Source organism: Rhodococcus sp. PvR044, assembly GCF_040548995.1.
Classification (GTDB): Bacteria; Actinomycetota; Actinomycetes; order Mycobacteriales; family Mycobacteriaceae; genus Rhodococcus_G; species Rhodococcus_G oryzae.
Map to the genome: position 1 here is coordinate 1 of NZ_JBEPSX010000014.1, position 111317 is coordinate 111317.

Sequence of the window (111317 nt, forward strand, 5' to 3'; positions counted from 1 at the left end):
GAGACCACCGCACCCGGCCCGGCCTTCTGCCCGTCCGGCAGCGGCACAAACGTGTCGGCATGCGCCGCACCGGTCGACATCAGGCCGATCGCCACGGCCGCGGCAGCACCGACGCCAGCAATACGGATGCCGCGCTTACGGATCTCGCTCATTGAATCCCCTCACAGGTCTAGCGCTCACCTCTCGCCTGACCAGGCGGTGAGCACGGTTGCCCCGCAAAGCTAAATGGTTGAACACCCCACGAATAGATCGGAAACCTCACTTTTACACATCATTAACTGAGGGGGTGACCCAGGTAACAGCAAAAAGCCGGGGACGACGGAAATGTCCGTTTCGTCCCCGGCTTCTGCCGGCCGATCACACGAGCGTGATTAGGTCTCATCCCGTTCGTGATTGGGCCTTGACTGTTTTGTGATTCATCTCACCGATGGTTCGTGGGGTCTGAGATCAGCCGAGGCTGAACGGCTGTCCCCACAGGGTGATGGTGCTGCTGACGTTCTTGGTGTTGGCGGTGACCTTCACGTAGGAGCGGGCCTGCGCGTAGCCGGCGCAGCCCTCGACGCCGAGGGTGGAGTCGGCCCAGGTGACGCTGCCGCTCTTGCCCTTGAAGCTGTTGGCGCCGGAGTGCGACTCGCCGCCGAAGTCGTCGGCCTTCTCCAGGTCGAGGAGTTTGACGTTCTTGGCCTGGCCGGGGGCGATGGACAGGTTGCCCGCGCTCTTGGCGGTCTGCTTGACGCTCTCGCCCTCCCAGTTCGAGGACATGCCGGTGTCGGCGCCGCCCTTGCCGCCGAGGGTCAGCTGGCAGGCCACCACGTAGCCGGGCTCGATCTTGCCGCCGTCGGCGTTGGCGCCGGAGAGTTCGACCTTGGTGGAGCCGGAGACCCACACGTTGCGGTGCAGCGGGGTCGATCCCATCGCCGGGGAGATGTTGGCGGACTCGCCGGTGCGGGTAACGGTGACGACGGTGCCGTCGACGAGGGTCTCGGTGATCGAGCCGTCGGGCAGCGGGACGAAGGTGTCGGCGTTTGCCGCGCCTGCGGACAGGAAGCCGAGGGCGATCGCGGCGGTGGCACCGACGGCGGCGGTCTGCAGCCCGCGGCGCAGGCCGTTCTTACTGGCGTTCATTGTTCCCCTCTGAGGGTCTGGGTTCGCGAATGCGAGAAAGTGTGTGGGCGAAGAAGGTCAGGTCAGCCGATGCTGAACGGCTGGCCGTACAGGGTGGTCTTGGAGTAGTTGTCGCCGACGATCTCGACCACCGTGTAAGAACGAGCCTGGGCGAAGCCGCCGCAGTTCTGGATCTCGAGCTGGGTGTCCTGGTACTGGACGGAGTACTTGCCGTTCTTCTTGATGTCCTTGCCCGCGACATTCACGAACTTGACCTGGCCGGCCGAGACCGGGACGGTCAGCGAACCGGAGATCGAGGGACCGGAGAGGTCGATGCCTGCGCCGATGGAGCCGCCGAGGCCGGTGATGTCGACCTGGCACCCGACGATGTAGCCGGTGCTGATCCGCGAGACGCCGTGCGTCGAGGAGTTGTTGGTGCCCTTGTCGTTGGTGGCACCGTTGAACGGCCCCACCTCGCCTTCCTTGGTGATGCCCTTGACGTCCGCCGTGACGGTGCCCGAGACCCACGCGGTGCGGCCGGCGCCATTGGCGGCCAGCGACGGGGAGATCAGGGCGCTCTCGCCGGTGCGGGAGACGACCGCTCCCGGTCCGGCCTTCTGCCCGTCGGGCAGCGGCACCAGGGTGTCGGCCTGCGCCGCACCGGTGGACATCAGGCCGATCGCCACCGCCGCAGCGGCGCCTGCGCCTGCGATGCGGGCGCCACGGCGCAGGCCGGACTTGCGGTTCTCGCTCATTCGTTCCCCTCAAAGGTTCTGCTACTTCTCAACCTCGACCGCCGAGGCTGATGAGTGGTCCATACGGCCCGGCGAAGTATTGCCAACAATGGTGACCACGAGGTGAACTCGAGGTGATCAATGCGGGGCTGAGATTCGCCGGAGATATTTCCCCCGAATTCGGGGGAAAAGCTCCCGGCAGACGCGCATTTCTGAGCTCCGCCGACCCTGTTCCTGTACTGACTCGCGGAGGAGGTTAACCACGCCTGACCAGCATGGCAACGTTTGGAGAACCGCAGAACCCGGTGAGCCGCACCACTTCGTCAAGGTTGTGTTTCGCCATTCGGCGAAACGTGCGACGGAAGGGTTGACAATTTCGCGGGGGAAGGTGTTCACCCGGCGTTTCATCGCCGTCAATGTCGCGGCTTCCTCGGCCGATTTTCGCAATCGGACAAAACGGGATCAGCCGTGGTGCGGGGGAACCTGTCGCCGCAGCCAATCGTCGGCCGACGAGGAGTCATCGGCCGAGCCCTCGGAACGTTCGTCCCGGGTGGTCTCGGGCAGGACATCGCCGAAAACGCGCGCCAGCCGGGCCCGATCGATCGGGTCCCGGCTGGGTGCGTTCTCGGCGCGGTCGGCGATGACTAATCCTCTATCCCGGAGAGCTCCCCGATCACGTGACCGGCGAGCGGGCTGAGTGTGGCCATCCCGTCGCGGATGGCCGCTCGGGACGATGCCAGGTTCACCACGAGGGTACTGCCGGAGACCCCGACGAGTCCCCTGGACAGCCCGGCGTCGAGCGCTCCCGCCGCCAGGCCCGACGAGCGCAGCGCCTCGCTGATGCCCGGGATCTCACGGTCGAGCACCGCCGCGGTGGCGTCCGGGGTGACGTCGCGGGGCGAGACCCCGGTTCCGCCAACGGAGATGACCAGATCCACACCACCGATCACCGCGGTGTTGAGTGCGTTGCGGATCTCCACCTCGTCCGCCGACACCGCGACGGTCGCGTCGACGAGGAAGCCCGCCTCTCCGAGCAGTTCCGTGACCAGCGGTCCGATCGCGTCGACCTCTGCACCGTGGGCAGCGCGGTCGTCGACGATCACGACGAGGGCCCGCCCGGCAAGTGTGGCTTCGATGTCCATGACTCCTACGGTAGTGCCCGGCACCACGGCCGGCCCCGACCGCCCGTGAATCCGCCGGACCGCGACGGACGAACGGCCGTGCCTGTCGGCACGGCCGTTCGTCGGGTACATCAGCGACCGCCCTGCGTCGGCGCGGTGCCGAGGGTGACCTCGACGGTCTTTTCGCCGAGTCCCTTGGCGTCGGTGTAGGTGATCTTCACCTTGTCCCCCGGCGCGTGCGAGCGGACCGCCGCGATCAGGGCGTCACCGCTGTCGATGACTCGATCGTCGACCCGGGTGATCACCGCGCCCCCTGGGATCCCGGCCTGCTCGGCGGGACCACCGGGCGAGACGTCCTTGACGCCTGCCCCGTGCGAATCATCCTTGGAGGGAACCGTGACGCCGATGATCGCCTGCGAGGCCTTGCCGGTCTTGCTCAGCTCGTCGGCGATGCGCCGGGCCTGGTCGACCGGGATCGCGAATCCGAGGCCGATCGAGCCGCCCTGCTGGCCGCCCGCCTGGGCGCCGCCGAGGGTGGCGATCGCCGTGTTGATGCCGATCAGCTTGCCCTCCATGTCGACGAGCGCCCCACCGGAGTTGCCGGGGTTGATCGCCGCGTCGGTCTGGATGGCGTCGATGACCGTGCTCTGGTTCGCGGCCTCCCCGCTGGTGGACACCGGCCGGTTCAGCGAGGAGATGATGCCGCTGGTGACGGTGCCGGCCAAACCGAGCGGCGAGCCGATCGCCACGACGCCCTGACCGACCTGGAGGTCGGCGGAGTTGCCCAGCTCGATCGGGGTCAGGTCGTTCTTGCCGTCGACCTTGATCACCGCGAGGTCCGACATCGGGTCCGTGCCGACCAGCTTGGCGGAGGCGGTGGATCCATCGGAGAACGCGACCATGATCTTGCCGTCCGGCCCTGCGCCCGCCGCGACGTGATTGTTGGTCAGGATCAGCCCGTCCGAGGACAGGATGACGCCCGAGCCCTCGCCCTCGGCCTGCCTGCCCGCGACCTGGATCTGCACCACGCTCGGCAGCACCTTCTGCGCCACCGCCTGCACGGAGCCCGCGGGCGCGTTCGCCGCCGGCTTGGCGTTGGCCTGCGGGGCGTTCAGCGAGTTCGTGACCGGCCCGGAGCTGTCGCCCGCGGCCCAGGCGCCCGCGAGGCCGCCGATACCGCCGCTGACCAGGGCCAGCGCGATCGCACCGGTGGCGAGGGCGACGCGGGAGGGCCGGGGCTTGGTGGTCGTGGACGCACCGAGAGCGGTGGCCGCGTCCGCGGTCGGGGCGGTGGCGCCTGCCCCCGCGGTCGGGTACTGCTCGGTCGGCCGGTAGGCGCCATACGGCGCCTGCGCGTACCCCTGCTGCTGATAGGGCTGCTGGTACTGCGGGTACGCCGCGGTCGGCTCGGCCGACGCCTGCTCGTGGCCCGCCTGCGGCATTCCGACGGTCGGCGGGGTCGACTGGTGGCTGGGCTGCGCCGGCTCATGGCCCGGCTGCGGCTGGTTCGGCTGACTGCTGCGGTCGTCGGTCATCGCGTTTGGTATCCGTTTCTCCCCTGCGCGCCCTCGGCGCACTGTGTTCGATCTCGTTACTCACGACTCTGCACGAGCGGTCTGAGAGGGCGCTGAGATCAGGCTGTCAGTTTGCCGAGACCCTTCCTGTCGCCTGTCCGCCCGGCACGAACTCGGACTCTCCCGGCAGCACGATCGTGATGAGCGCGCCCCCGAGCTCGGACGGGCCCGCCTCGACGGTGCCGCCGTGCTTGACCACGACCTGCCGGACGATGGCCAGCCCCAGCCCGGATCCGGGCATCGACCGGGCGGCGGTCGACCGGTGGAACCGCTCGAACACCAGCTGTCGGTCCTCCTCCGGGATGCCGGGGCCCGCGTCGGCGACGGTCAACGCGAGGTGGCCGCCGTCGAGCTGCTGCATCCGGACCTGGACTGCCTGGCCGGGCGGACTCCACTTGGCCGCGTTGTCGAGCACGTTCAGCACCGCCCTCGCGAGGCCTGCACCGTCGCCGTAGACGAACCACGGCGTCGTGTGTGCCTCGAAGTCGACCTCGTTGCGCCGCCTACGGACCCGTTCGAGCGAGCGTTCCACGGTGTCGCTGAGATCGATCCGCTCGTGCACGGTCTCGGGCGCATCCTCCCGGGCCAGATCGACGAGATCGCCCACCAGGGTGGAGAGCTCCTCGATCTGCGCGACCACGTCCTCGCGCAGTTCCGCCATGTCCTCGTCCGGAATCTGCGGCGCCCCAGGGCGTCCCGCCGCGATGAGCAATTCCATGTTGGTGCGGAGCGAGGTCAGAGGTGTACGCAGTTCGTGGCCCGCGTCCGCGACCAGCCGGCTCTGCCGGTCTCGCGACTCGGCGAGCGCCCGCAGCATCGTGTTGAACGACACGGTCAGCCGCGCCAACTCGTCGTTGCCGGTGACCGGGATCGGGGTGAGGTCGTCGGTTTTGGCGACCCGCTCGGCGGCCGCGGTGAGACGCGCGATCGGTCGTAATCCTGTTCGTCCCACTGCCATCCCGGCCAGGGCGGCGAGTCCGACTCCGCAACCGCCGACGGTGAACAGCACCCACGCGAGCCGATCGAGCACCTCCCCCGTCGTGGCCAGGCGTTGCGCGATCACCAGGGTGCTGCCGAGATTCGTCCGCTGGGTGAGCACGCGCTGGCCGTCGACGGTGCGCAGCGAGCTGTCGTGTTCGCCCTTGGCCACCGACATCTCGGCGTTCCCGATCGGCGCGTTGGAGCCGGGCGGCATGTACACGTTCTGGTCCGGGAAGATCAGCGCGACGCTGATGTCGTCCGAGTAGAAGGTGGCCAGCGAGATGTACCGGAAGTCCATCGCGTCGAGGTTGTTGTCGATGAGGGTGGCCGAGCGGGTACGCAGCTGCGAGTCGACCTCGGCGTAGAGCGCACGGGAGACCACCGCGTACGCGGCGATGGCCATGACCGCGACCGCGATCGCCACCACCGAGGCCGCGAGCAGGGTGACGCGCCAGCGCAGCGACACCGACCGCGTCAGCGGCATCGGTGGCCGCATCTCGGGCATCGGTGCCTGCTCGCCGTTGACGCCGGTGCCGTTCGTGGCCGTGCCGTTCCGACCGAAGGGGGCAACCATCACGGGGGCGTCTCCCGGAGCACGTAGCCCACACCGCGCACGGTGTGGATGAGGCGGGATTCCCCCTCCGCCTCGGTCTTTCGCCGCAGATAACCCACATACACCTCCAGTGCGTTGCCCGAGGTCGGGAAGTCGTAGCCCCATACCTCCTCGAGGATGCGGCTGCGGGTGAGCACCCGGCGCGGGTTCGCCATCAACATCTCGAGCAGTGAGAACTCGGTGCGAGTGAGGCTGATCGAGCGGCCCGCCCTGGTGACCTCGCGGGTGACCGGGTCGAGGGTGAGGTCCTCGAAGGTCATCGCCTCCGATTCGGCCCCCACGTCGGGCGTGGCACGGCGCAGCAGCGCGCGCAGCCGGGCGAGCAACTCCTCGAGCGCGAATGGCTTGGGCAGGTAGTCGTCTGCACCCGCGTCGAGGCCCGCGACGCGCTCCGACACCGAGTCCCGCGCCGTCAGAACGAGGATCGGCAGGTCGTCACCCGTGCTGCGCAGCCGCCGGCACACCTCGAGCCCGTCGAGGCGCGGCATCATCACGTCCAGCACCAGCGCGTCGGGTCGCGCCGCCGCGACCTTCTCGAGCGCGTCGACGCCGTCGACGGCGAGGTCGACGGTGTAGCTGTTGAAGGTCAGGGATCGGCGGAGGGATTCCCGCACGGCACGGTCGTCGTCGACCACCAGGATGCGCATGGTCACAGTTTGACCCCACGAACTGAGATCACGCTGAGAGGGGTCTGAGCGGCGGCGGTCAATTGTGACCCCTCAGCTCTCGGACACCCGGGGGCCGGGCAGGTTCCAGTGCCGCCACAGCGCAAGCAGTCGTACCGTCGAGGCCGACACCGTGCCCACCACGAGCCCGAGGTTCGGCGTGAGCCCGAACTCCAGGCACGCCACCGTGACGGTGGACCCGATCAGCGCGGGCACCGCGTACAGATCGCGGTGCAGCAGCAGCGGCATCTCGTTGACGAGCATGTCGCGCAGCACGCCGCCGCCGATCGCGGTGGTCGCCCCGATCAGGCACGCGGCCTGATTGCTGGCGCCCACGGCGAGCGCGATGACCGCGCCGCTGCTGGCGAACAGCCCCATGCCGATGGCGTCGAGCACCAGGATCTCGCGGCGCAGTTTCGAGACCGCCGGGTGCAGGAAGAACACGATCACGGACGTGACCAACGCGGTGGTGAAGTTCGGCCAGGTGTTCAGCGCGGTCGGCGGGTGGATGCCGAGGAGCACGTCGCGGATGACACCGCCGCCGATGGCGGTGAACACCCCGAGCAGACAGACCCCGAAGATGTCGAGGCGCTTGCTGACACCGACGAGGGCGCCGGAGGCGGCGAACGCCACGACGCCGATCAACTCCAGCACCTTGAGCAGCACCGGTCCAGGGTGCCACGGCGGCGGGCGGTCAGCCGTCAGCCGGTCCGGGACCGGCCGACGGCCATCGGGTCAGCGCGCGCCGGGTTCGTAGACTCCGAGCCGCACCGCACGGACCAGTCGCCGCGGCACCCGGTGGGACACCCCACCGACGGTCACCTCGACCAGGTCCGGTGCGGTGGCCTTCCACTGGGCTCGGCGGTTGCGGGTGTTCGAGCGCGACATGCGTCGCTTCGGGACTGCCATTTCCTGTTCGCTCCTTCTGTTGTGTCAGGTGAGGCCGTCAGCGAGCGCGCTTGCCGTATCGGCGCTCGAACTTCTCGACGCGGCCCGCGGTGTCCATCAGCCGGGCGGCTCCGGTCCAGAACGGGTGCGACTCGTTGGTCACGTCGACCACGACGAGGGGGTAGCGGTTGCCGTCCTCCCAGTCGATGCTGCGGTCGCTGACGACGGTGGACCTGGTCAGGAAGGTCGACCCCGTGGCCGAGTCCTGGAAGACCACCGGGTGGTAGTCGGGGTGGATGCCGTTCTTCATGCGCGATCCTCTCTGTTGGTCTCGCCGGGTAGCGAGTCGATTGCCTGCTGTCCTGGCCCGCCGTCGGTGTCCCCGTCCCCGCAGGGGTCCTCGTGCCATTCCCCGAACGGGTCCGGCCAGTTCCCCCAGTCGGACTCGTGCCGCAGTTCCTCGTCGGTGACAAGGGCCCACCGCAGGGTCCGGTCGATGTGGTCCGGGTCCGCGGCGTGCACGAGCACGATCAGCGAGGTGTCGCGGTCGCCGAACCGCTCGTCCCAGCGCAGCGCCGCCATGGCCCGGCGTGCGGTCGACACCGACTCCTGCTCCTCCGCGGTCATCGCCGCGAGCCAGCGTCCGGCGGCGGCGACCCGCAGCCCGCCGCCCGCGGATTCGAGCCAGCACACGTGCTCGGGCTGGGTGGCCAACCACAGTCGGCCGCGCGCGGTGACCACGCCGTCCAGCAGCACGTCGACGGCCTCGTGCAGGCGCTCCGGATGGAAGGGACGATCGGCGGTGAACTCGATGATCGAGACGCCACAGTCCTCGTCGAGCGGCGGTTGCCCACGCAGCAGGGCCGAGTGTGCATCGCCGACCTCGCCTCGCCTGGCGCCCGCGGGAATCCGCGCTAGCAGCCGCTCGGCCTCGACCGCGCCGCCCTCGGCCACCCAGTCGATCGGCGCCGACGGCGCCAGCCGGGTCAGCACCGCGTGCAGCTTCGCCTGCGCCCAGCCGTCGGCCGCGCGACCGGAGACCACGAGGGCGTCGGCGTAGTCGACCTGCCCGACGACCAGCTGCGCGACCGTGCGCTCGTCGTCGCCGCCCGCCGTCAGTCCCCGATCGTCCAACCCGTCGTCGCCGGTCGCGTCGTCGAGCCAGGTCGCGGCGTCGATGCAGGTGACGACGGCCTCGACCCGCACGTCGCGCGATGCCGGACCGTCGATCTGCCCGACCACTCCCGCGACCGCGACGTGCTCGATCGCCCAGCACAGCGCCTCGGGTTCGAGCGCCCGGTCCAGGTGCAGCACGATCCGCCGGACCGAGCTGCGCGCGTGCAGGCGGCGCAGCAGGGGCAGCAGGTCCTCGCGGAGCGTGCAGGAGACGCAGCCGTGGGCGAGCTCGAGGATGTGGGTCCGCACGATGCCGTCGGTCCCGGTGACCGTGCGGCGCAGGACGCCCTCCCCCAGGTGACCGAGATCGTGATGCACCAGCACGGTTCCGTCGCCGAGTAGGGCCCGCGCGGTGGCGTCGACGGCGTCCGTCCACCCCGACACCAGAACCAGCGGCGTCCGCGGATCACTCACCTCAACACCTCTTTCGATAACGATTGTCATTAGCCGATGGCAACGCTACAGTGAACTCACGCTGTTGTCGAAAATGATTGTCATCTCTATGCGAGAGGGCTCAGGAGGAACACCATGTCGGCGCACTGCCAGGTGACCGGACGCAAACCGGGATTCGGTAAATCCGTGTCCCACTCCCACACGCGGACCAACCGCCGGTGGGACCCGAACATCCAGAAGAAGACCTACTACCTGGCCGGCGAGGGCCGACGCATCACGCTCACCGTGTCCGCGAAGGGCATCAAGACCATCGACCGGGACGGCATCGAGGCCGTCGTTGCCCGGATCCGCGCACGGGGAGAAAAGGTCTGATGGCGCGCAACGAGATCCGTCCGATCGTGAAGCTCAAGTCCACCGCCGGCACCGGGTACACCTACGTCACCCGCAAGAACCGCCGCAACGACCCGGACCGGATGGTGCTCCGCAAGTACGACCCGGTGGTCCGCAGGCACGTCGATTTCAGGGAAGAGCGCTAGGCATGGCCAAGAAGTCCAAGATCGCCAAGAACGAGCAGCGCAAGCTCGTGGTCGCCCGGTTCGCCGAGCGCCGGGCCGAACTGAAGGAGATCATCCGGCGGCCGTCGAGCAGCGACGAGGAGCGTGGGAGCGCCCGCACCGCCCTGCAGCGTCTGCCGCGCGATGCGAGTCCGGTACGATTGCGAAATCGTGACGCTGCGGACGGACGTCCGCGAGGTCACCTACGGAAATTCGGCCTGTCTCGTGTGCGTGTGCGCGAGATGGCCCATCGTGGGGAACTGCCAGGCGTCCGCAAGTCCAGCTGGTAATTCGAGCCGTAAGGGAAGCAATGGCAGTCAAGAGAGCCCCGTCCAAGAAGCCGCGCGGCGCTGACGCGGGCCGCAAGCCCAAGAAGAACCCGCTTTTCGCGGCGAAGATCACGCACGTCGACTACAAGGACGTGAACCTGCTCCGCACGTTCATCTCCGACCGCGGCAAGATCCGTAGCCGTCGCGTCACGGGCCTGACCCCGCAGCAGCAGCGTCAGGTTGCCGTCGCGGTGAAGAACGCCCGCGAGATGGCCCTGCTGCCGTTCACCAGCACCAGCCGGTAGTCAGCGCAGAAGCCGAGGCCGCGCAGTCCGCAAGGACTGCGCGGCCTTCTGCGTTCCCGGGCGCCTCGCCGAGTGTGCAGCTACCCACGCGCCCTCTCGCCATTTGCCCCGACAACTGCACACTCGACCGTCAGCTGCGGACCACGTCGAGCAGCGCGGGGTCGACGACATCGGCCAGGCGGTCCCACGGCACCGTGATCACCACCAGCCCGATCGCGTGCGGACCCACCTGGTAGTCCGAGAAGTGGACCTCCATCCCGGCGGGCGTCGGCAGCCAGTTCGCGAAGTTGAGCTCGGTTGGCGCGATCCCCTCGCGCTCGAATTCCTCACCGGCCGCGGTGGCGGGCAGCAACCGAGCGGACTCCTCGGAGAGCCGGTTCAGCCCGGCCTGCAGGTCGGGAAACAACGCCGCCAGCGTGATCGGCTGAGCATCGTCGACGCCCACCACCACCGTGGCGACCAGCGGGGTGGGGTGCGCCCCGGGCGGGTTGGCATTCCACGAGGTCACCAGCAGGCCGCTGACCACCCGACCCCCGATCCGGGCGAACGCCTCCCGGCCCTCCAACGTGAACCGTTCATCGCCGGGGCCGTCGATCTGGTCCTGCAAGGCCGCCGCGACGGACTCGTTGAACTCGGCGGCCACCGCGGGATTGCCGCCCTCGATCCGCGGGAGCGTGACGTCGTAACGAACGCGCCCGGTGTCGCCGGTCGACCGGCTGGTGGTCGCGATGTACGGCCCGGAGGCCTGCGGACCGTCGGCCGTGGAGGGCGTCACCTCCGACGTCACCGCCGGCGCGGACGACTGCACCGCTGACGGCTCGGGCACCGCGGTCCCACCGCCGCCCGAGGAACAGGCCGCAAGGCCGGCGACGAGCACGAGCGCCACGGCTCCTCGGCGCAGGATGCGGGACGCTCGCATGGGTGCACTCCTCTCGACGGGTGGATCCATGATGCGCCCAGCGCCGGTCCCACGAGGCGCACCGGAGTTCTCCGCGTGGCGGACGACTAGACTCTTGCGGGTTCTATGAGGAGGTCCGCGGGGTGTCAGGTGTGTTCGCGGGCTTCACGGTCATCTTCGTCGTCATCGCCATCGGCTACATCCTCGGCCGGACCCGGGTGCTCGGCGAGCACGGCGAATTCGTGCTCGGGCGGTTGGTGTTCTTCGTCGCCACCCCGGCGCTGCTCTTCGACACCCTCGCCACCGCCGACCTGGCGACGGTCTTCTCCCCCACCCTCGCGGTCGCCGCGGCCACGGCCTTCGCGGTCGGCGGCGTGTACCTGGCGATCGCGCTCGGCTGGCTGCGCAGGCCCCTGCCCGAATCCACGATCGGGGCGCTGGCCGCCTCCTACGTGAACTCCGCCAACCTGGGCATCCCGATCTCGGTGTTCGTGCTCGGCGACGCATCGTTCGTGGCACCGCTGCTGCTGTTCCAGATCGTGGTGTACTCCCCGATCGCGCTGACCGCGCTCGACCTGGCGACCACCCGCAAGGGCACCTCGATCCGCGACACCCTCATCACCCCGTTCCTCAACCCCATCGTGGTCGCCGGAATCGCCGGACTCGTGGTTGCCATCGCCGGCTGGACGCTGCCGGAATCGCTGATCCAGCCGTTCCGGCTCATCGGCGGCGCCTCCGTGCCCGGGGCGCTGCTGGCCTTCGGGTTGTCGCTGTACGGGGTCCGCGTGCTGCAACGCGGCGTCAGTCCCCGCCGCGAGATCGCGCTCGCCTCGGTGTTCAAGATCCTAGTCCAGCCGGTGTTGGCCTACCTGATGGCCCGGTTCCTGCTCGGCCTCGACGGCCACGACCTGTTCGCAGTTGTGGTCGTCTCCGCGCTGCCGACCGCGCAGAACGTGTTCGTCTACGCCAGCCGCTACCAGCGCGGCACGGTGCTCGCCCGCGACACCGCCCTGGTCACCACCCTGGCCTCTATCCCCGCCATCGCGCTCGTCGCCTGGGCGCTGGCCTGACCCGCCGACACTCGCGGGGACGGCCGCCCAGCGCGCTCGGCGCGTTACGGTGAGCTCATGCGCACCCTCGTCGTCGCGGCCCTGCTGAGCCTGGCCCTGGCCGGTTGCGCCTCCTCGGACCCGGAAACCGCCCCGAGCTCACCCGCGGTGACCACGCAGGCACCGATCGTCGAGGGGACGAGCCCGGCGCCGGCGCCGGTGAACGACCCCGACGCCGAGCCCGGCATGATGTTCACGGCCGACCCGACCATCGTCGATGCGCACCCCACCCCCTTCGAGTCCTACACCGTGGTGGGCGAGGCAGGCGACCGCGTGGCCGTGCACTTCACCGCCGGGGCCCCCGAGTGCTACGGCGCCGATGCCACCGTCACCGAGTCCGCCGCCGGCGTCACCATCGCGTTGCGCACCGGCACCAGGGCGGACGCGGTGGACCGGGTCTGCGTCATGATCGCGGTGCAGGCCACCCTCGAGGTGCAGCTCGCCGCGCCTCTCGGCAACCGACAGGTGATCAGCGGCTAGCGCCAACCGACCCGTTCAGCGCCGACGCAGGCGCATGTAGTCGCTGACCACCGCCGCACCGAGCCCGTCCAGGTCCGGGGCCACCACCCGGCCGCCGACCCGCTGCGCCATCTTGTCGACCACCCTGGCCAGTCCCGAATCGTCGCCGAGCCGGAATATCGTCACCGCAGCGCCGAGCCGCGCGAGGTTGTCGAACTCACGGACGGTGAGCCCCAACGTCTTCGGGTGCGGCGGATAGTCGAAGAAGGCGTGCCCGTCCGGTTCGAGGTGTGCCGTCGGTTCCCCATCCGTGACGATGAGGACGACCGGTTGCGCGTTCGGATTGCGCCGTAGGTGCCTGCCCGCGAGCAACAACGCGTGGTGGAGGTTGGTGCCCTGGTCCCAGGCGCCGTCGAGCCCCGCCAGCTCGGCCGGGGTGAGCTGCTGCGCCAGTCGGCCGAACGCGATCAGCTGGAGGTCGTCGCCGCGAAAGCGCGTGGTGATCAGGTGGTTCAACGCCAGGGCCGTGCGCTTCATCGGCACCCACCTGCCGTCCATCACCATCGAGAACGAGGTGTCGACGAGCAGCGCGACCGCGGCGTGCACGCGCTGCTCGGTCTCGGCGATCTCGACGTCCGAGACCTGCAGCTGAATCCGATCCGAAGTCAGCGGATTCCCCTGCTGCGCCGCACGGAGCACCGCGTTCGTCACCGTCCGCGTCACGTCCCACGGCTCGGTGTCGCCGAACTCCCAGCCCCGGCTGGCCCCCGTCGGCTCCCCCGTCGCGCCTGCCCGCTGGGTGTCGCGCTCGCCGCTCCGACCCGAGAGTCGCTGCGCCACATCCCGAAACGCCGACTGCCCGAGCTCGCGCATGGCCTTCGGCGAGAGCCGCCACTGGCCGTCCGCCCCGCGGGCGAGGAAGCCCTGCCGCTGCAGCGCCTGCTCCAGCTCGGCCAGCGTGCGGGCGTCGGCCGCCGCGCCGTCACCGAGCTGTCGGGCCAGGGCCTCCGGGTCGATGTCGTCGAGCTGCGCGCCCGCGTATTGCTGGGAGAGCTGCTCGGCGAGCTGCTCCAGCTCCGCAATGTCCGCCAGGGCCCCCGTCCCCTCCCCCAGTCCCATCCCGTCGTCACCGCGGAAGCGCTGGGTGCCGTCCCAGTCCTCGCCGGGACGAGCCGACCGCAGGTTCGCGTCCAGGCGGTCCAGCTGATCGATCAGGCTGGGGCTGCCGAACGCCTGCTGCGCCAACGCGTCCAGCTCGGCACGCTGCTCGGTGGTGAGCGAGTTGCGCAGCCGCTGAGCAGCCGCGGCCCGTCGCGCCAGCGAATCGAGCAGCTCCTCGGTGTTGCGCGGGTTCTCCGGGAAGTAGTCGCCGTGCTCCGCCATGAACTCGTCGAAGTCGGACTGGGTGTCCTCGCCGCGAGAGTGCTTGTCCAGCAGGTCGTTCAGGTCGCGGAGCATCGCGTCGATGCGGTCACGATCCTCGTCGGTCGCGCCGGCGAGGGCCTCCTTCATCCCCGCGAACCGCTGATCGAGCAACTCCCGCCCGAGCAGCTCGCGGATCTTCTCGTAGTCCTCGCGGGCCGACGCGTCGCGCCAGCGGTACTCCGACAGGTCCCGGACGGCCTGGGCCGTCGACGAGGGCAGCTCGTCGAGCTGCAGTTCGGAGAACCGGGCGTCGTCGTCCAGCGCGCGCGCCAGCTCCTTGCGCTCGGCCAGCAGCGCACGCTCCAACAGCTCGCGGACCTCGTCGAGGGTGCCACCGAGATGATTGCGCTCCAACAGCTCTCGCCTGCGCCGATTCGCCCGCGCCGCGAGGTCGTCGAGCCCGCGGGTGTCCGCGGTGCCGCGTCGCATCAGCTCCCGCAGCGCCCGTCGGGGAGACGCGCCCTCGAGCACGTCGTTGCCGATCGCCTCCAGCGCCTCCCGGAGATCCACCGGCGGGAGCAGCGGATCCGGTCCACCCTGGTACGGCCCGTACCGCGCCCGGTGCGGATCACCCCGGCCCCCTGACCGGGGACGCCGGGAACCGGGCCGCGGCGGCTCGGTCATCCGCTGTACACCAGCTGTCCGTCTTCGTCGGGGAACTTCGCGATGCGGCGGGCCAGGTACAGCCCCTCCAACGCCAGCTCCACCGCGGACGCCCGCGCCCCCGTGCTCTCGGCACCGAAGCGCTCGGCCACCTCGTCCAGCACATCGATCTCGGGCAGCTCGCCGAGCAGGTCCTTCGCGGTAACGCGGTCGCCGGTGACCACCGGTCCGCCCGCCTCGACCGCCGCCACCAGGGGCGCCAGGTCCACGCCACCGAGCCGCTCGCGCACCGTGTCCGCGGTCGCCCGGCGCAGCAGGTGCTCGAGCACGTCCAACTCGCGGCCCTCCTCGCCGGACTCGAACTCCACCTTGCCGCGCAGCACCTCGATCACCGTGCCCAGATCGACCGGCCGCGCCACCGGATCTGACTCACCGAGCACCGCCCCGCGGTGCACCGCGGCCGCGCTGACGGTCTCGGCGCCTGCCACCGCGAATCGGGCGGACACCCCCGAACGCTGGTCCACGGAGGAGGACTCGCGCAGCAGCCGGGTGAACCGGGCCAGGATCTCCAGGAGGTGGTCGGGCACCTCGGCGCGCAGGTGCGCCTCCTGCTCGATGACCGCGATCTCGTCCTCGAGCGCGGCCGGGTAGTGGGTGCGGATCTCGGCGCCGAAGCGGTCCTTCAGCGGGGTGATGATGCGGCCGCGGTTCGTGTAGTCCTCCGGGTTCGCGCTGGCCACCAGGACCACGTCCAGCGGCAGCCGCAGGGTGTATCCGCGCACCTGGATGTCGCGCTCCTCCATCACGTTCAGCAGCGAGACCTGGATCCGTTCGGCCAGGTCGGGCAGCTCGTTGATGCCGACGATGCCGCGATGCGCGCGCGGGACCAACCCGAAGTGGATGGTCTCCGGGTCGCCAAGGCTGCGGCCCTCGGCGACCTTCACCGGATCCACGTCGCCGACCAGGTCCGCCACCGAGGTGTCCGGGGTCGCGAGCTTCTCCGAGTAGCGCTCGTCGCGGTGCCGCCAGGCCACCGGCAGCTCGTCCCCCATGGCGGCCGCGCGGCGGATCGAGGCGGGCGTGATCGGCTCGTACGGGTGCTCGCCCAGCTCCGAGCCCTCGATCACCGGGGTCCACTCGTCGAGCAGCAGCGGCAGGGTCCGCAGCAGCCGGGTCTTGCCCTGGCCACGCTCGCCGAGCAGCACGACGTCGTGGCCGGCGATCAGGGCCCGCTCGAGCTGCGGCAGCACCGTGTCGCCGAAACCGACGATCCCCGGCCACGGCTCGCGGCCGTCGCGCAGCGCCGCGAGCAGGTTCTCTCGCATCTCGTCCCGGACCGGTCGCAGCACGTGTCCGGACGCGCGAAGTTCGCCGACCGTGCGCGGAAAACCATCGGGGGCCATGGCAGTCACCACTTCACGCTACGAGCGTTCGGCGAATTCGGCACGCGTGTGGCCAAATCGGCATCTACCGCGCCGCGTGCCGCGTGGCCGATTCGAGACCTCGGATCGCGGACATCGCGGCACACCGAGGGGTAGTTTTCCGCGGGTGCGGGTTGCACTCGGCAGTCCGCCGCGTCGAGATGCGGAGTACCCATCATGACTGCGGAGCACGATCACGACACCACCCCACCTGCGAACAAGCGCCTGCTGGCCCTCGCCGTGGTCCTGCTGCTGCTGCCGATCGTCGCCATCCTGTGGGTCTCGACCTACGCGCGCAGTGGCCCCGAACTGGGCGGCGTGCCCTTCTTCTTCTGGTACCAGTTCCTGTGGGTGTTCCTCTGCGCAGGCGCCACCTGGTCGGCCTACAAGATCGTGCTGAAGGCCCGCCCGCACCGGCCGATGACCGAGGGGCCCGCGCCCGAGGTCACCGACGGCGGGTCCGACCGGTGACCACGCCGGCCGCGAGCGACACCGGCGTCAACGGCGTGGCCCTGGCCGTCCTGATCGCCCTGTTCACGCTCGTCACGGTGATGGGATTCCTGGCCTCGCGCTGGCGCCGGGCGTCGAACCTGCAGACCCTCGACGAGTGGGGGCTCGGCGGCCGAAGCTTCGGCACCTGGGTGACGTGGTTCCTGATCGGCGGCGACATCTACACCGCGTACACCTTCATCGCGGTGCCTGCCGCGATGTTCGCGCTCGGCTCGGTGAGCGGCTTCTTCGCGATCCCGTACGCGATCGTGGTGTACCCGATCATCTTCGTCTTCATGTCGCGACTGTGGTCGGTGAGCCACCGGCACGGGTACGTCACCACCGCAGACTTCGTCGGCGGCCGGTACGGCTCCCGCTGGCTCTCGCTGGCGATGGCGCTGACCGGCATCCTCGCGACCATGCCGTACATCGCGCTGCAGCTGGTGGGCATCCAGGCCGTGCTCGAGGTCATCGGCATCGGCGGCGCGGACAACGTGATCGCCAAGGACCTGCCCCTGCTCATCGCGTTCGCGGTACTGGCCGCCTACACCTACTCGTCGGGCCTGCGCGCGCCCGCGATCATCGCGTTCGTCAAGGACACGCTGATCTACCTGGTCATCATCGTGGCTGTGATCTACCTGCCGTCCCGCTACGGCGGCTGGGGCCACATCTTCGACGCCGCCGAGGCGAAGATGGCCACCCCGAATCCCGCCACCGGTAAACCGACCGGGACATTCATCCCGAACAGCCAGCAGTACTGGGCCTACGCGACACTGGCGCTCGGCTCGGCCCTGGCACTGTTCATGTACCCGCACTCGATCACCGCCACCCTGTCGTCGAAGTCCCGCAACACCATTCGGCGCAACGCCGCGATTCTGCCCGCCTACACGTTCCTGCTGGGCCTGCTCGCCCTGCTCGGCTGGGTGGCGATCGCCGCGGGCACCAAGCCGATCGGGCTGGACGGCAAACCCAATGCGCAGCTGGTGGTCCCGCAGCTGTTCGAGGACGCCTTCCCCGCCTGGTTCGCCGGGGTCGCGTTCTCGGCGATCGCGATCGGCGCGCTGGTGCCGGCGGCGATCATGTCCATCGCGGCCGCAAATCTGTTCACCCGCAACGTGTACCGCGAATGGTTCAGGCCCGGCGCGACACCCGCGCAGGAGGCCAAGGTCAGCAAACTGACCTCGTTGTTCGTCAAGTTCGTCGCGCTGATCTTCGTGCTGACCCTCGACAAGCAGAACGCCATCAACTTCCAGCTGCTTGGCGGCATCTGGATCCTGCAGACGTTCCCCGCCATCGTGTTCGGGCTCTACACCCGCTGGTTCCATCGGTGGGCGCTGCTCGCGGGATGGGCGGTCGGCATGGTGTACGGCACGATCGCGGCGTACAACGTCTCGTCCGCCACCGCGGCGCATTTCGCCGGATCGCTAGCCTCGATCCCCGGCATCGCGCAGATGGGCTACATCGCGTTGACGGCGTTCGTGGTCAACATCATCGTCGCGGCGGTGCTCACGCTGGTCATGCGGGCGGTCAAGGCCCCGGACGGGGTGGACGCGACCATCAGGGGCGACTACTTCGCGGACGCGGGCGATCCCCGGGTCGCGCCGCTGCCGCCGACCCCGACGGAGGCCACCCCCAGCCCGTGACGGATGAATCCGGTGGGCACGCCGTGGAAGACTCCTAGACTCTGCCAATGGAGACCTGGCTGCTGCCCGCCCTGCTCGGACTCGGACTGGCCGCCGCCACCGGCCTGCGCACCTTCCTGCCGCTGCTGATGCTCAGCGCGGCCGCACACTTCGAACTGTTCGGCATCTCCCTCGGCGAGAGCTTCGCGTGGGTCGGGTCGACCGGCGCGTTGGTCGCCCTTGCCGCCGCCACCGCCGCCGAGCTGCTCGCCGACCTGATCCCGTTGGTGGACAACGCACTCGGGATGTTCGGCACCATCTCGAGGCCGATCGCGGCGGCCATCGCGGCGGGCGCGGTGTTCACCGACCTCGACCCGTCGACCGCGGTGATCGCGGGCATCATCGTCGGCGCGCCCACCGCGCTCGCGTTCAGCGCGGCGCAGACCGGAACCCGCGCGGTGAGCACCGCGACCACCGGAGGTCTCGCAAACCCCGCGCTGTCGGTGATCGAGGACGGCGTCTCGTTCGGCATGGTGCTGGTGGCCTTCCTGCTGCCGCTGCTCATCCCGCTGGTGCTGGGCCTGATGCTGTGGTTCGCATGGAAGGGCGCGCGCCGGGTGCGGGCGCTGCGTTCATAGGGGCATACCGCAGACTTCACACCCGGCGCACCACTCAGCCCGGGATCTGGCCGGCCAGCGCGTTCCGCTTGAAGTCGGAGAACTGGCGGCTGTCCGAGCAGAAGCCGCAGTTCGGACCGAAGAACTCGGCGCGGGCGTTCGCGTCGTCCATCAGCCAGTACCGGAGCCAGGCCGTGGACGGTGCGCGCATGTCACCGCCCGAGATGCCGGTGCCGAAGTGGGTGGCGCCGCGCAGTTCCGCGTACTCCGCCGGGACGTGGTCGGCGTCGTTGTACATGCCCTTCACCAGGATCGGCCACACGATCGCGTCGAACTGCCCGGCGAGGAACAGCACGGGCTCGTCGATCAGATCGACGTCGTTGAGCGGTCCCGGCTGGATCGCGACGACGGTGTCGACCCGGGGGTCGACGGCGGCGTTGATCGCGCCCGAGCCGCCCTGGGAGTGTCCCGCGGATCCGACCCGGTCCAGGTCCACCTTGCCGTGGAAGACGCTGGCGGGGTCGGCATTGAGGTTCTCGATGAGGTCGATGCCGCTGCGCATGGTGATCGCGAAGTTGCTGGCGGGGGTGTTGGCGGCGACCACGATGAAGCCGTGGCTGGCGTAGTGCCGCAGCAACAGGGTGTACGCGCCGGGGAGCACCCCGGTGCCGTTGCCCCAGATGACCACGGGATGCTTCTCGCCGCGCGCCCCCATGTTCTGCGGGTAGTACAGCGTGTGCACCGCACCGATGCTGACCTCCGGCGTATAGGGACCGGGCGCGGCCCAATTCCGCCCGACGCTCGGGATGCCCTCGGCCTGCGCGGGCGCGGCGACGGCCGTCAGTGTCACCGCGGTGACCGCGGCCGTGACGGCGGCGGCCAGCCAGGCGCGGAGGATGGAAGTGCGAGTGCGCATGCGCGAACACCTTCCCTTTCGATAGTCGCCCGAGGGCGGGTTGCGCACCGGCACAGCATGACTCCGGGCCGGTGACGGGGAGTTCATGGCGTGAAAGCTATGCCGCGCCCTCGACGCGTGCAGCCGAAATCCGATCTCCGCGCGGGCCTTGTGCCCGAGCACAATCGGGCGGCCCCTGCACTGGCTCGGCTGCCCAGATCGGGCTATCGGCGAGCGGCCTCGACAGCCAGCGCCAGCTCGATCATCGCGCGCGGGTCGGTGATGGATCGGGCGGTGAGGTCCTCGATCCGCCGCAACCGGTTCAGGACGGTGTTGCGGTGACAGAACAGCGTCGTGGCCGCGCCCGCAGCCGAGCCGCCCGCGTCCAGCCAGGCGGTGACGGTGTCGAGCAACAGGTCACGTTCCACCGGCGGCAACCGGAGCACCCGGCCCAGCACCACCGTTCGGAGTCGCTCCGCGAGATCCGGCTGGGCGGCGACCAGTGCGATCGGCAGCCGCCGATCGAGCACCACCACCTCGTCGGTGTCGGGCCCGCAGGTCTGCAACGCGATCTCGGCGAGCCAACGGGCCCTGGCCAGCTCGGCCAGCGAACCCACCACCGGGCTGATCCCGGCGGCCACGCCCTGTTCCTCCAGCAGCCTGGCGGGCTCGGCCACCTCGTCCGACCCGAGCGAGATCAGCCCCACCTCGTGATCCGCGCGGATCCGCCACAGGATGTGGAAGCCCCCGGTCGCCGAGTAGCCCCGGTCCCGGGGCAGACCGGCACCCCGCCCGACCGACCGCACCACGGCCACCGCGTAGCGGCCGCGCTCGGCCAGCCCAAGAAACGCCGACGCCTCCGCGACGAGGCCCGCTCCCCCGCCGACGGGGAAGTCGGCTCCCGGCCCGCCGAGCAGGACGTCGAGCACGGCGTTCCGCCGCTCGCCGTCCCGCGCCAGGCGCTCGGATTCCGCCTCATGGTAGGCATCGGCGACCGCGCCGACGAGGAGGTCGACGATGTCCCACAGATCGCCCACGCACGGCAGGAGGTCGGGCAGCGAGGCCGGGTACTCCTCGGCCACCGTCTCGATCATGGCCTGCCAGAGCAGCCGGCAGCCGCGTCGGTACGCGTCCTGCAGCGAGGACAGCGGCAGGCCCTGCTCGGCCCGGGTCCGGCCGGTCCAGGCGGCGTCGGAGAGGTCGACGGGACGATCCTCGGAGCGGTCGAGCATCGAGGTCATGGCCTGGCCGAGGTTGTGCAGGATCGTGTCCCGCAGCTCCGCGGGGGCGACCAGCGCGGCGTAGGCGCCGTCCTCGGCGAGGATCTGCTCGGCCAGCCCCGCGGCGATCGCGGGCAGTCGCCCCGAGAGCGGCCGCGCCACCGCGGTCAGGATGTGTGAGGCGTTGTCCCCGTCGCGCACCCAGCCGCCGCCCTTCTCCGCGAGACCATCCCGCGGCCGCAGGCACGGTGCGCGATGAGCAGGATGGTAGCCCGCGGGGCGGCGCCGACGGGCTCGTTCCCCGGCCCCCCGCTCTGGTAGACAGTGGGCCATGGCCGACACCGAGATCACCTTTGCCAGCGGCGACGTCACCCTGCACGGCAGCCTGCGGCTCCCCGACGGCGTGTCGGGCCCGGTGCCCGCGGCGCTGCTCCTCGCCGGCAGCGGGCCGACCGACCGCAACGGGGACAGCGCCCTGATGCCCGGGTCCATCGGCACCCTCCGCTTCCTGGCCGACACGATGGCGGACGCCGGCTTCGCGAGCCTGCGCTACGACAAGCTCGGCAGCGGGGAGACCGGACTGGGGCCGTACGAGGTCGAGGACGTCGCGGGGCTCGGCTTCTCCACCTTCGTGGACGCGGCCGCCGACGGGCTGGATTACCTTGCGGCGCAACCAGATGTCGATGCGGACCGGCTGCTGGTGGTCGGGCACAGCGAGGGCGCTCTGGTCGGGCTCGCGCTTGCGGTCGCCGATGACGCCCCTGCCCTCGCCGGGCTCGGCCTGCTCGAGCCGCTCGCGGTCCGGCTGCTGGACCTGCTGACCCGGCAGATCAACGCGCAGGTGGACGGCGCCCTCGGCGCCGGGGCGCTCCCGCTCGAGCTGGCCGACGAGCTGCGCACCGCGCTGACCGAGGCCGTCGAGTCGTTGCGCGCCGACGGCACCCTCCCCGACGATCTGCCCGAGCCGCTGCGGATGGCCGGGTTCGTGCCGGTCAACGCCAAGGCGCTCGCCGAGGAGGATGCGCTCGACCCGCGCGTGCTGGCGGGCGCGCTGCCCGCGGGACTGCCGGTGCTGACCAGTTGCTCGGCGCGGGACACCCAGGTCGCGGACGCCGACGTGGACGCGCTGGACGTGGCGCTGGCCGCCGCAGCGTTGACATCGGTGCGGATGACCACGGCCAATCACGTGCTCAAGGAGATCGGCGAGCGGGACTCGACCGGCGCCGACTACATCGAGGACCTGCCCTACTCAGCGGAGTTCACCGCCGGGTTCCGGAACTGGCTCGCCGGGCTCTAGGCCACGTCTCCCGACCTGTTCGACTGGTTGGACGCGAGGTCGATCTCGTCAGCTCTCCCACGAGGTGCTCGTGGCATGCCGGTCCGAATCGAAGCGAACGACCAGGAGCTGATCGGAATCATCCGGCGACAGCGTGAAATCGATCCAGCTCACCAGTCCGCCACCCTCGCCCACAGACAAGACGAACGCCTTCGGGTCCAGGAGAGCCACCAACTCCTCCGCCGTCGCGCGTTGACCTCGAAACGCCTCGTACGCCTTCCGAACCTCGGGAAGGTCGAGCTCGTCCGTGTGGAACTCCACGAACTGGGCGACCTGCATCCCGGTGCCGAGATCCTCCACGAGGAGCTTGCGTGCCTTGCCGACCAACTCGGGGAACGCGTCGATGAGGCCACCCGTCTCACCCAGGAGCTCGCCCTTCCGAGAGACACTCTCGAAGATGGACAACCACACGGGCACAGCACCGTTCGGCGTTCGAATGGTGACCTCGCCGGCAAATCCGGTTTCGGTGTCCAACGACAGCGGACCCGCCGACTCCGAGTGAATTGTCACCTGCATCCCGCAAGCATGCCCTAGTCGTCCCTGGCAGCGGTCGTCCCGGGCCCGCGGCCGTCTCGGGCCCGCGGCCGTCTCGGGCCCGCGGCCGTCTCGGGCCCGCGGCCGTCGCCGAGCGTGCAGCTGCCGTCGCGCCTACCCGAGCGATGTCCCGACAACTGCACTCTCGGCCGATCTGTGGACAACCGAATCGGTTCTCCACAGATCGCCGCGGACCCTGTCGGAGCCGTGACCCATCGGCCAGTCTCGACGGATGGGGGAATTCGACGAACCGTTCTCGGGCAGCGCGGCCGTCGCGGTCGGCACTGTGACCGACCGGCAACTACGCCTGAACTTCCACCGGATCCACCGAGATGTGTACATCGCCAAGGGAATCAGGATCGACGCGATCCTCCGCGCGCGGGCCGCGGCGCTCTGGGCCGGCGAGGACGGGATCCTCGCCGGGATGTCCGCCGCGGCGGTGCACGGCACCAAATGGATCGACCCGGGCACCCGCGCGGAGCTGTTCCGGACGGGCAGCAGGCGCAGCACGTCGGGAGTGCTGATCCACGGTGACGCACTGGGTCCGGACGAGATCTGCCTCGCCGGTGGGTGGCTCGCGTCGACCCCGGCCCGCACCGGCTACGACCTCGGCCGTCGGCTGCCGTTCGACCGCGCGGTCGAGATGCTCGACGCACTCTGCAACGCCACCGACACGAAGCCCGAGGAGATCCGTGCGGTCGCCGAGAATCACAGCGGGGCAAGGGGAATCATCCAGCTCCGTCATGTCCTCGAACTCGTCGACGGCGGCGCGGAGTCGCCGCAGGAGACCCGAACCCGGCTGCTGCTGATCGACGGCGGGTTGCCGCGCCCGTCGACGCAGATCGCCGTCCGGGACGGGCGAGGCCGCGTCGTCGCGCGGTCGGACATGGGATGGGAACGCTGGAAGGTTCTCGTGGAATACGACGGCGAGCAGCACTGGACCGACGAGAGCCAACGCGCGTGGGATGTCGAGCGGCTCGAACTGCTGGCGAACCTCGGGTGGCGGGTGGTCCGCGTCGGTTCCGCGCAGCTGCGACTGCGTCCGCACACGGTCGCCAAGCGCGCCCGTGCCGCGCTGTGGGAGGCGGGCGCCCCGGTCTGACCACCCCGTCGAGTGTGCAGATTCCGTCGTCCCATCTCGGCCGATGCACCGGCAGATGCACTCTCGGCGGCCCAGGCGCGGGAATCCGAGATGCGCTGGCCGCCGGCGTGCTGTAGCGTTCTCGCCTAACCAACGACGCCTAGACCGAAGGGACGGCCACAATGACGCATTACGCGCACCTCAGCGCCGTACCCGCGTGGCAGTGCCACATGTCGGCCAAGCGCGTATCCCGAGAACGATCCTGACGTAGCGGATCCGTTCTCGGCACCCAGGGCACACGCCCGGGTGCCGTTTCTTTTACTACCCCCAGCATTTCAACAGCAAGGAAATCCCATGAAGCTTCGTATCAGCCAACTGTCCACGGCACCGCCGCTGACCTCCCTTCCCGCCGACCTCACCGGCCACGCGGTCACCCTCGACCTGTCCCACACCGACGCCGCCCAGCGCGCGGCCGCGACCGACCTGGCCCGCGAGCTGCTCGACCGCGGCGCCGCCCGGATCGTGATCTCCGGGTCGGCCGCCTGACGACCGCGTCGAGTGTGCAGCTACCGGGGCATCGCCCGGGTAGGAACGACGAAAGGTGCACACTCGGCGGGAAGCGAGCGTGCACCTTTCGTCAGAACCTCAGTGCGCGAGAAGAACCTCAGTGCGCGAAGTGGCGCGCCCCGGTCAGGTACATCGTGACGCCTGCCTCGCGAGCGGCCTCGATCACCTCGTTGTCGCGAACCGAACCGCCCGGCTGCACGACCGCCTTGACGCCAGCGGTCGCGAGCACCTGGAAGCCGTCCGGGAACGGGAAGAACGCGTCGGAGGCGCCCACCGAACCGGCGACCCGGTCCCCCGCGCGCTGCACGGCCAGGTGCGCCGAGTCGACGCGGTTGACCTGACCCATGCCGACGCCGACCGAAGCGCCGTCGTGGGCGAGCAGGATCGCGTTCGACTTGACGGCGCGGCATGCGCGCCAAGCGAATTCGAGATCCTTCATGGTCGCGGCGTCGGCCGCGTCACCGGTGACCAGGGTCCAGTTGGCCGAGTCGTCGCCCTCGGCGTCGAGCACGTCCCGCTCCTGCAGCAGCGCGCCGCCGGAGATCGGACGCAGCTCCACGCCGGTCGCGTTCGGAACCGCGGCCTCGAGCACCCGCACGTTCTTCTTGCGGGCCAGCACCTCGACTGCACCGGGGGCGTAGGAGGGCGCGATCACGACCTCGGTGAAGATCTCGGCGACCTGCTCGGCCATCTCGACGGTCACCTCGCGGTTCGCGGCGATGACGCCACCGAACGCGCTGACCGGATCGCAGGCGTGCGCCTTGCGGTGCGCCTCGGCGATGTCCGCACCCACGGCGATGCCGCAGGGGTTGGCGTGCTTGATGATCGCGACCGCGGGCTCGGCGTGGTCGAAGGCGGCGCGCCACGCGGCGTCACCGTCGGTGTAGTTGTTGTACGACATCTCCTTGCCGTGCAACTGCTTCGCCTGTGCGAGTCCGGCGGGGGCAGCCGGGTCCTCGTACAGCGCCGCGGCCTGGTGCGGGTTCTCGCCGTAACGCAGGACCGCGGTGCGGTTCCAGCTCGCGCCTGCCCACTCGGGGAACTGCGAATCGGACTCGACGAGGGTCGAGGTCATCCAGCCGGCGACCGCGACGTCGTAGGACGCGGTGTGCTGGAACGCCTGCGCGGCAAGGGAAGTGCGCTCGGCCATGGTGAACCCGCCCGCCGAGATCGCGGCGAGCACGTCCTCGTACTTGCCCGGGTCCACGACGACCGCGACCGAAGGGTGGTTCTTGGCCGCGGCGCGCACCATCGACGGACCGCCGATGTCGATCTGCTCGACGCACTCGTCCGGGGTGGCGCCGGATGCGACGGTGGCGGTGAACGGGTACAGGTTCACGACCACCAGCTGGAACGCCTCGACGCCCAGCTCGACCAGCTGATCGAGGTGCTCGTCCTTGCGGGTGTCGGCGAGGATGCCGGCGTGCACGCGCGGGTGCAGGGTCTTGACGCGACCGTCGAGCGTCTCCGGGAAGCCGGTCAGGTCCTCGACCTTGGTGACCGGGATGCCGGCATCGGCGATCTTCGAGGCCGTTGAGCCGGTGGAGACCAGCTCGACCCCGGCCTGGTGCAGCCCGGTGGCCAGTTTCACGAGGCCGGTCTTGTCGTAGACGCTCACCAATGCGCGGCGCACAGCCTTACGTTCGGTCACTTCGGGATCACGGCCTTTCGTCCATCGGAAATAACACCTCGGGTGGCGACGGCGGCGAGAACCTCCGCCAGCAGTCGCCGTTCCACCGTTTTGATCCGCTCGTGCAGGCTCGACTCGTCGTCGGACTCGAGCACGGGCACGGGCTCCTGGGCCAGGATCGGTCCGGTGTCGACCCCGGCATCGACCAGGTGCACGGTCGAACCGGTGATCTTCACGCCGTAGGCCAGGGCATCGGGCACCGCGTGCGCGCCGGGGAACGAGGGCAGCAGGGCGGGATGGGTATTGATGATGCGGCCGCCGAAGCGGTCGAGGAACTCGGGGCCGAGGATCTTCATGAACCCGGCCGAGACGATGAGGTCCGGCTGGTGCGCATCCGTCGCCTTGGTCAGCGCCCGGTCCCATGCGGCCCTGTCGGCGTGGTCGCGCAGTCCCACCCGGAAGGCGGGGATGCCAGCGGCCTCCGCGTGCCCGGCAGCGTCGCAGTCGCGGTCGACCCCGACCGCGACGATGCGGGCGGGGTAGTCGTCGACGGCGGCCGCGATCAGCGACTGCAGCAGGCTCCCGGTACCGGAAGCGAGGACCACGACTCGGACCGGCTCGGTCGAGCCGGGGCGGAAGTACTCACGCGAGGCAGTCAGCGCTCTACTCCTGTGTGCGGGCCGGCGACCGGAGTGTGCCCCGGCCGGGAAGAATCCTAGTCGCTGCTGGTCCGGGTGCTGTCGGGCAGGTCCGCTTCGGCCGCATCGGACGTGACGTCCGCCACCTCGGCGTCCACCACCGCCTCGTCGATCTCGGCATCGACCGCGTCGGTGGACGCGACCACCGGATCGCTCGCGGCCGCGACCGGGTCGCCACCGGGGTCGACCACCTCGGCCTCGACCACCACCTCGCCCTCGATGTACGAGGCACCCGGCAGCTCCTTCACCGGTTCCGGCACCGGGCGGTCGAGCATTCGAGCGGCCAGCGTGTAGGTCCGCGGCGGATCGGGCTGTTCGGCGGGCTTCGACGGCTCCCGGACTGCACCCCCGCGCTTGGCCACGACCAGCGCGGTCAGCGAACCGAACACCGCGAACCAGGCGAAGGACAGCCCGGTGAACGTCACGAGGTCCACCCCGACCGTCCCGAAGGAACCGAGCTCCCCGCCCGCGGCGAACCCGAGCAGACCCAGCGCCAGGGCCGCCGCGGCGGCCGCGACCAGCACCTTGCGCACCGCCACCGCCGGACCGCCCGCGCGGTGCGCGCAGTCCCGTCCGAGCTGGATGCCGAGGACCGCGGGGATCAGCAACAGGGCCGGCCAGCCGCCACCGCTCGGCCCCGCGGGCACCGCCCCGAGCAGGGGCAGCGCAGGCAGCGGCCCGCCGACGACGGTGAACACGCTCAGCGACGCGTCGCCGAGGTGCGCGGTCGACCCGACCAGCATCGCCGCGCTGCCGACCGCGAGGTTCGGCAGATACAGGATCGAGAGCAGGGTGAGGCCGAGCGCGCCGCCGAAGCCGTCACCGGCCTCGAGCAGCTCGCCCACCTCGGCCCACGACGAGATCAGCGCCACCGCGGTCAGGGCCGCACCGGACGCCAGCAGCGCCAACCCGACCCGCAGCGCGGGCCTGGCGGACGCGCGCACCCACTCCGGTACGCCGAGCCGGGCACAGATCGGGCGCCACAGCTTGCTGCCCATCCCGATGCCCGCGCCGATCAGGTGCACGCCCAGCACCCAGCCGAAGGCGGCCAGCGCGTTGGGCGGGGCCAGCGCGATCACCGACGACGCGTCCTTGATCACGGCCAGCGCCAGCGCGGTGACCAGCAACGGACCGGCGAGCGCGGCGCCGAGTACCCAGAGTTGTTCGTGTCGCGGAGTCTGCTCTGTGACGGCGTGCGCGCAGCCGCGCGCGACCGACCAGATCATCAGGATGGTCGGGACCAACGGCAGCACGCCGAGCGAGGCGCCGCCGATGGTGAGCTGCACCTGGTGCACGGCCAGCCAGCTCGCCGCGATGGCGCCGCTTGTCCCGGTGAGATCGCTGTTCGCCGCGACCAGCGTCACGAGGATGCACGCGGCGATCAGCGCCAGCGCGACCAGCGCGGGCCGCAATGCCACCGCGAGCAGGGTGCGGATCTGCTCGGGGTTCGGCGTGGGCCTCGGTGCCGCCGGTGTCCGCCGTCTGCTCGGACGGCGGAGGGTGTCGCTGCTGCGCAAGGAACTCATCTCCTCGAGGGTGACATCTGTCTTGGGGACGGTCTGCCAGGCGCGCCGACAGGTCCGGACACGACGACGCCCCCCGGCTCACCGGGGGGCGTCGAGCGCGGGTGTCGCTAGTCCGCGTCCCGTTTCGGGGCCGATCCGAAGGCCTGGGTTGGGGCGGCGGTGCCTTCGTCCGTAGCCGCGGTCTCGGGCGACTGCGGTGCCGGGCCGGTGGCGGCATCCTGCGGACCGGACTGCTGCGGCTGGCCGTAGCCCTGCGGCGCCTGGCCGTAGCCCTGCTGCGGCGCGGGCGGTGCGTACGGGTTCGTCGGCTGCGCGTAGCCCTGCTGACCGTAGCCACCGGGATACGGCTGCGGCTGGCCGTAACCGGGCTGCGGCTGTCCGTAGCCGGGCTGCGCCTGCGGCTGGCCCTGCGGCTGCGGCTGACCGGGTGCCTGCGGCTGTCCGTAGCCCTGGGGCGCCTGGCCGTATGGCTGGCCGGGCGCCTGCTGCTGGCCGTACCCCTGCGGCGGCTGGCCGTAGCCCTGCGGGTAACCCTGGGGCGCGTAGCCGGCCGGCTTCGGGGCGGGCACCTTGAGCATGCCGAGCGAGAACAGCAGCACCGCCACCGCGACCGCGGCCTGGACGAACGCCAGGATCAGGCCGGTGATGCCGCCGACGGCCAGCGAGACGCCCTCGGACAGGCTGAACATGAAGAACAACGCGATGAGGAATCCCACCACCGACGCGGCCGCCGCCGCGCCCTTGTACGGCTGCTCGGGCAGCAGCGACAGGCCGGCCAGCAGCCCACCGAAGAGCAGGAAGGCCAGCGCCAGGATCGGGTAGCCGGCCTCGAAGGAGCTCTGCGTCAGGGTCTCGTCACCGAAGGTGGTCACCTTCGCGAACGGGGCGAACCCCAGCAGGAAGTTGATGATGGCGAGCCCAAGGACGCCGAGGGTGAGCAGATAGGGCAGGCCCTTCGACCCGAGTCCCCCGGACGGCGGCTCGCCCGGACCGTAACCGGACCCCGCAGGCGTGAAAGTCATGACATCTCCTAGGGAGGGTCTGCATTGTGCGACTGGTCAATTCCTCAATGAACGCTAGCGCATTTCTCTGTGTGAACCCTGAGCCCGCGGCGCCCGCCCGTCGGACGAAAGAACGAGGGGCACCTTCCCGCGCGGTGAGCGCGGGCAGGTGCCCCTCGTTCGGTGAGACCGGAGCGGCGTCAGCCGCTCAGTTCACTCAGGCCTCGACGACCAGGCTCTGCAGGATCTCGCGCGCGAGAGCGGCGGTCTCGGACGGCGTCTTGCCGACCTTGACGCCTGCCGCCTCGAGGGCGTCCTTCTTGGCCTGCGCGGTGCCCGAGGAGCCGGAGACGATGGCGCCTGCGTGGCCCATGGTCTTGCCCTCGGGGGCGGTGAAGCCCGCGACGTAGCCGACGACCGGCTTGGTGACGTTGGCCTTGATGTAGTCGGCCGCACGCTCCTCGGCGTCGCCGCCGATCTCGCCGATCATCACGATGATCTTGGTCTCGGGGTCCTTCTCGAACGCCTCGATGGCGTCGATGTGAGTGGTGCCGATGACCGGGTCGCCGCCGATGCCGATGGCGGTCGAGAAGCCGTACTCACGGAGCTCGAACATCATCTGGTAGGTCAGGGTGCCGGACTTGGACACCAGGCCGACCGGGCCCTTGCCGGAGATGTTGGCCGGGGTGATGCCGACCAGCGCCTCCCCCGGAGTGATGATGCCGGGGCAGTTGGGGCCGATGATCCGGGTCTTGTTGCCCTTCTCGACGTTGTAGGCCCACGCGAACGCGGAGTCCTGCACCGGGATGCCCTCGGTGATGACCACGAGGAGCGGGATCTCCGCATCGATGGCCTCGACGATGGCGTCCTTGGAGAAGGCAGGGGGGACGAACGCGATGGAGACGTCCGCACCGGTCTTCTCCATGGCCTCGGCGACGGTCGCGTAGACCGGCAGCTCGACGGCGGAACCGTCGGCGGCGGTGTGCGAGACGGTGGTGCCGGCCTTGCGGGCGTTGACGCCGCCGACGACCTGGGTGCCCGCCTTGAGCATCAGGGCGGTGTGCTTGGTGCCCTCGCCGCCGGTGATGCCCTGGACGATGACCTTGGAGTCCTTGGTCAGGAAGATTGCCATTGTTCTAGTCCCTTTACTTCGCTGCGAAGGCGAGTTCGGCGGCCTTGTCGGCGGCCTCGTCCATGGTGGCGACGACGGTCACCAGCGGGTGGTTGGCCTCGGCGAGGATGCGACGACCCTCTTCGACGTTGTTGCCGTCCAGGCGCACGACGAGCGGCTTGTTGGCCTCGTCGCCCAGGGTCTGCAGGGCGCCGACGATGCCGTTGGCGACCGCGTCACAGGCGGTGATGCCGCCGAAGACGTTGACGAAGACGCTCTTGACCTGGGCGTCGTTCAGGATGACGTCGAGGCCGGCGGCCATGACGGCCGCCGAGGCGCCGCCACCGATGTCGAGGAAGTTGGCCGGCTTGACGTTGCCGTGCTTCTCGCCCGCGTACGCGACCACGTCGAGGGTGGACATGACCAGACCCGCGCCGTTGCCGATGATGCCGACGGAGCCGTCGAGCTTGACGTAGTTGAGGTCGTTCTCCTTGGCCTTGAGCTCGAGGGGATCGGTGGCGTCCCGGTCCTCGAAGGCCTCGTGGCCGGGCTGACGGAAGCCGGCGTTCTCGTCAAGGGTGACCTTGCCGTCGAGGGCCAGGATCTGGTCATCGGGGGTGCGCACGAGGGGGTTGACCTCGACGAGGAGCGCGTCCTCCTTGATGAAGACCTCCCAGAGCTTCTGGATGGTCACGGCCGCGGCGTCGAGCACCTCGGCCGGGAGCTTGCCCGCCTCTGCGATGCTGCGCGCGAACGCGAGGTCGACACCCTTGACGGCGTCCACCGGGATCTTCGCGAGGGCGTCGGGGTTCTCCTCGGCGGTGACCTCGATCTCGACGCCACCCTCGACCGAGCACATGGCCAGGTAGGTGCGGTTCGTGCGGTCGAGCAGGAAGGAGATGTAGTACTCCTCGGCGATGTCACTCGCCTCTGCGACCAGCAGCTTCTTGACGACGTGTCCCTTGATGTCGAGCCCGAGGATGGACTCGGCGTTCGCGACAGCCGCGTCGACGTCGGCGGAGTACTTCACGCCGCCGGCCTTGCCACGTCCTCCGACCTTGACCTGCGCCTTGATCATCACGGGCTTGCCGATTTCCTCGGCAATCTCACGTGCGCCGGCGACAGTGTCGGTAACACGTCCTGCCGACGTGGGCACGCCGTGCTTGGCGAAGAGTTCCTTCGCCTGGTATTCGAAGAGATCCATCTGCTCACCGTCTCGTCAGTGTTGACGCCCGCTCGAGGGGTAAGAGCGGGTCCGTCCCGGACTTTATCTAGTTGAATCAATCGTCTATCGACCGCATTGATGCTATGTGGCATATCTCACGGCACAAGGGGGCGTGAGCGTCAGCTCACCGGCGATTTCGACGAACCACCATGAAAGCGGTCACCGCCAGCAACGCCACCGCGACGAGCCCGCAGACCGCCCCCGCGCCCATCGCGGGCTCCGCCACCCGGGCGCGTGTCAACGGCCACCCCATCAGGTATACGGACATTCCGGTCACCGCGCCGATCATCAGGGACGCGCCCCTTGCCGCTCTTGACCGCGCCGCGACGAGCACCGCCGCCGCGATCACGACCGCGAGGAGTGCGCGACCCCACAGGTCCCAGCCCCACGGCCACTGTGCGAACGAGTCCGGGCCGAAGTCGCGACCGCGATACAGCGGCAAACCGAGGGCGGCCACCGATACGAGCGCCGCGACCGAGCCGACGATCAGCACCGGCAGCTGGACAGGCACGTCGACCGAGGTGTCGATGCCGTCGCGCTCCGCCGACCCCGCGCAGAGCGCGAGGAGTCCGGTCGCGGCCGCCGCGACCGCGGACAGGGCGAGCAACGCCGCGCCGGGGCCGGGCCCGAACCCCGGCAGGTCGCCCGCGACCACCACCGCCTGCAGCGCCGCGGCGACCGCCATCACCTGAGCGGCCCACAGCACCCCGACCGCGGGGCGCACCAGGCCCGCGAACTCCGAGAGCAGCAGCCAGACGCAGGCGACCACCAGCACCACCCCCGCCAGCAGCACCACCCTGGTCGCCAGGATCCGCGGCTCCGGCACCCCGTCCGGAACCGACAGCACGGGAAGGAGCGCACCGACCGCGCCGAGCAGCCCGGCCACGATCCCGGCAACCGCGGTGGCGACGTGCCAGCGCCCGACCCGGGCCCGTTCGGCCGCGGCCGCCCTCGCGCGGGCGGCGGACTTGGTGGTGCCCGCTGCCGCGGGCGCCGCCGTGGCCGCGGCGGTGGACTGCGCCAGGAGTTGCGCCAGCCCGCGGCGCGCCCGGGCGGCCGCCGCGGCCGGGATCACGCAGCCGACCGCGATGAGCACCGCGCACGCCGCGATCGCCACCACCGAGCCGGGACCGACCGAGACACCGTCACCCGCCGGCAGGCCCGCGACCAGTCGCACGCCGACCAGACCGAGCGCCGCCACCGCGGCCCCGACGATGGCGCCCGCCGCACCGAGTGGCGAGATCGCGGCCAGTGCCGCGGCGACCACGATCAGCACCGCCACCCCGACCAGCCCCGCGCCCAACGACATCGGGGCCGCGGACTCGATGACGGCAGGCACCAGCAGCACCGGGTCGGTGGATCTCAGCGGCGGCGCGAAGAGCGCCGCGGCGAGGACCACCGCGGCCGCCACCGCGAGTACCGAGAGTCCGGCGCCGATCCGGCGGCCGACGCCCGCCCCGTCGTGATCCGGGTAGTCGGAGTGTCCGTAGCCGTCGGCGTTCGAGGCCCTCGCCGCCGCGACGAGTCCGAGCAACCCGGCCAGCACCACGAGGACGTGCCCCGCCAGGATCGCGTAGGCACCGGGACCCGCGCTGAGCGACGCGGCGGTCAGCGGACGGAACAGCTCGAGCCGGTTCGCGTTGATCGGGTCGTCGAGGAGCTGGAGGTCGAGCACCACCAGCCCGACCGAAACGCCGCCTGCGCCGGCCAGCACCGTCCCCGCGACGGCAGGCCTGCGGCCCACCAGTGCCAGCACGGCCAAGGCAGGCGCCAGGGCCGCGCAGACGAGGGCGGTGACGGCGGCAGCGGCGACGGCGGGCCCGGTCTCCTGGCGGATGACGCCGAGCACCGGGGCGACCGCCGTCGCGGCGACACCGAGCAGGGCGAGCACGACCGCCGCGATCGCGACCGGACCCGGGCCGCGGGACGGCTCGGGCGAGCCGAACCCGTCCTGGGCGTCGATGCGTTCGGGCTTGGCCCGAGAACTGGTTCTGAGATCGGGTGAGGGCGCCACGCGGTCAGACGCTAGTTGGTCATCGGCGTCGGTCTCGACCGAACTTCACAAGAATCCAGCTCGCCCCGTTACAGCCGCCTTCCGGCGTATTCCCAGGCCCGGCCGTAATCACCCTGTGATGCATCTCACATATCCCAACGAGTTGGCGCTAGGAGTTGCGGCGCTCGCAACCGTTTCGTTACCGTCGCTTGGGTCAAAGTCACAGACAGATCACGAACAGGAAGGCGGCAAGTGTCCAGGCATCGCGCACCCTTCCAATCCAGCCGCTTCGCCCCGCAGGAGCAGGCCACCGAGGCCGCAACGACGGTTTATTCGATTTCCGCAGGTCACGCCGTAGAGCCTCGCTACGAGGCCCCGGTTGAACCCAGTAGATCGAGCTTCGAATACGCAGGCGACAACGAGACCACGCAGACTTATTCGCATCGCGTGCCGGATCGTTACATCGGCTCCGCGAATCTCGGAACACCGCGCTCCACGAACTACCGCTCCGCCCCGCTGGACCAGCTCGACACCTCTTTCGATTCGGACCTCGCAGCTCCCGCTCGCCGCGGTGGAGCACACCGGATCCCCGCTCCCCCCACCGCCCTCAAAGGCCGCGCCGCAGTCATCGCGGTCGCAGCAGGCGCCGTCGTCGCCGCGGGCCAGGCCGGCCTGAGCGGCCCCAGCAGCACCGATACCGCCGAGCTCAATCTGGCCGCGGACGAGAGCTCCACGGGCACCGCCGCCACCGCCGAGCCGCAGGCCGCCCAGTTCGCCGCCGACACGGCCGCGAACACGGGCTCCCAGGCTCCGCAGGTCCTCAACATCGCAGCCCCGACGGACCTCAGCCAGTTCTCGAACCTGCTCGCCAAGGGCCAGCGGTTCAGCGAGGAGCGTGCCGCCCGCGAGGCCGCCGCCCGTCGCCCCCTCTTCGTACTGCCCGCCGTCGGCTCCTACACCTCCGGCTACGGCGCCCGGTGGGGCACACTGCACGCAGGCGTCGACATCGCGAACGCCATCGGCACCCCGATCTACGCGGTCGCCGACGGCGAGGTCATCGACTCCGGGCCCGCGCAGGGCTTCGGCATGTGGGTGCGACTGCGGCACGCCGACGGCACCGTCACCGTCTACGGCCACATCGACTCGTCCAACGTCTCGGTCGGCCAGAAGGTCATGGCGGGCGATCAGATCGCACGGATGGGCAACCGCGGCTTCTCCACCGGACCGCACCTGCACTTCGAGGTGCACCTGGGCGGCGAGAACAAGATCGATCCGCTCCCCTGGCTCGCGACCCGCGGCATCAGCCTCGGCGTCGAGCGCGACTAGGAACGACCCTCACCCCGGCATTCGTCCGGCGGAACGGCGCTGCCTGCATTAGCCTTCGGTGCGCCAGACTCCGTTGACGTCTACGTAGCAAGGGGTTCGCGTGAACTACACCCGAGGATCCGTCGCCGCCGCCGCTCTCACCGGCGCAGTCTCGCTCGCACTGGCGCCCACCGCAGCGGCCGCCACCTATCAGATCACCGCCATGCCACCGATCGGAACCGTGTACTCGGACAACCTGGTGACGCTCGCCATGGCCGTCAGCCCCGTCCCGGCAGGCGCGGACGCGACAACCCCGGTCCTGGTCCACATCACCGAACCGGACGGCGACGACCGGACCCTCACCGTCCCCCTGACCCTCGGCGGGGCGACCGTGGCCACCCGGGTCAACGAACCCGGACGGTACGTCGCGGTCTTCACCTTCGACGCGCCCGGCGGCGACCCGGCCACGACCACACTGCAGTTCGACGCCATCCCGTCGCCGTTGGGGAGTTCCTCCTAGCGCCGCTGTCCGCTCGGGGCTTGCCCCTTGGGACTAGAGCTTGACCATCGGGACGCCTCCGATGAGCATCAGGCGCACCTTGCCCGCGGAGCCGAAGTCGACGGTGACCGTCGCCGTCGGCCCGCTGCCCTTGGTCTCCAAAACCGTTCCGAGACCGTACTTGTCGTGGCTGACGCGATCGCCGACGGCGAGCACCAGATGGTTGTTGCGCGACCGGGCGGCACCGAAGCTCGGTGTGGCGTTGCCCGACCCGCCGTAACCCTGACCGCCGCCGAAGCCGCCGCCACCGCCGTAGCCCTGACCGCCGCGGGGACGCCCGCCCCCGATCGCGCCGCCTGCGCCGGTACCCGGATCCTCCCGCCGCCAGTGCAGCAGGTCGGACGGGATCTCCTGCAGGAATCGTGATTCCGGGTTGGTGATCGGCTGCCCCCACGCCGAGCGCATGATCGCGCGGGTGAGGTACAGCCGATGGCGGGCCCTGGTGATGCCGACGTAGGCCAGCCTGCGTTCCTCGGACAGCTCCGCGGGGTCGCCGAGCGCGCGCATGTGCGGAAACTGGCCGTCCTCCCAGCCGGTCACGAAGACCACCGGGAATTCGAGGCCCTTCGCGGTGTGCAGGGTCATCAGGGTCACCACGCCGTCGCCGTTGTCGGGCAGCTGGTCGGAATCGGCCACCAGCGAAACCCGTTCGAGGAACGCGGCGAGCGAGCCCGGGTCCGGCTCGCCCTCGGTGGGGTCGAGATCCCCGTCGGCCGCGGCCGCAAGCGCGCCCTCGAGGCTCTCGTCGATCTCCGTCTCCACGCCCGCGGCGTTGCGCGCGTCGGAGCTGAATTCCTGCGCCACGCTGACCAACTCGTTGAGGTTGTCCAGTCGCGCGCCGTCCTGCGGATCGCTGCTCGCCTCGAGCTCCGCCCGGTAGCGGGTCCGGTCGAGCACGGCCTCGACCACCTCGCCGATGTCGATCAGCCCGGTGTCGTCGGGCTGCAACGTCTCGCGGATGTCGTCCATCATCTCGAGGAACGCCGAGATCGCCTTCTGCGAGCGGGTGTTCAGCAGCGGCACCACGCCGTCCGCCGCGTCCCGCAGTGCCTGCGCGAAGCCGACGCCGCGCTGCTCCGAGTGCACGGCCACGCATGCCTCGGCCCGGTCGCCGATGCCGCGGCGCGGGGTGTTGAGGATCCGGCGCAGGCTGACCGTGTCGTCGGGGTTCTGCAGCACCCGCAGGTACGCGACCACGTCGCGAACCTCCTTGCGCTCGTAGAACCGGACGCCGCCGACCACCTTGTACGGCAGGCCGAGGCGGATGAAGATCTCCTCCAGCGCCCGGGACGAGTTGTTGGTGCGGTAGAACACCGCGACCTCACCGAACTTCGCGTCGCCCGCGTCCACCAGCTTGTCGATCTCGGAGGCGACGAAGTAGGCCTCGTCATGCTCGTTGTCGGCAACGTAGCCGGTGATCAGCTCGCCCTCGCCGGACTCGGTCCACAGCCGCTTCTCGCGCCTGCCCGTGTTGCGGGAGATCACCGCGTTCGCTGCCGACAGGATGTTCTGGGTGGATCGGTAGTTCTGTTCGAGCAGGATGGTCCTGGCGTCGGGGTAGTCGCGCTCGAACTCCTCGATGTTGCGGATGGTGGCGCCGCGGAACGCATAGATCGACTGGTCCGCGTCGCCGACCACGCACAGCTCGGCTGGCGGGACCAGGGACCCGTTGTCCGCGATCCCTCCGACCAGCTCGCGCACCAGCACGTACTGCGCATGGTTGGTGTCCTGGTACTCGTCGACCAGCACGTGCCGGAACCGGCGCCGGTAGTACTCGGCCACCTGCGGGAAGTTCTGCAGCAGCGCGACGGTCTCGCCGATCAGGTCGTCGAAGTCCATCGCGTTGGCCGCGCGCAGTCGAGCCTGGTAGTGGCCGTACACCTTCGCGACCAGCCGGACCAGCTCGTTCGGATCCTTGTCGGCGTCCGCCGCGGCCCGCTCCGGGTCGATCAGCTCGTTCTTGAGGTTCGAGATGTGCGTGGCCAGCAGCCGCGCGGAGTACCGCTTCGCGTCGATCTCCAGGTCCTTCGAGATCATCGTCAGCAGCCGGCGCGAATCGTCCGCGTCGTAGATGGTGAAGTTGGAGTTCAGTCCCGGCAGCAGCGCGGCCTGCATCCGCAGGATCCGCACGCAGCTCGAATGGAACGTCGAGACCCACATGTTGTTGGCCCTGGGCCCGACGAGGTGCGCCACGCGCTCGCGCATCTCCGCGGCGGCCTTGTTGGTGAACGTGATGGCAAGGACCTGACCGGGCGCGACGTCCCGCTCGGCGAGCAGGTACGCGATCCGACGCGTCAGCACCGCGGTCTTCCCCGAGCCCGCGCCCGCCACGATCAGCAGCGGCGAACCGGCGTGCACCACTGCCTCGCGCTGCTGCGGGTTGAGCCCCTCGAGGAGGGCCGCCGAAGGGGTGCGGGTACCCGCTTGAGCTGCTGCTGAGAAAGTGTTCATCGTCTGTCAACGCTACCGCCGCGCACCGACAGCGGCGCCCCCGGACCGGCCCGCGCCCCCGCCGATGGTCAGCCCCTCACACCCGTGGCAAACTGTGATTCCTGATCTGACACGAGGAGAAATACACATGGGCGGCTCAGTTCCATCGGATGCCACCGACCCCGACCTCCCCACCAGCGAGGCCGAGATCGAGGAGCTCCGACTGGAGATCGACCGACTGGACGCCGAGATCCTCGCCGCGATCAAGCGCCGCAGCGAGGTCTCCCAGATCATCGGCCGCACCAGGATGGCCTCCGGCGGCCCGCGCCTCGTGCACAGCCGCGAGATGAAGGTCCTCGAGCGCTTCAGCGACCTCGGCCAGGAGGGTCACACCCTGGCGATGCTGCTGCTGCGCCTCGGCCGCGGCCGGCTCGGCCAGTAGGACCCGGCCGGCTCTGCCGGTAGGACCCGAGCCCGCCGCTACTGCAGGGCGATGTACTTGGTCTCCAGGTACTCCTCGATGCCCTCGCTGCCGCCCTCGCGTCCGAACCCGGAGGACTTGACGCCCCCGAACGGCGCGGCGGCGTCGGAGATCACTCCCCTGTTCACGCCGACCATCCCGGTCTCGAGCGCCTCCGCCACCCGCAGCGCCCGATCCAGGCTCTGCGTGTAGATGTAGGCGGCCAGCCCGTATTCGGTGTCGTTGGCGGCGGCGATGCCCTCCTCCTCGGTGTCGAACCCGGCGATCGCGGCGACCGGACCGAACACCTCTTCGCGCAGGATTCGGGCCTCGACGGGCACGTCCGCCAGCACCGTCGCCGGGTAGAAGTAGCCGGGCCCGCCCGGCGCCTGACCGCCGAGTCGCACCTGCGCCCCCACCGCGATCGCGTCCCGCACCAGCTCGCTGACGGTGTCGAGCTGGGCGGGGTTGATCAGGGGTCCGAGCTTCGAATCCGGGTCCGTGCCCGGCCCGAGGGTCATCGACCGCATCCGCTCGGTCAGCCTGGCACTGAACTCCTCGCGGACGGAGTTCTGCACGTGGAACCGGTTCGCCGCGGTGCAGGCCTCGCCGCCGTTGCGCAGCTTGGCCAGCATCGCCCCGTCCACCGCGGCGTCCAGATCGGCGTCGTCGAACACGACGAAGGGCGCGTTCCCGCCGAGCTCCATCGAGGTGCGCAGCAGCCCCTTCGCGGACTGCTCGATCAGCTTGCGCCCGACTCCGGTGGACCCGGTGAAGGTGAGCTTGCGCAGCCGCGGATCGTCGATCAGCGGCCCGGTCAGCGCGCCCGCGTTCGAGGTCGGCAGCACCGACAGCACGCCGTCGGGCAGCCCGGCGTCGGCGATGAGCTGTCCGAGCAACAGCATGGTCAGCGGCGTCTCGGCGGCGGGCTTGACGATCATCGTGCAGCCTGCGGCGAGGGCGGGCCCGATCTTGCGGGTCCCCATCGCCAGCGGGAAGTTCCACGGGGTGATCGCCAGGCACGGCCCGACCGGGGCCTTGCCTACCAGGATCCGGCCGGTGCCCGCGGGCGCGTGGGTGTAGCGGCCGGCGATCCGCACCGCCTCCTCGCTGAACCAACGGAAGAATTCGGCGCCGTAGGCCACCTCGCCCTTGCTCTCGGCCAGCACCTTACCCATCTCCAGCGTCATCAACAGGGCGAAGTCGTCGGCGCGGGCGGTGATCGCCTCGAACACGGCCCGCAGGATCTCGCCGCGCTTGCGCGCCGGGGTGGCCGCCCACTCGCGCTGGGCGGCCGCCGCCGCGTCGAGAGCAAGCAGGCCGTCGGCTGGGCTGGCGTCCGCAACCTCGGTGAGGGGCTCGCCGGTCGCGGGGTTGACCACCGTGAACGTCGCGCCGCCGGCCGCGTCCACCTGTTTGCCGCCGATCCAGAGCTTCGTGGGAATCGACTCGATCAGAGTTCGCTCGTCCATGGCTCCATACTGCCCGCCCGCGCGACTATTGGAAGGCCCCGTCGAGTGTGCAGATCCCGTTGCGTCGGCCGAGTGGTCCCGACTGTAGGTGCACACTCGGCGAACCGCCGGACACGATCGATCAAGGAGCACCCGCACCGGGAAGCGCTGAGCGCCGCAGGTTCTCCCCCACTAGTCTCGACGTATGAGTCTCGACATCACCGCCACGGCCGCCTGGCAGGAGCTTCGCGCGCACCACGACGAGGTCGGGACGCGACACCTGCGCGAGATCTTCGTCGAGGACCCCAAGCGCGGCAGCGAGCTCACGGTGACGGCAGGCGATCTCTACATCGACTACAGCAAGCACCGGGTCGAACGCGAGACCCTGCGATTGCTGATCGAACTGGCCCGCGCGGCCGGGGTCGAGGAGCGTCGGGACGCGATGTTCCGGGGCGAGCACATCAACACCTCCGAGGACCGCGCCGTACTGCACACGGCACTGCGACTACCAGCCGACGCTGCCCTTGTGGTCGACGGCCAGGACGTGGTCGCCGACGTCCACGAGGTGCTCGAACGGATGGGGCGCTTCACCGATCGGCTGCGCTCGGGCGACTGGCGTGGCGCCACCGGCGAACGCATCACGACCGTGGTCAACATCGGCATCGGCGGATCCGATCTGGGTCCGGTGATGGCGTACCGGGCGCTGCGGCACTACGCGGACGCCGGCATCGCGGCCCGGTTCGTCTCCAACATCGATCCCGCCGATCTGGTGAGCAAGCTGGCCGGTCTCGACCCGGCGACCACGCTGTTCATCGTCGCCTCGAAGACCTTCTCCACCCTCGAGACCCTCACCAACGCAACGGCGGCCAGGCGCTGGCTCACCGCGGCGCTCGGCGAGGACGCCGTCGCCAAGCATTTCGTCGCCGTGTCCACCCACGCCGAGCGGGTGTCCGAGTTCGGCATCGACACCGACAACATGTTCGGCTTCTGGGACTGGGTCGGCGGACGCTATTCCGTGGACTCGGCCATCGGGCTGTCGCTGATGTGTGTGATCGGCAAGGAAGGATTCGGCGAGTTCCTCGAGGGCTTCCACACCATCGACCGGCATTTCGCGACCGCCCCGCTCGAGAGCAACGCGCCGGTGCTACTCGGCCTCATCGGACTCTGGTACTCGAGCTTCTTCGACTCGGATTCACGTGCGGTGCTGCCCTACTCGAACGATCTCGGCCGGTTCGCGGCCTACCTGCAGCAGCTCACCATGGAGTCGAACGGCAAGTCGGTGCGCGCCGACGGGTCCCCCGTGACCACCCCGACCGGGGAGATCTTCTGGGGCGAGCCGGGCACCAACGGCCAGCACGCGTTCTACCAGTTGCTGCACCAGGGCACGAGGCTCTCCCCCGCCGACTTCATCGGATTCGCCGAGCCAACCGATGATCTGCCGACGCTCGACGGCACCGGCAGCATGCACGACATCCTGATGAGCAATCTGTTCGCGCAGACCAAGGTCCTGGCGTTCGGGAAGACCGCAGAGGAGATCGCGGCGGAGGGCACCGCACCGGAACTGGTGCCGCACAAGGTGATGCCCGGCAACCGGCCGTCGACGACGATCCTCGCGCCCCGGATCACCCCCTCGGCGCTCGGCCAGCTGATCGCGCTGTACGAGCACCAGGTCTTCGTCGAGGGTGTCGTGTTCGGCATCGATTCCTTCGACCAGTGGGGCGTCGAGCTGGGCAAGACCCAGGCACTCGAACTCGGCCCGATCCTCACCAACCCCGAAGCCCCTGCGGAGCAAGCCGATTCGTCCACCGACACCCTGGTTCGGTGGTACCGCAGCAGGAGGGGACGCGCGGTCTGAGTTCCCCCGCGCTCGCCTAGGCGACGTGACCGTGGGGCAGCAGGTGCGTCCACGCGTCGGTGATGCGCACCGCGCCCCGTCGGTACGCGACGCGGGCGGCGAGTTCGTTCTCGTCGAGCCAGCGCAACGCGGCCACTCCCCGGCTCACGGCGGCGGCGGCCGCCGCATAGGCCCAGAGACTGTCCTCGGTGATCACCGTGACGCCGTCCAGTCCGCCGTCCGCGTCCCATTCCGCCAGGACCGCGGAACGTGCTGAGGACAGCGCCTTCCCGGTGAGCACCTCGATCGGCGCGCCTGCCCCGATCTCCACCTGCCATCCCCCGATCGGGCAGTGCCCTGCGGTCGAGATGGTGTCACCGATCCGGACCAGGACTCCGCACTCGAGTGTGCCCGCGGCGGTTTGGGCAACCCGATCCGCGATGCCCGCCTTCGCGGTGTCGGTCAGGTCGAGGTAGACCCCGAACGGGGCGAAAACCGTGTCACCGTCCAGTCGAATGTCCTCGAACGTGCTCTCGGGATGAATGGGAGGCACCCGGCACGGGTCCGCCGCGTCGCGGGAGAGCGGATCGACGGCGCCCCCGGTCATCCGGGCCGCCCACAGCGCCGCCCGGATCAGTGCGGTGAGGCGTCGGCTGATCTTGACCGGCATGCCCTGGGAGAGGTTGACGGCATGGATCTCGGCATCGCCACGGGTGAGGTCGCAGGCCGCGCGGACCTCATCGAGCGTGGCCGCGGCGATGTCGGCCGCAGCGCCGAGCGCGGCCCCCTCGGTCACCTGGATTTCCACCTCACTACCCCAGGTGTGCCACTGCATGCTCGGAACCATGATGGTGCTCCACGGATGGGCCGCCGATGTGGCGGGTCTGCTGAAACCAGTATGCGCCAGGTTTCTGAGCTGGGACTGAGCGATTTTTCCTGCCGCCGCGATCGAATTGGCCCAAGGCCTGGATTTGCATGCGACTCGCGGTTACAGTTACCTGAACATCGAGACACCGCGGCCGGAACGCCGCACCGAAGAGACGATGCCGTGCGCGATCGCCTCAGCAACGACAGCGACAGCGGGAGTAGCCATGACACTGACGACAGCGACCGATCGATCCGATCAGGCCCGGTACGACGAGTCCCTGACGATGCTGTCGGAAGCCTCGGTGCACAAGCACTTCGATCCCTTCGAGGACATCGACTGGGATTCCCCCGAGTTCGCGGTGATCCCGAACGATCCCCGGTGGGTCCTCCAGAAGGAGAGCGACCCCCTCGGCAGCCATCCGTGGTACCAGGCGCTGCCCCTGGAGAAGCAGATCGAGATCGGCATGTGGCGGCAGGCCAATGTCGCCAAGGTCGGCCTGCAGTTCGAGAACATCCTGATCCGCGGGATGATGCAGTACGTGTTCTCGCTGGAGAACGGCTCCCCGGAGGCCCGCTACTGCACCCACGAGACCATCGAGGAGTGCAACCACACCCTGATGTTCCAGGAGATGGTCAACCGGATCGGCAAGGACACCCCCGGCATGGGGCCGCTGATGCGCTTCGTCTCGCCGTTCCTCCCGCTGGCCGGCTCGACGCTGCCGGTGATCTTCTTCATGGGCGTCCTCGCGGGCGAGGAACCGATCGACCACATCCAGAAGGCCGTGCTGCGCGAGGACGGCGTCATCCACCCGATCATGAAGGGTGTCATGGCGATTCACGTCGCCGAGGAGGCCAGGCACATCTCCTTCGCGCACCAGTTCCTGCGTCGGCGCGTCCCGAAGATGTCCAAGGTGGGACGGTTCTTCGCCTCGCTCGCGATGCCGCTCATCATGCGCATCCTGTGCGACGTCATCGTCATCCCGCCGAAGCAGTTCTGGCGCGAGTTCGACATCCCGAAGCAGGTCAAGAGGGACCTGTTCTGGGGCACCCCCGAGGCGCGCCAGACCCTGCGTGACTACTTCGCGGACGTGCGGATGCTGGCCACCGACAGCGGGCTGATGAACCCCGCGGCGCGCCTGGTCTGGAAGGGCCTGAAGATCGACGGCAAGAGCTCGCGCTACCGCAGCGAGCCGGTCCGCAGCGCCGCCTGACCAGACCCCCAGATCGGAAGCTGTTTCGCGATGCCCCATGTCGTCACCCAATCCTGCTGCAGCGACGCGTCCTGCGTGTACGCCTGCCCCGTCAACTGCATCCACCCGACACCGGACGAGCCCGACTTCCTGACCGCGGAGATGCTGCACATCGACCCGGCCTCGTGCGTCGACTGCGGTGCCTGCATCTCCGCGTGCCCGGTGGACGCGATCGTCCCGCACTCGAAGCTCACGGAGTCCCAGCAGCCGTTCCTGACGATCAACGCGGACTTCTACAAGGAGCCGCGCCCCCGGCCGGTGCTTGCGCCCGTGGTGCCCGCGCCGGAGGTCCGCCGCGACCGGGGCCCGCTGCGGGTGGCGATCGTCGGGGCGGGCCCGGCCGCGATGTACGCCGCCGACGAGCTGCTCACCCAGCCCGGGGTGCACGTCAACGTCTTCGACCGACTTCCTGTGCCGCACGGCCTGGTCCGCGCGGGTGTCGCACCCGATCACCAGAAGACCAAGCAGGTCTCCCGGTTGTACGACAAGATCGCCGCCCAGCCGGGATTCGCGTACTTCCTGAACGTGGAGATCGGCGAACACCTGACCCACGACGAACTGCTCGCGCATCACCACGCCGTGATCTACGCGGTCGGCGCCTCGACCGACCGCGGCCTCGGGATCCCCGGCGAGGACCTCCCCGGCTCGACCTCCGCGACGAACCTGGTGGCCTGGTACAACGGCCATCCCGACCACGCCGACGATCGCTTCGACCTGTCCCACCGACGGGCCGTCATCATCGGAAACGGCAATGTCGCGCTCGATGTCGCGCGGATACTGACCGCGGACCCCGACCGCCTGGCCGCCACCGACATCGCCCCCACCGCCCTCGAGGCGCTGCGCGGCAGCCGGATCGAGGAGGTCGTGATCGTCGCGCGCCGCGGAATCGCCCAGTCCGCCTTCACGGTTCCCGAGTTCACCGGCCTTCTCGACGCCCCCGACGCCGACGTGGTGGTCCGCCCCGACGAGATGGTGCTCGATCCGACGACCGAGCGCCTGGCTCGTGACGGGGAGCTCTCGCACGCGGTGGCGCAGAAGCTGGCGCTGCTCCGGTCCGCCCGCCTCGAGAGCGAGCCGGGACAGGTTCGGCGGCGGATCTCGCTGCGTTACCTGTTGTCCCCGACCGCGATCAGCGGCGACGACCGGGTCACCGGCGTCGAGTTCGCCCGCAACGCGCTGACCGTCGGGGAGGACGGCAGCGTGCGGGTCGAACCGACCGGCGAGACGGAACGACTCGAGGCCGGACTCCTCCTCACCTCGATCGGCTATCGCGGGGTGCCGATCGCGGGGGTGCCGTTCGATCGTTCGGCCGGAGTGATCCCCAATACCGACGGACGTGTCCTCGACGGACCGGGCGGATCCGTGCTCGCGGGCGCGTACGCCACCGGCTGGATCAAGCGCGGGCCGACCGGGTTCATCGGCACGAACAAGTCCTGCGCACAGGAGACCGTGACCCGGCTCGTCGACGATTTCAACACGGGTCGGCTGCGCGAGCCAGGGTCGAACGCGACCGCGCTGAACCGACTGGTGCGGGAGCGGCAGGCTGCGGTGATCGACCGCGAGGGCTGGAAGCTGATCGACGAAGCCGAACGCAGCCGCGGCACCGAACGGGGCCGCATCCGCGAGAAGATCACCGACCAGGCCGAGCTCGCGCTCATCGCAGGGGCGGCGGGACGGGGCACCGAGACGTCCGTGCTCGGGCGGCTCCGTCGGCGCCGCTAGTCTCCGGGCCCGGACAGTGGGCCCGGAACCGGCCTATGGTGGATCGCGGAACCCGCAGTCCCCTAGGAGTGGAGTTCACTGATGAGCGAACAGGACATCCTCGCGAGCATCCGCCGACTCGTCGACACCGAGCACCAACTGCGCGCGAAGACCGAGGCGGGCGACCTCGATCCCGAGCAGGAGCAGAAGCAGCTCGCCGCCATCGAGGAGACCCTCGACCAGTGCTGGGACCTGTTGCGCCAGCGCCGGGCCCGCATAGACGCCGGCCTCCCGCCGGACGAGGTGCCGGTCAGCCCCGCAGGCCAGGTCGAGGGCTATCTGCAGTAGCCACCGGCACCGTAGCGATCACAGGAACCGGCCGGTCAGCCGCTGCGGCAGGACCCGCAACGCCAGGTCGATCGGACGCCACGGCCAGCCGGGAACAACGGCCCGCCGCGGCTCCCGCTCGATCGCCTTCACCATCGACCGCACGCCGGCGACGGTGTCCGCCATCAGCGGCGTCTTGGCCACCTTCTCGTTGATCGGGGTCCGGATGTAGCCGGGCAGGATGGTGGTGACGGCGATCGGGCTGCGCGAGAGTTCCGCGGCGAGCCCCTCCCCGATCGCGGACACCGCCGCCTTGCTCGCCGAGTAGGCGGTCTGCGCCTTCGGCAGTCCCCGCACCGCGCTCATCGAGGACACCAGCACCAGATGGCCTGCGCCGCGGGCGCGGAACAACTCCATCGCGGCCTCCGCCTGCGCGAGCGCACCGAGGAAGTTCGTCTGCGCGGTCTCCAGATTCGCCTCGGGCTTGCCGGTGCCGATCGGTGCGCCCTTGCCGAGCCCGGCGTTGACGACGATCCGATCGAGCCCGCCCAGCTCATCGTCGAGTTCGCCGAACACGCGGGACACCGCGCGGTGATCGTTGACGTCGAGGGTCCGGACCGCGACCCTGATCGACGGGTGCGCGGCGAGCAGTTCCGCGCGCAGTTCCTCGAGCCGATCGAGGCGGCGGGCACACAGCGCGAGATCGCGCCCCTTGGAAGCGAACTGGCGCGCCATCTCCGCGCCCAGCCCGGAACTGGCGCCGGTGATCAGGATCGTGGTTCGCGTCTTCGCCGTGGAGGTCACAGCGGACGAGCCTAGCGCCGCGTCGGGGTCATCGCCGGGTGCGCACGTGCGCCCGCTCCCCCTGCGGCCCGAACAGGCTCAGGATCTCAGCGGGCTCGGGACCGGGGTTGCCGAACCAGTGCGGGACGCGGGTGTCGAACTCCGCCACCTCGCCCGGCATCAGGGTCACGTCGTGCTCGCCGAGCACCATCCGCACCCGACCGGACAGGACGTAGAGCCACTCGTAGCCCTCGTGCGTCAGCAGCCGGGGCTCCACGGACGGAGTGCCCGGCGGGAAGACGTGTTTGAAGGCCTGGATCCCGCCCGGCCTGCGGGTCAGCGGGATGATCGTGACGCCGTTGCGGCTGATCGGGCGGGGGTGGATCCGCGGGTCGCCGGTCGCGGGCGCGTCGACGAGTTCGTCGAGGGGCAGCTGGTGCGCGCGGGCCAGCGGGAGCAGCAATTCGAGGGTTGGCCTGCGCTGCCCGGATTCGAGCCGCGAGAGCGTGCTCACCGAGATCCCGGTGCTCTCGGCGAGCTGCGCCAGCGTCGCGCCCCGCTGCTTGCGAATCGCCCGCAGCCGCGGTCCGACCGCGTCGAGGACGTCGTCGAGGGCGTGCGGGTCGTCGGCCATGCACCCATTTTGCCACTTTCGCAACACAGCTTGCGGGATTCGTCCCTCGGGACGGAGAGTGCGAGGACGAGGCGAACGAAACGGAGGAGACGACGGTGGAGAAGAAGTACGACGTGGTGATCGTCGGCGGCGGTGCGGCCGGGCTCAGCGGGGCGGTGGCGCTGGCCCGCGCGCGGCGCTCGGTACTGGTGATCGATGCGGGCGAGCCCCGCAACGCTCCCGCGGCACACGCGCACAACTACCTGACCCGCGAGGGCACTCCGCCCGCCGAGCTGCTGGCGGCCGGCCGGGCCGAGGCCCAGGGGTACGGCGCCGATTTCGTCAGCGGCACCGTGTCCTCGGCCCGGGCGGCGGACGGAGAGGGCTTCCGCGTGGAACTCGCCGACGGCGCGGGCGTGTCGGCCCGCAGGCTGCTGGTGGCAACGGGCCTGGTGGACGAACTGCCGGACGTGCCTGGCGTCGCCGAGCGCTGGGGTCGCGAGGTGCTGCACTGCCCGTACTGCCACGGCTGGGAGGTCCGCGACCGGGCGATCGGGATCCTGGCCACCGGCCCGATGGCCGTGCACCAGGCGCTGATGTGGCGGCAGTGGAGCGCGGACATCACCGTGTTCCTGCACACCGCGGCCGAGCCCGGCGCCGAGGAGCTCGAGCAGTTCGACGCCCGCGGCATCGTGGTCGTCCGCGGCGAGGTCGCCTGCCTGGAGGTCGACGACGACCGGTTCACCGGGGTCCGCCTGCGCACCGGCGAGCTCGTGTCGCGCGACGCGATCGTGGTCGCCCCGCGCTTCGAGGCCCGTGCCGGATTCCTGGGCGAGCTCGGCCTCGAGCCCACCGAGCAGGAGATGGCCGGGCACGTGATCGGCAGCTACATCGCCGCCGATCCGATGGGCGCCACCGCGGTCAAGGGGGTCTGGGCGGCGGGCAACGTCTCCGACCTCAAGGCCCAGGTGATCGTGGCGGCCGCTGCGGGGCTGAACGCGGGCGCGGCCATCAATGCCGATCTCATCGCGGAGGACACCCGTCTCGCGGTGACCGCCCACGCGCACTCGGAGGACCCGGCGCCGGGTGGCCCGATGAACGGATTCGACGAGCGGGCCTGGGAGGAGCGATACCGCTCGAGGTCCGGGGTCTGGAGCGGTAGCCCGAACCCCCACCTCGTCACCGAGGCCGCCGAGCTGACGCCGGGTACCGCACTCGACGTCGGCGCGGGCGAGGGGGCCGACGCACATTGGCTGGCCGAACGCGGCTGGCGGGTGACCGCGGTGGACTTCTCGACCACGGCGCTGGAGCGGGCGGCCGCACGCGCCGAGGCCCTCGGCGCGGACGTGGTGCACCGGCTGAACTGGGTGCACGCCGATCTGACCGCCGAGCCGGTCGAGGGCCGCTTCGACCTCGTCACCGCACACTTCATGCACCTGCCGGAGCCGCAGCGCACGGTCCTGTACGCCCGGCTGGCGGCGGCCGTCGCGCCGGGCGGGAGCCTGCTCATCGTCGGGCACCACCCGTCCGACCTGCAGACCACCGTGCCGCGGCCGCCGGTGCCGGAGCTGTTCTTCACCGCGGAGGAGCTCGCTGGCTCGCTCGACCCCGACAAGTGGGACATCGTCGCGGCCGAGGCCAGGGCACGCACGACGACGGATCCCGACGGCCGCGAGGTCACCATCCACGACGCGGTCCTGCGCGCCCGCAGGCGCCCCTGACCCGTCGCCCACCGGGCCACTATCCGGCGGTCACTCCCGCTCAGCTGCGGCGGCCATCGCGGCCACCGCGGCACCGACCTCGGCCTCGATGGTCGCCCTGTCGAGGCCGAGGCCGGTGAGCACACCCGAGCCGTCCTCGAGTTCGAGTAGGGCGAGCAGGATGTGCTCGGTGCCGATGTAGTTGTGCCCCAATCGGAGTGCCGCCCGGAAGGTGAGCTCGAGCGCCTTCTTGGCCTGCGCGTCGAACGGGATGAGTTCAGGCAACTCCCCGGCAGGCGCGGGCAGGGACGCCGTCGCGGCGGCACGGGCCGCATCGAGCGTGACGCCCTGCGCGACGATCTGCGCCGCACCGATGCCCTCGGGCTCGGTGAGCAGACCGAGCACCAGGTGCGCGGGACAGATCTGGCCGTTTCCCGCGGCGCGGGCCTCGTTCTGCGCCGCCATCACCACGTTCTTGGCCCGGGGGGTGAACCGGCTGAAGCCCTGACTCGGATCCAGGTCCGGCGATTCGCCCTTCGGCACGAAGCGCTTCTGCGCGGCCTGCTTGCTGACGCCCATGCTGGCGCCGATGTCCTTCCAGGACGCCCCGGACCGGCGAGCCTGGTCGACGAAGTGACCGATCAGGTGGTCGGCCACCTCCCCGAGGTGGTCGGCCGCGATGACCGCGTCGGACAACTGGTCGAGCGCATCGGTGTGCGCCTTCTTGATTCCCTCGATCAGGTCGTCGAGGCGGACGGGGTTCGTCATCTTCGTCGGATTCGCCATGCGTCAACCCTAGGTTGACAACCTTCGGTCGTCAACCCTCGGTTGACGATCCGTTCACCACACGCGACGCGGTGTCGACGCCGCCCGCGGCCGCGATGTGCTTCGCGGTGTCCACGTAGTGCCGCATCCGCGAGATCTTCCCCGTCCCGTCGAAGGACCACAGGTGCAACTCCTCGTCGCGGTAGTGGCCCCCACCAGGAACCACGGCGTCGATGCTGATCTCCGCGGCCACCTGGCTCTCGCCCGCCATGATCGACAGGACCGCGAACTCGCCGATGTCGAATCCGCCCACGATCCCGAAGAACTCGGCCGCGCCCTCGCGGCCGCCCCGCCGACGCAGCCACGGCACGTCGGCGCGTTGCGCGAAGTTGTCGGCCCAGTCCTCCCAGCGCACGTCCTCGGCGAGCATGCCGAGGACCGCACGGATGTCGCCACGCGCGAACGCGGCGTAGAGGGCGCCGACCGTCGCCGCATGGTCAGCGGCGGCGGCGCCGGGTTCGGTGCTCATAGCGCCCCTCCTGCCCGAGGGTGTCTCTCGAACGAAAAATCCCACCTTGGAGTATCGGCCGGTCGAAATGCGCAGCGCAAGCATTGCGGAACCGTGATGCGCCGCCCCGCGAATGTCTCGCCCGCCGCCGCTGACCGCTCTACGGTGGGAACCATGGCCACATCGACGGACGAGTACGACGTCATCGTGATCGGCGGTGGGCCGGCGGGCGAGAACGCCGCCGCCTATGCCATCGCAGGTTCGGATCGGAGCGCCGCGATCATCGAACACGAACTGCTGGGCGGCGAATGCTCCTACTGGGCCTGCATGCCCAGCAAGGCCCTGCTGCGGCCGGCCGAGGTGCTGGGGGCGGCCCGCGCCATGCCCGGCGTCCGCGAGACCATCGGCGAGGCGACGCTGGACCGCCGCGCTGTGTTCGCCCGTCGCGACGAATTCACCAGTCACCACGACGATTCCGGCCAGCGGAAGTGGGCCGCGTCGGTGGGCGTCGACGTGATCCACGGGTCCGCCGCCCTCACCGGCGAACGCACCGTCGAACTCGCGACCGGCGGCCACGGCGATCCCCCGACCCGGACGTTGCGGGCGCGGCACGCGGTGGTGCTCGCCACCGGCACCCTCGCCTCGATACCGCCCGTGCCCGGGCTGCGCGAGGCGCTGCCGTGGATCTCCCGGGACGCCACCAACCTTCGGGAGGTGCCCGAGCGGGTCGCCATCATCGGTGGCGGGGTGGTCGCCACCGAATGCGCGACGTGGCTGCTGGCCCTCGGGGTACGCGAGCTGACCGTGATCGTCCGCGGATCGGCGCTGCTCGCGTCCGCCGAGCCGTTCGCGGGCGACCTCGTCGCCGAGTCCCTGCGGGCGTCGGGTGCCAGCGTGCTGTTCGGCACCAGCCCCGGCGCCGTGCGCCGCGAGCAGCCGCGCGACACCGGCGTCGGCCGGATCCACGGCGGACAGGTGACCATCACCCTCGACGGCCGGGAACGGGGCGAGATCACCGTCGACGAGGTGATCGTCGCGGCCGGACGGCACCCCGCCACCTCCGGTCTCGGCCTCGCCGCGGTGGGGCTGACGGACGGGCGCACGCCCACCGACGACCATCTCGCCGTCGTGGGCGTGCCCGGCGGATGGCTCTACGCGGTCGGCGACGTCAACGGCCGCGCGGCGCTCACGCACATGGGCAAGTACCAGGGCCGGGTGTGCGGCGACGTGATCTCCGCGCGGGCGGAGGGCCGGGCGCTGGACGGGGCGAGGTTCACCGCGAGCGCGGACCACGCCCAGGTGCCACAGGTGGTGTTCACCTCCCCCGAGGTCGCGTCCGTCGGCCGCACCGAACGCGCAGCCCGCGCGGACGGCATCGATGTCGAGACCGTCGAGGTCGACATCGCGGTGGCCGGATCATCGCTGGCGCGAGACGATTTCGCCGGTCGGGCGAAGCTGGTGATCGATCGCGGCACCGACATCCTTGTTGGCGCGACGTTCGTGGGAACAGAGGTGGCGGAGTTGGTCCACGCGGCCACCGTCGCGGTGGTCGGCGCGGTGCCGATGGAGTCACTGTGGCACGCAGTGCCGTCGTACCCGACGGTCAGCGAGGTATGGCTGCGGCTGCTCGAGGCCCGGCGTGGCTGACCCGTTGACCGTCTCCACCGACGCGGGTCCGGTCCGCGGCCGGGAACACGACGGGCTCAGGTCCTGGCGCGCGATCCCCTACGCCGCACCACCGGTGGGCGACCTCCGGCTGCGGGCCCCGCGGCCTGTCGCGCCGTGGCCAGGGGTGCGCGACGCGCTGGACTTCGGCCCGGCCGCTCCCCAGTCCGGGCGAGCCGAGCGGCTCGGGACCCGCACCGACGAGGACTGCCTGACCATGAACGTGCTCGCGCCCGCCGCGCGGAGTTCCGCCCCGCGGCCCGTGATGGTGTTCATCCACGGCGGCGCGTACAGCGGCGGATCCACGGCCACCGGGCTCTACCGGGGCGACACGCTGGTCCGGCGTGGCGACATCGTGTACGTGTCGCTGAACTACCGGCTCGGCGCGCTCGGCTATCTCGACTTCAGCGAATACTCCACCCCCGAGCGAACTTTCGATTCCAACCTCGGTCTGCGCGATCAACTCGCGGCGCTGCGGTGGGTGCGCAGCAACATCGCCGCGTTCGGCGGCGATCCGGACAACGTCACGCTGTTCGGGGAATCCTCCGGAGCCAACGCGGTGACCACCCTGATGTGCGTGCCCGCGGCCGAGGGCCTGTTCGCCCGCGCCATCGCGCAGAGCCCGCCCGCCGCCTCCGCGTACGGACCCGGCCGCGCCAAGGCCTGGGCGGCCGAGTTTCTCGAGATCCTGGGCGCCGCCGACGACCCGGCCCTCGCGCTCGCCACCGCCGACCCCGACGCCCTGGTCCGCGCGGGCGACGCCCTCACCGCGCGCGGCGCCGACGAGGCGCCCGGCACCAGGGCGTTCGCCCCGCTCGTCGACGGCGACCTCCTGCCGCGACACCCACTCGACGCATTCGCCGAGGGCCTCGCGCATGCCGTCCCGCTGATCATCGGCACCAATGCCCGTGAGGGCACGATGTTCCCGCGGTTCCTCGACATCATCCCCACCGACCCGGTCCGGATCGAGAAGATGTTCTCCGAGACGGACCCCGAGCTCAAGGCCCGCATCCTGGCTGCCTACCCGGGCTACCCGGATCGCCGGGCCGCCGTGCGGATCGGCGGTGACGCCACCTTCTGGGAGCCGTCGATCCTGGTCGCGCAGGCCCACACGGCCACCGCACCGACCTTCGGCTATCGCTACGACTTCGCCCCGCGGCTGCTGAACGTCGCCGGCTTCGGCGCCACCCACGCGACCGAACTGCTCGCGGTGTTCGGGGCAGGCGAGGCGATGCTCGGCCGGGCGGCCACCGCGCTGGGCGGGCGCCGTGGGCTGCGGGAGGCCACGGCCATCATGCAGTCGCACTGGTTGCATTTCGCGCGGTACGGGGCGCCCCGGTCCACCTGGCCCGCCTACACCCTGGCGCGGCGCGAGACGCTGATCGTCGACACCACCGCGCGGATCGAGAACGACCCGCAGGGCGACCTGCGCCGGGCCTGGATCGGGTACCGGCACCGGCGCTGAGGGGGCCGCGAACCTATTTCAGCAACCTCGACAGTCGCCGGTCGGCGAGGATCTTGCCGCCGGTCTGGCAGGTCGCGCAGTACTGAAATGACCGCTCCGCGAAGGACACCTCCCGGACGGTGTCGCCGCACACCGGGCAGGGCATCCCGGTCCTGGCGTGCACCCGCAACCCGGAGCGCTTCTCACCCTTGAGCCGCGCGGCGTCCTGGCCCACCGAGCGGTCAACGGCGTCGGTCAGCTCCGCCCGCATCGCCGCGTGCAGGGTGGCCACCTCCTCCGCGGTCAGCTTGTTCGCGGTGGCGAACGGCGACAGCTTGGCCAGGTGCAGGATCTCGTCGGAATACGCGTTGCCGATCCCGGCCAGCACGGACTGGTCGGTGAGCACGGTCTTGATCCGCTGCGAGCTCTTGCCCAGCAGCTCGACGAAGGCCGGCTCGGTGATGTCGAGCGCGTCGGGTCCGAGCTTCGCGATCCCCGGCACCTCGGCGGGGGTGCGCACCACCCAGACCGCGAGCCGCTTCTTGGTGCCCGCCTCGGTGAGGTCGAAGGCGGGCGTCCCGCCGTCGGGGGTGAACAGGTGCACCCGCAACGCCAGCGGGCTCTTGCCGCCTGGCTTCGGCGGCGTCGCGCTCGGGTTGTCGGCCCAGCGCAGCCAGCCTGCTCGGGACAGGTGGGTGATCAGCCACAGCCCGTCCTCGTCGCCGCACCGGATCCCCAGGTGCTTGCCGAACCGGGCGGCTCCGACCACGTCCTTGCCCTGCAGGTCGGTGATCGGCGGGTCGAACGTCTTGAGCACGCTCAGCGCCGCGATGTCGATCCGGCCCACCACGGAGCCGACGGCATGCGTGCGCAGGAACTGTGCCAGGGCCTCTACCTCGGGCAGTTCGGGCATGAGACCAGGGTAGGCGGGTACGCCGCCCGTGCGCGCGATTAACCCCGGCGGGGGTGAAAATCGCTCACAGTCGCAGCAGGTAGGTGTCCATGATCCAGCCCTTGCGCTCGCGCAGCTCGGCCCGCACCCGGACGATCTCGGCCTCGACCTCGCGCAGATTCCCGGAGATCAGCACCTCGTCCTCGGTGCCCAGGTACGCGCCCCACCAGATCTGCACGTCGTCGCCGGGCACCTCGGTGAAGCTGCAGTCGGCGTCGAGCATCACCACCGCGTCCCGCACGCCCTCGGGCAGGCCGTCGCGCAGGCGTCGGCCGGTCGTGATGTGGACGGGCTCGCCGATCCGGTTCAGCACGATGCGGTGCTGCGCCGCCAGCGACTGCACGCTCGTGACGCCGGGGATCACCGAGTACTCGAACGTCTCGATGCCCCGGGCGAGCACCCGCTCGACAATCCGCAGGGTGCTGTCGTAGAGCGACGGATCGCCCCACACCAGGATGGCGCCGACGCCCTCGACGGCACCGAACTGCTCCTCGAAGATCGCGGCCCGCCGGTCGTGCCAGTCGTCGACGATGGTGCCGTAGTCCGCGGGGGTCCGGTCCCGGGGCGGGTCCACGATGTCGACGATCCGGTATTCGCCGCGCATGTGCTCGTCCAGGATCCCGGTGCGCAGGTCGACGAGGTCCTGCTTCTCGGCACCCTTGCCGATGACGAAGAACACCTCGGCGCGGTTCATCGCCTTGATCGCCTGCACGGTCACCTGGTCGGGGTCGCCGGCGCCGATGCCGATCACGAGAAGTTCACGCATGACGGCAGGCTATCGCCCGTGAGTCTTTCCGGTCCCCCCGCGGGCCGAAAGGACTCACGGGTGGCGGAGCCGCCTAAACTGGCGGCCGTGCACACGCCCTACGAAGACCTGCTGCGACTCGTCATGGAGACCGGTACCCCGAAGGCGGACCGCACCGGCACCGGCACCCGCAGCGTGTTCGGGCACCAGATGCGGTTCGACCTGTCCGAGGGCTTCCCGCTGATCACCACCAAGAAGGTGCACCTCAAGTCCATCGTCTACGAGCTGCTCTGGTTCCTGCGCGGCGAGTCGAACGTGAAGTGGCTGCAGGACCGCGGCGTCACGATCTGGGACGAGTGGGCCTCCCCCGAGGGCGAGCTCGGCCCGGTGTACGGCGTGCAGTGGCGGAACTGGCCCACGCCCAGCGGCGAGCACATCGACCAGATCGCCCAGGTCATCGAGACCCTCACGACCGATCCCGACTCACGGCGGATGATCGTCTCGGCGTGGAACGTGGGCGAGATCCCGCAGATGGCGCTCGCGCCGTGCCACGCCTTCTTCCAGTTCTACGTCGCCGACGGCAGGCTCAGCTGCCAGCTGTACCAGCGCAGCGCGGACCTGTTCCTCGGCGTGCCGTTCAACATCGCCAGCTATGCGTTGCTCACCCACATGGTCGCCGCGCAGACCGGGCTCGAGGTGGGCGAGTTCATCTGGACCGGCGGCGACTGCCACATCTACGACAACCACGTGGACCAGGTGACCGAGCAGCTCGGCCGCGAGCCGTACGAGTACCCCAAGCTCGTGCTCGCGCCCCGCGATTCCATCTTCGACTACGAGTTCGAGGACGTCGAGATCGTCGGCTACCGCCATCACCCCGCCATCAAGGCACCGGTGGCGATCTAGTGCTCGGACTGATCTGGGCGCAGAACCCGGCAGGCGTCATCGGCCGCGACGGCGCGATCCCGTGGCGGATTCCCGAGGACATGGCCTACTTCAAGGACGTCACCTCGGGACACCCCGTGGTGATGGGCCGAAAGACCTGGGACTCGTTGCCACCCAGGTTCCGGCCGCTCACGGACAGGCGCAACATCGTGGTGACACGCGACCCGGACTGGCGGGCCGAGGGCGCCGAGGCCGCGCACTCGGTCGAGTCCGCCATCGCCCTGGCCGGACCCGGCGAGACCTGGGTGATGGGCGGCGGTGAGATCTACACCGCGGCAATGCCGTTCGCCGACCGACTGTTCGTGACCGAGGTGGACCTGGACACCGAGGGCGACGCCTACGCGCCGAGGATCGGCGAGGAGTGGACGCCCGCGACGACCGGCGACTGGCTGGCCTCGGAGCGGGACGGACTGCGGTTCCGGTTCCGCACCTACATCCGTGGCTGATCGGTTCCGTCACTAACGCCCTATGGGTGCGGTGGTGCGTCATAATCCAAGGGCAGGTCATTCTCCAAGCCCGAGGAGAGGCGCTTCATGGACAAGAAGTCATTGACAGCCGTCGCCCGGCAGCAGCTCAAGCTCGCCGCCGCGGCCACCAGCGGGCGCAGCTCGCAGACCATCTACGGGGGCCATCAGCGCAGTCTCCGGCAGACGGTCGTCGGACTGAGCGCGGGCGAAGTGATGGCCGAGCACGACAGCCCCGGCGAGGCCACCCTGCTGGTGCTCAGCGGCAAGCTCGCCCTGATCAGCGGCGAGGACTCCTGGAAGGGCTCGACCGGCGACATGCTGGTCATCCCGGCGGCCCGGCACAGCGTCGAGGCACTCGAGGACGTCGCGTTCCTGCTGACGGTGGCCGTGCCCAAGTAGCGGCAAGGCCGAGCGGGAATCACCCCGCGCCGCGCACCAACTCCGGATCCGGCGCGGGGATGAACGCGATCGACAGCAGCGAGCTGACGAACTCGCGCAGCGACTGCTCCTTCGCGGTGTCCACGATGCCCTCGGTGACGATCAGCGACCCGATGATCCGAAAGGCCCACTCGGAGATCGCCTTCGGGCTGACCTCCGCGAGCTGCTCGGGGGTGAACAGGCGCTGAAAGTGCGGGGTGAGCAGGTTCGCACCGAGCTCGACGAACGGCTTGGCCTGCACCGTGAACCACGGCAGCACCACCTGCGGATCGTCGCGCAGGCCCTTCTGCAGTAGCGGGTGCGCACGCGCGTACTGCACGGCGAACACGATCGCGTCGACGAACCCGACCCGCAGGTCCCGCTCTTGCCCACGCAACACGGGATCGAGCACGACGAAGAATTGGGTGATCTCCCGCTGGAACAAGGCGCCGAAGATCGCGTCCTGGTCGCCGACGTACTTGTAGACGGTGGGCCGCGACAGCCCCGCGCGTTGCGCGATGGCCGCGTGCAGCCGGGAGGTGAACCCCAGTTCGATGACGCACTCCTTGGCCGCGTCCAGGATCTGCTCCCGGATAGCGTCCGGATCCACTGGTCTCACTGAAGGCCTCACCGGCCGATTCTATGGCGCGGCCGCCCCGGTCGACGCCGACGCCCGGAACCCCAAAAGAATGTTAATTCGGTTCACAGGTATCTATTGACCTCACCCGTCGAGCGGTTTACGTTTTTACAGAGAACGGAAACATGCACGCGAAATCCCCGGCACCACACAGTGATCAGTCACGGAGGACAGCCATGTCGCAGGCCGCCACACCGCTCGACCGGGAGACGGTCGCGGATCGACTGCTCAAGGGCTCGGTCAAGCGCTCCTACGCACCCGTCGTGGACATCGACTGGGACGCACCGCTCGAGGAGGACAAGTACTTCCTGCCCCCGCACGTGCTGTCCCTGTACGGGACGCCACTGTGGGAATCGATGACCGAGGCGCAGCGGATCGAGCTCTCCCGGCAAGAATCCGCGAACATCCTCAGCGTCGGAATCTGGTTCGAGAACATCCTCAACCAGGCCCTGCTGCGGGCGTTGCTGCACAACGACCCGGCCTCGCTGCACACCCGGTACGTGCTCACCGAGATGGGCGACGAGTGCAGGCACATGACCATGTTCGGCCGGGCGATCGAGCGGATGGGCGCCAAGCCGTATCAGCTCCGACGACACCAGGCCCTGGTGGTGAACCTCCTGCCCAAGACGTTCCGCGGCACCATGCTGTGGGTGGCCGCCCTGATCGGCGAGGAGATCTTCGACGCAACCCAGCGCCGCGTACTCGACGACCCGCAACTGCAGCCGATGATCTCGCGACTGATGAAGATTCACGTCACCGAGGAATCGCGGCACATCCGCTTCGCCCGCGAGGGCGTGCGCCGCCGGGTGGCGCAGAGTCATCGGATCGAGCAGCTGTGGGTCGGCACGGTGCAGGGCATCGGCGGTCCGCTGTTCCAGCGGTTGTTCACCAACCCGGTGATGTACTCGCGGGCTGGGCTCGACCCCAAGGAGGCCCGCAGGCAGGCGCTGGTGAACCCCTACTTCCGGGAGAACCAGCGCCGCGGCTTCGAATCGCTGGCCGCGTTCCTGGAGGAGAACGGCCTGATGCGGGCGAGTTCCCGGGCGATGTGGCGGCGCGGCGGTTTCCTGTGATGCCCGAGACCGGGGTCCTGATCGTCGGCGCCGGATCCGCGGGACGGGGCATCGCACGCACGCTCGAGGACTCCGGGCGACACGGCCACGTCGTCCTCGACCTGTCCGGCCTGCCGGAGCCGGTCTCCTGCGACTTCGACGAGGCGACCGACCGGTGGCGGGTGCGGACCGAGTCGGGCGAGGTCCATCGCCCGCGGATCCTGGTGGCCGGTCCAGGGACCACAGCCCCGATCGCCGGCCGGGGCGGGGCGAGCCTCGAGGACGCCCTGCGCGGTGAGCAGGCGGCCTATCTCGGCATTGCGCACACCGGCTTCCCCAACCTCTTCCTCGTCACCGGCACGCACGCCGCGGACGAGGGCGGTCACATCCGCACCTGCCTGACGATGATGACGGCCGAGGAGGCGACCCGGATCGAGGTGCGCGCGGGGGCCCAGCGCGAGTTCAACCGGATCCTCCACCGCACGCCCGCCCGGTCGCTGTGGAGGCCGAGACCGGCGGCCGCGCGCGGACCCCAGCGGAGCGCCTTCGAACTCAGCAATATCGACGAACGCGAGGAGGACGACGCCTACGCCGGGTCTGCGGCGCTGACGACCGACGAGGTCACCCTGTCGGTGCAGGTGCATCTGAGCGGCCATTTCGAACCCCTTGACGGGAACTACCACTGGTACGGCCGGATCGCGGGCGACGGACTGACCGAGCTCAAGCAGCGGGGCCGATCCGCGATGCACCTCACCATCCCCGGCGGACCCGAGACGGCCGCGACGCTGGACGAACAGGACCCATGGGGCAACTACCGGATCACCGGAGTCGGTGCTCCCCCGTTCCCGCTCGAGCCGGTCGAGGTCGTGGAGGTCCGTCCTCAGCAGGGCGCGGGGGGCACGCTCTGCTCGAAGCGGAACACGTTCTCCGGGTCATAGGCGGCCTTGATCTGCCGCAGGCGGTCGCGGTTGGGCCCGTAGTAGTCGCGCTCCCAGTCCGATGCGGCGGCGTTGGGCACGTTGACGTATGCGCCGTCGCTGTACGGGCGCAGCGCGCGCCAGAAGCCGGCCGCCCAGCCCAGTGCCTTCGAGTTCAGCTCGGGATCGTGCCAGGCCGCGCCCGGCTCGCAGTAGAACAATGCGTCGCGGTGCGGGAACGCCGACCCGCCCGCCGGGGCGTGCCGCACGGCACCACCGAAGCTCGAGCAGAAGAAATTGCTCGGCGCGCTGGGGGTGTCGGCCATGTAACGGATGACCAGATCGATCGCCTCGTCGGGGAACGGACGGGTGACGAAGTGGGAGTAGAACTTCCAGTTGGGCACGTCGTCCGGACCCCGGTCGACGCTGCCGTACACCGCGGGCCACGCGTCCTCCATGACGGTCACCTCGGGGTCGCCGATCGTCAGCAGCGAGCTCAGCTGGTCGGTCAGCTCCCGGCGCGAGCCGTCGTAGAGCAACGCGGAGAGCTCGATCGCGGTGGAATCCACCTCGAGCGCGCTGGTCAGCCGCTCGTCGGCGACCGGCGCGTCCCGCTGCCACGTGCGCAGCAGCGCGCCCAGCTCGCCGTGCCCGGTCCACCTGGCGATCAGGAAGGTGACATCGGACAGCTCGCGCAGCCTCAACGTGTAGGACGTGGCGATCCCGAAGTTGCCGCCACCCCCGCCGCGGCACGCCCAGAGCAGGTCGGAATTGGTGCTCGCGGTGGCCTCGACAATCTTCGCCGAGCGCGCGCCGTCGGCCACCACGATCTCGGCGGCGAGCAGGCTGTCGCTGGCCATTCCCATTCTGCGGGTGAGCAATCCGAAGCCGCCGCCGAGGATCACGCCGCCGAGGCCGACACCGCCCTCGGAGCCGGTCGGGATGACATACCCTCGCTGCCCGAGCGCCGCGACCGCCTCCGCCTGGGTGAGCCCCGTCCCGACGGTCGCCGTGCGCGCGGCCTCGTCGATCTCGACGTCCTTCATCCGGCTGACGTCGACGACCAGGCCGCCGTCGAGCGAGGACCATCCCTCGAGGCTGTGGCGCCCGCTGCGGGCGCGCAGGGCGATACCCTCCTCCCTGGCCCACTCGACCGCATTGGCCACCTCGTGCGCGTCGCAGCAGAACACGATCGCCTCGGGATAGCGGGAGTACAGGTGATTCCAGCCGATCCGCGCCGCCTCGTAGCCCGGATCGCCCGGACGCACCACCTCACCCGTCAGCCTGGCGATAGCACCCACTCGGTCACCTCCGGTCAATGCTCGTAGACGCTGATGTCCCCCGGCTCGGTCTCGAGCACCTCGCGGTCGAAGAACCACATGGCGAGGAAGAACAGCCCGCCCAGGACGAGCAGGCCCCCCACGATCAGGACGGGGACGAACGCCTCCCCCGGGGATATCAGCACGAACAGCACGACAGCCATCCACACCAGCGCCCCGACCGCGACGGGTAGTTCGAACCGCCCGAGGTTGAATCCGCCCTCCTTGCGGTCCAACCGCCTGCGCACCGCAAGGTAGAGGACAACCGTCGCCGTGTAGACGATGGCCGTGAGGAGCGTCCCCGCCACGATCAGCTTCAGCAGCGCATCGCCCGGCAGCGCGACCATCAGGACGACCCCGATGACGAGGATCAGGATCGTCGCCTGGACCGGAGTCTTCGTCCGCGGGTTGATTCGCCGCATCTGCCGGTACGCGGGGAACCGGGAGTCGCGCGCCATCGCGAAGACGATCCGCGAACACGCGGCCATCGTCACCATCCCGGCGGCGAAGAAGGCGAACATGATCGCGACCAGGAGTGTTCGCTCCACCACGGGACCGAGCTGATCGCGCATGATCGCGGCGACCGGCGACTCGCTCCTGCTGATCCGGGGGATGTCGTCGATCGCGACGGTGAGTGCGATCACGAACACCAATCCCAGCGCCCCCGCTGCCACGACCGATCCCACGATCGCGCGCGGGACGCTACGAAACGGGTCCTTGGCCTCCTCGGCCAGGTTCGCCGCGGCATCGAAGCCGACGAGCGTGGCCAGGCCCATGATCATCGCGGCCATCAACCCGCCGCCGACAGCGAAATAGTCGGGTGCGTTCTCGGTGACTCCGCGCGAGGTGAGGTTGCTCGCCCCGCCGTCGCCCGTGATCAGGACGGCGACGATGAGCGCAATCGCCAGCACCACGACGATCACCAGCTCGAGCCCCACCGCGCTCGCGTTGATCATGGCGACGATTCGCGTCGAGAACACGACGAGCAATGCCTGGATGAGCATCATCACCAGCGTGATCACGCGCGCGGTGTCTTCGTCCGGCGCCATGCCGAAGAGCGGCATGAAGGCCTGGCTGGCAAGGGCATTGTCGGTGGCCACGACACCGAACGACAGATAGCAGACGGTCAGCCACCCGAACCCCCAGCCGATCTTCGGGTTGGCCAGGCGGGAGGCCCATTGATAGGTGGAGCCACTGAGCGGGATTCGGGCCGCGAACTGCGCATACACCAAGGCCACCAGGATCTGCCCGACCACCGCCAGCACCCAGAGCCAGATCCCGACCGGCCCCGAATTCTGCAGCACGTCGTCGTAGGTCCCGAAGATGCCGACCGCCACCGAGATGAAGGCGAACGAGATAGCGAACACCTGAAAGGAACCGAGCGTCCGCTTCAGTTCCTGGTGGTAGCCACCACTCTCGACAGAACTCTCGGCGTCCACCGCGCCTGCCGCAGCTTCGACCATCTCGGCCACCCCACCTTCCGTCGGAAACCCGCGGGAGCTGTCGTGACAGGTCTCCGGGAGGTCAGAAGCGAGACCGGTCCGTTTCATCGTCCTCCGATGGGGTACGGATGTCAGCGTTGGTTCGGGCTCCTAAACACTCTGGTCCGGTACGCGATAGCGTCGAGGTCATGACCGATCTGTTCGAACGCGAGGGCGTGAGCGGCGTTCTCCATCGGCCCGCCGGGGATCCGGTCGGTGCCCTTCTGCTCGCACACGGCGCAGGTGGTAACCGCGACGCCAAGATGCTGCAGCGGGCGGCAACGGAATTCGCGGGGCACGGACTGCTCGTGCTCCGCTACGACCTGCCGTTCCGCCAGCGCAGGCCGAAAGGACCGCCGAGCCCGTCCACCGCGGGCGGCGATCGCGAGGGCATCGCGGCAGCCGCGGCCGCGGTGCGCGAACTCTGCTCGGGCCCAATCATTCTCGGCGGACACTCCTACGGTGGCCGGCAGTCCACGATGTTGGCGGCGGAGCATCCCGAATCCTGCGACGGACTGATGCTGTTCTCGTATCCGCTGCACCCGCCGGGAAAGCCGGAGAAGGCGAGGACCGCCCACCTGCCGGACCTGCGCGTTCCGTGCGTTTTCGTGCACGGCACCCGGGACCCGTTCGGGACCCCGGAGGAGATGCGCGCCGCCCTCGAGCTGGTGCCGACGCCGACGCGACTGGTGCTGGTCGATGGCACCGGCCACGACCTCGCCCCTGACAAGAGCGCGGCTGCTCCGCTTGCGGTCGAGGCCGCCGCCGACCTGTTCGGCTTCTGAGCTGACCTAGCGACCCATCGCCCACCCGAGCGAGGCACCGAGCAGGGCCCGGCTGTGCGGCGCGAACGGCCACGCCGGGTCCGCGAGGCGTCGCCGCAGGCTCGCCTCGGTCCACCACCCGCCGTCGGCAATCTCCTTGTCCTGATGCCGAATCGGCCCGTCGTACTGCCCCTCGTACGCGTGGAGGTGGCACCGCAGCGGTCGCCCCGCCCAGCTCCCGTCCCAGGAGATGCGCGCCATCGGCGACAGCCTGACGCCGGTGACCCCAAGCTCCTCCCCCAGCTCGCGGCGGGCGGTCCGCTCGGGACTCTCCCCCGGGTCGACCCCACCGCCCGCGATGCAGTCGTGCAATCCCGCGAACACCTCCTTGCTGTGCGAGCGGCGGTGCACGTAGATCCACCTGCCGTCGAGGGACCTCAGCAGGACCCCGCGCTGGCCAGCCACAGTCCTTCCGCGAACACCTTTGACCTGGGCGCGGTACCGATCTCGCGGCCCGCGTCGTCGAAGATCGCCAGCTCCTCGTCCCTGGACCGCAGTTCGGTGCGCTCACTCATGCGCGGGATCACCCGCCTCGGCCGAGGGCCGGGCGAGCAGTCGCGCCGCGGCGGCCGCGATCCGCTCCGCCGTGAGCCCGTGCTGGGCCAGCAGGTCCCCGCGCCCGCCGTGATCGATGAAGGCGCGCGGGAGGCCGAGTGACAGAACGGGCGTCGGCACGTCTACGTCGGCGCAGGCCTCCACGAGAAGTGCCCCCATCCCCCCCGGAGCGGGCGGCATCCTCGACCGTGACGACGACGCGGTGACGCGCGGCCAGCTCGATCAGGGCCTGGCTGATCGGGGTGATCCAGCGCGGATCCACCACCGTGGTTTCGATCCCGGAGCCGTGCAGGAGTGCCGCGGCGGCGAGGCACGGTCCGGCCATAGCTCCGGCGGCGACCAGCAGCACCTCCGGCGATGTCGTCCCGGACGAGTACACGATGTCCAGACCGTCCACCCGGGCGATCGCCGGGATATCGCTCCCCGCAGTCGCTTTCGGATAGCGGATCACCGTCGGCCCACCATCGTCGGCGACGGCCTCGTCGAGGAGCTCGCGCAGGGAGGCGGGATCACGCGGCGCCGCGACGCGCAGCCCCGGCACCACGCTCAGGATCCCGGTGTCCCACATGCCGTGGTGGGAGGCGCCGTCGGGACCGGTGATGCCTGCCCGGTCCAGCACGAAGGTGACCGGCTGCCGCTGCAGCGCGACGTCCATCAGCACCTGGTCGAAGGCCCGGTTGAGGAAGGTGGCGTAGAGGCACACCACGGGGTGCAGTCCTCCCATCGCCAGGCCCGCGGCCGAGCACACGGCATGCTGTTCGGCGATTCCCACGTCGAAGACCCGATCGGGGAACGTCCGGGCGAAGGGGCCGAGGCCGACCGGGTTCGTCATCGCAGCGGTCACGCAGACCACGTCGGGACGGCGCTCGCCGATCCGCACGATCTCGTCGCCGAAACATCTGTCCACGTCGGCTTCCCCGGCGCCGCGGCTCCCGTCGCGGGGTCGAGCACCCCGATGCCGTGCATCCGATCGGCGGCGTCGGTTTCCGCGGGACCATAGCCTTTGCCCTTGGCCGTGACAACGTGCACGAGGACCGGTCGACCCAGCGAGCAGGCGTGGTCGAACGCGGACTCGAGGGCCGCGACGTCGTGGCCGTCGACGGGCCCGATGTAGGCGAGACCGAGGTGCTCGAACACGGTGTTCGCGACCCACCGGGGAGCAGGCGACGGCCCGGCGGCGGAGGCGTCCTCGGGGCGGGTTCTCCGCAGCGCGGCCAGGTGCGCCGCGAGGCCCCCGATCGTGGCGTCATAGGAGCGGCCGTTGTCGTTGAGCACCACCACCACGGGCCTTCCCGATCCCGGGACGGACAGGTTGTTGAGTCCTTCCCATGCGAGTCCGCCGGTCATCCCGCCGTCCCCGATCACCGCGACGACCCGGCGCCCCTCCTCGCCCCGCAGCTGGAACGCCTTGGCCAGTCCGTCGGCGTAGGAGAGCGCGGTCGACGCGTGGGAGTTCTCCACCGTGTCGTGCGGGGACTCACCCCGGCTCGGGTAGCCGGACAGTCCGCCCGCCTGGCGCAGCCCGCCGAAGTCGGCACCGCGGCCGGTCAGGATCTTGTGGACGTAGGTCTGGTGTCCGGTGTCGAAGATCAGGACGTCGCGCGGCGAGTCGAAGGCCCGGTGCAGGGCGACCGTCAGCTCGACGACCCCGAGGTTCCCACCGAGATGCCCGCCGGTGGCGCACACCCTCTGGATCAGGAAGTCCCGGATCTGCGTGCAGAGCTCGGCGACCTCATCGGGATCGAGGCCCCGGATGTCAGCGGGACCGGTGAGCTTCGCGAGCAACGGCCATGCACCGAGATCACCCGCATCCACCGCGGTGTCCCGGGCTAGCGCCGACGCGCCGGCCGACAAGCCGACGACGGCCACCTCAGCGGCCCAGCCTCGAATCCCGGTCTCGTAGGAGCGCTCCGGACAGAACAGAACTGGTGGTCACGGCAACGCCCCCTGAATCGAAGTGTTCTCACATTTCCTTCAGTACGCATGTGCTCACTAACTGCCTGCCCACACCCCCGACAGGCGGCCGACTCACCCGACGGCCTGGCACGACCCTATTTCAGAGTTTCGCCGATCGCACACCTATCGCACGGGACCCGATCGTCCGGGTCGCACAGCCGGTCCACGAAATCATTTGATCTTCAACATCTTCTGTCGGTTCGGCCTGGTCCCGGCGCGCTCGATGCAGCAAAATCGACACCATGACCGAACCCGAGATCGTCATCGAGACCACCATCGCGGCCGAGCCGGAACGCGTGTGGCGGGCGTTGCGCGATCCCGCCCTCATCCGGCGCTGGCACGGCTGGGAGTACGAAGGTCCAGGCGGCCTCGATGACGAGATCCGCGAGATCTACATCGACGGCGCCGACGCGGATGCCGAGGCGTTGACGCTGACGTTCCAGGGCGGCGACCGGTTTGCCCTGAGGCCCGCCGTCGAGGGCACCGTCGTACGGATCACCCGCCCCGCCAAGGGTTCCCACCCGGAGTGGGACGACTGGTACGAGGACGTCACCGAGGGGTGGACGACGTTCCTCCAGCAACTGAAGTTCGGGCTGGAGCGGCACGATCTCGCCGAGCGGCACACCCTGTACCTCGACGGCCCGACCTCTGGGGCCACCGCGATGGAACTGCTGGGCGTGGCGGGGATCACCGGACCGCCCGGCTCCGCGTACACCGCCCTCGTCGCGACCGGCGATGCCCTCAGCGGCACGGTGTGGTTCCGCTCGCCCAAGCAGCTCGGGCTGACCGTCGACGCCCTCGGCCCTGGGCTCCTGATCCTCGCGATCCAGCCGCAGAACGAGCAGCGCCCCGGCGGCGGCGCCCAGATCATCCTGAGCGGCTACGGCCGGGGCGCCGAGGAGTTCGAGTCCCTCGCGGACCGGTGGACCCACTGGTGGGACACCAGGGAGAGTCCCGGGACCTGCTGCTAGCCCATCACCATGCCCATGCTCGGCATCCAGATGGTGCTCTTGACGACGTCCTCCGGCTTCGGGCCGACCTTGTGCCAGAGCGAACCGTAGACCGCGCCGACGACCATGCCCTTGCCGACGTTCAGCGGGGCGGTGGAGATGACGGTGGGGACGACCTTGTTGTTCTGATCGAGCCGGGTGATACCGCTCGTTCCGTTGGCCAGGCTGTACCAGACCACGTTCAGCTCGGCGCCCGTCTGGTTGTCGGCGATGTTCCCCGGTCCGCCGAAGAAGCCGAAGCGGAACTCGTTGTTCGTGTTGGTGGCCACCCCCGAGCCGTAGAGCTGGCCGAGGACCTCGCCGCCCTGTCCGGTGTCGGAGTAGGCGGGCACCGGGAAGATCTGCCCTGGCAGGGTGAGGACGGGCTTGCCGAGCCCCTTCGCCACGTCCTGCGGCGAGGCGATGAGCCGCTCGATCGCCGCCTCCGCGTCGGCGTTGCCCGCGGCGGCGGCGCGCAGCCCGGAGGCGGCCGCGCCGGGGTCGGCGGGCTGGGCTGTGGGTGCGGCGGTGGCCGTCCCGGTGAACAGAGCGGTCGCGGCTGCTGCGGACGTGAGGGCCACGGCAATCCGGCGGCGGACGGTGAATCGCTGCTTCATTGAGGCTCCTTTACCGAAGGGTTAGCTATCAAAAGCATCGGAACCGGTCTGTTTCCGTTACAGCGACTACGCTGCCGCTCATGGTCGAACTTCCAGCCGACGGCCTGAATGCCCTGCTCAGCGACGTCCACGAACGGCTGAGTGAGGTCGTCACGTCGCCCGAGAAACTGCGCGATCTGCTCCGCGCGACCCTCGTGGTGGGGGCGGGGCTCGAGCTCGACCCCACCCTGCAGCGGATCGTGCAGGCGGCCACTCAGCTCCTCGGCGCCCGGTACGGCGCACTCGGGGTCCGGGCACCCGGCGGCGGGCTGTCGGAGTTCGTCTACGAGGGGATCGACGCGGGCGAACGCGCGACGATGGGACATCTGCCCGAGGGCCGTGGGCTACTCGGACTGCTCATCGACGACCCCCGGCCCGTTCGCATCCGCGAACTCGACCGGCACGCGGCCTCGGTCGGGTTCCCGCCGAACCACCCGCCGATGAGCAGCTTCCTCGGCGTCCCGATCATCGTCAGGGGCCGGGCGTTCGGCAGCATCTACCTCACAGAGAAACGGGACGCGCCGGAGTTCACCGACGAGGACGAGGTGATCCTCACCGTGCTCGCCGAGTCCGCCGCGCTCGCCGTCGACAACGCGCGGCTGTTCGAGGAGTCCCGCACCAGGGAACGCTGGCTGCGCGCGGTGGCGGCAATCAACTCGAGCCTGCTGATCGGCGGATCCGTCCCGGAGACCCTCGACCTGCTGGTGCGGCGGGTCCGGGAGCTGACCTCGGCGGAGTCGGTCACGCTGCTCGATGCCTCGTCCGGCAGGGCGATCGTCGCGGCCACCACCGACCACCCGCGCGACAACCTGGTGGCGGACCTCGCGGGCTCGCCGGTCGAGGAGGCGCTCCGGACCGGCCGGGCCCAGCTCACCGAGCCCGGCTCGGGCTCGGGCCCGGCGGCGGTCCTCCCCGTGTCCGGGCCGCAGCACATCGAGGGCGCGCTGGTGGTGGCCCTTGGAGCGGGCGCGCACCCCTGGAAGCCCGACGAGCTCAGCAGGCTGGCCTCGATGGCGGACCTGGCCGCGGTCGCGCTGGAGTTCGCGCACCGGCAGCGTCAGCAACGACTGCTCGACGTGCTCGCCGACCGCGACCGCATCGCCAGAGACCTGCACGACAACGTCATCCAGCGCCTGTTCGCCACCGGCATGAGCCTGCAGAGCATCGCCCTGCCCGCGCCCGACGGCGAGGTGCTGGCCAGGTCGGTCGAGCAGCTCGACCGGACCGTGCGGGAGATCCGCACCACCATCTTCGACCTACAGACCGGCGACACCGCCACCCCTGCGAGCCTGCGCAGGCGGCTGCTCGATGTGATCGGCGAGGTCACCCCGCAGTCCGCGATCACCCCCACGGTCCAGTTCTCGGGGCCGATCGACACCCTGGTCCCGGCGCCGGTCCACCCACACGCCGAGGCGGTGCTGCGGGAGGGACTGAGCAACGCCCGACGGCATGCGAGCGCCTCGTCGATAGCCGTATCCATCACCGCGGCAAAAGAATTCACGATCGCGATCACCGATGACGGGGTCGGCATGTCCGGCGACGAGCCACGCAGCGGACTTGCCAACCTGGACCGTCGCGCGGCCACGTGCGCCGGTCGGTGTGAGGTGACCGCGGCCGTCGGCGGCGGAACCGTCCTGACCTGGCGGGTACCGATGGGCGCGGCGGGCTAGCGGTCCCGTCCCGGCCGGCCCCGCAGCTCGGTGGCCAGCACCGCGGCCTGGGTCCGGCGCTGCATACCGAGCTTCGCGAGAATCCTGGACACGTAGTTCTTCACCGTCTTCTCGGCCAGGAACAGGCGCCCGCCGATCTCCCGGTTCGTCAGCCCCTCACCGATGAGCTCGAACACGGCCCGCTCCTGCTCCGACAGCCCGGACACCGCGGCGCCCTGATCGCGTTGGGCGCGGATCCGGCCCAGCACCGCCGCTGTGGCGTCGGCGTCGATCAGGGAGACGCCCGCCCCGACCGTCCGGATGGCCGCGACCAGGTCCGTGCCGAGGATCTGCTTGAGCAGGTACCCCGAGGCACCCGCCATCACCGCGTCGAACAGCGCCTCGTCGTCCGAGTAGGAGGTGAGCATCAGGCAGCGCAGGTCCGGCTGCGCCGAGCGCAGGTCCCGGCACAGCTCGACGCCGCTGCCGTCGGGCAACCGCACGTCGAGGACCGCGACGTCGACCTCCGCCTTCGGCACCGCCACCAGCGCCTCACCCACCGAGGCCGCCTCGCCGACGACGGTGAAGTCGGGGACACCCGCGAGCAGGTCCACCAGCCCGCGGCGGACGATCTCGTGGTCGTCGACCAGGAAGATCCGCATGCTCATGGCACCGATCCCAGCACATCGGGGACCTTCGGCCCTAGCCCGGTCCGCCCGGCCCCGGGAATCCTTGACGCGGACCACCGGCACTGCGAATGGGGATCGACCGTGACCCGCGAACTGACCGAGCTCGAATTGCTGCACGAATTGGAGGCCGTGGCCGAGGAGAACATGCATCGACACCTGTCGATGACCAAGGACTGGCACCCGCACGACTACGTGCCGTGGGACGACGGGCGGAACTTCGCCGCGCTGGGTGGGATCGACTGGGACCCCGGCCAGTCCACCCTCAGCGACACCGCCAAGGCGGCGATGATCACGAACCTGCTCACCGAGGACAACCTGCCCTCGTACCACCGCGAGATCGCCGAGCACTTCTCCCTCGACGGGGCCTGGGGCACCTGGGTGGGCCGGTGGACGGCGGAGGAGAACAAGCATTCGATCGTCATGCGGGACTACCTGGTGGTCACAAGGGGCGTCGACCCGGTGGCGCTGGAGAACGCCCGGATGGCCCACATGACCAACGGATTCGCGCCAGGCGGGAACGCAGGACTGCTCGATTCGGTTTCGTACGTGACATTCCAGGAGCTGGCGACCCGGGTCTCGCACCGCAACACCGGCAAGGCCTGCGGTGACCCGATCGCGGACCGCATGCTCGCCCGCGTCGCGGCCGACGAGAACCTGCACATGATGTTCTATCGCAACATCTGCGGGGCCGCCCTCGACGTGTCCCCCGATCAGACCATCCGCGCGATCACCAAGGTGCTGACCAACTTCCAGATGCCCGGATCCGGCATGCCGGGCTTCCGCCGCAATGCGGTGCTGATCGCGAAGGGCGGCATCTACGACCTCCGCCAGCACCTCGACGACGTGGTCATGCCCGTGCTCCGCACCTGGAAGATCTTCGAGCGCAACGACTTCACCGCGGAGGGCGAGGAACAACGCGAACGGCTGGAGCGGTTCCTCGTCGGCCTGCATGCCGACGCGGAGCGATTCGAGGATGCCCGCGATCGTGCGCTCGCGCGCGCGGCCGCCCGCGACGAGGAGAAGGAGTCCGTGCGATGAGCGAGACGTCGGCGATGTTCGATGCGGTGCTGGAGATGGCCGCGGCCGCCAAGCGCGGCAACATCATGCGGTGGACGGAGGCGAAGACCACCCAGCACCAGTCGGAGGGTCTCGCGTTCATGAACTCGGTGCTGCTCGGCGTGCTCATCGAGAACGACGCCGTCCGTCGCGGGGTGCACCCCGCCGACGCGTGGGCCCAGCTGCGCGCGGGCGGTCTGGCGGACTTCGGCTGAAGCCCCGACCGCCCGCGGCCGGCGGCTAGGCCTTGTCCGTCGGGCGGACGATGAGCACCGGGCAGTCCGCGGTGCGCATCAGCGCGTTGCTGGTCGAGCCGAGCAGCATGCCCTTGAAACCGCCGCGGCCGTGGCTGCCGACCACCAGCAACTGCGCGCGCTCGGCGTACTCGCTGAGCACCCGCACCGGGCGATCCCTCGCCACGACCCGCTGCACGGAGACGTCGGGGTAGCGCTCGGTCCAGCCGGCGAGCCGCTCGGACAACACCGCCTCCTCGAACGACTGGATCCCGCTCCAGTGCGGGTCGTCGGCGGTCGCGCCCAGCGAGGGCTGGACCGACACATCGCTCCAGACGTGCACCGCGACCAGCGTGGCGTGCCGGGCCGCGGCCTCCTCGAACGCGACCGCGACGGCCGCCTCACTCACCGCCGAGCCGTCGACCCCGACGACGACGGGGCCCTCGGTCGGCGGCCTGCCGTCGAGGGTGCGGCCGCGGACGACCGCGACCGGGGCCGTCGAGTGCGAGGACACCGCGACGGTGACCGACCCCATCAGCGCTCCGGTGAACTCCCCGAGACCACGCGACCCGAGCACGATCATGGTCGCGCCGTCCGAGTACTGCAGCAGCGTGTCCGCGATCTGCCCCTCGTGCAGCTTCGTGCTGATGTCGACGGACGCGAGACCGTCCACGGCCTGCGCGGCGAGCACCGCAGCGGAGTCCAGGTGGGCGCGGCCCGCGTTCATGAGGTCGTCTCCGTAGCCCCTTGCGAGGTACGGCTCGGAGTAGTAGTACGCAGGGACGTGCACCACCGACACGAGGACCAGCGGTGTCTTCCTCATCGCCGCGGTGCGTGCAGCCCATGCCACCGCCGCCGTCGAGGATTCCGATCCGTCCACACCCACCACGATGGGCTTTCCTGCGCTCATGGTTCTCCCTTCACGATCACGATTGGTCTGCCCGGACCATTGTCCTGAATTTGCCTGCGCCCTGTCAGGGTCGAAGGTCACTCTTGCGGACCGATCGCTGTTGCGCTGGTCACCCGGCCGACGGGATCACGATTTCCTGGACCGCCCATTTGTTCCCGTCGGGATCGCTGAAGTACACGAAGTTGCCCCACGGCTGGCGGTCGATCGGGCTGATGTCGATGCCGCGGCTCTTGAACTCGCGCTCGGCTTCCTCGATGTCCTTGACCACCACCTGCATGCCGACGACCGAGCCGGGCTCGGCATCGGTGACGCCCTTGCCGATGCAGATCGAGCAGGCCGACCCGGGCGGCGTGAGCTGGACGAAGCGGAGGTCCTCGTTGACGGTGTGATCGTGGTCCGCGTTGAAGCCGAGCCGGACGTAGAACTCCTTGGCGCGGTCGATGTCGGTGACGGGGATCGCGACCAGTTCGAGCTTGATGTCCATGACCTGTCCTTCGTTTCGAATTGACTGAGCGACCCATCGAGTGTCGCGCGAATCGCGGTCAGGAACGGTCCTCATTCGTTTTCGACCCGGGCGTTTCGCAAATGTTCAGTGGTGACCACGCGCGGCGTCCGATGGCGGCGATGGCGGTTGCACCGGCAGCTGACCCAGTTCGACCACCACGAACTGCCCCATCAGCCCGTTGTCCTCGTGCCGGAGCAGGTGGCAATGGAACATGTACGGGGTCGACGGATCGGAGAAGTCGGTGAACCGCATCAACAGCCGCAGGGTCCGCCCTGGCGGCAGATAGACGGTGTCCTTCGGCCCGGTCAGCGCGGGATCGTCGGTGTCAAGAACCTGGAACTGCACGTCGTGGACGTGGAAGTTGTGCACTCCCCCGCTCACGTTGCGCACCTCCCAGACCTCCGTCGTCCCGATGGTGACCACCTCGTCGATCCGTCCCATGTCCATCGACCTCCCGTTGATCTGCGTCGAGCTGGTCAGGTCGAACTTTCGGGTCACGCTCGGCACCCCCAGATCGGCTTGCGCGGCAAGCGAACTCGGGACGTCGGCATTCGACTCGAGCCGGTCGGCCGCGCGCAGTTGCAGGATGTCCATGGTGTCCGACCCGCCTGCGAACCGGGTGCCCCAGAAGTCGGCGCCGAGGTCGGGCGGGGTACTGCGCAACACCGGCGAGGTGCCCGCCGGAACGGCGACCACGATCTCCGCTCGTTCACCGGGTGAGAGCTGAAGGCTGGTCATCTCAACGGGTTTCGGCAACAGACCGCCGTCGGTGCCGATGAGCGAGAACCCGAGACCGGTGTCGAACCCGAACCGGTACACCCGCGCGTTGGACGCGTTGAGCAACCGCAGCCGCACCCGCTCGGTGGTGACGTCGAGGTAGGGTCCTGGGGTGCCGTTGACGAGCACCTCGTCGCCGAGCACCCCGGTGTCGCTGAACATCGCCGCACCGTCGTCGAGTCGGTCCCCGTCGAACTTCTTGTCCTGCACGATCACCGGGACGTCGTCGATGCCGTATCGGTCCGGCAGTACGGGCCCGGCCGGGTCGTCGATGAGGAACATGCCCGCGACGCCGCGGTAGACGTGCTCGGTGGTCGCCCCGTGCAGGTGCGGGTGGTACCAGAGCGTGGCCGCGGGCTGATCGACCGTCCACTGCGGTGGCCAGGTGGTGCCGGGCTCGACCATCTGATGCGGCCCGCCGTCCATGGCCGCGGGCAGGTGCATGCCGTGCCAGTGCAGCGTGCTGGCCTCGTCCAGGCCGTTTCGCACGTTCATCCGGACCGGCTCGCCACGCTCCGCGCGCACCGTCGGGCCGAGGTAGGAGCCGTTCACGCCCCAGGTCTCGGTGCCGCGGCCGTGCCCGAGGTCGGTGGTGCCGCTGCGCAGTTCGAGATCGAACTCCCTGGTCCCGTCCGCGGCGGTCGTGGACGCGGCGAGCGGCGGGATCGCGAGCGGGCGGTCGAACCGCACCTGACCGGCGGTGTCAACCCGGGCGCTCTGCCACGCGTAGACGACACCGCCCGCCACGACACCGATCACGATGGCGGCGGCGGCGAACAGGCCACCGATCACCCGCAGCCACCGAACGCGTGTTTTCTCCATGCCACCGATGCTCGCCGGTCCGCCGTGCCGACACATCCAGGAAGGCACCCAGATTCGCACCCCGAGAAACCCCGAGTGGAGCCGACCTCAGCCCCGCTCGGCGTCGCCGAGGTAGTCGGTCAGGCGGCCCGCCCGTCGACCCGCCAGGAAGGCCGTGCCCCGGATCGCCGCGAACCAGGCGAGCACCGACACCACGCTCGCCGACACCACGAACCCGACCCGTCCGTCCGCAGTCAGCACCGCCCCGACGTCGAACGGCGGCAGCAGGTGGAACATCAACAGGGGCACCGCGAGGACCACCACGATCGCGGCCGGGAACACCCCATACGGCAGCACCACCAGGATCAGCCAGCGCGCGACGACCGACCGGAACCGGTGCCGGTTCGCCCACCGCCAACGCAGGGAACGCTGATGATAGGGGAAGACGACGCCGACCCAGCCGGACAGCGCCAGCGGACCGAGCGGGATCACGCACAGCCCGACCATCATCAGCAAGGCGAGCGTCAGGTCGTGTTCGAGGACCCCGAGGGCGAGGGCGACCGCCGTGCAGGCCGGTGCCACCATCAGCCACAGCACGATAGTCTTGGCCCGCAGCAGCCGTTCGAGCGCGGCACCGTCGGACAGCACGGTCAGCGCGTCGGCCGGGTCCTGTCCCAGCACATTGGTCGCGGACACGTCCGCGTACATCCATCCGGCCAGGGCGATCGGGAGGCCCCACGCGCCGGTGAAGTCGAACAGCCAGCTGCGCGGGATGACGAACCAGGCGACGCAGACGAGCGCCGCATTACCCAGCACCGTCATCGGCACCTGTGCGGGCCACCGCCACGCTCGCACCCACTCCGAACGAACGGTCGCGACCATCAAGGGGCGCATCCCCCGACAATAGGCACCCGCGGCCGGCCGTGCAGGCGCGTCGAGTGTGCAGCTCCCGTCGCGTCGCCCGAGTGGCCGCGACGGGAGCTGCACACTCGGCGGTCAGTCGACGAGCTTGCGGAACTGGTCGATCAGCGCGACGCGGCCGGCGGAATCGCCCGCCAGCGGGCTCACGGTCAGCGTGGTGACGCCCGCCTCGGCGAACGCCGCGACCCGCTCCTTGACGTAGCCGGCGGGGCCGATGAGGGAGATCGCGCGCACGAGCTCGTCCGGAACGGCCGCGACGGCCTCCGCCTTCTTGCCGGACAGGTACAGCTCCTGGATCGTGGCGGCCTCGGCCTCGTAGCCGTACCGGCAGGCCAGGTCGTTGTAGAAGTTCTTGCCCTTGGCGCCCATGCCGCCGATATACAGCGCCAGGCTCGGCTTGACCCACTCCAGCAGGTGGTCGACGTCGTCGCCGATCGCCAGCGCGGGGCCCGCGTAGATCTGCAGCTCGCCAAGGCTGGGGTCGCGCTTGGCCTTGCCCTGCGCGAGGGACTCGCCCCACACGTCGTTCGCGCGCTCGGGATCGAAGAAGATCGGCTGCCAGCCCTCGGCGATCTCGGCGGTCAGCGCGACGTTCTTCGGGCCGAGCGCGGCGATGACGATCGGGATGCGATCGCGCACGGGGTGGTTGATCAGCTTGAGCGGCTTGCCGAGTCCGGTGCCCTTCTCCGCGGGCAGCGGGATCTGGTAGTACTTGCCGTCGTACTGGACCTTCTCGCGCCGCCACACCTGACGGCAGATGTCGACGATCTCGCGGGTCCGGCCGAGCGGGGCGGTGTACGGCACGCCGTGGAAGCCCTCGATCACCTGCGGTCCGGAGGCGCCGAGGCCGAGCACGAACCGGCCGTCGGAGACGAAGTCGAGTCCGGCCGCGGTCATCGCCATCAGCGACGGCGTCCGGGTGTAGATCTGGAAGATGCCCGACGCCAGCTCGATCGTCGAGGTCCTCGCCGCGAGGAAGCCGAGCTGGCTGACCGCGTCGTAGGAGTACGCCTCCGCGATGAACGCGATGTCGAGGCCGGCGCGCTCGAGGTCGGCGACCTCCGCGACGGTCTCGGCGAACCCGCCGCTGTAGGTGATCTGCATTCCGACTCGCACCCGGACACCTCTAATCGATTCGATGTGAATATCACCTCGCACCCTACGCAGTACCGCCGCGAAACCGAATGACAGAACCGACCGGCATTTGTGACCGAAGTTCTACGATCGCGCGGTGGTGAAGAGATCCCGGTTCGACTGGCAGCGCTCGCACGTCATCGTGACCGGCGGCTCGCAGGGCATCGGTGCCGCGGTCGCCCGCGCCGCGAGGGCCAGGGGCGCGGCGGTATCGGTCATCGCCCGCGGCGAGGAGCAGCTCCTGGCCACCGCCGAGCCGATCGGCGCGGCCTGGGCCTGCGCCGGGACCGCATTGCCGGGGCGATTCCTCGACGTACCGATCGACGAATTCGAGTCGCAGATGCGGCTGAACTACCTGGGCGCGGTGCACGCCGCGCGCGCGGTCCTGCCCGGGATGGTGTCCCGTGGGCGCGGCCACCTCGTGCTGACCAGTTCCACGGCGGGGGTGGTCGGAGTCGTCGGATATTCCGGCTACGGGCCGACCAAGGCCGCGGTGCACCAGCTCGCGCACTGTCTGCGCTACGAGGTCGAGCCCGCGGGCGTCACGGTCGCCGTGTTGTATCCCCCGGACACCGACACCCCCGGTTTCGCGGCGGAGAACACCCGCAAACCCCCGGAGACCGCGGCCGTGTCGGGCGCGATCGACCCGCTCACCCGGGTGCTCGTGCGGGCAGGCGGGATCGCAGAGCCCATACCGCGCCCGATCCTGGCCCGCACGATCCGGAGGGCTAGGGAATCAGGATGAACTTGCCGCGTGGATGCGGCCGCTGGAGCTCGGCGTGCGCGCGAGCCGCCTCCGTGAGCGGAAAGGTCTTGGCGACAACGACATCGAGGTCACCGCGCGCGGCCGTCTCGATCAGCCGGGGCCAGGCGGCCTCCCGGATCCCGGCGCTGTCGGGATTTCCTCCGCCGATCGCGACGAAGCCCTCCCCCTGTGCCCGTCCGAACGCGACGATGGTGACGATGCGCTTGCGGTCGACGACCAACGCGAGCGAGACGTCCACCGCCTCATCGGTTCCGGCGGTGTCGAAGGCAGCGTCGACCCCGTTCGGGGCCAGCTCGCGGACCCGTGCTTCCAGCCCGTCCCCGTAGGTCACCGGGATCGCCCCGAGGCCACGCAGGTATTCGTGATTGTCCGCCGCCGCGGTTCCGATCACCGTGACGCCCTTGGCCACCGCCAGCTGCACGGCCAGCGAGCCGACGCCGCCCGCCGCCCCGTGGATCAGCAGGGTCTCGCCCTCCACTACCCCGGTCACGACGATCGCTTCGGACGCGGTGCCGCCCGTCACCAGCAGCCCCGCGGACTGCTCCCAGGTCAGAGCCTGCGGCCGCGGGTACACGGACTCGGCCCCGACCACGAGCCGCCGGGTGTAGGCGCCCTCGCCCGCATAGGTGATCACCTCGTCGCCGACAGCGACCGGGCCGGTGGGGCCGGCCGCACCCGGACTGACCGCGAGCACCACCCCCGAGGCCTCGATTCCCGGCCGGATCGGCAACCTGGATGCGTCGGCGCCGAAGGCGCCGCTGTAGAGCTTGTGGTCGATGGGATTCACGCCCACCGCGCGCAACTCGAGAAGCACCTGCCCCGGGCCTGGATCGGGCAGCGCCTCCTCGATCACCGTGAGGACCTCGGGTCCTCCGAACGCGTTCGCAACTACGGACTCGGTGGTGGTCATGATCACGGTAACCATCGGCCGCGGCGAGTGATTCCCGACACCCGCTTGACCTGAACAATTCGGTCCTCGCCGCGACGGCGGCGGCTGTGGTGGGCAATCTGGCGATCTACCTGGTCGCAGTGATCGCAGGCGGGTCACTGGAGGTCCTCGACAAGGGCACCGTCAACCCGATCCCCTCAGGCAGCATCGTGATGATCTCGGCGGTGCCGACCGCGATCGGCATGGGACCGGTCGCACTGCTGTCACTGCGGTGGCCCGCCGTGGTCAGGCTCGGCCAGGTGGTCGGCGCGGCGCTGCCCCTGCTCACCATCGCGCTCGCCGCGATGGCCGACACCGACGGCGTCACGAAGACCGCCCTGATCCTGATGCACGTGCTGATGGCGGCGGTGATCGTGGCGAGCCTCGAACTGCTCCACCGCCGAGTCGTCGGCCGGGCGAACGGCTAGGAATCAACCCGTACCCGCTACACTCCTACCGTGCAATACGGCCCGCAGGTGCTCTGCGGGTTGGATGCCCTCGTAGCTCAGGGGATAGAGCAACCCTCTCCTAAAGGGTAGGTCGCAGGTTCGAATCCTGCCGAGGGCACCACAGCGGACCGACAGCGACGCTCGATCAGGCCGGCTGCCGCCGACCCGTGAACGCGATGAGCTGCTCGAGCGGCCCCGCACCTTCCTCGACCGGCACCGGGTCCCCGAAGTCCCCACTCTCGCGCTGCGGCGGCCCGATGGCCGTGTTCGCCAGTCCCAGCACATAGCTCGCGAGCTGGTCGGGCACCTCGATCCCCTGCCCCGTCGCCACCGCGAAATCCCATGCGTGGACCAGGAATTCGATCGACAGGATGCTCACGGCCGTTGTCGCGGCCATCGGGGTCGAGCCAGGCGACACGGTGCCGTGGAGACCACGGCGGTGCCAACCTTCCGTAGCCGCCGCGGCGGCGTCGGCCACCCGCACCTCCACATCATCGTTCTCGTCAGCGACCGGCATCGTCGCACCCCCCGCCGACCCGAGGCTCGCGATCGACCCGAGCAGGTGCTCGGCCAGCGCGGCGACCGTGAAGTCGCGGCACGGGGTCCGACGGTGCATGTCGTCGGCGGTGAGACCGCGCAGCACTTCCTGCAACACCACGAGCGTGGCTTCGGCGCAGGTGAGTTCGTCCGTCGGTTCGAGGGCGACCGCCCAGTCGTCTGGTCCCGCGTCGCCGCTGCGGGCGGCGACGGCCAGCCGGTCGAGGTAGTGATTCCACACCTCGGCATGGCTCGGCGCCTGCGCGTCGGTCAGGCCGTCGTGGACCCACCGGATCTCGGTCGAACCGTCATGTGGGGTCAGGGTCATCGCGACCGTCGAGCCACCCGGCGGCAGGTCGTCGCTGTCCTCCCACCACCACCGGAGCTTGAGTCGCTGACCGGGCACGACCTCTTCGAACGTGCCGGAAGCGGAGTGGCCGGGCACCACCGTCCATCGGTACCGCCCGCCCTGGCGCAGATCGACCCTCGCGGCCACGGTCAACCATCGTCGCAGCCGTTCCGGACGGCTGATCAGCTCGAACGCCGCGTCGGGCTCGAGCGCAACCTCGACGGTCCTGTCGAATTGCGTCACGGGTCTCCTTCCAGGCGACCCCCATCTATGAATATATCGCCGATGCGCCCGGATCGACCCCGAAACCGACCACCCGACTGGTTACCACCTGGACGGCAGACAAGGTGATCAGGGCGGGTTTTTTCGCCGCTACGCGCTGCCCACACGGGCTCCTTGGGTTAGCGTGTTACGCGTCTACCCGGGAAACCTGCTTGCGGGACTGGCCCTGCCCGCGACCGCCACACCGGCGGGACCCCTCTACCCCACGCCCGATCCGGACCCGTTCTATCTGGCCCCTCCCGACCTCGCGAATCTGCGTCCGGGCGATGTGGTCCGGGTCCGCCCCATCGACGCCTCGCTGTACGCGAACAGCGACGGCTGGCAGGTGGCGTTCCGCTCGACGAACTCCACCGGCAAGCCCATCCTTGGCATGACCACGGTGTTCCTGCCCCGCGGCATCAAGAATCCGCCGCTCGTGTCCTACCAGGCGATCATCAATTCTCTGGGCACCAAGTGCAACCCCTCGCGGGCGCTGTTCAACGGCGAGCTGAACGATGCCCCCGGCATGTATCTGCCGATCAACCGCGGTTGGGCGGTGTCGGTGCCCGACCACATCGGGCCGACCGGCGCCTACGGTGCCGCCAAGCTCGGCGGCCTGATCACGCTCGACAGCGTCCGTGCCGTGCAGAAAGTGGCCGAGCTCGGTCTCGCGAACAGCCCGGTCGCGCTGGCCGGGTACTCCGGCGGCGGCATGGCGAGTGCATGGGCGGCGGCGCTGCAACCGACTTACGCACCCGAGCTGAAGCTCGCCGGGGTGGCCGCGGGCGGGATCCCGGCGGACCTCTGGGAAATAGTGCAGGGCCTCGGCCTCAACCCGCATCCGGGCTTCGGCCTCGCCTTCGCCGCGGCTATGGGACTCGAGCGCGAGTATCCCGACCGGCTGCCGGTCTCGGCGCAGCTGAACCCGACTGGCCTGTGGTTCCGCGACTGGGTGACCAACGAGTGCAGGCGATTCCTGCTCTTCCACGGCGTGTTCCGCAACGCGGAGCAGCTCGCCGCGTCGACCAGCCTGTTGGGAAGTCCGGAGGCACTCGGCGTCCTGCGGGAGAACAGCCTCCGCTACTACCCGACGATCCCGACCGTGCCCATCTACATCTGGCACGGCATGTACGACGGGCTCACCCCCTATGACGCGGTAGCCGATGTCGCGCACCGGTATTGCGCGGCCGGAGCACCCCTGACCTTCGTGCCGTACGACATCGCCGAGCACATGACCACCGCTGCGGCCGGCTTCGGCGACGCCTGGAACTACGTCGAGGCACGCTTCCGCGGGGAGCCGGCTCCCACGCGCTGCTGAGGTGGTCCGCACGCGATGCTCACGGAGCCGGGCACACCGCGGCAGTGAGTGCGCGACTGGCGGCGGGAGACCGCGCTTCATCGGTGAAATCCTGGTTCAGCGAGATGGTTACGGCCCGCCCGGTCGCCGGAACCACACCGGCATAGGTGATCGACCCGGAGATGCCTCCGCTGTGGCCCCAGAAGAACTGTCCGCAGGGCATCGATAGGCGCATCAACCCGAGACCGTATGCCATCGTGCCGCTTTCGCTGATGGACCGGACATCTTGCATCTCGGCCAATTGGGCTGGCGGAAGCAGTTTGCCGTCCAGGAGGGCGGCGAAGAAGCGGTTGAGGTCCGCGCCGCTGGCGACCATCGCGCCCGCCGCACCGGCCGCGGACACGTTCTGGCTGGTGTAGTCGGTTCGCCTGCCGCCGACCTCGGTGTAGCCGATGGGATGCGGGCCGCGCATATCGGTTTCGTCCGATGCCGGGTAGTAGGTGTCATGGAGGCCGAGTGGCTCGAGGATGCGACGGGTGATCTCCGCGCCAACAGAAGTGCCGGTGATCCTCTCGATCACCATCCCGACGATGGCGTAGTTCGTGTTGGAGTATTCCCACTTCGCGCCGGGCTCGAATGCGGCGGGACCGGTCAGCGCGGTGCGCAGGACCGCGGCCATATCCGCGGTCTGCCACCGCGCCTGTTCGCTGAGGATCTCCATTTGCCAAGGCATCGGCGTCGCTCCGAACTCCGCCGCATATTCGGGGAGCCCGCTGGTGTGCTGCAGCAGATTTCGGATCGTGATCCGGTTCCCGTCGATACCCGGCCCATGCACCACTCCTGGCAGATATCGCTCAACCGGGGCGTCCAGTTCGGCCTTGTCCTCGGCCACCAACTGCAACATGACCGTCGACACGAATGTCTTTGTGTTGCTGCCGATCCGGACCCGGGCATTGTCAGCGAACGGCTCACCGGTAGCCAGATCGCCGACACCCGCGGTGACCCGCCAACTGTGCCCCCTGTCGTCGATCACCGCCTCCGCACCCGGATATCCCAGCTGGACGGCATCATTCAGAGCCGCCGTGACCTGCTCCTTCCCCACTTCCCGCACTTCGGGCGCATCGTCCACACCGCAGGACGTCGCCGTCACCATCGCCGCCACCAGCACCGCAAGTTTCACCTTCACACCATCAAGCTACGAAGAATGGCCGTCTGTGATCAGGCAGCCACCACCCGAATCTCGGGTGGTGCTGGCACTACCGCGAGCGCCGTTTCCGACTTCGGATCCGCAATCCGCTCGCATCGGCCTGCCCGGCTTCGAGGCCATGACCGTCGACCGCGCGGGCACCACCGTCACCGCTGCGAGCGAGAACGCCCTGGCCCAGGACGGCCCGGCCATCTCGGATCAGGTGGGCAGCTCGTCCCGCGTCCTGCGCCTGGACCCGGCCACCGGCGCCGACCTCGGCGAGTTCGTCTACGAGGTCGACCCGGTACGCCTCGCGCCCGGCGAGGCGTTCACTCCCGTGTCGTCGGCGAACGGGATCGGCGAGATCCTGGCGATCGACGACTCCGACTATCTCACCGTGGAGCACAACGTCTCGGCGGCAGGTGGATTCTCGGGGAAGCTGTATCGGACCAGCATCCACGGTGCCCGAGAACGTCACGTGGCCGACGACAACTTCGGCATCGCGGGAAAGACCACGTTCCACCTGCTGACCGTCGGCCGCTGACATACCGACCGTTCCTATTGCTCTTGGTCCCTGATCCTGGGCACTATGACCGGGTGTCCAGAATCGGCCATCGCCCCGTCCTCGTCGCACTCGCCGCGGTGTCCGCGCTGATCCTCGGCGGGTGTTCCGCCGGGGCCGAGTCCGAGTCGGGGCCGACGTCGATTCCCGAGGCGTACACCAAGCTGCCCACCACCACGGCGGTCGGCAACTGCGGCCCGGGCAGCGGTGCCACCGTGACCGACGGCGCCCTCACCATCGCCACCGATTCACCGGCCTACGAGCCCTGGATCGTCGGCAACGACCCGTCGAACGGCAAGGGCTTCGAGGGCGCGGTGGCCCGCTCGGTGTCCGAGAAGCTCGGGTACCGACCGGATCAGGTCGAGTTCATCCGGGTGCCATGGGGCGACGCGATCGCGCCCGGTGAGAAGAACTTCGATTTCGACATCAACCAGGTCACCATCGTGGGCGACCGGCGCGACGCCGTCGACTTCTCGTCGCCGTACTACGCGGTGGCACAGTCCATCGTCGCGATGGGGGGCACCCCGGCCGCGGCGATCGATTCCCTCGACGGGCTCGCCCCCTTCCGGCTCGGCGCACAGAGCGGCTCCACCAGCCTGGCCTCGATCACCGGGACGATCCGGCCGTCCCAGCCGCCCGTCGAGTTCGCCACCAACGACGAGGCGAAGGCCGCACTGGCGGCCGGCACGATCGACGCCCTGGTCGTCGACATCTCGACCGGATTCCAGATCACCGCAACCGACCTGCCGAACAGCACACTGATCGGCCAGTTCCCGCGGCCGAACACGGTCACCGAGTTCTTCGGCCTGGTGCTCGAGAAGAACAGCCCGATGACGGCATGCGCCTCCGCGGCGGTCGACGCGCTCTACGCCGACGGCACGCTCGACCGGCTCGCCCAGACCTGGCTGACCGACACGGCCGGGGTCCCGGTCCTGAGCTGACGCAGGCGGATTCCGATCGAACGCCGGTGCCGGTCGTCGATCTGTCGTAGCCTCCCCTCGGATCCCGGCGGGACGACCGGGTGCACAATCACGAGGGGGCGAACGGCGATGACACGCGGAGTTCGGGCACGGTTGATCGGTTCACTGCTGGCGGCGACGGTCGCGCTCACGCCCGGCCTGCTGGTCCCGGCGGCCGCCTCGGCCCAGCCCGCCGCCCCCGACGTCCAGCTCGAGGGCGCCAAGAACTTCCGGGACATCGGCGGCTACCTGACCGCCGACGGCCGCCGGGTGCGCGAGGACCTGGTGTACCGGTCGAACAGGCTGAGCAAGCTCACCGACTCCGACCAGGCGAAGCTCACCGCGGCGAACGTCACCCTCGACGTGGACCTGCGCAACGCCGTGGAGCGCAAGGACGAACCGGACCGGCTGCCCGCAGGCGTCGAGTACAAGGTCGCGGATGTGGTGAGCCTGAACAACGGGCTCGGGTTCCACGAATTCGTGCCGATCACCCTGGGGCGGGCCATCATCGACGCGGCCGTCAAGGGTTCCTCCGATATCGGCCAGAGCATCGGCTACCCGTTCATGGTCAGCTTCCAGGGCTCCGACGTCGCGTTCCGCGACCTTCTCACCGCGATCGCGCAGCAACAGAGCGGCGCGGTCGTCTACCACTGCAGCGCGGGCAAGGACCGTACCGGATGGGCGACCGCCGTCCTGCTGACCATCCTCGGCGTCCCCCGCGCGACGGTGAACGCGGACTTCCTGGCCAGCAACACCTTCCTCGGCCGCAGCGACGCCGTCGAGCAGTCCTGGCTCGACGCCGCGTTCGATCAGGTCAACCGGCTGTACGGCAGCTTCGACCGCTACGTGCGCGACGGGCTCCGACTGGATCAGCACACGGTGAACACGTTGCGGGCCAAGCTCCTGGTCTAGTCGACCTGGGCGTAGAGGGTGACGAACGTGCGCAGCGAGCCCTCGATGTCGCCCTTGAGGGCGCGGGCGACGCCGGACCCGATCGGGCCGAACAGCGGCGCCCCGCCGAGGTCGATGTTCAGACCGACCTCGGCGCCGTCACCCTTTGGCGTCACCGAGAGCGTGAGGTTCACCTTGACGCCGCCCTTGCCGTCGCCCTTCAGGAGCAGGGTCTTGGGCGGGTTGTACTCCTTGATGACCCACTTGATCCGATTCCGCATCCCCTTGACCGAGACCACCGACTCGGCGGTGGTCCCGGCCGTCAGCTGCTCGGGGATCTCCGAGCGCCACCCGTCGTGAATCGAGAGCCACTTCTCGAATTCCTCCAGAGCGCTTGCCTTCTCCCACGCTTCCTGCGGGGACAACGGCACATCGATCGACACCTTCAGCTTCGCCATTGACGAATCGTAGCGAACAGTCAACGGTCTGCTAGTGGGCGACGGCCTTCTCGACGCCCACCCCGGTCAGGGAGCGGACCTCCATCTCGGCCTGCTTGGCCGCGTTCTCCTGCTTGGCCCGGCCGACGTGGGTGCCGACGATGCCGAGCACGAAGGCGAGCGGGATGGAGACGATGCCGGGGTTCGCCAGCGGGAAGAAGTCGAAGTCGGCGCTCGGGAACATCGACGAGGCCTTGCCGGACACCGCGGGCGAGAACACGATCAGCACGAGGCAGCTGATCAGGCCGCCGTAGATGCTCCACAGTGCACCGGTGGTGTTGAACTTCTTCCAGAACAGCGAGTACAGCAGCGTCGGCAAGTTCGCGGAGGCCGCGACGGCGAAGGCGAGCGCGACCAAGAAGGCGATGTTCTGCCCCATGGCGAGGATGCCGAGGACGATCGAGACCATTCCGATGACCACCACGGTGATCCTCGAGACCCGGACCTGCTGCTCCTCGGAAGCCTTGCCCCGCTTGATGACACTGGCGTAGATGTCGTGGGCGAAGGAGGCCGAGGCGGTGATCGCCAGGCCGGCCACGACGGCGAGGATGGTCGCGAAGGCCACCGCCGAGATGACCGCGAGGAAGATGGTGCCGCCGAGTTCGAACGCGAGCAGCGGCGCGGCGGAGTTCTCCTTGCCCGGCGCCGCGAGGATCTTGTCGGGCCCGACCATCCGGGCGGCGCCGTATCCGAGCACCAGGGTGAACAGGTAGAACGCCCCGATCAGGCCGATCGCCCAGGTCACCGACCGACGGGCCTCCTTCGAGGTGGGCACGGTGTAGAAGCGCATCAGCACATGCGGCAGTCCTGCGGTGCCGAGCACCAGCGCGATGCCGAGGGAGATGAAGTCCAGCCGCGACATGGAGCTGATGCCGTACTTCGCGCCGGGCGCCAGGATGTCGCGGCCCGCGACCGCCTCGTTGGCGGAGCCGTTGACCATCGTCTGCGCGTCCGCGAGCAGCTGCGAGAAGTTGCCCTTCACCGCGAAGAGCACCAGCACGAACATGATCCCGGCGCCCAGGATGAGCAGCACGGCCTTGACCATCTGCACGTAGGTGGTGCCCTTCATGCCACCGATGAGCACGTAGACGATCATCAGCACCCCGACCACCGCCACGACGACGGCCTGGCCGACCTTGCCGTTGATGTTCAGCAGCAGGGCCACGAGTCCGCCCGCGCCCGCCATCTGGGCGAGCAGGTAGAACAGCGAGACCACCAGCGTGGACAGCGCGGCGGCCATCCGGACCGGGCGCTCCCGCAGCCGGAAGCTGAGCACGTCGGCCATCGTGAATCTGCCGGTGTTGCGGAGCAATTCGGCGACCAGCAGCAGTGCCACCAGCCAGGCGACCAGGAATCCCACCGAGTAGAGGAACCCGTCGTAGCCGTAGACGGCGATGGCCCCCGCGATACCGAGGAAGGAGGCGGCGGACAGGTAGTCGCCCGCGATGGCGAAGCCGTTCTGCGGGCCGGAGAACTGGGCGCCGCCGGTGTAGAAGTCGGACGCCTTCTTGGTGGTGCGGCTCGCGCGGATCACGATGGTCATGGTGATCACGACGAACGCCACGAAGATCGCGATGTTCAGTGCCGGGTTGCCGACCGAGGCCGTACCCGCTGCCAGAGTGGTCACTTGGCCGGTCCTTCCAGCTCTTCGCGGATCGCGGTGGCGCGGGGATCGAGCTCGCGGTTCGCGAACCTCACATAGAGCGCGGTGATGACGAAGGTCGACACGAACTGGCCGAGCCCGAGGATGACACCGAGATTGACGTTGCCGATCACCTTGGTTGCCATGAAGTCGGTCGCGTAGGTGGCCAGCAGCACGTAGGTCGCGTACCAGGTCAGGAAGAACGCGGTCATCGGGAAGACGAAGCGCCGCAGCCTGCTCCGCAACTCCTGGAACTCGGGACTGGCCTGCATGTCGATGAAGGCCTGCGCGTCCGGGGTCGGCCGCTCGGGCGACCTCTCCGGGATCAGGTCGGCTGTGGTCACTGCGGACTCCTCGGTCAGTGGTGGCCAGATCCCGTGAGGACCGGCAGGTCACAGACGTTAATGAGACACAGGTCACAGAGACAGCCTGTGGCGACGGTCACACGCCGAACCGTCGGATCTCGCGCCGGACGGTCGTCACCACACGACGAACGGCGGCTGCGCCGCCCGTGCGCAGTTGACGAGTCCAGAGACTCGTCAACCGCTCACAGGGACCGGAGGTCCCCTTCCCGGTCCCTGCCGACGCCGAGCCGTTCCGGCGCGTGCATGCGGGCGAAGGTCCGGCCGACGTCCTGGGGCACCCGGCCGCGGGTGACCCGGCTGACGAGCACCATGACCAGGAACGCCAGCGGCACGCTCACCGCCGCCGGATAGCCGACAACAGCACCGGGCCAACCGGTATGCGTCCAGTCCGCCCAGCCGCCCGGCGCCCCTCCGACCGCGGTCAGCAGGGCGGCGGCCCCGGCCACCAGGCCACCGGTGACCATGCCTGCCGCCGCCCCGACCGCCGTCAGCCCACGCCACCAGATGCCCAGCACCAGCAGCGGGCACAGGGTGGACGCCGCGACGGCGAACACCAGCCCGACGGTCCGGGACAGGTCGACGGACACCATGCCGAGCGCGAGCAACAGCGGCACGACGCCCGCCAGCACCGCCGCCACCCGGAAGTCGCGGACCCGGCCGCGCAACACATCGGTGCTCAGCACGCCCGCGACGCTGACCAGCAGCCCCGAGGAGGTCGACAGGAACGCGGCGATCGCCCCGGCCGCGACGAGTGCGGCCAGCAACTGGCCGCCGGGACCGGACAAGACCGACCCGGGCAGCAACAACACCGCCGCATCCGAGGTGCCGGTGATGAGCAGCTGCGGCACCCACAACCTCGCGAACACCCCGAGCAGGGTCGGGAACAGGTAGAACACGCCGAGCAGCCCGATCACCGCCAGCGAGGTCCTCCTGGCCGTCCGGCCGTCCGGGTTGGTGTAGAAGCGGACCAGCACGTGCGGCAGCCCCACCGTGCCGAGGAAGATCCCGATCATCAGCGAATACACCTGGAAGAGCGGGTGCTCGCCGCCGAGCCCCGAACCGGGCTCGAGCCAGTCGGCGTCCGTGGCGGGGGCACCCGCGACCACCGGCACCGGCGAGCCCGCCTCGAGGACCAGCGCGGTGCCCGCGCCCAGTTCGTGTTCACCCGGCCCCAGGGTGACGATGCCGTCCACGTCCGCGCCGTCGAGGGTTCCGTCGACGCCTGCGGCGATCGGCCCCGACACCTGGACGACGACATCGGTGGTGATCTCCACCGTGGTGCGCTCCCCCACGGTGGGCGGCGCGGGTGCACCGAGATCGTGCTCCTCACCGAGGAAGTGCACCGCGAGCACCAGGGCGGGCACCGCGACCGCCGTGAGCTTGAGCCAGTACTGGAATGCCTGCACGAAGGTGATCGAGCGCATCCCGCCGCCGACCACGTTGGCGATGACGATCAGCGCGACCGCGACCGCGCCGACCCAGGTGGGAATGCCCAGCAGGATGCCGACCGTCAGGCCCGCGCCCTGGAACTGCGGGACCATGTACAGGATGCAGATCACCGCCACGACCACCATGGCGAGTTTGCGCAGTCGCGTTGAGCCCAAACGGAACTCGGCGAAGTCGGGGACCGTGTAGGCGCCGGATCTGCGCAGGGGCGCGGCCACGAACAGCAGCAACCCCAGGTAGCCCGCCGTGAAACCGACCGGATACCAGAGGGCGTCCGCACCGTACTTGGCGATCAACCCGGCGACACCCAGAAAGGATGCCGCCGAAAGGTATTCACCGGAGATCGCGGCGGCGTTCCAGCGTGGACCGACGCTGCGGGAGGCGACCAGGAAGTCCGAGGTGGTGCGCGCCAGCCGGACCCCGTAGATGCCGATGGCCACCGTCACCACCGCCGCGGCCAGCAGGCCGAGCACCGTTGCCACCGGGATGGGCTCTCCGGACACCGTGGCCACCAACCGCGCTCAGTCGTCGGCCAGGTCGACGAACTCTTGCTCGTTGCGCTCCGCGCGCCCGATGTAGAGCTTGCCGACGATCAGCAGCACCGGGTACACCAGGACCCCGAGGACCAGCCAGGGCAACCGGATCCCGAGCACCTCCGCCTCCGCGAGCCCGGGGAACGCGATGATCAGCAGCGGCACCGCGGACAGCAGCCCGGCGGCGAGCAGGGCGAGCCGCAGGGCCAGCCCCAGCTGGGCGCGGACCAGCCCGCGGATCATCGCGTCGCCGACCTCGGTCTGCTCCTGGACCTCCACCCGGGTGCGCACGATCCTGGCGCCGTGCCTTTTGGCCAGCACCACCCGCTCCCTCGCCCTCGGCGCTCCCCCTGGCGCGGTCACCGGGCGGTCCAGCTCTGCCGCGGCGCGCGCACCAACCGATCCTTGAGCTCCCTGGTGTGCCGCCTGCTCACCGGCAGCTCGACGGCCGGTCCGTCGCCGACGGCCCGCAGACACACCACCGTGCCGTTACCGACGCTGCGGATCCCCGTGACCAGTTGCAGCGACACCAGGTACGAGCGGTGCACCCGCAGGAATCCGGCCTGTTCCCAGCGGCTCTCCAGGGCCGAGATCGGGATCCGCACCAGATGCGACCCGGTCGCCGTGTGCAGCCTGGCGTAGTCGCCGTCGGCCTCCACCCAGGCCACCGCGGACCGGGGGACCAGGGTCGTGTGGCCGCCCAGTTCGACCGGGATCACCTCATCCGCGTCCGGTTCGGGCCTGCCCGCGCCCGCACGCTCGTGTTGCTGTTTGAGCGCGACGATCCTGCGGACCGATTCCGCCAGCCGTTCCTCACGCAACGGCTTGAGCAGGTAGTCGACGGCCCCGAGGTCGAAGGCCGCGACCGCGCGATCGTCGTGCGCGGTCACGAACACCACCGCGGGCGGGTCGGCGAATGCGGCGAGCACCCCGGCCAGCTCCAGCCCGTCGAGGCCGGGCATGTTGATGTCGAGGAACACCGCGTCGATGGCCGCTGACCTGCCGAGACGATCCTTGATCACCCGCAGCGCGGTGGTGGCATCGCCCGCGGTGAGGATGTCGCCGACCGCCTCCTGGGCGCGCAACAAGTAGGCCAGCTCGTCGAGGGCGGGGCGCTCATCGTCGACGGCAAGCACGGTCAGCGGGGCGATCGTCGGCCCATCGGAGTTCTGCGTCACAACGGAACCATCGTGCCATGGGTGAATCCCCCCGCCGTCACACTCAGGCCCGGATTCCCGGACGGAACTTCGGCACCCGCATGCTCACCTTGGTGCCCGCGCCCGGCGCCGTCTCCACCACCAGCCCGTAGTCGTTCCCGAACGCGGCGCGCAGTCGGTCGTCCACGTTCGCCAGGCCGACGTGCGCCGATTCCCTGGCACTCGGCCGGTCGCCGCCGGACTCGATCGCGTCCAGCGAGCCCGAGCGCAACAGTTCGGGATCCATGCCGACGCCGTCGTCCTCCACGCTGATCACGCAGTCGGTGCCCTCGTCCGCCGCGACGATGCTCACGGTTCCACCCTGAGGCTTACTCGAGATCCCGTGCCGCACGGCGTTTTCCACCAGGGGTTGCAATGCAAGGAACGGCAGCACGACGCCGAGCACCTCCGGGGCGACCTGCAGGCGTACCTCGAGGGCCTTGCCGAACCGGGCCCGCTCGAGGGTCAGATACCTGTCGATATTGCGCAGTTCGTCGGCCAGCAGGGTGTACTCGCCCGCGGACCGGAACGAATACCGGGTGAAGTCGGCGAACTCGAGGATCAGCTCCCTCGCCCGGTCCGGATCGGTGCGGACGAAGGACGCCACCGTGTTGAGCGCGTTGTAGATGAAGTGTGGGCTGATCTGCGCGCGCAGGGCGCGCACCTCGGCCCGGTCCAACCGCGCCCTGGACGTGTCGAGCTCGGCCAGCTCGATCTGGCTGCACGCGTATCGGGCAACCTCCGTGATCGCACCCAGCAGGCCGGGGCCGGGCGCACCCGCGGTCACCACGCCCATCACCCCGACCACCCCGGAATCCTCGATGAGCAGCGGTTGGGCGATCAACGCCCCGACCTCGGGCTTGCCGAGTTCGGCCGATTCGACCAGTACCCGTCGCTCACCGGCGACGGCCCGGAGCCCGGCCTCCCGGAACCGCTCGGCCAGGCCCGCGTGTGGTCCATGCCAGGCCAGCAGCGCCCCGTCCGCGGAGGCCAGCGCCACCGCATCCGCACCGGTCAGTGCCTGCAGGTGAGGGGCGGCCTCGGTGGCGGACGTGGCGTCGAGGCCGCGGCGCAGCGGTTTCGCGGCGAGGGCGGCCGTGTGCAGGGTGGCGTGCACGGCTCGCTCCGCAGGCGTGGTGAGTGTTCTGCGGCCGCGCAGCCACCACGCGCCGAGTGCGAGGGCCGCGGCGACGATGACCAGCAGAACCGCGGCGGTGGTGCCGGTCACCGGTCCCGGCTCTCGTCGAGCAGGGCGAGCAGCTTCCGCGGGGCGACCGTGCGGTACGCGTCCTCGACGATGTCCGCGATGTCGTCCCACTCCTGCGGACGGTCGAGGTACACGCCGATCCAGCCGCGCCCGCCCACGTAGGGCGGCACGAAGGAGCGCTCCGGGTCACGGGCCACCCAGTCCGACTGCGCCCCGGCGGGCGCCGCCGCCCAGAAGGCCAGCCGGTCGTCGTGATGGTGGTCGGACAGGGTCGCGAACTGCGGGGCCTTGCGGACGAACCAGGCCGGTTCGCCGTGGCTGATCCGCTCCGTCGCCTCGGGCATCCGCAGGCACAGCTCGCGGAGCCGGTCGAGCGGGCTGGTCGCGGTCATGGGTAAACGCTACGACAGCCGGGCGGTCGCCGACCGCGAGACGCTCACGGGGTGCCCGGACAGCTGTTCGGCGCGGACACCCCGGCGAACCGGTCCGCGATCCAGGCCACCGCCCCCGGGGTGGCCCGCGGATCGGCATGCCCCTCACCCGGCCGCGACTCCAGCGCGATCACGTCGCCGAGGGCACAGGCCTTCGTCACTGCCGCCCTTGTCCAGTCCGCAGGGATCAGATCGTCGGTGTCCCCGACCACCACCAGCATCGGCGCCTCGGTACGTTGCTGAGGCAGCGCGATCCGCTCCAGCCACGCCCGCATCCGATCGGTGTCGGCGGTGGTCAGCGGGAGGCTGTCGGCCCGGGTGATCTGCACCGCCGCATCCCATTTCCGCTCGGCCGCCTGCGGGGCGCACGACATCGAGGTCTCGCGGCTGTCGGCCAGTGCGCCCCGGATGTAGTTCGCCGGATCGAGGCCGGCGTGCTGCGCCTCGCCGCCCGCGAGCAGCATCGGCAGGAAGATCTGTTGCGGCAGCGTCAGCGAGATTCCACCGAGATCGTCGGCGATATGCGACAGGTCCGCTGCCGGGGACAGGTTTGCCGCGCCGACGAACTCGAGCCCGTCGCCGTATCCGACCGCGTGTTCGGCCGCGGACCACGACGCCTGACCACCCTGCGAGAGGCCGAGCGCCGCCCAGCGGTTCGAGGTGCTCGGCACCGCCGCCCGAGCCGCCCGGACCCCGTCGATCAGGTTGTAGGCGGCGGACTTCGGCTCCAGGTACGGGTGCGGTCCCGGTGTACCGAGCCCCTGGTAGTCGGACGCGACGACGACATAGCCCCGCTCGAGCAGCGCGGTGACCATACCGACGGCCCCGAGCAGGTCGGGATACTGCGAGGGCGCACACTCGTCGGTGACGCCGGTGGTGCCGTGCCCGACGGTGACGATCGGCCACCCGCGCTCCGGCGCGGCGCCAGGCGGGACGAAGACCGTGCCGGACACCTCGGTTCCGCCGCCGTCCAGGCCCGAGGTGGAGCGGTAGACGAGCTTGCGGGCGGTGACCGGGCCGTGCGGACTCACCGCCGCGGTCTCGGCGAGCGACTGGTCCTCGATCAGCGCCCCTCGCTCGTCGCCGACGGGCGCAGGGGCCGACGCGATCGCGGCATCCGCGGCCGAGGTCGTGGCGTCGCGCACGGACTCGGCGGGGGCATCGGAGCAGCCGGCGGCGAGCGCCACACACGCGATCGCGGCGAGGATCACCTTGGTCCGGTTCACGATCCGATTGTGCCCGAGCTGCGCCCGTGTGCTCACCACCGCGACCGCCGCACCCTCGACTCCGCCGCGACCTCTTCGATGTCGAGCCCGTCGAGCACGTACCTCAGCACCTCGTCGTCGAGTTCGCCCGCATTCCTGGCCGCGATCAACGCCGCCCGCTGGTCCTGGAGAACCCCGCGGCGCAGCCGGTTGAACACTGCACTCGCCCGTAGTGTCTTGGCCTCGTGTTCGCTGACCTCCTCGGCCCGATCCACGTTCGCCCTTGCCTCGGACACCCGCTGCACCCGCTGCACCAGCGCCGACAGCTCCGCGGTCGGCATCCCGGCAGGCGGATCCCGCAGCGCCTCCTCGAGGAACTGTGCGGCCGCATCGTGAGAGATCCTCCGCGCGAGCATCATCTGCTCGCCCTGGCGCCGGTCCTCACCCGGATCGGCCACGTCGAGCCGCCGGATCAGCAGTGGCAGCGTCAGGCCCTGGATCAGCAGTGTCCCCACCGCCACGGTGAAGGCGACCGCCACGATGACGCCTCGTCCGGGGAACGGATCACCCGCCAGGGTCGTCAGCGGCACACCGGACGCGGCCGCGAGGGTGACGACGCCGCGCATCCCCGCCCAGGAGATCACCAGGTTCTGACGCCAGCCCTCACTCCTCGCCTGGGTGGCGAAGATCCACACGGGGCGGATCAGGATCACCAGGGCGAGGATCGCCAACCCGTAGGCGAAGATGTGGTGGACGGGGAGCCCCTCGTCCCGGACGTCCTCGATGACGAACCGCAACTGCAATCCCATGTAGGCGAAGACGAAGGTCTCCATCACCAGGTCGATCGTCGGCCACACCGCGCTCTCCTGGAGGCGGGTGGAGACGGACTCGTCCCCTACATCGCGCCCGAGGACGAATCCCGCCGTGACGACGGCCAGCACCCCGGAGGCGTGGATCTCCTCTGCCGCGAAGTACGCGGCGAACGGCAGCAACAACCCCAGCACGGTCTCCATCGGCGGGTCCACGATCCGCGCGCGGACGAACCGGACCGCGAACGAAAGAACAAGCCCGACAAGGACTCCGCCCACGACCTCGTACAGGAAGTACAACACCGGCGAGCCGATCGCGATCTTCCTGCCGGTGACCGCCGCGGTCGCAAGGGCGAACAGGGTCAGCGCCGCAGCATCATTGACCAGGGACTCGCCCTTGAGGATCGCCATCATGCGACGAGGCAGCCCGAGCTTCCGGCCCACCGCGACCGCGGCCACGGCATCGGGCGGTGCCACCACGGCACCGAGAACGAGCGCGGCCCCCAGGGTCAGCTCCGGCACCAGCCAGTTGGCGAACCATCCGACAGCGAAGGTGGTGACGACGACCATGCCGATGCCGAGCCGCAGGATCGGGGCGAGATTGCGCCGAAAGGTGCTGAACGAGAAGTCGAGTGCCGCCGAGTAGAGCAGCGGCGGCAGGACGACGCCGAGCATCAGCTCCGGCGAGAGCTCGAGGCGCGGGAGTCCGGGGATGAACGAGGCGGCGCCTCCGATGGCGACGAGCACCAGGGGGACCTGGAGATCGAACCGCTTGGCGAAGCCCGTCACGGCCATGGCGACGATCACGACGAGGAACAGCCAAGTGACCGTCATCGGCCTAGTTCACCGCGCAGCTTCCGCCCTTACCCGGCAGCCGATGCCTGTTGGCCGCCACCCAGCGGTACAGGAGGTCCTGGAGTTGGCGAATGCCCCAGATCCTGTAGACGAACAAGGGGATTCGGGTGCCGAGCACCCCCGAGAGCGCGGCGTTGATCGCGCCCGCACCCGCGTATCGGTCACCGCGCGAATCCACCGCCCAGGCCTGCTCGAGCGCGGCCTCGGTGTTCACTCCGAATCTCTCCGGCGCGCCCCGCTGCTGCAGCGCGACGGCGCTGACCCGACCGCGGCGGTCGATGCGGTCGAGGAAGTTCGCGCTACGTACACAGAAGCCGCAATCCCGATCGAACAGCAGCTCCACCGTGTACGGGGAATGATCGGGCATTGCGGCTCCTGTTCGCGATCGGCTATTCGTTCGGGATGATCTTCTTGGCCGCATCCTGGGCCTTGTCGACGTGCTGGGCGTACTTGCCACCGGTCTTCTCGTCGATGAAATCGCCTGCCTTGTCGACGGCGTCCTCGATCTTGTCGGAGTGCTGGGCGGCGGCCTGCTTGCCCTTGCCGAACAGCCCCTTGAGGGTCTCCATGAAGCTCATAGCGTCTCCTCTTCCGGTGCCGACCAGGCACCTTGGGTCGCCGGGGCGTTCCCCCGCTTCGACCCCAGTCTCACAGAGATCCCGTGGTCACGCCACAGGATCCGGGCCATTCGAGCCGGTCACGCCGCCGACATCCGGCGCTGCGAACAGCCGCCGCTTCTCGCCGTGGATCGCACCGGAGACCCACCACGCCACCTCCACCAGGACGATGCCAACCGCGCCGCAGACGAGCGCGGTGGTGGTGGCCGCCACGTCCGATGGATCGAGTTTGAAGAACTCACGGGTGAAGGGCAGCGCGAACAGGACGAGATATCCGCCCACCGACCCGGCGATCAGCAGCACCTTCCACCACGTGTACGGCCGCGCCACGATGGCCAGCACCCAGAGCGCGATCATGATCAGGGTGATCAGGGCCGTGGTCCCGGCCTGCACCCGCTGCGTCTCCGTGGCCTCCGGCCCCGCGTACACCAGGGCATACGAGACAAACGTGGCCACGCCGATGACCAGGCCGGACGGCACCGCGAGCCGCATGACCCGCGGGACGAATCCGCTGCGCGCCCGCTCGTTGTTGGGCGCCAGCGACAGGATGAACGCCGGGATACCGATCGTGAACCAGGCCGCGATCGTGACGTGCCGCGGCAGGAACGGGTAGGGCATCGGCTCGAAGTCGAAGAACTCCGAGAGCACCCCCGACAGCCCGACGAGCAGCGCCAGCAACACCGAGTACACGGTCTTGGTGAGGAACAGGTTCGAGACGCGCTCGATGTTGCCGATCACCCGGCGTCCCTCGGCGACCACGTACGGCAGGGTGGCGAACTTGTTGTCCAGCAGCACGATCTGGGCGACCGCCCTGGTCGCGGGGCTGCCCGAGCCCATCGACACCCCGATGTCGGCGTCCTTGAGCGCAAGCACGTCGTTGACGCCGTCGCCGGTCATGGCCACCGTGTGACCACGTGACTGCAGCGCCCCGACCATCTCGCGCTTCTGGTCCGGCCGCACCCGGCCGAAGGTGGTGGCCGTGTCCAGGGTGTCGGCCAGCGCCTCCCGATCGGTCGGCAGCTCCCTCGCGTCGATCGGACGGTCACCGCCGGGCAACCCGAGCGAATCGGCAACCGCGCCAACGGAAACCGCATTGTCCCCGGAGATCACCTTGACCGCCACGCGCTGATCCGCGAAGTACTCGAGGGTCTCCCTGGCGTCGGGCCGCACCCGCTGCTCGAGCACCACCAGCGCCGCAGGTGTCACCCGACCCGGTGCAGCGGAGTCGTCCACCGGCAGGTCACTGCTGCCGAGCATGAGCACTCGCAGGCCCTTCGAACCGAGCTCCTCGGCCTCACGGGCGGTGTCGGTCTCCGGGTCGAGCAGCACGTCGGGTGCGCCGAGCACCCAGTTCCCGTTGTCGCCGTAGGAGATACCGCTCCATTTCTTGGCGGAGGTGAACGGTGCGATGCCCGTGCTGGTCCAGCCGGGATCGCCGTCACAGGATTCCGCGATCGCCAGCATGCTCGCGTTCGGACGGGGGTCGCTGCCCGCCATCGCCGCCAGCGCATCGCGGGCCGAGGCCTCGTCCCCGTCGAGGGAACGCAACTCCGACAGCCGCATGCCGTTCTCGGTGAGCGTGCCGGTCTTGTCCGCGCACACCACGTCGACGCGGGCGAGCCCCTCGATCGCGGGCAGTTCCTGCACCAGGCACTGCCTGCGCCCGAGCCGGACCACGCCAACCGCGAAGGCCAGTGAGGTCATCAGCACCAGGCCCTCCGGCACCATCGGGACCAGTGCCGCGACCATGCCGTTGAGCGCCGCGGGCAGATCCTGCTCACTGACGAACAGCTGGTTGTAGATGATCAGCAGGCCCGCCGGGATCATCAGGTACGTGATGAACTTGAGGATCTTGTCGACGCCGCTGCGCAGCTCGGAGTGCACCAGTGTGAACTTGCTCGCCTCCGCCGCCAACTTCGCCGCGTAGGCATCCTTGCCGACCTTCGTGGCCTGGTAGGCACCGCTGCCGGACACCACGAAACTACCCGAGAGCACCTGCTCGCCCGGCCGCTTGTGAACGGGGTCGGCCTCGCCGGTCAGCAGCGATTCGTCGACCTCGAGGACCTCGCCCTCGACCACGGCGCCGTCGACCACGATCTGGTCGCCCGCGCCCAGTTCGATGATCTCGTCGAGAACCACCTCGTTCGGCGCCACCGACACCGCTACGCCGTCGCGTCGGACCTGGGGCTTGGCCTGGCTGACGATCGCCAGCTTGTCGAGGGTCTGCTTGGCCCTGACCTCCTGGATGATGCCGATCGCGCTGTTCGCGATGATCAGCAGGCCGAACATGCCGTCGATCACCGAACCCGTGGCCAGCACGATGATCAGCAGCACGCCGAGGATCGCGTTGATCCGGGTGAACACGTTGGCGCGGACGATCTCCTTGACCGACCGGCTCGCGCGACCGGGCACGTCATTGGTCTGCCCGTCCGCAACCCGGCGCGAGACCTGCGCCGCGGTCAATCCGGTCGAGACGTCGACCTCGCTTGCCGTCAGTGTCGCGACCGTCACACCGTCGCCGGAATTCTCCTCGGGGGCCATGCCGCCAGGCTATGCCAGACCCGGGGACACCCGCCGCCTCGCGCTCACGCGAGCCGCAGCCACCACTGCCGCTGCGAGGCCGGGCGCAGCACGTCGATCCGCTGTCCCGGCATCGGCACGCTCACCTTCGTGTCCACCTCGCCCGCCGCAGCCAACAGCCGTGTCACCGGCTCCGCCCACGGATGGAACGCAAGATTGAAGGTTGCCCAGTGCACCGGCACCAGCACGCCGGACCCTGACTCGCCCTGGTTGAGATCGGCGTGCATCCGGACCGCCTCCTCCGGGTTCATGTGGATGTCCGGCCAGTGCTCGTCGTAGGCGCCGACCGGCAGCAGCGTCAGGTCGAACGGGCCGTGCCGCCTGCCGATCTCCGCGAACCTCGGGGTGTAACCAGTGTCACCACCGAAGAACACCGTGCGCTGCGGTCCGGCGATCACCCAGGACGACCAGAGCGTCGGGTTGCGTACCAGCCCGCGGCCGGAGAAGTGCCGCGCCTCGGTGCAGGTGAGGGTCAGGGCGCCGACCGTCGTCTGCTCGTCCCAGTCGAGCTCGATGATCCGATCGTCCGGCACCCCCCAGTGCCGCAGGTGCGCGCCGATGCCCTTCGGCACCACGAACGGGGCGCGCTGGGTGCGCACCAGTGCCATGACAGTGGCCTTGTCGAGGTGGTCGTAGTGGTCGTGCGAGACGACGACGGCATCGATCTGCGGCAGCGCGTCGATCCCGACCGGGGTCGGGTGCAGCCGGGCGGGCCCCACCAGCCGGGAGGGCGAGACCCGATGGCTCCAGACGGGGTCGGTGAGCACCCGGTGCCCGTCGATCTCGATCAGCGCGCTGGAGTGTCCGTACCAGGTGACGGCGAGTTCCGCGGGCTGCGCGGGTGCGAGCGGGGTGGCGAGCGGGATCGGGCTCCGCGGGCGTCCCAGCCGACCGCGGGTGAGCAGCGACGTCACGATGCTCGAGCGCGTGGTCACGAACTGGCTGCTGGGTTCGGTGTTGTGGAACCGCTTGCCGCGATACCGGGCGGAACCCTTCGCGTGCGGCACGATCGCCGTGGTCGAGGCGCCCATCGCCGAGGACAGGTCCGTGCCGACCCGCACCAGCGCCGCGACCCCTGCAAGCCCGGCCGCGGCCGCGATGGCGCCCTTGATCCCGAGTCTCATCGGCCCTTGAACTCCGGCTGCCGCTTCTCCCACCGCGCCTGGCGGGCCTCGTCCATGTCCTCGCTGCGCCAGGCCGCCTGCAGCGCGCTGAGCTGTTCGGGGGTCGGGTCGTCCTGGGTGCCGTCGTCGTTGAACACCATCTTGAGGTGCCGCAGCGACAGCGGGGCCAGCGCCGCGATGCGCTTGGCCCAGTCCTGCGCGGCCGCGAGGTCGCCGATCTTGTTCGCCAGGCCCGCGGTCAGCGCCTCGTCGGCGGTCAACGACTCCGCTCCGAGCAGCATGGTGCGGGCCGGTCCGCCGCCCGCGAGGGACACCAACCGCTTCACGGTCCAGGTGTCGACGGAGATGCCGAGCTTGGCGGCGGGGATCGCGAAATGGGCGTCGGGGGCGACGACGCGCAGGTCCGAGGCCAGGGCCAACTGGGTGCCCGCACCGACCGCCGGGCCGTTCACCGCCGCGATCACCGGGATCGGCGTCGAGTCGATGGTGTGCAGCATCTCGAGCAGGGTGTCGGTGAAGCCGTCGGCGTACACGTCACCGGACAGGTCGGCGCCCGCGCAGAACGCGGAGCCCTGCCCGGTCAGCACGATCGCCCGCGCACCCAGGCCAACGGCCTCGTCGACGGCATCGCGCAGGAGTACGCATTGCTCGGTGTTCAGAGCGTTCCGCCGCTCCTCTCGCTGGAGCTCGATGGTCACCACATCACCGTCGCGGCTGGTCCCGATCATGTGAATGACCGTACCGTTCACACCCGGGAGGTTGCCACCATGCAGACACGGTCGGACGTCGTGGTCATCGGCGCCGGGCAGGCAGGCCTGTCCGCGGGCTACTACCTGCGCCGGTTCGGGCTCGAGCCCGGTGCGGGATTCGTGATCCTCGACCACTCCCCCGGCGCGGGAGGCGCTTGGCAGTTCCGTTGGCCCTCACTGACATTGAGCACCGTCAATCGCGTGCACGACCTACCCGGCATGCCGTTCACCGATGTCCTGGACGACACCGCGCCCGCCGAGGTGCACGCCGCCGAGGCGGTACCGCGCTACTTCGCCGAGTACGAGCGCCGCTTCGACCTGCCGGTGCACCGGCCGGTGCACACCCGGGTGGTGTGTGATCAGGCGGGCGACGGCCTGCTCACCCTGGAGACCGACTCCGGAGCGGTCACCGCCCGCGGGATCATCAACGCCACCGGCACCTGGGAGCGCCCGTTCATCCCGCGCTACCCCGGCGCCGAGCTGTTCCTGGGGCGTCAGCTGCACACCAGGGACTACCAGAGCGCCGCCGAGTTCGAGGGCCGTCACGTCGTCGTCGTGGGTGGCGGCATCTCCGCCGTGCAACTGCTCGACGAGATCTCCCTGGTCACCTCCACCACCTGGGTGACCCGCAGCGTCCCGCAGTTCCGGGACGAACCGTTCACCGCGGAGGAGGGCAGGGCCGCGGTCGCGGTGGTCGAGGACCGGGTGCGGCGCGGCCTGCCGCCCGGTTCGGTGGTGTCGGTGACCGGGCTCCCGGTCACCCAGGCGATCCGGGCAGCCCGGGCCCGCGGCGCCCTCGCGCGACTGCCGATGTTCAGCGAGATCACCGCGGACGGGGTGCGCTGGGCGGACGGCACGCACCGTCGCGCCGACGTGATCCTGTGGTGCACCGGCTTCCGTAGCTCGCTCGATCATCTGGCCCCGCTCCGGCTGCGCGGGCCAGGCGGCGGAATCGCCATGACCGGGCGGCTGGCCACGCAGGTTGCGTCCGACCCGCGGATCCACCTGCTCGGATACGGCCCGTCCGCGAGCACGATCGGCGCAAACCGGGGTGGACGAGCGGCCGCGGCGGAGCTGATCGAGCATCTGGGCGCGACCGCTCGGTAGCGGACCGCACCCGGCCCGTCAGACCGAGGCCGCTGCCCGTTGCCGGATCTGCCGCGGGGACTCACCGGCGAGGTCCCTGACGGCGCGACCGAACTGGCTCAACCCGGTGAAACCGCTCCGGCTCGCGATCTGGCCGACCGACAAGTGCGCGGCGCCCGGATCCGAGAGCAGGTCGATGCCATGCCTGACCCGTCGCCTGCGGATCATGCCGTAGACCGAATGGCCGTCGCCCTCCATGAGTTTGTGGAGGTAGCGGGGGCTGACGTTGATCCCCGCGGCGACGCGATCGACATTGAGGGTCGGGTCCGTGAAGTTGCGTTCGATGAAGTCGTACACCCGGGCCCGGTTGCCGACGGCCATCTCCTCCGGCGTGGGCGCCTCGTCGGCCGACGACTGGATCACGGCAAGCGCCAGATCCACGATCGCGTGCTCGATCAGCGACTGTTCCGCGAGGGTGTTCGGGTGGTGGCGGGTGAGCGGCTCCAGCATTCCCGCCAGCGCGCTCCCGACGGGCGATCCCGGAATGACGGCGCCGGTGAGCTTTCGGGTGTCGATCGACCTCTCCGCGAGCAGCCGGCGGGGGAGGTAGACGAAGACGACCTCGCTGCCTGCTGCGACATCGAGTTCGAACTCGCGCCCGAAATCGACGAACGTGATGTCGCCGGCCGCGCCCCGACCCGAGGACCGATCCTGTTCCACGCCAACGGTGCCCGACCGGATGGTCGCCACGGAGACGTAGTCACCCATCTCATCGTCCAGCATGGTGCGGGTGCGAACCGCCGTGACGGCGGTCGACTTCATCCGATTCACGCGGATCGTCCCGAAGTCCGTGGATCCCATCGTCGCCCTGAACTGCGACGGTTGTTCGGCCCTGAATCGGCAGATCCCGGAGATCATGTCGATCCCATCGGCCCCGCGCATGTGGAGACCGCCGAGGAACCGTTGCGTCAGACCAGCGGTCTGCAGAGTTGCCGTGCCAGCGTTCAATTCGCCCCCAGTGTCGCCCGTGCCCCCCGACATGAGTTTCAGAACGCACTGTAACGCAACGCAACGGACGCCGTGGTCAGTCGGTCAGCCCGCGTCGGCGACCACCTGGCGCGTCTGCGTCAGCGGAGCGAACTCGAATCCCCAACCGAGCGACCGCCGCACGCCCAAGGTGAGCAGCCGCTGATACTGGGACCAGGCCTGCGACTGCCAGTCCAGGAACCGCTCGACCACGAGCGTGCGCCACTGTGCATCGTCCAGGGTCAGCGCAACGGTGGACACGTGCAAACGGGTGCAGATCAGCTATCGCTCGGCGCAGATCTCGGTTTCCGACAGCCCGGCCAGACCCACCGCGGGACACCACTCGACGCCCGCACAGGTGTCGAACCTGACGGCCGTCGCATGCCGCTCCCAGGTCGCCAACGTCTCCTCGACCGCATGCTCGTGGGCCGACAGCACCGCGTCCAGGCGGTCCCGCAGCCTTCCCCCGAATGCCGCACGCAGAACCGATCGCGGCGGGGTGAAGGTCACCTCGAGCGCCGACACTGATGCGCTCTCGCGCCGCACACCACAACCGTCCCCGAACAGCCACTCGGCGACGCGCATCTCGGGCGGGTGCGCGAACTCCGGTCCAGCGGTGGAGGACCCGACCCAACGCAGCCGGGAGATGTCGGGACACTGGAGCGGCGGAACCGAATCCGCGTGTGCGATAACCCACGTCATAGCGGGCATGATGACATCCGGACAACTGTTCAGACTGGACCGAATACCCAATTGTGACCCTGATGCGCGAATCGTCGAATCCCCATGCGCGGATCACCCAGTCCGGTCACGGACTCGGCACCACCACGCCGACGGGTCCTGATCCCACGCACAGCGTGAGGTCCGGTTCGACCGCGCGCACCTCGAGCAACCCACCGCCACCCGTCAGGCGCACGAAAACACTGTTCGCGCCGCGCCGAACCGGAACCGTCACCGGCTCCCCTTGCTGGAGCGACACCGTGATCTCGCCGTCAGCCGAGGCCAGATAGTTCAGCCGAACGGTCCACTCCCAGCCGGCCAGCGGTCCGTCGAGCGGCAGCTCGGAGACGTCCGTTCCGATGCGGTGCCCGCAGCCCGGCTCCGGGCCCGGATCGATGGCCCGAACCCATGTCACCTGCGCGTCGACAAGTCGGCCGTCATCGTCGAGCATGCGCAGCTCCGGGGTGGACGCCGCGAACTCCGGGCGATCCGGCAGCGGCCCTAGGACGTGACTGACCAGGTTGTGGGGGTGAGCGACCGGCAGCAGCACCCAGATCGACGCCGGCTGCTCCAACAGCGGCACATCGGGATGCGCCGCGAGCGCCGACCGCGCGTTGGCCAGGTAGTCACGTGTCGTGTCGTCCCGCCAGCTGTCGGCAAAGGTCGCGGTCGAGACGAGACTGCCCGCGACGAACGCGGACATCAGTGCCACCGCCACCGCCGGTCCGCGCACGGAACCCGCCCCCGCGGTTCGGGCGGGGGCACGCAGGATGACGGCAAGCGCGATGGCGATGATGACGGCGCTGTCGGTCAGGTAACGCAGCGTCTGCCCGAGCTCGAAGGTCGTCTCCGCGCCCGATCTGGTGACGACCATCGCCGCGACCGAGGCGAACACATAGGCCCCCACCGCGATCCACACCCACGCGACCCGCCGCTTCCAGACAATCGTGGCGACGACAACCGCGGCGGCGAGGACCCCGCTCGCGGCGATGAGCACCCCGGGTGGCTCCGCCCACGGCGGACTCGGTGGCCAGCGGTCCCAGGTCCAAGGCCCGCCGAAGAGCGTCGGCAGCAGCCCTTTCGACGTCGCGTGCTTGACCATCTCGACCGCCGACGCACCGTCGTATTCCGCGAAATCCACGGTGACGGTGAGTCGGTAGATGAGCGACCACACGACCGCCAGGAGCAGCGTGGGCGCCCAGAGGAGCGCCCCCCTGGCGGTCGCGGCGCGAATCGGTTGCGCCCGACCGTCGACCCGGTAGATCAGTGCGACCGCGGCGAAGGCCACCAGCGGCACCAGCACCGCCTTCTCGAAGAACTGCAGCGACACCGCGAACACCAGGAACCCGGAGATCGCGTAGCGCGCACTGCCGGTGCGGCACAACCGAATCGCGTCCCCCGCCACCCAGGCGAGGCCGATCTGCAGCGGCAACGCATTGAGCCCAGCGGCCCACCAGGCGAAGGCGGGCAGGGTCAGCGGCGAGAAGAGGTAGAACACCAACGGGATCAGGATGGCCGGGCGGCGACCGAGGATCAGACGGAGCAGCCGCAGTACGGCCAACGAGGCCAGCGCCTGGAGCACCAGCAGCATCAGCGCCGCCACCGGCCAGTTGTACGGCGCCAGCCTCGTCGCGATCCCGGCGACGAGGAATGCCGCAGGCATGAAGTGACCGTCGTGGTCGTAGAACAGAAACTGCGACGACAGCAGCGACATCGATCCGGACCGGCCGGTCAGGATCAGGTCGTCCCAGTAGAAGTAGCCGCGACTCAGGACCAGGCCCCGCACCACCAGCTGCAGCGCGATCAGCGCCAGCGCGATCTGCATGACGCGACGGCCGCACAGTTGCCACCAGCGAGGCGCCCTGGCCGGCCGCCCGTCGGTGGCCGACCCCGAGGCGGACGCCGGGTCCGCGGGGACGAGCATTTCTGCGCGCATGGTTGCACCGACCCTAGTGGCTCGAGTCGATTGAGCCCGCATTCGTGCGGACGCTGGCTAGGATCAGTGTTCGGTGTTGCCGAGAGTCCCGTGCGACCGAGAGGACCCGAATGCGTTTCCTCAAGCTTGCCGCCACTGCCGCCGCACTCATCGCCGTGCCCGCCGCCCTCGCGGCACCAGCCGCACAGGCCCTGACCCCTCGGACCGTCTTCGGGACGGTGACCTGCAAACAGGGTCCGCGGAGTTCGCCACCGGTGGCGGTGTGGGTGGTCGCCGAGAAGGGCGAATCCGGGTGGGCGGAACTCGACAACCCAGTCGGCGCCCGCGGATCGGTGCGCGAGTATTCGTACACGGCCTATGACGCCGAGCGATTCCGACTCGTCGTCGGGTGCGGGGGAACAGCCGAGCAGGCGGAGCGGGCCGTCGTCACCGGCTGGGTGAAATCCGGTCGACACAACCTGACAATGAACTACTGACCGTCCGGCACCAACCCCCACCCTTCTGACCGCCGGGTATCGTCGGGCGGGTGACGTGGAATGAGGTCGGGCCGATGCGGTCGCTGCATCTCCGGCACCTGCTCCTCATTTCCACCATTGCGATGCTGATCGCCCCGGCCTTCGCCCCGAACGGCCCCGCGACCGCAATCGGCGCGACAGTGACGGTTCTCGCCCTTCTCGCGATTGCCGGTCGCAGCGCGATCGAACCGCTTTGCCTCCTTTTCGCGCCCTCGACAGGGCCCGCGCGCGATGAACAACGCCGGCGTGGCTCATTCCGCCGCCAGAGCAGCCCCGATACACCGGGGAAGCCGCAGCCCCGGGCTCCCGGAACTCACCTCTCACTCGCGTAGCTCTTTCTTGCCCTTTCCCTGCGCGCTCCAGTGCAGCGTTGAGCAATCGACGGCCAAGCGCCGCAATTCCCACCTGCACTCGTAGAGCGCGCCTCGCAGTGAGGTGTTCACTCATGCTCGATTTCATCTACTACCCGGTGTCGGGAATCCTGTGGATCTGGCACGCCGTCTTCGGGTTCGCTTTCGGCCCGGACAGCGGACTCACCTGGGTCCTTGCCGTCACGTTTCTCGTCTTCACCCTGCGCGCACTGCTGTACGCGCCCGCGGTCAGACAAATACGCACCGCGCGGCAAATGCAGGAATTACAGCCGCAGATCAAGGCCCTGCAGAAGAAGTATCAGGGTGATCGCCAGCGGCAAGCCCTCGAAATCCAGAAGCTACAGAAAGAACACGGGTTCAACCCACTCATGGGTTGCCTGCCGATCCTGGTGCAGGCACCGGTCTTCATCGGCCTTCTCCACGTCCTCCGGTCGTTCAATCGGACCGGCGACGGATTCGGGCAACTCGGTATGTCGCCCGAGGCCAATGCGAGCACCCCGAACTATTTCTTCAGCGTCGACGAGGTTCAGTCGTTCCTCTCGGCACGCGTGTTCGGGGCCCCGATCTCGGCATGGATCACCCAGCCGAGAGAAGCTCTCGAGGCGTTCGCTCCGTTCGGCGGGATCCCATCCATCGCGAGCATCGCGGCAGTAGCGATCCCGCTGATGGTCGCTGCATGCATCGCCACCCATGCGAATGCCCGCGCCTCGATTCGGCGACAGAGCCAGGCGGCACAGGAGAACCCGCAGGCCGCGATCATGAACAGATTGATGCTCTGGGTTTTTCCGCTCGGTGTCCTCGTCGGCGGGCCATTCCTACCCATCGCGATCCTGATCTATTGGGTGAGCAACAACCTCTGGACCTACGGGCAGCAGCATCTCATCTTCCGCCGGATCGACGCCGAGGAGAATGCTCGGCAACGAAAGATCACGGCGGAGCAGACATCGGCCGCACCCCGACCCGGCGTTCGCCCTACACACGCAAGGCGGCCCAAACGCCGTCGCTGACGCCGGGCCGCCTCGGGGTGACTCACATGTCGAACTCGTCCGGGTCCGGTCCCAGCCGGTTGCCGGCGTCCAGGCCGGCGATCGCGACGAGGTCATCCGCGTCGAGCGCGAATTCGAAGACGTCGATGTTCTGCCGAATCCGGTACGGCGTCACGGACTTCGGGATGACGACGTTGCCGATCTGCAGGTGCCACCGCAGCACCACCTGCGCGGTGGACCGCTGATGCTTCTCGGCGATCCGGGCCAGCACCGGGTCGTCGAGCAGCGCACCGCCCTGGCCGAGGGGCGACCATGCCTCGGTGACGATGCCGTGTTCGGCATGGAACGCGCGCAGCTCCGGCTGCGCGAAGTCGGGATGCAGCTCGATCTGGTTGACGGCAGGGATCACGGACGTTTCGTCGATGATGCGGCTCAGCTGAGCGGGCTGGAAGTTGGAGACCCCGATGGAGCGCACCCGCCCCTCCGCCTTCAGCTCGGCGAAGGCACGCCAGATCGCGATGTAGTCCTCGCGCGCCGCGCGAGGCCAGTGGATCAGGTACAGGTCGAGGTAGTCGAGGCCGAGCCGCTCGAGGGAGGCGTCGAACTCGCGGCGAACCGAGTCCGCCGTCCAGGTCTCCCCCGCGCCGTTCCACAGCTTGGTGGTGATGAACAACTCGTCCCGAGCCACCCCGGAGTCCGCGATCGCCCGGCCGGTGCCCACCTCGTTGCGATAGATGGCCGCGGTGTCGATGCTCCGGTAACCGATGCTCAACGCGCTGATGACGGCCGAATAGCTCTCGTCGTCGGGCACCTGCCACACGCCGAAGCCGAGCTGCGGGATGGTGTTGCCGTCGTTCAACGTCACATTCGGGACAGGGCTCACAGAGGTCATGCAACCCACAACTCCGGCCGTCGGAGCCTTGTTCCCCGCGCGACTGAGACAATCGTCGCCATGACCGCAACACTGCACGCCGACGGGCTGTCCGCATCCCGCGGCGAGCGCACCCTCTTCTCCGGGCTCGACCTCGTCGTGGCCCCCGGCGACGTGATCGGGCTGGTAGGCGCCAACGGCGCGGGCAAGTCGACCCTGCTCTCCATCCTGTCCGGACACACCACCGCCGACATCGAGGGCGCGGTGACGCTCAGCCCGCCGCACTCCACCGTGGGCTATCTCACTCAGGAACCCGAACGCCTCGCAGGCGAGAGTGTCGAGGGATTCCTCGGCAGGCGCACGGGCGTCACCGGGGCGGAGGAGGAGATGAACGCGGCCGCGGAGGCGCTCGCGGAGGACGGCGGCGACGACCGGTACTCACACGCGCTCGAACGGTGGCTCGGCCTCGGCGGGGCCGACCTGTCCGAGCGCGCCGAGAAGGTGCTGAGCGACCTCGGCCTGGACGTCGGGCTCGACGCGGAGATGACCGCACTGTCCGGCGGCCAGGCCGCGCGTGCCGGCCTGGCCTCGCTACTGCTCTCCCGATACGACGTGCTTCTGCTCGACGAACCGACCAACGACCTGGATCTCGACGGCCTCGAGCGGCTCGAACGGTTCGTCGAGGAGGCCCGCACCGGCATCGTGGTGGTCAGCCACGATCGAGAGTTCCTGGCGCGGACCGTGACCGGAATCGTCGAGCTCGATCTCGCCCAGCAGCAGATCGCGGTCTACGACGGCGGCTACGAGGCCTACCTCGCGGAGCGGGCCATCGCCCGCCAGCACGCGCGGGAACGCTACGAGGACTACGCCGACACCAAGTCCGGTCTCGAGGATCGCGCTCAGATGCAGCGCAATTGGCTCGAGCACGGTGTCCGCAACGCCCGACGGAAGGCCAAGGGCGCCGACTCCGACAAGATGGGACGCAAGGCCCGCTCCGAGTCCACCGAGAAGCAGGCCGCGAAGGCCAGGCAGACGCAGCGCCGCATCGAGCGGCTCGAGGTCGTCGAGGAGCCCCGCAAGGAGTGGGAGCTTCGGATGCAGATCGCGGACGCCCCGCGAAGCGGCACCGTGGTGGCCACCGTCAGTGGCGCGGTTGTTCAGCGTGAAACATTCCGGCTCGGACCGATCAGTGCCCAGATCGAATGGGGCGACCGGGTTCTCATCACCGGGCCGAACGGTTCTGGCAAGACGACACTGCTTCGGCTGCTCCTCGGCAAGCTCGTTCCCGACGAGGGCACCACGGCGCTCGGGTCCGGCGTCGCGGTCGGTGAGGTCGACCAGGCCCGCGGACTGTTCGAGGGCGACGAGGCGCTGGCGGCGGCGTTCGGCGCCCAGGTCCCCGACTGGCCCGACGCCGAGGTACGCACCCTGCTGGCCAAGTTCGGCCTGCGCGGCGCGCACGTGCTGCGGTCGGCGAGCTCGCTCTCCCCCGGCGAACGCACCAGGGCCGCACTGGCTCTGCTCCAGGCCCGCGGGGTGAACCTGCTCGTCCTCGACGAGCCGACCAACCACCTGGATCTGCCCGCCATCGAGCAACTCGAGCGCGCGATGGACGAGTACGAGGGCACTCTGCTCCTCGTCACCCACGACCGGCGGATGCTGGACACGATGCGCAGCACCCGCCGGTGGCGGATGGATGGCGGTCAACTCACGGAGGCCTGATCAGCTACCGAAGAGCTGCTGGCCGATGTAGCCACCCTTGGCACAGCCGGGCGGGATCGCGAACACCGCGGACCCGATCGGCGTCGTCCACTGGTTCAGCATGTCCAGCTCCGAAAGTCGTTGCTGGATGGGCACGAACTGGGCATCGACGTCGGCCTGGTAGCAGACGAAGATCAGACCCGAGTCCGAGATCTCGCCCCCGGCCGGCGCCTCGTCGTAGTTGTACCCGCGCCGGTGGATCCGCTGCCGCGGGTCCGCCGACCTGGCCCTGGCGATGTGCGAGAACTCCGGGATCACCGGAAACCCGGTCGCGCCCACCGCGGCGAAATCGGGCTCGTCGTGTTCCGAGTCGCCGGTCAGCGGAGCCCCGTCCGACAGCCTGCGCCCCACCGATTGCTCGCGTCCCGGCCGGTCGACCTTGTCCCACTCGTCGAGGTCGAGGTGGGTGCGCCGGATCACCACCGAGGTTCCGCCTGCCATCCAGGCCTGTCCGGATCCGGTGTCCCAGACCAGGTCCGCGAAATCCGCGGTACCGGGCGACGGGTTCACCGTGCCGTCCACCTGACCGAACAGGTTCCGCATCGTGGTGCCGGGGGCCTGCGTGCCGCGGGCCCGGCGGAAACCGCGCTGGGTCCAGCGCACCGAGCCGACACCCGCGGACCCCTTGAGCAGCACCCGCAGCGCGTGCGCCACGGTGACCGGGTCCTCCGCGCCAACCTGGAGCAGAAGATCCCCACCGCTCCACCGGTCCTCGAGCCGGTCCACCGCGAACGGGGGCAGCGGCCGCAGCCACGCAGGGCGCAGGTGCTCGGCGTTCCCGAGCCGGAAGACGCCCGGACCGAAACCGACCGTCACCGTGAGCCGGGTCGGCTCGGTGGCCAGGTCCGGTTCGGTGTCCGCCAGCGCCGCCCGGCCCTCGGTGAGCCGGGCCGCGTCCTCGGTCCACACCTTCAGCAACCGGATCAGCGCGGCCCGGTCCACCTCCGGTCGGAGATCGAGCGCGACGAACGTCGAGTGCGCCTGCGGCGCCGTGGCGATGCCCGCCTGATGCGTGCCGTAGAACGGCTCGACCTCCGACACGGTGGGCACCGGAGGCCCCGCCGACTGCGGCTCCTGGTCGAGCGTGACCTCGCGTGCGCCCCAGGCCAGGCCGGTGCCGCCGAGAACGACGGCACCGGCGCTGAGCAGGCGGCGCCGGCTCAGCTCAGCCATGATTCCCTTCGTAGCTCTCGTTGGCTCCGGTGAAATCCCGTACCTGGACGGTGGTCTCGGCGGTGGACCCGTCGCCGAAGGTGAGGGTCAGCGGCACGTCGGTGCCCGCCTTCACGGGGGCGGGCAGGCGGAGGAACATGATGTGATCCGCACCGGGCTCGAGCTTGTGCGTGCCCGAGGCGGGGATGGTCACCCCGCCCTCCTTCTTCTGCATCACCATGGTCCCGTCGGGGCCCATCGCCATCTCGTGCACCTCGACGGCAGGCGAGATCGGGCTGCTCACCGCGACCAGGGTCGCGTCGGTCCCGGATCCGTTGACGAGGGTGCCGAAGGCCGCGGTCATCCCGCTGTCGGCCGCCTTCACCCAGGACTCGGTCAGGGTCACCGATTCGGCGGCCGGACGCGCTTCGTCGGCAGAGTTGTCGGAGTCCGACGAGCAGCCCGCGATTGCGAGTCCCATGGACAGAGCGGCGCCTGCGGCCAGCATCCGCCGGCGAGAGAAGATGTTGTTGCTCATGATTGATGTTCCTTCGATACGAGTTCGTTTGTCTTGGAGTGTTTTCCGGAGCGCCACGCGGCGATCCCGAGCGCGAGCCCGGCGATCACCAGGGCGACCGGCCCGAGCAGGCGGCGGTACAGCGGCGATGATTCCGCGGTAGGCGGCCGCTCGGCGGGCGCCTGCGCAGCGGAGACCGGCGCCGGCGTCGTCGCGGCGCCCGCATCCCCGGAGGGCGCGCCCACCTGGTAGCCGAACGTCCCGGTGAGCGGGTGCCCGTCGTCGGACACCGCCCGCCAGCGGACGTTGACGGACCCGGAGCCGGCCTTCACCCGCTGGATCATCCTGGCGCCGTCGCGCGTGACCGGGCCGTCGTCGAGCCGGGTCCCGTCCGCGGTGGTGACCACGATCGCGGCGCCCGTCTTCTGTACCGCCGTGGAGAAGGTCAACACCACCTCGGTGGGCGCCGCAGCCAGCACGCCGTCCCGCGCGGGAGACGTGGACAGCAGCTCTGAGTGCGCCGACGCCACCGGTGCGGTCAGCACGACCGCGCCCAGTGCCAGCAGCAGGGCGATCGCCGCCCGCCTCATGCCGGTTGCCGCCTCGAACGCAGCCCCAGCAGCACGTCCACGATCAGGAAGCCGAGCAGCGAGAGGCCGAGCAGCGGCACGAAGATGCCGACGGCAACCGCGATCACCGCGATGCCACCGATGGCGGGCCAGGGCAGCCGCCGCAGGGCGCCGCGGCGCGGCACGGTGCCGAGCGCGAAGCCCTCCGACCGGCGGGGACGCCGCTGCCACCACATCCGGTAGCCGGTCACGATCAGCGTGATCAGCGACAGCGCGAGCGCCC

Annotated in this window: 113 protein-coding genes, 1 tRNA gene and 4 pseudogenes (1 of these 118 running past the window's edge); 45 read left to right on the plus strand and 73 right to left on the minus strand. The window is 69.8% G+C overall.

Annotation, left to right across the window (positions count from 1 at the left end):
• The 12 genes and pseudogenes from ABIC28_RS24155 to mrf all read right to left on the minus strand — a co-directional run.
• Positions 1 to 152: pseudogene (locus ABIC28_RS24155) on the minus strand (MspA family porin); the annotation flags it as partial.
• A 295-nt stretch (positions 153 to 447) separates the two neighbouring features.
• Entirely contained in the window at positions 448 to 1125 is a 678-nt protein-coding gene (locus ABIC28_RS24160; protein ID WP_097213990.1) for an MspA family porin, read from the minus strand.
• A gap of 62 nt (positions 1126 to 1187) precedes the next feature.
• The gene (locus tag ABIC28_RS24165) at positions 1188 to 1859 is read right to left on the minus strand and encodes an MspA family porin (RefSeq protein WP_077042645.1); all 672 of its coding nucleotides are present in this window, start codon (positions 1857 to 1859) and stop codon (positions 1188 to 1190) included.
• A gap of 441 nt (positions 1860 to 2300) precedes the next feature.
• On the minus strand, positions 2301 to 2480 hold the full coding sequence (locus tag ABIC28_RS24170; protein ID WP_097214008.1) for a hypothetical protein: 180 nt from the start codon (positions 2478 to 2480) through the stop codon (positions 2301 to 2303).
• A gap of 2 nt (positions 2481 to 2482) precedes the next feature.
• Positions 2483 to 2980 (minus strand): MogA/MoaB family molybdenum cofactor biosynthesis protein, encoded by a 498-nt coding sequence (locus tag ABIC28_RS24175; RefSeq protein WP_037176160.1) that lies wholly within the window; start codon positions 2978 to 2980, stop codon positions 2483 to 2485.
• 110 nt (positions 2981 to 3090) lie between these two features.
• A complete protein-coding gene (locus tag ABIC28_RS24180; RefSeq protein ID WP_097213989.1) occupies positions 3091 to 4494 on the minus strand; it encodes a S1C family serine protease in 1404 nt (467 codons plus the stop codon).
• A 106-nt stretch (positions 4495 to 4600) separates the two neighbouring features.
• On the minus strand, positions 4601 to 6088 hold the full coding sequence (locus ABIC28_RS24185) for a sensor histidine kinase (RefSeq protein ID WP_097213988.1): 1488 nt from the start codon (positions 6086 to 6088) through the stop codon (positions 4601 to 4603).
• On the minus strand, positions 6088 to 6774 hold the full coding sequence (locus ABIC28_RS24190; RefSeq protein WP_097214007.1) for a response regulator transcription factor: 687 nt from the start codon (positions 6772 to 6774) through the stop codon (positions 6088 to 6090). The genes ABIC28_RS24185 and ABIC28_RS24190 overlap by 1 nt, the downstream gene beginning before the upstream one ends.
• A 72-nt stretch (positions 6775 to 6846) precedes the next feature.
• Entirely contained in the window at positions 6847 to 7458 is a 612-nt protein-coding gene (locus ABIC28_RS24195; protein WP_097213987.1) for a trimeric intracellular cation channel family protein, read from the minus strand.
• Positions 7459 to 7527: 69 nt separating this feature from the next.
• Positions 7528 to 7701, minus strand: a complete 174-nt coding sequence (gene rpmF, locus ABIC28_RS24200) for a 50S ribosomal protein L32 (protein WP_097213986.1) — start codon at positions 7699 to 7701, stop codon at positions 7528 to 7530.
• 37 nt (positions 7702 to 7738) lie between these two features.
• Entirely contained in the window at positions 7739 to 7990 is a 252-nt protein-coding gene (locus ABIC28_RS24205) for a type B 50S ribosomal protein L31 (protein ID WP_097213985.1), read from the minus strand.
• Entirely contained in the window at positions 7987 to 9300 is a 1314-nt protein-coding gene (gene mrf, locus ABIC28_RS24210; RefSeq protein WP_269588924.1) for a ribosome hibernation factor-recruiting GTPase MRF, read from the minus strand. The genes ABIC28_RS24205 and mrf overlap by 4 nt, the downstream gene beginning before the upstream one ends.
• An 84-nt stretch (positions 9301 to 9384) precedes the next feature.
• Here mrf and rpmB point away from each other — a divergent pair, with 84 nt between their 5' ends.
• The 4 genes from rpmB to rpsR are packed head-to-tail and all read left to right on the plus strand — an operon-like array spanning position 9385 to position 10377.
• Positions 9385 to 9621, plus strand: a complete 237-nt coding sequence (rpmB, locus tag ABIC28_RS24215; RefSeq protein ID WP_072751748.1) for a 50S ribosomal protein L28 — start codon at positions 9385 to 9387, stop codon at positions 9619 to 9621.
• Positions 9621 to 9785: a 50S ribosomal protein L33 gene (gene rpmG / locus ABIC28_RS24220; protein WP_027500790.1), complete on the plus strand. Its 165-nt coding sequence runs from the start codon at positions 9621 to 9623 to the stop codon at positions 9783 to 9785. Before rpmB ends, rpmG begins: the two co-directional genes overlap by 1 nt.
• Before the next feature lie 2 nt (positions 9786 to 9787).
• Positions 9788 to 10093 (plus strand): 30S ribosomal protein S14, encoded by a 306-nt coding sequence (gene rpsN / locus ABIC28_RS24225; RefSeq protein WP_097213983.1) that lies wholly within the window; start codon positions 9788 to 9790, stop codon positions 10091 to 10093.
• Between the two features lie 20 nt (positions 10094 to 10113).
• A complete protein-coding gene (gene rpsR, locus ABIC28_RS24230) occupies positions 10114 to 10377 on the plus strand; it encodes a 30S ribosomal protein S18 (protein WP_027500792.1) in 264 nt (87 codons plus the stop codon).
• A gap of 130 nt (positions 10378 to 10507) precedes the next feature.
• Here the strand turns inward: rpsR and ABIC28_RS24235 are convergent, their stop codons facing one another.
• Complete coding sequence (locus tag ABIC28_RS24235) at positions 10508 to 11296, minus strand: RsiV family protein (RefSeq protein WP_097213982.1); 789 nt, start codon at positions 11294 to 11296, stop codon at positions 10508 to 10510.
• Positions 11297 to 11418: 122 nt separating this feature from the next.
• Here ABIC28_RS24235 and ABIC28_RS24240 point away from each other — a divergent pair, with 122 nt between their 5' ends.
• Both ABIC28_RS24240 and ABIC28_RS24245 read left to right on the plus strand, forming a co-directional pair.
• Positions 11419 to 12345, plus strand: coding sequence for an AEC family transporter (locus ABIC28_RS24240; protein WP_354581231.1), 927 nt, complete (start codon positions 11419 to 11421; stop codon positions 12343 to 12345).
• 57 nt (positions 12346 to 12402) lie between these two features.
• On the plus strand, positions 12403 to 12864 hold the full coding sequence (locus ABIC28_RS24245; protein WP_097213980.1) for a hypothetical protein: 462 nt from the start codon (positions 12403 to 12405) through the stop codon (positions 12862 to 12864).
• A gap of 15 nt (positions 12865 to 12879) precedes the next feature.
• Here ABIC28_RS24245 and ABIC28_RS24250 read toward each other — a convergent pair whose 3' ends face one another.
• The gene (locus tag ABIC28_RS24250; RefSeq protein WP_245221036.1) at positions 12880 to 14892 is read right to left on the minus strand and encodes a vWA domain-containing protein; all 2013 of its coding nucleotides are present in this window, start codon (positions 14890 to 14892) and stop codon (positions 12880 to 12882) included.
• Positions 14889 to 16274, minus strand: coding sequence for a sigma 54-interacting transcriptional regulator (locus ABIC28_RS24255; protein WP_097213979.1), 1386 nt, complete (start codon positions 16272 to 16274; stop codon positions 14889 to 14891). Before ABIC28_RS24255 ends, ABIC28_RS24250 begins: the two co-directional genes overlap by 4 nt.
• Positions 16275 to 16469: 195 nt before the next feature.
• Here ABIC28_RS24255 and ABIC28_RS24260 point away from each other — a divergent pair, with 195 nt between their 5' ends.
• Genes ABIC28_RS24260 through ABIC28_RS24270 form a run of 3 tightly spaced genes read left to right on the plus strand, consistent with a single transcriptional unit; the run spans position 16470 to position 19041 of the window.
• Positions 16470 to 16763, plus strand: coding sequence for a DUF3311 domain-containing protein (locus tag ABIC28_RS24260; RefSeq protein WP_097213978.1), 294 nt, complete (start codon positions 16470 to 16472; stop codon positions 16761 to 16763).
• Entirely contained in the window at positions 16760 to 18424 is a 1665-nt protein-coding gene (mctP, locus tag ABIC28_RS24265; RefSeq protein ID WP_097213977.1) for a monocarboxylate uptake permease MctP, read from the plus strand. The genes ABIC28_RS24260 and mctP overlap by 4 nt, the downstream gene beginning before the upstream one ends.
• Before the next feature lie 47 nt (positions 18425 to 18471).
• A complete protein-coding gene (locus ABIC28_RS24270; RefSeq protein WP_097213976.1) occupies positions 18472 to 19041 on the plus strand; it encodes a DUF4126 domain-containing protein in 570 nt (189 codons plus the stop codon).
• Between the two features lie 34 nt (positions 19042 to 19075).
• Here ABIC28_RS24270 and ABIC28_RS24275 read toward each other — a convergent pair whose 3' ends face one another.
• Both ABIC28_RS24275 and ABIC28_RS24280 read right to left on the minus strand, forming a co-directional pair.
• Complete coding sequence (locus ABIC28_RS24275; protein ID WP_097213975.1) at positions 19076 to 19936, minus strand: alpha/beta hydrolase family protein; 861 nt, start codon at positions 19934 to 19936, stop codon at positions 19076 to 19078.
• A 203-nt stretch (positions 19937 to 20139) separates the two neighbouring features.
• The gene (locus ABIC28_RS24280) at positions 20140 to 21336 is read right to left on the minus strand and encodes an RsbRD N-terminal domain-containing protein (protein ID WP_099459062.1); all 1197 of its coding nucleotides are present in this window, start codon (positions 21334 to 21336) and stop codon (positions 20140 to 20142) included.
• Between the two features lie 130 nt (positions 21337 to 21466).
• Here ABIC28_RS24280 and ABIC28_RS24285 point away from each other — a divergent pair, with 130 nt between their 5' ends.
• Complete coding sequence (locus tag ABIC28_RS24285) at positions 21467 to 22432, plus strand: alpha/beta hydrolase family protein (RefSeq protein ID WP_097213973.1); 966 nt, start codon at positions 21467 to 21469, stop codon at positions 22430 to 22432.
• A gap of 48 nt (positions 22433 to 22480) precedes the next feature.
• On the opposite strand, the gene ABIC28_RS24290 is transcribed toward ABIC28_RS24285, so the two are convergent.
• Complete coding sequence (locus tag ABIC28_RS24290; protein ID WP_354581236.1) at positions 22481 to 22987, minus strand: DUF2004 domain-containing protein; 507 nt, start codon at positions 22985 to 22987, stop codon at positions 22481 to 22483.
• 250 nt (positions 22988 to 23237) lie between these two features.
• Between ABIC28_RS24290 and ABIC28_RS24295 the strand changes: the two genes are divergently transcribed.
• Both ABIC28_RS24295 and ABIC28_RS24300 read left to right on the plus strand, forming a co-directional pair.
• Positions 23238 to 24107: an endonuclease domain-containing protein gene (locus ABIC28_RS24295; RefSeq protein ID WP_097213971.1), complete on the plus strand. Its 870-nt coding sequence runs from the start codon at positions 23238 to 23240 to the stop codon at positions 24105 to 24107.
• Between the two features lie 333 nt (positions 24108 to 24440).
• Positions 24441 to 24632 carry a hypothetical protein gene (locus ABIC28_RS24300; protein ID WP_027500842.1) on the plus strand — a complete coding sequence of 64 codons (192 nt, stop codon included), beginning with the start codon at positions 24441 to 24443 and terminating at the stop codon, positions 24630 to 24632.
• Between the two features lie 118 nt (positions 24633 to 24750).
• Here ABIC28_RS24300 and purH read toward each other — a convergent pair whose 3' ends face one another.
• The 7 genes from purH to ABIC28_RS24335 form a co-directional block, all read right to left on the minus strand.
• Positions 24751 to 26304: a bifunctional phosphoribosylaminoimidazolecarboxamide formyltransferase/IMP cyclohydrolase gene (purH, locus tag ABIC28_RS24305; protein WP_354581239.1), complete on the minus strand. Its 1554-nt coding sequence runs from the start codon at positions 26302 to 26304 to the stop codon at positions 24751 to 24753.
• Positions 26301 to 26942, minus strand: coding sequence for a phosphoribosylglycinamide formyltransferase (gene purN / locus ABIC28_RS24310; RefSeq protein ID WP_077042660.1), 642 nt, complete (start codon positions 26940 to 26942; stop codon positions 26301 to 26303). Before purN ends, purH begins: the two co-directional genes overlap by 4 nt.
• Positions 26943 to 26998: 56 nt before the next feature.
• On the minus strand, positions 26999 to 28507 hold the full coding sequence (locus ABIC28_RS24315) for a cell division protein PerM (RefSeq protein ID WP_219912807.1): 1509 nt from the start codon (positions 28505 to 28507) through the stop codon (positions 26999 to 27001).
• 107 nt (positions 28508 to 28614) lie between these two features.
• Positions 28615 to 29529, minus strand: coding sequence for a DUF5336 domain-containing protein (locus ABIC28_RS24320; protein ID WP_097213969.1), 915 nt, complete (start codon positions 29527 to 29529; stop codon positions 28615 to 28617).
• A gap of 196 nt (positions 29530 to 29725) precedes the next feature.
• Positions 29726 to 30640 (minus strand): succinate--CoA ligase subunit alpha, encoded by a 915-nt coding sequence (sucD, locus tag ABIC28_RS24325; protein WP_097213968.1) that lies wholly within the window; start codon positions 30638 to 30640, stop codon positions 29726 to 29728.
• 13 nt (positions 30641 to 30653) lie between these two features.
• Positions 30654 to 31823, minus strand: coding sequence for an ADP-forming succinate--CoA ligase subunit beta (gene sucC, locus ABIC28_RS24330; RefSeq protein WP_027500848.1), 1170 nt, complete (start codon positions 31821 to 31823; stop codon positions 30654 to 30656).
• A 145-nt stretch (positions 31824 to 31968) separates the two neighbouring features.
• On the minus strand, positions 31969 to 33858 hold the full coding sequence (locus ABIC28_RS24335; protein ID WP_354581242.1) for a hypothetical protein: 1890 nt from the start codon (positions 33856 to 33858) through the stop codon (positions 31969 to 31971).
• A 426-nt stretch (positions 33859 to 34284) separates the two neighbouring features.
• Between ABIC28_RS24335 and ABIC28_RS24340 the strand changes: the two genes are divergently transcribed.
• The gene (locus ABIC28_RS24340) at positions 34285 to 35163 is read left to right on the plus strand and encodes a M23 family metallopeptidase (protein ID WP_097213967.1); all 879 of its coding nucleotides are present in this window, start codon (positions 34285 to 34287) and stop codon (positions 35161 to 35163) included.
• Positions 35164 to 35263: 100 nt separating this feature from the next.
• Positions 35264 to 35662 carry a hypothetical protein gene (locus ABIC28_RS24345; protein WP_209927407.1) on the plus strand — a complete coding sequence of 133 codons (399 nt, stop codon included), beginning with the start codon at positions 35264 to 35266 and terminating at the stop codon, positions 35660 to 35662.
• 33 nt (positions 35663 to 35695) lie between these two features.
• On the opposite strand, the gene pcrA is transcribed toward ABIC28_RS24345, so the two are convergent.
• A complete protein-coding gene (gene pcrA, locus ABIC28_RS24350; RefSeq protein ID WP_097213965.1) occupies positions 35696 to 38152 on the minus strand; it encodes a DNA helicase PcrA in 2457 nt (818 codons plus the stop codon).
• 127 nt (positions 38153 to 38279) lie between these two features.
• On the opposite strand from pcrA, the gene ABIC28_RS24355 reads away from it, so the two are divergent.
• Positions 38280 to 38573 carry a chorismate mutase gene (locus ABIC28_RS24355; protein ID WP_077042663.1) on the plus strand — a complete coding sequence of 98 codons (294 nt, stop codon included), beginning with the start codon at positions 38280 to 38282 and terminating at the stop codon, positions 38571 to 38573.
• Positions 38574 to 38611: 38 nt separating this feature from the next.
• On the opposite strand, the gene ABIC28_RS24360 is transcribed toward ABIC28_RS24355, so the two are convergent.
• The gene (locus tag ABIC28_RS24360) at positions 38612 to 40063 is read right to left on the minus strand and encodes an NAD-dependent succinate-semialdehyde dehydrogenase (protein ID WP_209927408.1); all 1452 of its coding nucleotides are present in this window, start codon (positions 40061 to 40063) and stop codon (positions 38612 to 38614) included.
• A 184-nt stretch (positions 40064 to 40247) separates the two neighbouring features.
• On the opposite strand from ABIC28_RS24360, the gene pgi reads away from it, so the two are divergent.
• A complete protein-coding gene (gene pgi / locus ABIC28_RS24365; protein ID WP_209927409.1) occupies positions 40248 to 41897 on the plus strand; it encodes a glucose-6-phosphate isomerase in 1650 nt (549 codons plus the stop codon).
• Positions 41898 to 41913: 16 nt separating this feature from the next.
• On the opposite strand, the gene ABIC28_RS24370 is transcribed toward pgi, so the two are convergent.
• On the minus strand, positions 41914 to 42723 hold the full coding sequence (locus ABIC28_RS24370) for an FAD:protein FMN transferase (protein WP_354581246.1): 810 nt from the start codon (positions 42721 to 42723) through the stop codon (positions 41914 to 41916).
• Positions 42724 to 42967: 244 nt separating this feature from the next.
• On the opposite strand from ABIC28_RS24370, the gene ABIC28_RS24375 reads away from it, so the two are divergent.
• The 3 genes from ABIC28_RS24375 to ABIC28_RS24385 all read left to right on the plus strand — a co-directional run bounded on the left by ABIC28_RS24375 (position 42968) and on the right by ABIC28_RS24385 (position 46042).
• Positions 42968 to 43954: an AurF N-oxygenase family protein gene (locus ABIC28_RS24375; RefSeq protein ID WP_354581248.1), complete on the plus strand. Its 987-nt coding sequence runs from the start codon at positions 42968 to 42970 to the stop codon at positions 43952 to 43954.
• 30 nt (positions 43955 to 43984) lie between these two features.
• On the plus strand, positions 43985 to 45715 hold the full coding sequence (locus tag ABIC28_RS24380) for an FAD-dependent oxidoreductase (RefSeq protein ID WP_354581250.1): 1731 nt from the start codon (positions 43985 to 43987) through the stop codon (positions 45713 to 45715).
• 81 nt (positions 45716 to 45796) lie between these two features.
• The gene (locus ABIC28_RS24385) at positions 45797 to 46042 is read left to right on the plus strand and encodes a DUF2630 family protein (RefSeq protein ID WP_097213959.1); all 246 of its coding nucleotides are present in this window, start codon (positions 45797 to 45799) and stop codon (positions 46040 to 46042) included.
• 18 nt (positions 46043 to 46060) lie between these two features.
• Here the strand turns inward: ABIC28_RS24385 and ABIC28_RS24390 are convergent, their stop codons facing one another.
• Positions 46061 to 46825 (minus strand): SDR family oxidoreductase, encoded by a 765-nt coding sequence (locus ABIC28_RS24390; protein WP_209927418.1) that lies wholly within the window; start codon positions 46823 to 46825, stop codon positions 46061 to 46063.
• A 28-nt stretch (positions 46826 to 46853) separates the two neighbouring features.
• A complete protein-coding gene (locus ABIC28_RS24395) occupies positions 46854 to 47438 on the minus strand; it encodes a helix-turn-helix domain-containing protein (RefSeq protein WP_209927420.1) in 585 nt (194 codons plus the stop codon).
• Positions 47439 to 47533: 95 nt separating this feature from the next.
• Between ABIC28_RS24395 and ABIC28_RS24400 the strand changes: the two are divergent.
• Positions 47534 to 48469, plus strand: a pseudogene (locus ABIC28_RS24400) (NAD(P)/FAD-dependent oxidoreductase); the annotation flags it as partial.
• Positions 48470 to 48511: 42 nt separating this feature from the next.
• Positions 48512 to 49138, plus strand: a complete 627-nt coding sequence (locus ABIC28_RS24405) for a class I SAM-dependent methyltransferase (protein WP_245221696.1) — start codon at positions 48512 to 48514, stop codon at positions 49136 to 49138.
• A gap of 30 nt (positions 49139 to 49168) precedes the next feature.
• Here the strand turns inward: ABIC28_RS24405 and ABIC28_RS24410 are convergent, their stop codons facing one another.
• Both ABIC28_RS24410 and ABIC28_RS24415 read right to left on the minus strand, forming a co-directional pair.
• Positions 49169 to 49903 (minus strand): Clp protease N-terminal domain-containing protein, encoded by a 735-nt coding sequence (locus ABIC28_RS24410; protein WP_097213955.1) that lies wholly within the window; start codon positions 49901 to 49903, stop codon positions 49169 to 49171.
• A gap of 31 nt (positions 49904 to 49934) precedes the next feature.
• Complete coding sequence (locus tag ABIC28_RS24415; protein WP_354581254.1) at positions 49935 to 50411, minus strand: nuclear transport factor 2 family protein; 477 nt, start codon at positions 50409 to 50411, stop codon at positions 49935 to 49937.
• Positions 50412 to 50564: 153 nt separating this feature from the next.
• On the opposite strand from ABIC28_RS24415, the gene ABIC28_RS24420 reads away from it, so the two are divergent.
• Positions 50565 to 52037: a dihydrolipoyl dehydrogenase family protein gene (locus ABIC28_RS24420; protein WP_354581256.1), complete on the plus strand. Its 1473-nt coding sequence runs from the start codon at positions 50565 to 50567 to the stop codon at positions 52035 to 52037.
• On the plus strand, positions 52030 to 53520 hold the full coding sequence (locus ABIC28_RS24425; RefSeq protein WP_354581258.1) for a carboxylesterase/lipase family protein: 1491 nt from the start codon (positions 52030 to 52032) through the stop codon (positions 53518 to 53520). The genes ABIC28_RS24420 and ABIC28_RS24425 overlap by 8 nt, the downstream gene beginning before the upstream one ends.
• A 13-nt stretch (positions 53521 to 53533) precedes the next feature.
• Here the strand turns inward: ABIC28_RS24425 and ABIC28_RS24430 are convergent, their stop codons facing one another.
• Both ABIC28_RS24430 and cobF read right to left on the minus strand, forming a co-directional pair.
• Positions 53534 to 54412 carry an Fpg/Nei family DNA glycosylase gene (locus tag ABIC28_RS24430; RefSeq protein WP_097213951.1) on the minus strand — a complete coding sequence of 293 codons (879 nt, stop codon included), beginning with the start codon at positions 54410 to 54412 and terminating at the stop codon, positions 53534 to 53536.
• 64 nt (positions 54413 to 54476) lie between these two features.
• On the minus strand, positions 54477 to 55217 hold the full coding sequence (gene cobF / locus ABIC28_RS24435) for a precorrin-6A synthase (deacetylating) (protein ID WP_354581260.1): 741 nt from the start codon (positions 55215 to 55217) through the stop codon (positions 54477 to 54479).
• Positions 55218 to 55340: 123 nt separating this feature from the next.
• Between cobF and ABIC28_RS24440 the strand changes: the two genes are divergently transcribed.
• From ABIC28_RS24440 to ABIC28_RS24450, 3 genes are all read left to right on the plus strand, one after another.
• Positions 55341 to 56099, plus strand: coding sequence for a thymidylate synthase (locus tag ABIC28_RS24440; protein WP_245221699.1), 759 nt, complete (start codon positions 55341 to 55343; stop codon positions 56097 to 56099).
• Positions 56099 to 56584, plus strand: a complete 486-nt coding sequence (locus tag ABIC28_RS24445; RefSeq protein ID WP_097213949.1) for a dihydrofolate reductase — start codon at positions 56099 to 56101, stop codon at positions 56582 to 56584. Before ABIC28_RS24440 ends, ABIC28_RS24445 begins: the two co-directional genes overlap by 1 nt.
• Positions 56585 to 56671: 87 nt before the next feature.
• Positions 56672 to 57004, plus strand: coding sequence for a cupin domain-containing protein (locus ABIC28_RS24450; RefSeq protein WP_027500871.1), 333 nt, complete (start codon positions 56672 to 56674; stop codon positions 57002 to 57004).
• A gap of 19 nt (positions 57005 to 57023) precedes the next feature.
• Here the strand turns inward: ABIC28_RS24450 and ABIC28_RS24455 are convergent, their stop codons facing one another.
• The gene (locus ABIC28_RS24455; protein WP_373560296.1) at positions 57024 to 57641 is read right to left on the minus strand and encodes a TetR/AcrR family transcriptional regulator; all 618 of its coding nucleotides are present in this window, start codon (positions 57639 to 57641) and stop codon (positions 57024 to 57026) included.
• Positions 57642 to 57835: 194 nt separating this feature from the next.
• Between ABIC28_RS24455 and ABIC28_RS24460 the strand changes: the two genes are divergently transcribed.
• Both ABIC28_RS24460 and ABIC28_RS24465 read left to right on the plus strand, forming a co-directional pair.
• Positions 57836 to 58732, plus strand: a complete 897-nt coding sequence (locus ABIC28_RS24460) for an AurF N-oxygenase family protein (protein WP_097213947.1) — start codon at positions 57836 to 57838, stop codon at positions 58730 to 58732.
• Entirely contained in the window at positions 58732 to 59649 is a 918-nt protein-coding gene (locus tag ABIC28_RS24465; protein WP_354581263.1) for a DUF4873 domain-containing protein, read from the plus strand. Before ABIC28_RS24460 ends, ABIC28_RS24465 begins: the two co-directional genes overlap by 1 nt.
• Here ABIC28_RS24465 and ABIC28_RS24470 read toward each other — a convergent pair.
• Both ABIC28_RS24470 and ABIC28_RS24475 read right to left on the minus strand, forming a co-directional pair.
• Positions 59592 to 60929: an FAD-binding oxidoreductase gene (locus ABIC28_RS24470; protein ID WP_354581265.1), complete on the minus strand. Its 1338-nt coding sequence runs from the start codon at positions 60927 to 60929 to the stop codon at positions 59592 to 59594. The two genes, ABIC28_RS24465 and ABIC28_RS24470, sit on opposite strands and share 58 nt — an antisense overlap.
• A 14-nt stretch (positions 60930 to 60943) precedes the next feature.
• Positions 60944 to 62410 carry an APC family permease gene (locus tag ABIC28_RS24475; RefSeq protein ID WP_097214002.1) on the minus strand — a complete coding sequence of 489 codons (1467 nt, stop codon included), beginning with the start codon at positions 62408 to 62410 and terminating at the stop codon, positions 60944 to 60946.
• 167 nt (positions 62411 to 62577) lie between these two features.
• Between ABIC28_RS24475 and ABIC28_RS24480 the strand changes: the two genes are divergently transcribed.
• The gene (locus ABIC28_RS24480; RefSeq protein ID WP_354581267.1) at positions 62578 to 63213 is read left to right on the plus strand and encodes an alpha/beta hydrolase family protein; all 636 of its coding nucleotides are present in this window, start codon (positions 62578 to 62580) and stop codon (positions 63211 to 63213) included.
• A 6-nt stretch (positions 63214 to 63219) separates the two neighbouring features.
• On the opposite strand, the pseudogene ABIC28_RS24485 reads toward ABIC28_RS24480, so the two are convergent.
• Both ABIC28_RS24485 and ABIC28_RS24490 read right to left on the minus strand, forming a co-directional pair.
• Positions 63220 to 63767, minus strand: a pseudogene (locus ABIC28_RS24485) (NUDIX hydrolase).
• Positions 63760 to 65592, minus strand: a pseudogene (locus ABIC28_RS24490) (1-deoxy-D-xylulose-5-phosphate synthase). Before ABIC28_RS24490 ends, ABIC28_RS24485 begins: the two co-directional pseudogenes overlap by 8 nt.
• Positions 65593 to 66005: 413 nt before the next feature.
• On the opposite strand from ABIC28_RS24490, the gene ABIC28_RS24495 reads away from it, so the two are divergent.
• Positions 66006 to 66734, plus strand: coding sequence for an SRPBCC family protein (locus tag ABIC28_RS24495; RefSeq protein ID WP_097213943.1), 729 nt, complete (start codon positions 66006 to 66008; stop codon positions 66732 to 66734).
• On the opposite strand, the gene ABIC28_RS24500 is transcribed toward ABIC28_RS24495, so the two are convergent.
• Entirely contained in the window at positions 66731 to 67369 is a 639-nt protein-coding gene (locus ABIC28_RS24500) for a Tat pathway signal protein (RefSeq protein WP_097213942.1), read from the minus strand. The two genes, ABIC28_RS24495 and ABIC28_RS24500, sit on opposite strands and share 4 nt — an antisense overlap.
• A gap of 80 nt (positions 67370 to 67449) precedes the next feature.
• Here ABIC28_RS24500 and ABIC28_RS24505 point away from each other — a divergent pair, with 80 nt between their 5' ends.
• A complete protein-coding gene (locus tag ABIC28_RS24505; RefSeq protein ID WP_209927452.1) occupies positions 67450 to 69078 on the plus strand; it encodes a sensor histidine kinase in 1629 nt (542 codons plus the stop codon).
• Here ABIC28_RS24505 and ABIC28_RS24510 read toward each other — a convergent pair.
• Positions 69075 to 69725 (minus strand): response regulator, encoded by a 651-nt coding sequence (locus ABIC28_RS24510; protein WP_097213940.1) that lies wholly within the window; start codon positions 69723 to 69725, stop codon positions 69075 to 69077. The genes ABIC28_RS24505 and ABIC28_RS24510 overlap by 4 nt on opposite strands.
• A 102-nt stretch (positions 69726 to 69827) precedes the next feature.
• Here ABIC28_RS24510 and ABIC28_RS24515 point away from each other — a divergent pair, with 102 nt between their 5' ends.
• Both ABIC28_RS24515 and ABIC28_RS24520 read left to right on the plus strand, forming a co-directional pair.
• Positions 69828 to 70784, plus strand: coding sequence for an acyl-ACP desaturase (locus tag ABIC28_RS24515; protein ID WP_269588952.1), 957 nt, complete (start codon positions 69828 to 69830; stop codon positions 70782 to 70784).
• A complete protein-coding gene (locus tag ABIC28_RS24520; RefSeq protein ID WP_097213938.1) occupies positions 70781 to 71017 on the plus strand; it encodes a hypothetical protein in 237 nt (78 codons plus the stop codon). Before ABIC28_RS24515 ends, ABIC28_RS24520 begins: the two co-directional genes overlap by 4 nt.
• A gap of 25 nt (positions 71018 to 71042) precedes the next feature.
• Here the strand turns inward: ABIC28_RS24520 and ABIC28_RS24525 are convergent, their stop codons facing one another.
• From ABIC28_RS24525 to ABIC28_RS24545, 5 genes are all read right to left on the minus strand, one after another.
• A complete protein-coding gene (locus ABIC28_RS24525; protein ID WP_097213937.1) occupies positions 71043 to 71945 on the minus strand; it encodes a universal stress protein in 903 nt (300 codons plus the stop codon).
• Positions 71946 to 72054: 109 nt separating this feature from the next.
• Entirely contained in the window at positions 72055 to 72429 is a 375-nt protein-coding gene (locus tag ABIC28_RS24530) for a glyoxalase superfamily protein (protein WP_097213936.1), read from the minus strand.
• 105 nt (positions 72430 to 72534) lie between these two features.
• Complete coding sequence (locus ABIC28_RS24535; RefSeq protein ID WP_354581272.1) at positions 72535 to 74049, minus strand: multicopper oxidase family protein; 1515 nt, start codon at positions 74047 to 74049, stop codon at positions 72535 to 72537.
• 87 nt (positions 74050 to 74136) lie between these two features.
• Positions 74137 to 74922, minus strand: a complete 786-nt coding sequence (locus tag ABIC28_RS24540) for a hypothetical protein (protein WP_143548517.1) — start codon at positions 74920 to 74922, stop codon at positions 74137 to 74139.
• A 102-nt stretch (positions 74923 to 75024) separates the two neighbouring features.
• A complete protein-coding gene (locus ABIC28_RS24545) occupies positions 75025 to 76065 on the minus strand; it encodes an LLM class F420-dependent oxidoreductase (protein ID WP_097213933.1) in 1041 nt (346 codons plus the stop codon).
• A 115-nt stretch (positions 76066 to 76180) separates the two neighbouring features.
• Between ABIC28_RS24545 and ABIC28_RS24550 the strand changes: the two genes are divergently transcribed.
• Positions 76181 to 76828: an SDR family NAD(P)-dependent oxidoreductase gene (locus ABIC28_RS24550; protein ID WP_097213932.1), complete on the plus strand. Its 648-nt coding sequence runs from the start codon at positions 76181 to 76183 to the stop codon at positions 76826 to 76828.
• Here ABIC28_RS24550 and ABIC28_RS24555 read toward each other — a convergent pair.
• Positions 76812 to 77759 carry an NADP-dependent oxidoreductase gene (locus tag ABIC28_RS24555; RefSeq protein ID WP_097214001.1) on the minus strand — a complete coding sequence of 316 codons (948 nt, stop codon included), beginning with the start codon at positions 77757 to 77759 and terminating at the stop codon, positions 76812 to 76814. The two genes, ABIC28_RS24550 and ABIC28_RS24555, sit on opposite strands and share 17 nt — an antisense overlap.
• Before the next feature lie 50 nt (positions 77760 to 77809).
• On the opposite strand from ABIC28_RS24555, the gene ABIC28_RS24560 reads away from it, so the two are divergent.
• Together ABIC28_RS24560 and ABIC28_RS24565 are read left to right on the plus strand one after the other, a co-directional pair.
• Positions 77810 to 78205: a DUF6069 family protein gene (locus ABIC28_RS24560; protein ID WP_257017798.1), complete on the plus strand. Its 396-nt coding sequence runs from the start codon at positions 77810 to 77812 to the stop codon at positions 78203 to 78205.
• 66 nt (positions 78206 to 78271) lie between these two features.
• Positions 78272 to 78347: transfer RNA gene (locus ABIC28_RS24565), tRNA-Arg, on the plus strand.
• 24 nt (positions 78348 to 78371) lie between these two features.
• Here the strand turns inward: ABIC28_RS24565 and ABIC28_RS24570 are convergent.
• Positions 78372 to 79355, minus strand: coding sequence for a TIGR03086 family metal-binding protein (locus ABIC28_RS24570; RefSeq protein ID WP_097213930.1), 984 nt, complete (start codon positions 79353 to 79355; stop codon positions 78372 to 78374).
• A gap of 187 nt (positions 79356 to 79542) precedes the next feature.
• Between ABIC28_RS24570 and ABIC28_RS24575 the strand changes: the two genes are divergently transcribed.
• On the plus strand, positions 79543 to 80691 hold the full coding sequence (locus ABIC28_RS24575; protein ID WP_373560295.1) for a lipase family protein: 1149 nt from the start codon (positions 79543 to 79545) through the stop codon (positions 80689 to 80691).
• A gap of 19 nt (positions 80692 to 80710) precedes the next feature.
• Here the strand turns inward: ABIC28_RS24575 and ABIC28_RS24580 are convergent, their stop codons facing one another.
• Positions 80711 to 81856, minus strand: coding sequence for a serine hydrolase domain-containing protein (locus tag ABIC28_RS24580; protein WP_354581276.1), 1146 nt, complete (start codon positions 81854 to 81856; stop codon positions 80711 to 80713).
• Between the two features lie 28 nt (positions 81857 to 81884).
• Between ABIC28_RS24580 and ABIC28_RS24585 the strand changes: the two genes are divergently transcribed.
• The 3 genes from ABIC28_RS24585 to ABIC28_RS24595 all read left to right on the plus strand — a co-directional run bounded on the left by ABIC28_RS24585 (position 81885) and on the right by ABIC28_RS24595 (position 84289).
• Complete coding sequence (locus ABIC28_RS24585) at positions 81885 to 82400, plus strand: esterase-like activity of phytase family protein (RefSeq protein ID WP_502945068.1); 516 nt, start codon at positions 81885 to 81887, stop codon at positions 82398 to 82400.
• 62 nt (positions 82401 to 82462) lie between these two features.
• Entirely contained in the window at positions 82463 to 83359 is an 897-nt protein-coding gene (locus ABIC28_RS24590) for an ABC transporter substrate-binding protein (protein WP_373560294.1), read from the plus strand.
• 108 nt (positions 83360 to 83467) lie between these two features.
• Entirely contained in the window at positions 83468 to 84289 is an 822-nt protein-coding gene (locus ABIC28_RS24595; RefSeq protein ID WP_097213928.1) for a tyrosine-protein phosphatase, read from the plus strand.
• Here ABIC28_RS24595 and ABIC28_RS24600 read toward each other — a convergent pair.
• The 15 genes from ABIC28_RS24600 to ABIC28_RS24670 all read right to left on the minus strand — a co-directional run bounded on the left by ABIC28_RS24600 (position 84286) and on the right by ABIC28_RS24670 (position 99503).
• Complete coding sequence (locus ABIC28_RS24600; RefSeq protein WP_097213927.1) at positions 84286 to 84726, minus strand: type II toxin-antitoxin system Rv0910 family toxin; 441 nt, start codon at positions 84724 to 84726, stop codon at positions 84286 to 84288. The two genes, ABIC28_RS24595 and ABIC28_RS24600, sit on opposite strands and share 4 nt — an antisense overlap.
• A gap of 31 nt (positions 84727 to 84757) precedes the next feature.
• Positions 84758 to 86392 carry a monocarboxylic acid transporter gene (locus tag ABIC28_RS24605; protein ID WP_097213926.1) on the minus strand — a complete coding sequence of 545 codons (1635 nt, stop codon included), beginning with the start codon at positions 86390 to 86392 and terminating at the stop codon, positions 84758 to 84760.
• The gene (locus ABIC28_RS24610; protein WP_097213925.1) at positions 86389 to 86751 is read right to left on the minus strand and encodes a DUF485 domain-containing protein; all 363 of its coding nucleotides are present in this window, start codon (positions 86749 to 86751) and stop codon (positions 86389 to 86391) included. The genes ABIC28_RS24605 and ABIC28_RS24610 overlap by 4 nt, the downstream gene beginning before the upstream one ends.
• Positions 86752 to 86954: 203 nt before the next feature.
• Positions 86955 to 88721, minus strand: coding sequence for a sodium/solute symporter (locus ABIC28_RS24615; RefSeq protein ID WP_269588956.1), 1767 nt, complete (start codon positions 88719 to 88721; stop codon positions 86955 to 86957).
• An 18-nt stretch (positions 88722 to 88739) separates the two neighbouring features.
• Positions 88740 to 89114 carry a hypothetical protein gene (locus ABIC28_RS24620; protein WP_373560293.1) on the minus strand — a complete coding sequence of 125 codons (375 nt, stop codon included), beginning with the start codon at positions 89112 to 89114 and terminating at the stop codon, positions 88740 to 88742.
• On the minus strand, positions 89111 to 89929 hold the full coding sequence (locus ABIC28_RS24625; RefSeq protein ID WP_209927461.1) for a LytR/AlgR family response regulator transcription factor: 819 nt from the start codon (positions 89927 to 89929) through the stop codon (positions 89111 to 89113). The genes ABIC28_RS24620 and ABIC28_RS24625 overlap by 4 nt, the downstream gene beginning before the upstream one ends.
• A gap of 43 nt (positions 89930 to 89972) precedes the next feature.
• Positions 89973 to 91175, minus strand: a complete 1203-nt coding sequence (locus tag ABIC28_RS24630; RefSeq protein ID WP_097213923.1) for a sensor histidine kinase — start codon at positions 91173 to 91175, stop codon at positions 89973 to 89975.
• Entirely contained in the window at positions 91172 to 91546 is a 375-nt protein-coding gene (locus ABIC28_RS24635) for an MmcQ/YjbR family DNA-binding protein (RefSeq protein WP_354581283.1), read from the minus strand. The genes ABIC28_RS24630 and ABIC28_RS24635 overlap by 4 nt, the downstream gene beginning before the upstream one ends.
• Positions 91547 to 91590: 44 nt before the next feature.
• Positions 91591 to 92811, minus strand: a complete 1221-nt coding sequence (locus tag ABIC28_RS24640) for a lipase family protein (protein ID WP_354581286.1) — start codon at positions 92809 to 92811, stop codon at positions 91591 to 91593.
• A 32-nt stretch (positions 92812 to 92843) separates the two neighbouring features.
• A complete protein-coding gene (locus ABIC28_RS24645; protein ID WP_209927465.1) occupies positions 92844 to 94433 on the minus strand; it encodes a Na+/H+ antiporter in 1590 nt (529 codons plus the stop codon).
• A gap of 4 nt (positions 94434 to 94437) precedes the next feature.
• Complete coding sequence (locus tag ABIC28_RS24650; RefSeq protein WP_209927467.1) at positions 94438 to 94821, minus strand: thiol-disulfide oxidoreductase DCC family protein; 384 nt, start codon at positions 94819 to 94821, stop codon at positions 94438 to 94440.
• Between the two features lie 22 nt (positions 94822 to 94843).
• Positions 94844 to 95032: an antitoxin gene (locus ABIC28_RS24655; protein ID WP_209927469.1), complete on the minus strand. Its 189-nt coding sequence runs from the start codon at positions 95030 to 95032 to the stop codon at positions 94844 to 94846.
• 87 nt (positions 95033 to 95119) lie between these two features.
• Positions 95120 to 97612, minus strand: coding sequence for an HAD-IC family P-type ATPase (locus ABIC28_RS24660; protein ID WP_209927472.1), 2493 nt, complete (start codon positions 97610 to 97612; stop codon positions 95120 to 95122).
• Positions 97613 to 97656: 44 nt separating this feature from the next.
• The gene (locus tag ABIC28_RS24665) at positions 97657 to 98775 is read right to left on the minus strand and encodes an MBL fold metallo-hydrolase (RefSeq protein WP_097213918.1); all 1119 of its coding nucleotides are present in this window, start codon (positions 98773 to 98775) and stop codon (positions 97657 to 97659) included.
• A complete protein-coding gene (locus ABIC28_RS24670; RefSeq protein WP_097213917.1) occupies positions 98772 to 99503 on the minus strand; it encodes an enoyl-CoA hydratase in 732 nt (243 codons plus the stop codon). The genes ABIC28_RS24665 and ABIC28_RS24670 overlap by 4 nt, the downstream gene beginning before the upstream one ends.
• Positions 99504 to 99542: 39 nt before the next feature.
• Between ABIC28_RS24670 and ABIC28_RS24675 the strand changes: the two genes are divergently transcribed.
• On the plus strand, positions 99543 to 100631 hold the full coding sequence (locus tag ABIC28_RS24675) for an NAD(P)-binding domain-containing protein (RefSeq protein WP_097213994.1): 1089 nt from the start codon (positions 99543 to 99545) through the stop codon (positions 100629 to 100631).
• An 18-nt stretch (positions 100632 to 100649) separates the two neighbouring features.
• Here ABIC28_RS24675 and ABIC28_RS24680 read toward each other — a convergent pair whose 3' ends face one another.
• The 4 genes from ABIC28_RS24680 to ABIC28_RS24695 form a co-directional block, all read right to left on the minus strand.
• A complete protein-coding gene (locus tag ABIC28_RS24680; protein ID WP_097213916.1) occupies positions 100650 to 101651 on the minus strand; it encodes an AraC-like ligand-binding domain-containing protein in 1002 nt (333 codons plus the stop codon).
• 51 nt (positions 101652 to 101702) lie between these two features.
• Positions 101703 to 101897: a hypothetical protein gene (locus tag ABIC28_RS24685; RefSeq protein ID WP_354581291.1), complete on the minus strand. Its 195-nt coding sequence runs from the start codon at positions 101895 to 101897 to the stop codon at positions 101703 to 101705.
• 21 nt (positions 101898 to 101918) lie between these two features.
• The gene (locus ABIC28_RS24690) at positions 101919 to 102338 is read right to left on the minus strand and encodes a relaxase domain-containing protein (RefSeq protein ID WP_354581293.1); all 420 of its coding nucleotides are present in this window, start codon (positions 102336 to 102338) and stop codon (positions 101919 to 101921) included.
• Between the two features lie 106 nt (positions 102339 to 102444).
• Positions 102445 to 104181: a hypothetical protein gene (locus ABIC28_RS24695; protein ID WP_097213993.1), complete on the minus strand. Its 1737-nt coding sequence runs from the start codon at positions 104179 to 104181 to the stop codon at positions 102445 to 102447.
• Between the two features lie 221 nt (positions 104182 to 104402).
• Here ABIC28_RS24695 and ABIC28_RS24700 point away from each other — a divergent pair, with 221 nt between their 5' ends.
• The 3 genes from ABIC28_RS24700 to yidC all read left to right on the plus strand — a co-directional run bounded on the left by ABIC28_RS24700 (position 104403) and on the right by yidC (position 106185).
• Positions 104403 to 104768 carry a hypothetical protein gene (locus ABIC28_RS24700; RefSeq protein ID WP_097213914.1) on the plus strand — a complete coding sequence of 122 codons (366 nt, stop codon included), beginning with the start codon at positions 104403 to 104405 and terminating at the stop codon, positions 104766 to 104768.
• Positions 104769 to 104890: 122 nt separating this feature from the next.
• Positions 104891 to 105139, plus strand: coding sequence for a DUF6412 domain-containing protein (locus ABIC28_RS24705; RefSeq protein ID WP_245221715.1), 249 nt, complete (start codon positions 104891 to 104893; stop codon positions 105137 to 105139).
• Positions 105140 to 105252: 113 nt separating this feature from the next.
• Positions 105253 to 106185 (plus strand): membrane protein insertase YidC, encoded by a 933-nt coding sequence (gene yidC, locus ABIC28_RS24710; RefSeq protein WP_354581296.1) that lies wholly within the window; start codon positions 105253 to 105255, stop codon positions 106183 to 106185.
• Between the two features lie 22 nt (positions 106186 to 106207).
• Here the strand turns inward: yidC and ABIC28_RS24715 are convergent, their stop codons facing one another.
• Positions 106208 to 107056 (minus strand): aldo/keto reductase, encoded by an 849-nt coding sequence (locus ABIC28_RS24715; protein WP_269588960.1) that lies wholly within the window; start codon positions 107054 to 107056, stop codon positions 106208 to 106210.
• A gap of 60 nt (positions 107057 to 107116) precedes the next feature.
• Between ABIC28_RS24715 and ABIC28_RS24720 the strand changes: the two genes are divergently transcribed.
• The gene (locus tag ABIC28_RS24720) at positions 107117 to 108757 is read left to right on the plus strand and encodes an ABC-F family ATP-binding cassette domain-containing protein (RefSeq protein ID WP_097213911.1); all 1641 of its coding nucleotides are present in this window, start codon (positions 107117 to 107119) and stop codon (positions 108755 to 108757) included.
• Here ABIC28_RS24720 and ABIC28_RS24725 read toward each other — a convergent pair whose 3' ends face one another.
• The 4 genes in view from ABIC28_RS24725 to ABIC28_RS24740 are tightly spaced (each overlapping or abutting the next) and all read right to left on the minus strand, a layout consistent with a single transcriptional unit that may run on beyond the window.
• A complete protein-coding gene (locus ABIC28_RS24725; RefSeq protein WP_097213910.1) occupies positions 108758 to 109969 on the minus strand; it encodes a Dyp-type peroxidase in 1212 nt (403 codons plus the stop codon).
• Complete coding sequence (locus ABIC28_RS24730) at positions 109962 to 110486, minus strand: copper chaperone PCu(A)C (RefSeq protein ID WP_097213909.1); 525 nt, start codon at positions 110484 to 110486, stop codon at positions 109962 to 109964. The genes ABIC28_RS24725 and ABIC28_RS24730 overlap by 8 nt, the downstream gene beginning before the upstream one ends.
• Positions 110483 to 111055, minus strand: a complete 573-nt coding sequence (locus ABIC28_RS24735) for a copper resistance CopC family protein (protein WP_097213908.1) — start codon at positions 111053 to 111055, stop codon at positions 110483 to 110485. Before ABIC28_RS24735 ends, ABIC28_RS24730 begins: the two co-directional genes overlap by 4 nt.
• On the minus strand, positions 111052 to 111317 hold the 3' portion of the coding sequence (locus ABIC28_RS24740; protein ID WP_209927481.1) for a PepSY-associated TM helix domain-containing protein. The gene runs 1138 nt beyond the window's last position; the window shows 266 of its 1404 coding nt (coding positions 1139-1404); its start codon lies off the right edge, out of view; it ends in the stop codon at positions 111052 to 111054. The genes ABIC28_RS24735 and ABIC28_RS24740 overlap by 4 nt, the downstream gene beginning before the upstream one ends.

Bases quoted from the DNA above. Each gene is read 5' to 3' on its own strand.
- ABIC28_RS24730 (WP_097213909.1), bottom strand. From the start codon at position 110,486: ATGAGCAACAACATCTTCTCTCGCCGGCGGATGCTGGCCGCAGGCGCC.
- ABIC28_RS24460 (WP_097213947.1), top strand. From the start codon at position 57,836: ATGTCGCAGGCCGCCACACCGCTCGACCGGGAGACGGTCGCGGATCGA.
- ABIC28_RS24375 (WP_354581248.1), top strand. From the start codon at position 42,968: ATGACACTGACGACAGCGACCGATCGATCCGATCAGGCCCGGTACGAC.
- ABIC28_RS24270 (WP_097213976.1), top strand. From the start codon at position 18,472: ATGGAGACCTGGCTGCTGCCCGCCCTGCTCGGACTCGGACTGGCCGCC.
- ABIC28_RS24520 (WP_097213938.1), top strand. From the start codon at position 70,781: ATGAGCGAGACGTCGGCGATGTTCGATGCGGTGCTGGAGATGGCCGCG.
- ABIC28_RS24380 (WP_354581250.1), top strand. From the start codon at position 43,985: ATGCCCCATGTCGTCACCCAATCCTGCTGCAGCGACGCGTCCTGCGTG.
- ABIC28_RS24665 (WP_097213918.1), bottom strand. From the start codon at position 98,775: ATGAGACTCGGGATCAAGGGCGCCATCGCGGCCGCGGCCGGGCTTGCA.
- ABIC28_RS24160 (WP_097213990.1), bottom strand. From the start codon at position 1,125: ATGAACGCCAGTAAGAACGGCCTGCGCCGCGGGCTGCAGACCGCCGCC.
- yidC (WP_354581296.1), top strand. From the start codon at position 105,253: ATGCTCGATTTCATCTACTACCCGGTGTCGGGAATCCTGTGGATCTGG.
- ABIC28_RS24250 (WP_245221036.1), bottom strand. From the start codon at position 14,892: ATGACCGAGCCGCCGCGGCCCGGTTCCCGGCGTCCCCGGTCAGGGGGC.
- ABIC28_RS24235 (WP_097213982.1), bottom strand. From the start codon at position 11,296: ATGCGAGCGTCCCGCATCCTGCGCCGAGGAGCCGTGGCGCTCGTGCTC.
- ABIC28_RS24190 (WP_097214007.1), bottom strand. From the start codon at position 6,774: ATGCGCATCCTGGTGGTCGACGACGACCGTGCCGTGCGGGAATCCCTC.
- ABIC28_RS24450 (WP_027500871.1), top strand. From the start codon at position 56,672: ATGGACAAGAAGTCATTGACAGCCGTCGCCCGGCAGCAGCTCAAGCTC.
- ABIC28_RS24695 (WP_097213993.1), bottom strand. From the start codon at position 104,181: ATGCAGATCGCGCTGGCGCTGATCGCGCTGCAGCTGGTGGTGCGGGGC.
- ABIC28_RS24725 (WP_097213910.1), bottom strand. From the start codon at position 109,969: ATGGCTGAGCTGAGCCGGCGCCGCCTGCTCAGCGCCGGTGCCGTCGTT.
- ABIC28_RS24635 (WP_354581283.1), bottom strand. From the start codon at position 91,546: ATGACCGCGACCAGCCCGCTCGACCGGCTCCGCGAGCTGTGCCTGCGG.
- sucC (WP_027500848.1), bottom strand. From the start codon at position 31,823: ATGGATCTCTTCGAATACCAGGCGAAGGAACTCTTCGCCAAGCACGGC.
- ABIC28_RS24245 (WP_097213980.1), top strand. From the start codon at position 12,403: ATGCGCACCCTCGTCGTCGCGGCCCTGCTGAGCCTGGCCCTGGCCGGT.
- ABIC28_RS24415 (WP_354581254.1), bottom strand. From the start codon at position 50,411: ATGAGCACCGAACCCGGCGCCGCCGCCGCTGACCATGCGGCGACGGTC.
- ABIC28_RS24735 (WP_097213908.1), bottom strand. From the start codon at position 111,055: ATGAGGCGGGCGGCGATCGCCCTGCTGCTGGCACTGGGCGCGGTCGTG.
- ABIC28_RS24260 (WP_097213978.1), top strand. From the start codon at position 16,470: ATGACTGCGGAGCACGATCACGACACCACCCCACCTGCGAACAAGCGC.
- ABIC28_RS24505 (WP_209927452.1), top strand. From the start codon at position 67,450: ATGGTCGAACTTCCAGCCGACGGCCTGAATGCCCTGCTCAGCGACGTC.
- ABIC28_RS24655 (WP_209927469.1), bottom strand. From the start codon at position 95,032: ATGAGCTTCATGGAGACCCTCAAGGGGCTGTTCGGCAAGGGCAAGCAG.
- ABIC28_RS24705 (WP_245221715.1), top strand. From the start codon at position 104,891: ATGCTGATCGCCCCGGCCTTCGCCCCGAACGGCCCCGCGACCGCAATC.
- ABIC28_RS24595 (WP_097213928.1), top strand. From the start codon at position 83,468: ATGACACGCGGAGTTCGGGCACGGTTGATCGGTTCACTGCTGGCGGCG.
- rpsN (WP_097213983.1), top strand. From the start codon at position 9,788: ATGGCCAAGAAGTCCAAGATCGCCAAGAACGAGCAGCGCAAGCTCGTG.
- ABIC28_RS24650 (WP_209927467.1), bottom strand. From the start codon at position 94,821: ATGCCCGATCATTCCCCGTACACGGTGGAGCTGCTGTTCGATCGGGAT.
- ABIC28_RS24430 (WP_097213951.1), bottom strand. From the start codon at position 54,412: ATGCCCGAACTGCCCGAGGTAGAGGCCCTGGCACAGTTCCTGCGCACG.
- ABIC28_RS24500 (WP_097213942.1), bottom strand. From the start codon at position 67,369: ATGAAGCAGCGATTCACCGTCCGCCGCCGGATTGCCGTGGCCCTCACG.
- ABIC28_RS24370 (WP_354581246.1), bottom strand. From the start codon at position 42,723: ATGGTTCCGAGCATGCAGTGGCACACCTGGGGTAGTGAGGTGGAAATC.
- ABIC28_RS24360 (WP_209927408.1), bottom strand. From the start codon at position 40,063: ATGGACGAGCGAACTCTGATCGAGTCGATTCCCACGAAGCTCTGGATC.
- ABIC28_RS24510 (WP_097213940.1), bottom strand. From the start codon at position 69,725: ATGAGCATGCGGATCTTCCTGGTCGACGACCACGAGATCGTCCGCCGC.
- ABIC28_RS24475 (WP_097214002.1), bottom strand. From the start codon at position 62,410: ATGGTCGAAGCTGCGGCAGGCGCGGTGGACGCCGAGAGTTCTGTCGAG.
- pgi (WP_209927409.1), top strand. From the start codon at position 40,248: ATGAGTCTCGACATCACCGCCACGGCCGCCTGGCAGGAGCTTCGCGCG.
- ABIC28_RS24555 (WP_097214001.1), bottom strand. From the start codon at position 77,759: ATGACCACCACCGAGTCCGTAGTTGCGAACGCGTTCGGAGGACCCGAG.
- ABIC28_RS24675 (WP_097213994.1), top strand. From the start codon at position 99,543: ATGCAGACACGGTCGGACGTCGTGGTCATCGGCGCCGGGCAGGCAGGC.
- rpmG (WP_027500790.1), top strand. From the start codon at position 9,621: ATGGCGCGCAACGAGATCCGTCCGATCGTGAAGCTCAAGTCCACCGCC.
- ABIC28_RS24690 (WP_354581293.1), bottom strand. From the start codon at position 102,338: ATGACGTGGGTTATCGCACACGCGGATTCGGTTCCGCCGCTCCAGTGT.
- rpmF (WP_097213986.1), bottom strand. From the start codon at position 7,701: ATGGCAGTCCCGAAGCGACGCATGTCGCGCTCGAACACCCGCAACCGC.
- ABIC28_RS24185 (WP_097213988.1), bottom strand. From the start codon at position 6,088: ATGGTTGCCCCCTTCGGTCGGAACGGCACGGCCACGAACGGCACCGGC.
- ABIC28_RS24180 (WP_097213989.1), bottom strand. From the start codon at position 4,494: ATGACCGACGACCGCAGCAGTCAGCCGAACCAGCCGCAGCCGGGCCAT.
- ABIC28_RS24405 (WP_245221696.1), top strand. From the start codon at position 48,512: ATGAACGGATTCGACGAGCGGGCCTGGGAGGAGCGATACCGCTCGAGG.
- ABIC28_RS24645 (WP_209927465.1), bottom strand. From the start codon at position 94,433: ATGACGGTCACTTGGCTGTTCCTCGTCGTGATCGTCGCCATGGCCGTG.
- ABIC28_RS24300 (WP_027500842.1), top strand. From the start codon at position 24,441: ATGAAGCTTCGTATCAGCCAACTGTCCACGGCACCGCCGCTGACCTCC.
- ABIC28_RS24465 (WP_354581263.1), top strand. From the start codon at position 58,732: ATGCCCGAGACCGGGGTCCTGATCGTCGGCGCCGGATCCGCGGGACGG.
- ABIC28_RS24420 (WP_354581256.1), top strand. From the start codon at position 50,565: ATGGCCACATCGACGGACGAGTACGACGTCATCGTGATCGGCGGTGGG.
- ABIC28_RS24320 (WP_097213969.1), bottom strand. From the start codon at position 29,529: ATGACTTTCACGCCTGCGGGGTCCGGTTACGGTCCGGGCGAGCCGCCG.
- ABIC28_RS24720 (WP_097213911.1), top strand. From the start codon at position 107,117: ATGACCGCAACACTGCACGCCGACGGGCTGTCCGCATCCCGCGGCGAG.
- ABIC28_RS24205 (WP_097213985.1), bottom strand. From the start codon at position 7,990: ATGAAGAACGGCATCCACCCCGACTACCACCCGGTGGTCTTCCAGGAC.
- ABIC28_RS24540 (WP_143548517.1), bottom strand. From the start codon at position 74,922: ATGCGCCCCTTGATGGTCGCGACCGTTCGTTCGGAGTGGGTGCGAGCG.
- ABIC28_RS24530 (WP_097213936.1), bottom strand. From the start codon at position 72,429: ATGGACATCAAGCTCGAACTGGTCGCGATCCCCGTCACCGACATCGAC.
- ABIC28_RS24525 (WP_097213937.1), bottom strand. From the start codon at position 71,945: ATGAGCGCAGGAAAGCCCATCGTGGTGGGTGTGGACGGATCGGAATCC.
- ABIC28_RS24680 (WP_097213916.1), bottom strand. From the start codon at position 101,651: ATGTCGGGGGGCACGGGCGACACTGGGGGCGAATTGAACGCTGGCACG.
- ABIC28_RS24385 (WP_097213959.1), top strand. From the start codon at position 45,797: ATGAGCGAACAGGACATCCTCGCGAGCATCCGCCGACTCGTCGACACC.
- ABIC28_RS24275 (WP_097213975.1), bottom strand. From the start codon at position 19,936: ATGCGCACTCGCACTTCCATCCTCCGCGCCTGGCTGGCCGCCGCCGTC.
- cobF (WP_354581260.1), bottom strand. From the start codon at position 55,217: ATGCGTGAACTTCTCGTGATCGGCATCGGCGCCGGCGACCCCGACCAG.
- ABIC28_RS24175 (WP_037176160.1), bottom strand. From the start codon at position 2,980: ATGGACATCGAAGCCACACTTGCCGGGCGGGCCCTCGTCGTGATCGTC.
- ABIC28_RS24670 (WP_097213917.1), bottom strand. From the start codon at position 99,503: ATGATCGGGACCAGCCGCGACGGTGATGTGGTGACCATCGAGCTCCAG.
- ABIC28_RS24700 (WP_097213914.1), top strand. From the start codon at position 104,403: ATGCGTTTCCTCAAGCTTGCCGCCACTGCCGCCGCACTCATCGCCGTG.
- ABIC28_RS24660 (WP_209927472.1), bottom strand. From the start codon at position 97,612: ATGGCCCCCGAGGAGAATTCCGGCGACGGTGTGACGGTCGCGACACTG.
- ABIC28_RS24440 (WP_245221699.1), top strand. From the start codon at position 55,341: ATGGAGACCGGTACCCCGAAGGCGGACCGCACCGGCACCGGCACCCGC.
- ABIC28_RS24285 (WP_097213973.1), top strand. From the start codon at position 21,467: ATGGCCGACACCGAGATCACCTTTGCCAGCGGCGACGTCACCCTGCAC.
- ABIC28_RS24395 (WP_209927420.1), bottom strand. From the start codon at position 47,438: ATGGCCGACGACCCGCACGCCCTCGACGACGTCCTCGACGCGGTCGGA.
- ABIC28_RS24495 (WP_097213943.1), top strand. From the start codon at position 66,006: ATGACCGAACCCGAGATCGTCATCGAGACCACCATCGCGGCCGAGCCG.
- rpmB (WP_072751748.1), top strand. From the start codon at position 9,385: ATGTCGGCGCACTGCCAGGTGACCGGACGCAAACCGGGATTCGGTAAA.
- sucD (WP_097213968.1), bottom strand. From the start codon at position 30,640: ATGGCAATCTTCCTGACCAAGGACTCCAAGGTCATCGTCCAGGGCATC.
- ABIC28_RS24715 (WP_269588960.1), bottom strand. From the start codon at position 107,056: ATGACCTCTGTGAGCCCTGTCCCGAATGTGACGTTGAACGACGGCAAC.
- ABIC28_RS24255 (WP_097213979.1), bottom strand. From the start codon at position 16,274: ATGGCCCCCGATGGTTTTCCGCGCACGGTCGGCGAACTTCGCGCGTCC.
- ABIC28_RS24295 (WP_097213971.1), top strand. From the start codon at position 23,238: ATGGGGGAATTCGACGAACCGTTCTCGGGCAGCGCGGCCGTCGCGGTC.
- ABIC28_RS24165 (WP_077042645.1), bottom strand. From the start codon at position 1,859: ATGAGCGAGAACCGCAAGTCCGGCCTGCGCCGTGGCGCCCGCATCGCA.
- ABIC28_RS24535 (WP_354581272.1), bottom strand. From the start codon at position 74,049: ATGGAGAAAACACGCGTTCGGTGGCTGCGGGTGATCGGTGGCCTGTTC.
- ABIC28_RS24315 (WP_219912807.1), bottom strand. From the start codon at position 28,507: ATGAGTTCCTTGCGCAGCAGCGACACCCTCCGCCGTCCGAGCAGACGG.
- mrf (WP_269588924.1), bottom strand. From the start codon at position 9,300: ATGACAATCGTTATCGAAAGAGGTGTTGAGGTGAGTGATCCGCGGACG.
- ABIC28_RS24355 (WP_077042663.1), top strand. From the start codon at position 38,280: ATGGGCGGCTCAGTTCCATCGGATGCCACCGACCCCGACCTCCCCACC.
- ABIC28_RS24290 (WP_354581236.1), bottom strand. From the start codon at position 22,987: ATGCAGGTGACAATTCACTCGGAGTCGGCGGGTCCGCTGTCGTTGGAC.
- ABIC28_RS24480 (WP_354581267.1), top strand. From the start codon at position 62,578: ATGACCGATCTGTTCGAACGCGAGGGCGTGAGCGGCGTTCTCCATCGG.
- pcrA (WP_097213965.1), bottom strand. From the start codon at position 38,152: ATGAACACTTTCTCAGCAGCAGCTCAAGCGGGTACCCGCACCCCTTCG.
- ABIC28_RS24410 (WP_097213955.1), bottom strand. From the start codon at position 49,903: ATGGCGAATCCGACGAAGATGACGAACCCCGTCCGCCTCGACGACCTG.
- rpsR (WP_027500792.1), top strand. From the start codon at position 10,114: ATGGCAGTCAAGAGAGCCCCGTCCAAGAAGCCGCGCGGCGCTGACGCG.
- ABIC28_RS24600 (WP_097213927.1), bottom strand. From the start codon at position 84,726: ATGGCGAAGCTGAAGGTGTCGATCGATGTGCCGTTGTCCCCGCAGGAA.